The sequence below is a fragment of the Pseudomonas sp. Leaf48 genome (genome assembly GCF_001421885.1).
GTDB lineage: Bacteria > Pseudomonadota > Gammaproteobacteria > Pseudomonadales > Pseudomonadaceae > Aquipseudomonas.
The window spans coordinates 226,628-318,147 of record NZ_LMLH01000003.1; the positions used below are offsets into that span (position 1 = coordinate 226,628).

Genomic DNA, 91,520 nt, shown 5'->3' on the forward strand with positions numbered 1-91,520 from the left:
AACAGCCCGCAACTGCGCGCCCAGTGGGAAGCCGAACTGGCCGAAATGCGCCTGCGCATTCGCGGCATGCGCACGCAGATGGTCGATCTGCTGGCGCAAAATGCTCCGCAGCGCGACTTCAGCTTCGTGGGTCGCCAGCGCGGCATGTTCTCCTACTCCGGCCTGACGGTTGAGCAAGTGACCCGGCTGCGCAGTGAGTTCGGCATCTACGCCCTGGACACCGGCCGCATCTGCGTGGCCGCGCTGAACCAGAGCAACATCAAAGTTGTGACGGATGCGATTGTTCAGGTGATCTGATTTCGCCCTGAAACTAAAAAACGGGAAGCGAAGGTGCTTCCCGTATTTATTTGGCTCAGATAATTCTCAATGGCGAGCCCGAGAACTCTAAACTGCACCTATCGAATGTGTCAGAGAACCCTGTGGCGAGGGGGCTTGGCCCCGTTTGAGTGCGCAGCACTCACAATATCTTTGGTGCTAACAGATATTTGGGGGGCTGCTTCGCAGCCCAACGGGGGCAAGCCCCCTCGCCACAGGCAAGCCCCCTCTCCACAGGCAAATCCCCTCGCCACAGGGCTCTCTCCCACAGATTTTTATACACCGAGATATTTCACGAGAACCCACATGAAAAACGATGACCTGCGCGCTGACCGCGATGACCTGGATGATCTGGACCATTTCGTCCCTCGCACCCCGGCCAGACGCGGCAACAATCTGGTGATGCAAGTAGCCACCGGGGTGTTCCTCGGTGGCCTGGCCCTGTGGCTGGTGCAACTGGGCGCTACGATGCTGTATGCCAAACTGATGGTCGGCACCCTCACCTTCGGCGGTTAGGCCAACTCGGTGGCACGCTGACTGGCGGCATTGTCATAGGCGACATAGAGCGATTCGGCGATCTGACTCTTGATCGCCTTGGTGCTTTCCAGCCCCAGGACAAAACCTTCGGCCTTGCCACCGGCGCGATTCAATTCCTCAGCCGAGCCGGCCTGGGTGATTGCGTCGAACAATTTCTCGGCGTGAGGGCCGACGCCTTTGGGCAGGCTGATCTGAGCGATGCTCATAAGCACACCTCGTTGTGTTGAGGCGTGAGAACGGATTGATTCATGGCGCGTACCTTTTCGGCGAATGGCCGGCAGCGCGTGTCACCACTTCCGGGCGGTCATGGTAGACCCCTGAGCCGATTCTGGTAACCGCCATCGCTGCAAATCCACCGTCCGTCCCGACGAATCCGTCAATTTGCTATCCGATGCTTGACTTCTCTTTTTGAATCAGTAACATAGGCGCCATTCCGCGATAGCTCAGTTGGTAGAGCAAGTGACTGTTAATCACTGGGTCCCTGGTTCGAGTCCAGGTCGTGGAGCCAGACACAGTTCAGAGATGATTCTCTGAAATAAAAAAACCCGCCTTCTGGCGGGTTTTTTCGTTTCAGGCGTACCGCCTGGCTCCTGCCAATTCAACGGCCTTCGAAGTGAAGGTCGATTCAATAAAAGGGAGCCCGCTGAAACGCAGCCCCCCTCCATGTCACAACGCTACCGCACTCCCCGACTCGGCCCGCAGGCCATGCCCGGATGGCTTACCGGCTGAGAATGAATGTTGTCAGGGTTTGCAGATCCTCCGCGCTCAGCTGTGCAAAAGGCGGCATCGGGATGTCCCCCCATTTGCCGCTCCCCCCGTGCTGAATGCTCGACGTAACCTTGGTCAACGCCTGCGGATCATTGGCATACCTGGCCGCCACATCGTGATAGGCCGGGCCTACAACCTTGTGATCGATCGCATGACAGGACAAACAGGCATTGTTCTGCAGCAGGGCCATGGGATCGGCTTTCGCGGCAGGCACCGCCGGGGGCTGGGCCGCCACCGGGTTCGAAGCCGCCTGCACCTCGGCATCGCTCGCCTTGGCACTACCGTAGGTCACCGCGAGGTAGGCGCCAATCATGCTCACGTCCTGATCGCTGATCGGAGCGCCATACACGTGTTGCATCTTGCCAGCCTCTGCCGTCCACTGCGCCAGGCTCAAGCCGGGAGGCTGGAAGGCGATGTAATCGGCAGAATGGCAGATGGAACATTTTTGCTGCGCCAATTGATAACCAGGCAGTGCGCTGGGCTTGAACGCTGCGGTTTCCGGCGGCAAGGTGATCGACAATGGCGCTGCGCTCGCCATGGTAGCCAGACAAAACTGCGCCGCGCACAGCAAGGTCATCATGGGTTTCATGCTTTTCATGCTGGCCCCCTCAGGAAACGGTCACGTGGCTGGTTTCTACGACATGGCGACGGTAGCCACTGGGGTTCCAGTCAGCTTTCACAGGTTGCATCTCGCCCGCACTGTTAGCGGCTCGCACCATCAACTGTGTGGCGCCCTTGCTGGTGAAGGTGACCGGTAATGTCCACTCGCGGAAGGAGAAACGGCCAAGGTCCTGCCCCAGCGTGGCTTCTCGCCAGCTTTTGCCCCCGTCGATCGAAACCTCCACCTTGTTGACGCCAGCACCACCATCGAACGCAATGCCCTTGAGCAGCACGCTCTTTTTCAGCGGCAACACGTCGCCATGTTTAACGCTGGTGATGAAACTGCGCACCGGCAATTTGGAAATCGGCCGGGTTTGCGCCGCCGTGGTACCGGGGGCGATGCAGGAACACTCGTTGTCTGGAAGGCGGTAACCTTTAGCCATGAAGAAACCGTCGAAGGTATGGTCGACGACTTCGATCTCACTCAGGTGCTTGACCCAGTAAGTACCGAAATAACCGGGTACCACCAGACGGATCGGGTAACCGTTGAGGAATGGCAGATCAGTTCCGTTCATGGACCAGGCGATCATCGGCTCACCGTCCATGGCATGGCTGATGTCCAGCGCTTTGATGAACTCAGGCGTGCTGGGCAGCACTGGCTTGTCGAGGCCACGGAAGGTCACTTGTCTGGCGTCGGCTTTCACGCCGGCCTTTTCCAGGACTGCCTTGAGCGGCACGCCCACCCAGCGGGCATTGCCCATTGAGCCATTACCCAACTGAGCGCCGAATACCCGCGGCATCGAGAAACCACGGCTGTTGCCTGAACACTGATTGACGGCCACGACTTCCACCGGCTCGGCGAGGGCCTTGAGCTCTGCAAGGGAAAGCGACAGCGGCGTGTCGACCGAGCCCTTGATTGTCAGACGGTAGCTGTCCGGATCAATGCTGGTGGGGAAATCTGCAAGGTGATAACGCACGAAAAACGCATCATTGGGCGTGATTGGCCCTTCGTTGAAAACAGCGAATGGCGTCTCAAGGTGGGGCGGACGCGTGGTCACCAGCGTCAAAGGACGTTTTTGCGGGTATTGCACCAGCGGCCGCGGGCCAGCCGCGAAGGTCACGTCTTCGGCGGTGTCATCAGCAGTGCGGGGTGTGTCGGCGGCTTTGGCAAGGCTTGCCAATGGCGAGGCCGCCAAAGCCAGGGTAAAGGCATCACGCAGCACACGCCGGCGGCTGCGCTTGCTGTCATCTATAAAACTGAACTTCATTCTGCGCTCTCTATAATTTTTTTACTGAGATGCAACAAAGCCCTTCCGCAAGGCACGGAGACATCGGCCAACTGGCGAAACAGGTTCGTTTCGAGGCTCGTCTTCGACGAGCAAACCAGTATCGTCACGCACCGGGAGAGCGCTTTTCATATGGCGTCAATGAGTTCACATTTGATGACAGCGACTGGCAACAAAAAAGGCGCCCCGAAGGACGCCTTTTCAACTCGCTAGAAACCTGGCCGCAACCTCTTTTCAGACATGTTCGCTACTTTTTGCATGTAACGAACGAGGCTCCACAGACCCATGCTCCAGTTCCACCACCGGAATCTCCTTGCCGTCGCAGTCATGCAGTTTGCCGTCGCTGAAGTAATCACCTTCACGCAACGCCGCCAGGTCCTGATAACGCAGAACCCGCTCGGTACCTGCCGCGAACACCGACTGCTGATCCGAATTGCCGGCGGTGAGGTGGTTGAAGGTCAGGTTCAGCACAATGGCCATGATCGCCGACGAGCTGATGCCCGAATGGAAAATCGTCGAGAACCAGCTTGGGAAGTGGTCATAGAAGCTCGGCGCGGCGATCGGGATCATGCCAAAACCGATAGAAGTCGCAACGATGATCAGGTTGACGTTGTTGCGGTAGTCGACCTTGGACAGCGTACGAATGCCACTGGCCGCCACGGTACCAAACAGCACGATGCCAGCACCACCCAGCACCGACGTCGGCACGGCGGCAATGACCCGACCCATGAAGGGCAGCAGGCCGAGGATCACCAGGAACAGACCGCCAGTGGCTACTACATAACGACTTTTGATGCCGGTGACCGCCACCAGTCCGACGTTCTGGGCAAAGGCGCTCTGGGTGAAGGAGCCGAAAATCGGCGCGATCATGCTCGACAGCATGTCGGCGCGCAGGCCATTACCCAGGCGTTTGGAGTCGACCTTGGTGTCGATGATCTCACCAACCGCCAGGATGTCTGCGGACGTTTCCACCAGCGTCACCATTACCACGATGCACATCGACAGGATCGCCGCAAAGTGGAAGGTCGGCATGCCGAAGTGGAACGGCGTCGGAAAGCCAAACATCGGACCTTCGCTGACCGACGAGAAATCGGCCATGCCCAGGAACACCGCGATGATCGTACCGATGACCATGGCCAGCAGGATCGACAGACGCGAGATAGTCGCACTGCCGATTTTGCTGAGAAACAGCACCAGCACCAGGGTGACTGCTGCCAGGCCGATGTTCGCCACGCTGCCGAATTCCGGGGAATGACTGTTGCCGCCCATGGCCCAGCGTGCCGCCACCGGCATCAGCGTCAAGCCGATGGTGGTGATGACGATACCGGTGACCAGGGGCGGAAAGAACTTGGTGATACGCGAGAATACCGGCGTGATCAGCAACCCGATCAGGGACGCCGCAATCACCGCCCCCAGAATCGACTGAAATCCGCCCTCCCCGCCACTGCTGACAATCGCCACCATGGTCGCGACGCCAGAGAAGGAAACGCCCTGTACCAGCGGCAATTGACAGCCAAAAAACGGTAAACCAAGGGTTTGCAACAGCGTCGCCAACCCCCCTGCAAACAGTGAAGCAGCAATCAACAAGCCGATGTCCGCCGGCGACAGCCCGGCAGCCTGACCAATGATCAACGGCACCGCAACGATGCCACCGTACATGGTCAGAACATGTTGCAGGCCGTAAGCCATATTCGCGCCGATCCCAAGATTTTCATCTTCGGGCCGTTGGTGTGAAACATGGGGCGTTTTCATGGTAGGGGGTTCCCTGGTTTTTGTTATGCGCACACTGTATGCAAGACATAGGACAAATGTCTATAGAGTTGTATACAACTTACCAGTCACGAAATGGATGATCGGCCATTTCGCTCCTTTGCAACGGCTTAGGCCCCTTCCAAAAACCTTGAAATATATCCCCGCGCGCTCGTTCGTCCATGCCCACTAGTCTTTTCAGTTCCTGGCGACCATCGGTTGCGTCGCCCCCTTTCTTATACATATAACGTATGCATAATGAAGCCATTCGAAATTCAGTATCACAAGGCAAAGAACGCGGCCAACAAACTTAAGCATCAGGGCATCAGCCTCGCCGAAACCGAACCAGTGTTCCATGACGAGCGCGCCCTGACGGTTCAAGACAATCACCACGAAGAACAGCGGTGGATCACCATGGGACTGGATGCAAAAGGTAGGTTGCTGGTTGTCGCGTACACCTACAGGGATCCGAATTTCGTTCGAATTATTTCCGCGCGCATCGCCACCAAAAGCGAGCGCCGTCAGTATCTGGAGGCATGACCGATGAAAGACCAATACGATTTCAACAATGCAAAGCGCGGGCCAGTGGCCTCAGGCAAAGGCAAGACCCGAATTACCATCATGCTCGATGACGTCGTTATTGAGGCGGCCCGGGCGCTGGCGGAAAGCGAGGGCCATGGCTATCAGACTGTGATAAACCACACGCTGCGCCGGGCGCTGCTCGGTGACGGCAAGGCCGGGCAGCTGAAAAAAGGCATCACCACGGCAGAATTGAAGGGCCTGGAGCAGAAACTGTCCGAGGCCTTGCGCGAAATTCAGCGGGTGATGGAGCCAGAAGTTCGCCCTTGATTGGCAGAACCCTTAGCGTGCTGAAAAGCCGATGAGGGGTGGCGCACGCACTATTAACCGTCTGTTAAGTCGATCAACCGCTCTAGCGTGCACTTCAACTGCGCATGCTCCGGCACGCGAATGCCGAATTCGCGCTCCAGCAGCTCAATTAACTCCGATACATCCGCCACCTGCCGGCGCTCACTGTCCTCGCCGATACGATGAATCGCGAAGCTGCCGTTATTGAGCGTGCGCCGCCACCCCTCCCCTGTGCGCGCCACCATCAGCCGTTCGGCGAATGATGACCCCGGGTGCGTCGAGACGTACCAGTTGCCGACCGTGAAATCGATGTCTTCCTGGCGTTGCAGGTCGAAGATGTACATCGCTCGCCACTCGCCGTCGACATTGGCGCGCAGGGTATAGCCGTCGACGTGCTGTTCAATGCGATAGGGCTCGTGCGGGGTCAGTTGTTCGCCACGAGAATCCAGCAACAATGGAGCGGTAGGCACCATGCCACCGAAACCGACGTCAGTGATGTAGCGCACATCATCGATGGTGAGCAGACTCAGGCGATGGGTGCGAGCTGTCCACGCCCCTTCCGGCTGGCCCATGACCACCCGGCCGCTGATGGCACGGGCGTCGAAACCCAGCTCCTGGAGCAAGGCCAAAAACAGCTTGTTGAGTTCATAGCAATAACCACCGCGGCCGTCGTGCAGGACCTTTTGCTCGATGGACGGCAGGTCGATCAGTACCGGTTCGCCGGACAGTGTGGTGAGGTTTTCAAAGGGGAACGCGCCGGTATGGCGCAGTTGCAGACGGCTCAGGTTTTCCAGGGTCGGTGCCGGCGGGGCATCGAAGCCCAGACGTTGCAGATACAAAGCGGTGTTTGTCAGGCGTGGCTCGCTCATTGCTCAATCCTTTTGCACGGCAGCTGCGGATCACTGCGCCAATGGGCGCTATGTATAAAGGATGAGCCGGCATTGCCGACAATTGATTTAGCCAATCGCCCGCCCGCAAACTTCAACGCCGCTTGCGTGAAGCCAGTTGAATCCAGGTCGGCGCATGATCGCTCGCGTGGGGTTCGTTGCGCACCCAGGCATCCACGCCGGCATCTTGCAGATACGGACTCAAGGCCGGATTGAGCAGCAGATGATCGATGCGCAAGCCGGAATTTTTCTGCCAGTGCTGGCGGAAATAATCCCAGAACGTGTACAGCCGGTCCTCGGGGTACAGATGACGCAGGGAATCGGTCCAGCCCTGGTCCAGCATACGCTGATAACACGCGCGACTCTGCGGTTGCAGTAACGCATCCTTGAGCCAGGAGCGCGGGTTGTAGATGTCAAGGTCGGTGGGCACCACGTTGTAGTCACCGGCTAGCACCACCGGATGCTCGCTGCCCTGAAGGGTTTGCGCATAACTGATCAGGCGCTCGAACCACGCCAGCTTGTAATCGAACTTCGGCCCCGGTTGCGGATTACCGTTGGGCAAGTACAGGCAGCCCACCAGGATGCCGTGCACGGCAGCCTCCAGATAGCGGCTGTGGGTATCGTCGGCACCGCCCGGCAGACCGCGGCGACTCTCCAGCGGTTGCGCATCCCGCGCCAGAATTGCCACACCATTCCACGACGCTTGACCGTGCCAGATGGCGCCGTAGCCGGCAGCTTCAAGTTCGGTGGCGGGAAATGCACTGTCGACCGACTTGAGCTCCTGCAGACAGGCGATGTCCGGTTTCTCGCGTTCAAGCCAGGCCAGCAGGTTTGGCAATCGGGCGCGCATGCCGTTGACGTTGAACGTCGCGATTCGCAGATTCTTCATGGGCGGGCGCTCCAGAGGGCCGGGTGTCTTCTGGTGTGACACCTGCGCCTTTGGGTGGTTGCGTTGGTGGCTCCGGGACGACGGACGACTGGCGACACACGCTGTACACCGATGAAACACGCGGTGCTCGAAGCTTTCAACGATCGGAACGCATCAGCGTCTCGGCGCCACCGTCCATCAACAAGGTTGCCGCACGGTTTCGCCCCAAGTGCTTGGCCTGATACAGAGCCGCATCCGCCCGTTCGATGAACAAATCCATGTTGTCGCGCCCGGTCGGCACAAAGGCATTTTTCCTGTGAGGACAAGGCCCGGGCAACGACCCAAACCCACAAATTCGGTGGGCGCAGTTTATGGGGTTATCCGGGATAATTGGCGACCGCTTGCCGGGTGGTCGCCCCTCCTCGATCGCCGCAATCACCTCCGCACCAATTGACCTTACTGCGGGTTCTGCCCCGTCACCGCCATGGCGGCTTGCGCCTGACGCAGATCCAGCGGGGGTAACTTCACAGGCACATTCAACCCCTTGAGCACGCGGGCATCGTAGTCGTAGATATCCGGCTTGAATGTCACTCGCCCCTCGTTGCTCAAATCCACTGTCCAATAGGCCAACAGCACCGGCACTTTCACCGGCAGTCGAATGTTCTCGGTCCGGCCGTTGGCCAATTGCTTTTGAATGCCTTCACTGTTCCAGCGCACCGGATCGTTGAACAACAGCTCCACCAATTGCAACGGGTTTTCGACCCGGATGCAGCCCGAACTGGTTGCCCGGACTGTTTTGGAAAACAACTCGCGATGGGGTGTGTCGTGCAAGTAAATCGCATAATCATTAGGGAAGCGGATCACCACCTGGCCCAGCGAACTGTCGGGACCGGCGTCCTGGCGCAGGCTGATGCCCCGGGGATTGCTCCAGTCGACGCTCGACGGATTGAGCACATTGCCTTCGCGGTCAATGACGCGAATCCGGTTGGCGGCCAGGTAGCCCGGATCATTCTGGATCTTGGGTATCACGTCCTGCTTGAGGATCGTCGGCGGCACGGTCCAGGTCGGGTTGAAGGTGATGTAAGTGATCTCGGCCTGGAATACCGGCGTGCTGCGCACCGGTTTGCCTACCTGCACCCGCGAACGCCAGATTGGCAGTCCATCCCGGTACATCGCGACCTTGTAGCCGGCGATATCAACGATGACGAAGGTGCCCTGGAGCTTGTATAGCAACCAGCGAGCGCGTTCCATATTGACTCGCACCTGATCGATCCGCGCCTCGACAGGCACGTTCAGCGCCGCCAATGTCGTCGCGCCGGCCACGCCATCGGCCCCCAGGTATTGTTCGGTCTGATACCTCTTCACCGCCGCGATGACCTTGTCGTCGTAGCCGGCTTTTTTCACCTGGTTCGGGGCCAGGTAGCCGCCCGCCACCAGGCGCGCGCGCAGTTGCGCGACCGCCACCCCGTCCATACCAGGCTTGAGCGACTGCCCTTCACTGACCTTCGGCCAACCACCAGCGTCACGAACCTTGCGCAGTTGCGCCAGGCCATCGCGCAAATTTTTGTAGATCGCCTGTTGCGGCGACGCATCCGCGAACGCCCGCGCCACGTCATGGGCATCGAGGGCGGCGAACAGGTTGTTCATGTCCTCGCGCGGATCAATACCGGCAGGGTCGTAGTTCCAGTGAATGTCCAGACGCGACGGATCGACTTTGCCCCGGCGCAGTTGCAGCAACGCGGTGATGAACGTCCGGGTCGCCGCCATATCGAACATTGCCCGCTGCGCCGTCGATGGCATTGCAGCCACCAGTGACTCGTGGGCCTGGGCCAACTCGGTCACGCGAAAATCCGCCGGGCTCAGGCCATCGATGCGGGTGTCATCAAGACTTCGCAGTAATTGCGCCACGTCACCATCGTCTGTCCAGGCTGCGCGATAATTGCGGTGCATGTAAAAATCCAGCACCACGCGACTGACATCCAGGCGCTGATGACGCCGGGACGTGAGCACCGGAGGAAATGCCGAGCGCAGCGGCTCCAGCGTCGCCTGAATCGCTTGGCTGACCGCATCATCGGGCGCTGCGGCGTAGTTTGGGCTGTTCGCTGCAGATACCGGCTCTATCGGCGAATCTTGCCCAAACGCTGTACCGCTGATCAGAAAGCCCATAAAAAATATGCGGCTTATGACGAATAACCTTGTTAATTGCACCATGGATAATCCTTAATCCCCCGTTTTAAACGGCTAGCATTGCGCTCGCTGCTAGACTCGAAATTATCATGATGAGACCCGACTATGGCGCTAATCCGCTCTGGCCTTCTATTTGCCCTGATACTGACGTGGCTGTCAGTACCGTCAGCCTACGCCGATTCACTGGAAGCTGCTCTAGCCAAAGCAGCCCCAGGCGCCGATTCCCGAGTGATCGCCCTTGCCGTTCGTGCAACCCAATGCAGTCGCGCTCAAGGTGCGGCCCCGGCACAAAGACTGGCAGTCATCGATTATTCCATGCCGTCGACCGAACAACGCCTGTGGGTGTTCGATCTTAAAAAGCGCAAGTTACTGTTTCACGAACTGGTTGCCCATGGTCGCAACAGCGGCGAAAACATGGCGACCCAGTTCTCCAACCAGAATGAAAGTTTCGCCACCAGCCTCGGCCTGTTCCGCACACAACAAAGCTATCGCGGGCAGAACGGCTACTCGCTGCGCATGGAAGGCCTGGAGCCAGGCTTCAACGATAACGCCTTCGACCGTGCCATCGTCATACATGGCGCCCCCTATGTCAGCCCGGTGCTGGCCCGCGCCAACGGCAGAATCGGCAGAAGCCTGGGCTGCCCGGCAGTGCGCCCCGCGATCGCGCACAAGCTGATCGACTCGATGAAAGACGGACAGTTGCTGTTTTCCTATTACCCGGATCAGCGCTGGTTGAAGTCTTCTTCATACATCAACTGTGGCAGCGATACAGTAGCCTCAAGAGAAAAGTCCACTTCGCGCCAGTAAGGCACCCATTCTGGCAAACCGGCTCAAGCCATTAAAGCGCTGTATGGATAGCCACTCTGTTAGTTCTGACAGTAGACAGCCGCCAACTTAAACAACTAGTTTAAATCCCACGCATACCCGACAGTCTTTTCAAAGAGTGAATGGTATGCGTGCTGCCTGCTTTGTTGACATTCATTAACCTTGGCCAGGACGGTTCAAGCCACGCAGTGCCCTGCCATACAGAATGGAATCCTGGAGATGAACATCTTCTCTTGGCTTGCACTCGCAAGCTATGCCGTGGCTTTTCTGATTGTCGCCGCCTTTTCACTCGCTTACCTGCGGCGTTCCGATTTCATGCCCTACCACAGTATCGCCGTGGCCCGCCCATGGAGTGAGGTAGAGCCGCGCATGCAGTTACTGCTTCTGGCATTGATCAAAGTCACTGGATGGGCATGGCTGGCCTTGACCATTGCCGGTTTTCTACTGCTGTACTTGATGTTTTCCCATAACGGCCAATTTGAACGACTGGAACTTGAACAGCTATTCGTGTTTCAGCTGTTCTGCCTGGTCGCGGCCATTCCACCGATAGCCGTTGCTATTGATGTACGAAGAAAAACCCGGGCTCCTACTCCGATTCGCAGCGGTTCCCTGGTTGTGCTTCTCATGCTACTGGGCTTCTCCTTTGCACTGTTGTCCCTTTAGCACGCTTAACCACCCGCACACAGGGAGGTAAATCAACATGAACCCCGATTCCGTCTTCTGGAAAGTCGCCAATGGTGAACTTCCACTACCAAATGCCTCAAATCTGCTGGGCTGGACATTCATTTCCTACGATAAACAGGAACGCAAAGCCTACATCGAGTTCCAGGCCGGCATCGAGTTGACTAACCTGATGGGCAACATTTCCGGTGGCATGCTCAAGGCAATGCTGGATGACTCTATGGGGCCAGCGGTCTACGCCGACTTGTCCACCAATCAGGTGGCTGTGACGATTGAAGCAAAGACCCAATTTTTCCGCCCGGCATTACCGGGACGCATTTTCGGTTGGGGGCGAGTGGATCATGCGACAAAAGACCTGTGCTTCACGACAGGCCAACTCAGCAATGGCGCCAATGAGGTGCTTGCACGAGCGACCGCCATTTTCAAGATTCAGAACCTGAAATAGCGCACATGGCTTTTGGTGCATAAAAAGAAAAGGCACTCCACGAGGAGTGCCTTCTCTTTTGGCCCACTACCAACCCTGCACATGGCCCATGTCATCGACGCCGCTGCGCAGTTCGTGCGCAGCGGCGTTGGCGTCAGAAACTGACGTTCAGACCCAGGCGGACTCCACTGTCCTTGTAGCCATCGCCAAACTGCCCGGAGTAGCCCAGGCTTACCCGTGTTACCCGCGCGGTTTGATTGCGCGTTTAAAACTGGCAAAAAAAAATTGTTTGCTACTATTAGTGAACGGCATCGAAGCCCAGGGCTGCTTTAACTTCCCTGGCACTGATCCACTCATTTCAAACGTGCCTGACCACATGGAGCTGCAATGCGCATTCCATTTAATTACGTGTTGTCAGCTGTCCTTTTTTTGAGCGGATCCAACTGCCTGGCACAGCCAGTGGTTGCGGCCGCAACCCCACCCGCAGTCACTCCCGGTACCACACCGGCCCCGGCCCCCCTACCCGCGTCGGCATCGGCACCTGTCCCGGCAAAAGATCCCGTATTTACCCAGGAACAGCTGGATCAGATGCTGGCTCCCATTGCACTTTACCCGGACCCGCTGCTGGCCCAGGTGCTGATGGCCAGCACTTATCCCGGGGAAGTCGCCGAGGCGGTGTTCTGGTCCAGGGGAAATCCCGACGCCAAGGGTGATGATGCCGTCAGGCAGGTAGCGACCAAACCCTGGGACCCCAGTGTGCAGGCGCTGGTCGCCTTCCCGCAGGTTCTGGCTACCCTGGGGCAGGATCCCGTCTGGGTACAACGGGTAGGTGATGCCTTCCTGGCCCAGCCCGACGATGTCATGGGCGCTGTGCAACGCTTGCGTCATCAGGCGCAGGCAGCAGGCAACCTGCAGAGCAACCAGTATCAGAACGTGACGATCCAGAACATCGCACCCCCGACACCGGAGCCAGCACCGGCGCAGGAATCCGCACCCGCAGCGCCAGCCAGCAGCAGCTCCACCATCATCATTGAGCCCGCTGATCCGCAGGTCGTATACGTCCCTACTTATAATCCAACCACCACCTACGGCACCTGGCCTTATCCGGCGTCGCCGCCTGCGTACTATCCACCGCCGCCTGCGTACTACCCCGGTCAGGCATTGATGGCCGGACTGGCGTTTGGTACCGGCGTGGCAATCGTCGGTGCGTTGTGGGGTGAGTGTGACTGGGGCGACAACGACGTAGAAATCGACGTCGACCGCTACAACAACATCAACGGCAACAACCGCATCACCAACAATTCGAACAAGTGGCAGCACAACTCCACCCACCGCAACGGCGTACCCTATCGCGACAATCGCAGCCGCGAGCAGTACGGCCGGCAACTGGACGGGGCCAATCAGCGCCAGGCCTATAGAGGCGACAACGCTCAACGAGCCCAGGCGCGCGAGAGTGCTCAGCGCAACCAGGCCAGGGAAAATGCCCGCACCTCGATGGACAGGGCCGGCATCGAACGCCCTGCCACCAGCAACCAACAAGCCCGTGATCGGGCGCGCGAAGCCCAGACCAGAACGGCGGCAAACAACCGCCAGCAAGCAGGCACCAACAGACCGAACGCGACCGACAGAGGCCAGGGCACAGCCAGAAACACCCGGGAAGCCCAGCAACCCCGCCGGCAGACCGCTCAGACCAATCAACGCGCACAGGGCAAGGCACAGGCGCGCCAGACTACGCAAAAACGCCCAACTGCGACGGCCGCCAACAAGAGCGGTACGCGCAACAACGCATTCGCCGGGGCACGCAAACCTTCTCAAGTCAACGCACAAGCCAGTCGTGGCCGGGCCAGCCAGGCATCAGCTCAGCGCCCCAGCGCTTCGCGATCAGCTGGCCATCAGGTCAGTCGGCCATCCAATCCGCCAGCGCGTTCAGGTTCAAGAGGGGGCCGTCGTTGAATAACAATCCTCGAGTAAAGGCACGCATGGGCTTGCGCCTCAGTGCCCTGGCGATAACTGCCGGTCTGGCCTGGTCGTGCATCGCCATGGCACAGCAGGAATTTCCAACACCAGAAAAGGCCGCTGAAGCCTTCGTCGAAGCACTGGGCACCGACCACGCCGATCACGAACGACTGACTCAGTTGCTGGGCAAGGAATGGCGCAGTTTCATCCCTCGCGAAGGCACCGAGCGCAAAGATGTGGAGGCGTTTCTCAAGCAATACCAGGAGCGACACCAAATTGAAAAAACCAGCGACGGCAAGGCAATGCTGGCGGTCGGCAACGACAATTGGACACTGCCCATACCCATGGTAAAAACCGCCACCGGTTGGCGCTTCGACATGAAGTCCGGCAGTGCCGAAGTCCGTGCTCGTCGAATCGGCCGCAACGAAATCGACGCAGTGCAATCGGCGCTGAGTTATCACGACGCGCAAATGGAATATGCATCCATGGATCGTGACGGTGACGGCGCACTGGAGTATGCGCAGAACATCTACAGCGCCCCCGGCAAGCACGACGGGCTGTATTGGCCGGACGACGATAGCGGTCAGATCAGCCCCCTGGGTCCCTTGTTCGGCGAAACCATCGCCGGCGAAGCCTGGCATGGCTACTACTTCCGCATCCTTGAAAGCCAGGGGCCTTCGGCACCTGGTGGCGCCTACAGCTACCTCGTTGGCGACAAGATGATCCGGGGCTTTGCCTTGATTGCCTGGCCAGCAAAGTACGACGATACGGGAGTGATGAGCTTCATGATCAGTCATGAAGGGCAGGTGTTCGAGAAGGACCTGGGGCCCGAGAGTGAGAAGTTGGCGCTGTCGATGAAGAGCTTTGATCCCGATGACAGTTGGAAAGAGGTGACCGTGGATCAGGATGAGATCAAGTAATTCAGGCACAAGCCCCGCACAAGCGGGGCTCGATAAAAACCGCGGATAGCGACAGAGCACCTCGACAGGCAAACTGACCTTGGCTATCAACTCGCGTTCGCGATAGGTGCGTCATAGGTGTAGCTATTAGACAGGTTGTCAATTCTACGGAGCAGATGCGCTTCACAGCGCAAGCCATTCCCCACCCCGAATAATAGAACACCCCGATAACCCCGAGGCCAACCCCAAATCCCAGCCACCACCCCCCTCCCCCTGTGGGAGCCAGCCTGCTGGCGATAGCGCCAGCCCAACCACCACAAATACTGAAACAGCCCCCCAAAACCCACTCCAATGCCTAAAGCGTGGAAACGTCCTACATTCAAATGCCGAAACAGAGTCGGAAGCATCTGATTCTGGTTTTTGGCGATAGCTGAATGAGCCATCGCTGATCCCGAACGGCGTAGATATTCTGCTCTCGTAGAAAAACCAACTACTGACAAGGAGCGGTCTTATGCAACCCGTCGATTTTTAATCGTGCCCTCCCCTATTGTTGATGCCCACACCCACAATTGAGCGGGCGATCACAGCGTCAAGCGCTCCAATGCATAAAGTCAGGATTCCAGTTTCCCGTTCAATGGATGACATTATGCAATCGACACTCGGAGTACGAATCTGTGAGGCGATGGAACAACGAAACCTGTCAAAACTGTACGCCGTCGCCGTTGCACTGGACGTCACAGAAAGTGCCGTATGCCGTTGGAGAAAGAACGGCAGGATAACGGTGGAAAACATAATCGCGCTCTGCGAACTCCTGGACGTCTCCACCGATTGGCTGCTGCTGGGTCGCGGCACAATGGACATGCACCGCAATGTCCAGCCCCCACTGCGTCAAAACGTGCGAAAACATCTGTCCACTCTCCCTGATGCGGCGCTCATACACCTGGAAAACTTCCTGGCCGCCATCGATTCTCCTGACACTTGAACGCTGCGCAAGCAGATTCCGGAAATTTTGCCTGCCGCGCAATTTGAATGCGTTGAGTCACGCGCCGTCGAGGCTCATGTTCTGGTTGTCGCCTTTTTCAATGCGCCAAGGAAACGGAAATAGTGATTGCGCACAAGAAAGGTCGATACCACCTAACACTTGGAGCCAGACATGGGACAGTCAAACACGATCGAAGAACAGCAAAAACAGAACGCCAAATTCCAGGCCTATGTTGATCAGATGCGTACGGACCTCGACAAGAGCCTGACCACGCAAACGGCTGCTTTGAACGACAAGATCAAGGCGCATTACAGTAAATACAACGACGACGCCTCAATGATTTCGAGCAGCTACCAGCACCTGACCACGGTGAGCGAATGGTCGCTGGCCTCGGTTAACGTGATGATCGACTCGTGCCGCAAGGCCATCTTCGGAGGGAAGTTGCCCGATGGCGCGAAAAAGGACACTCCGACGGCAGAAGTCACCGCTGCCATTCAGGCGATGACGAACCTGGACCTGCTGATCGCCAATGCAGCGTTTGACGCCATACAAGGACTGTTGACCAGTGTCGGCTCGAAAACCGAAACCAGCATTACGGTCAAGACCGATGAAAAACTGCTGGCGCCCGGCATGACCTTGTTCATTACCGTGATGGAGAACTCCTACCACCGCAAAGACTTCCTCAGCGACGAGTCGATTGTCCAGACGCTGTTCCTCTTCGACGTGCGCTTCTCCATCAAGGAAGGCAAAGCCGTGACCAAGTTGAACGATCTGCAGGCGTACGAGAACCAGAAGCAATCCATGCGCAACCAGCTACTGAAAGTCGACAACGAGGTCGACAAGCTGGACCCCTCCGCCGACAACTATCTGACCATGCTGGCCAAGTTCACGAGCATCAGCGACACACTGAACACTCGTCTTGAGGCCATCGACAAAAAGCTCCAGGTCATCAGCCTGCTGGCAGGGCCAGCGGTGAATGAGGCCCAGCCGGCGCTTGCAGCGCTGCCGGAGACGCTCGACGGCGGTGCGATCGTGGCGCGTATCAAGGCACGCTTCGATACGGCACTGGCGGCCAGACTCTGAGCAGCCACGGGCAGTGACGGTTTTGCCAAATTCAAGTTTCGCTTGATGAGGAATGGATCATGACCATTGTCTTTGAAATGAGTACCGATGCAGACATCGTAAACACCACGCTCAACCCCGCCTGGCCTGCGGTAACCGCACGCCATGACTGGGCAGCAGTCAGGAACATGAACCTGAACATCGAAGGAGGTGCAGTCATCGTCGTACTGGCGCACGGTAACAACAACGTTATCGGGGATGCCGGCCCGGCGATTTCCCTCAACGCGGAAACCTTCCTGGCCTCCGTGCAAGGCAACATACAGGCCGGACAGGCACCAGGCGCCGTTTATATCTCCACCTGCGGCAAGGACATTGCAGGTTTCGCCGCCGGAGTACGTATCTGCGCCGAGAACAACAAGGTGTGGGCCAACACGGCGATCTTCGGCCACCATTCTCCGGTCGCAGGACCGGTCCCGCCGCCAACGCCCACTAATTTGAGCTGGGTGCAAATCTATCAAGGTCGTTGAAAACACGCTTGTGATAGAACTCCGGTTGCGTGCTGCCCTTGCTTCACGCGACTGGCCTTGCTCTGCGGTGCAGTAACACGCCGGGGCTCCATAGAGCCCCGGCAGCGCTTTATCAGGCAATAATGTCTGCGCTAACCAGTGTCGGCACACCGATCAGGGAAATCTCGAACTCCGCAGCCGTGTCGGCATCGGTGCTGCCAAACAGGATGCCGCCAGCGAAACGCACCTGCCCGGTCGCATTACTGCTGAAGGCGTTCGCCCCGATGTAGCTGAAAGCATCATTGACGGCAGTGGCGACATTAGCGTCCAGGGTCGACAGGTCGATCTTGTCACCCTCGCTGGTTTTGAAATCCCCCACCACATCGCGCAATGTGCCCAGGCCCATTTCGCTCAAGAAATCGAAGTCGAAGCGATCGGCTCCGACACCGCCGTTGAGCCGATCAACACCCACCCCACCGATCAGCAGGTCGTTACCGGCGCCACCGGAAAGCACATCGTTGCCGATGCCCCCTGTGAGGGTGTTGGCGGCGGCATTGCCGGTCAGGGTGTCGTTGAAGTTACCGGAACAAAGTGGACAGATCTATAATCGCCGCCGATCAATCGTATCGGGGCTCGCGCCCCCACCCTCTCAATCCTGATAAACTCCCCCACCTCCCAGCCTCACCGATTCCAGATCCCCCATGTCCGTAACCACCGCTACACCTGCCCCGCTTTCCCGTCGTTTCTCCGTCGCACCCATGATGGACTGGACCGACCGCCACTGCCGCTTCTTCCTGCGTCTGCTGTCGAAGAACGCCCTGCTCTACACCGAAATGGTCACCACCGGGGCCTTGCTCAACGGCGATCACGAGCGTTTCCTGCGTCACAACGAGGCTGAGCATCCGCTGGCGTTGCAGCTCGGTGGCAGTGTTCCGCTGGACCTGGCCGCGTGTGCACGCATGGCCCAGGAGCACGGTTACGACGAGGTGAACCTGAATGTCGGCTGCCCGAGTGATCGGGTGCAGAACAATATGATCGGCGCGTGCCTGATGGGGCATCCGCAGTTGGTGGCCGATTGCGTGAAGGCGATGCGTGATGCGGTGTCGATTCCGGTGACGGTCAAGCACCGTATCGGTATCAACGGTCGGGACAGTTACGAGGAACTGTGCGATTTCGTCGGCACAGTGCGTGATGCCGGCTGCACCAGTTTTACCGTGCATGCGCGGATTGCGATTCTGGAAGGGTTGTCGCCGAAGGAAAACCGTGACATTCCACCCCTGCGCTATGACGTGGCGGCGCGGTTGAAGGCGGATTTTCCGCAGCTGGAGATCATTCTCAACGGCGGAATCAAGACGCTGGAAGCTTGCCACGAACATCTGCAAACCTTCGACGGTGTGATGCTCGGTCGCGAGGCGTATCACAACCCGTATGTGATGGCCGAGGTCGATCAGCAACTGTTTGGCAGCACGGCGCCGGTGATCAGCCGCGCCGAGGCGCTGGCGCAACTGCGACCCTATATCGCCGCGCATATCGATGCGGGCGGTTCGATGCACCATATCACTCGCCATGTACTGGGGCTGGGCACCGGGTTTCCGGGGGCGCGCAAGTTCCGCCAGTTATTGTCGGTGGATATTCACAAGGCCAAAGAGCCATTGGTTTTGCTGGATCAGGCGGCGCAGTTGCTCGAGGGGCGGTAAATATTGACTGAACACCAGGCCGACGCCGTGCAGCCTGGCGCTGGTTTTTCCCTGCCAGGCCGCGTCATTCCGCTCTACCCGATCAATCTTAAGAACAACCCACCGCTATTGGCCGATCCCGAACGCAATGCGCCCGGGATCATCGCCTGACATTGCGCGAATTCTGCAGTTTTATTGAAATCAGCCACGCAAACGAGAAATTAAAACTCATTGAACCGCGCATTAAAACAGCCTGTTATCAAATGTCGCCCACTATGCCTTAACGCTTGCGAGTTATATATCAGTTAATAACGGAAGAACATTCAGGCGCAGGGGCCAATTTCTAGCAGTAACATTCAGAATTACATGACGCCGGATCAAAAATTGATCGAAGCCGGCACCTTAGTCTCATACACGGCGAATTGCTCCGGAAAATCGGGACATGGCGACAAAAGATAGCACAACGCCATGGCCGATTTGCGCGCGATATTGAACTGGATTATTCAGCACATCTGCCGCAGGAGAGCAAACGATCACATCCGACGTATCGGTAATGTTAAAAAACTTGCCCGGGACTTAAAATCTCAACGAAATGTTACCAATTGTCAGTCACAAACGAGAATTGGTGCTTTAAAATCCAAACGTCAGCACCCAGCCGAGTCAAAGCATGATGCTTACAGGGAATTACACTTCACGCCACCACCACGCACAGGAGCAGACAGGGATTCTCACCATTGGGCCGACCCATTTGTCAGCCGAGAATTTCAGGGAGTTAGTTACCAGCCACCTGGGCAATGACTTGCCCATAGATACCACCTGCTACAGCAATTCGATCAATGAAGACAAGCCTCACGGATTGTACCGTGCGGTGTTTATTGTCATTGACAGACCCCAGGCGCTTGATCAAAGCATTGCCTTGATTGAAGGTATTCGCAGCGACGATCTGGCGCTGGAAATATTTGCCGTCTTCACCGGCCCAGGCACCTACAACAAGATGAAGTACTATCTCGCGGGGGCCGATCACTGCATCAAACTCAACGCTACCCCTGGCGAAAATGCCGAGGTGCTGGCCGAGCTTTTCAACAGCCCGGAATGGCTAAAAGAAAACAATCTGCTGCTAGACCCCACTCGCATGTGCCTTGTCGGGGGCTATAAAAAACTGGATATATCGTTTGCAGAAATGAGCATTCTCGAGGCTTTTGCTCTAACAAAAAACCATATACTGAGCCATGACGAAATCGCCAGAGTCATGGGTCTCAATGTAAATTTTTATGACCCAAGAGCCTTGGAAAAGTCAATCAGCCGTCTTCGCGGCAAAATAAAAGGCACGTATGGCACCAACGCCATTCAGAGCATTCGTGGACATGGATATCGCTTAATCAGGGGCCTGATCTTTACCGCCTGATGATTTACGTGCAAGGGAGTTATTGCATTTTGAACGCAACCGGGCGCGCGCCCCAATACGAGCGCGCGAATTATTATCTGTCTCGGCAGCTGATTCTCACACGCGACGACCGCCCTTTTGGCAGCGAAATCAGGATTAAATTCGACGACAATCAGGTCCTCTCGGCGCTTGCATCTTTCGCCCCGCAAACACCTCAGCTGCGCGGCATCTACAGCCAGGCACTGATGCAGACCCGGCGGGTGGCCCTCTCGCTGAAAAACAGCCGCACCATCAGTGAAAACCAGTATCCGAGCCGTCGGTTTGTTTGTCTGGAACAGTCAGCCCTGATCGACTGCGCACTGTCAAAAGAGTTGATCCAGTGCAACGAAACCTTGCAGGCCTTCGGGCAGACTCTGGTTATCGCACTAAACGAACTGCCATTGCCGGCAGTCAGTTTCACGGATAAAAAGAAAATCCTGTGCAATCTGTATCAATTGAAGGATCACGGAATCGAAATCGCTTTCGACGGCTTCAATATCTACGATGAAAGTAGCGAGATCTTGACCACTCTGAATCTCTTCGACTACATAAAAATCTCCATTTCAACGCTGGATTTGAGCCTCAAACTCACCGACAACCCGGAACTTTTCAATCGACTCTACGAACGCATGACCCAGCAGGCTCACACCACCAAAGTATCGTTTATCGCGGACCGGGTCGAAAAGGCTGCCAGCCATGTACTGGCGCGAGCGCTGCCCTTTGATTACTTCCAGGGGAGCCACTACTCCCCAATCGATAACCTTTAAACCCACAACCCAGGTACACAATTCAGGAGAGAGACATGGATAGCAGCACGAACCTCCCCAGAAAATATTTTGTCGTAGTAACTCATTGCCCCGCACTTCAACTGGAGCTGGAGACATTACTGTCCAGCAAACGCTACAACTCGCTGGGCACTTCACAGGCGAAAATGTTTGTCGAGAACTCCGCCCCTCCCGCCCCGCCCCAGAAGCTAATGGAGTTTATTTTCCCCCACGGGGACAGAATTGCCCCACCCGCTGTCAAGCATGACACACAGCGCATAGTGTCGACGTTCAAGACCGAGTGGCAATCGGCACAGTTTGACGCCAGGCCTAATAACACTGCCGCTATCACAGATAAAGCCAAGGAGAGCATCAGGGATGACGTCTCCTATTCGGCCGCACCGCCTGCGCCATTGACCGAAACCTGGCGGCTGAGCAAAAGCAGCGGCGCACTGATCAAGCATGACATCAAGGTCGAGTTGACCGGCCTGGAGTCGACACTGCTGCAGACCATGCTGCATCACGATGATCGCGTGGTCAGCAAAGATGATCTGATCCGCAGCATCGGCCGGGAACCTGAACATTATCGGGGTCTCGAGATGTGCCTGAGCCGACTACAGGAGAAGTTCAAGAGCGCCAGCAATGGCGAACGCTTGTTCCGCGCCGTCAGGAATCGCGGCTACTGCCTGATACAGAAGATTACACGCGGAAAAAGCTTGAACTGAGCAAGTAATTAGCCTCACTGGTAGTGCACTACAACAATAATTATAACGCACCCCGGCCTATAGCCCCCGCCCCTCCTCTTCTACAACCACACCAACAAAGTTACATTTACCGACCATTTCTAACACCCCCACCTTATATATCACCAAACCAAACTCCTCCTCGTTATAAGTCGTCAGACAGCCCGCACATCAATAACTTAATCTATTGACTGACAATAGCGCCGTCCCTTGGCGTTTCGATCGTCAATGCATTGCCATCCTACAAAAACAATAACGTTGAATATCGACCTGGCTCTAGCGTGGGCGGCACGTGAATGGACGTACTTTGGGGATAACGCATGGATAACAATCTTCGTATCAATCGAAATACCTCGTTCAAAGGATTGACCTTCTGGGGGCAGTGGGTACTGGGTCAAGGCGTTGCTGTCGCCTTGTTACTCCTATTGGTTTACAACCAGACGGGCACTGTAGAGTTCTATTACCGAGTGTGTGCAACACTGACTGTACTTGCATCGGTGCCCGCCTATACCTGGTGTGGCGTCTATGCAAAGAAAGACAATTATCTGGAAGGTTTGCTCAGGCTACTGATGGGCTGGTCAATGACCCTGGCAGCGCTGGCCATCGTTGCCTTCCTCTGCAAGGCCAATGAACTGTTTTCTCGCCAGATCATTCTGGTATGGGCAATCTGCGGCTACGTCGGCCAGGCGCTGTTGTATGTCCCGTTGCATGGTTTTTCCAGGTACTACCAACGTTCACTGCAAAGTGAGCGCAGAACCCTGATTGTGGGGACTGGCGAGTTGGCGTTGGGATTGGCCGGCAAGCTGCGTACCCTCGAGCACTTTCCATTGGTAGGCCTGGTGAGTTCCGACGCCACACCTTTGCTGGAAGCGAGCGCGCCACCTGTCGTCGGCTCGCAGGATGAACTCCTGGAGCTGATCAGGACCCATGAAATCCGCCGCCTGTACATCACGCTTCCGCTCAATGAAGCGAGCAGGATCGAAGCGATGTACGTCGATCTGCTGGATGCCAATGTGGACGTGGTCTGGGTTCCTGACCTGAACAGCCTGACGCTGCTCAATCATTCGGTCCGGGACGTGAATGGCCTGCCGGCGATCTATCTGAACGAAAGCCCGTTGACCAGCCAACCCACCGCCGCATTGAGCAAAAGCCTGCTCGATAAAAGCGTGGCGCTCATGGCCATTGTCGTACTGAGCCCGCTGCTGTTGCTGATTGGCCTGGCCGTCAAGCTGACTTCCCATGGGCCGGTATTCTTCAAGCAGGACCGACATGGCTGGAACGGCAAGGTCATTCAGGTCTGGAAGTTCCGCTCGATGCGTGTGCACGACGACCTCGAGGTGAAGCAGGCCAGCCGCAACGATTCGCGAATCACGCCGGTCGGGCGTTTTATCCGCCGCACCTCGATCGATGAGTTGCCGCAGTTGTTCAACGTATTGCAAGGCCACATGGCACTGGTGGGACCACGTCCCCATGCCGTTGCCCACAATGACTACTACTCCGGGAAGATTCTTGCCTATATGGCTCGCCATCGAATCAAACCGGGCATTACCGGCCTGGCGCAAATCAATGGTTGCCGTGGTGAGACCGACACCATTGACAAGATGCAGAAGCGTGTCGAGATCGACCTTAAGTACATCAACAACTGGTCACTGTGGCTGGATCTGAAGATCCTCGTGAAAACCCCGTTTACCTTGCTGTCAAAAGACATCTATTAACGGTTTTCCACGCAACACCGGCAACACGACAAGGGGACGCAAGTCCCCTTTTTCGTGGGTGATCATTAATTTCCGAGAGCCACCAACGCCCCACCATCCGTCATGTCAGCAGAGGGATGGCACGTTTTTTTTGGTGGGGGCGCGCGATGCTGTAGGAGCCAGCCTGCTGGCGATGGTCGTTAACGATAACGCGTGCAAGCTGGTTAAACGCGGCGCGCTTGAGTCCATCGCCAGCAAGCCGGCTCCTACAGAGACCGGCTCCATCACACGACACCGAATTTGTAGGAACTGGCTTGCCAGCGATGACGTCCGAACGTCCAACGCAAACCTCAAGACCGCATCGCCTGCAAGCGCGCCTACAGATTTACTCAGTGATCTTGTCGAAGTTACGGTAGAACAGATCACTGTCGCGGCTATCGGTCATGGCGTGCAGCGAGTAACTGCGCCCAAGTCGTGCACCACCGTCGCGAGTCAGTGGCGACCAGACGATGTTGGCGCGACGCATGGTCGACACACTCATCATCTCGTCGAACGGAATGGACACGTAGATACCCTTGTCGAAACTGCCCTCGCCGTATTCCTCGCTGGTGGCGCTGGTCATCGTGGCCCAGGCACCGAAGCGCACGCCGTTGGCGAATTCCCGAGACAGGTCGACCGTGGCGCCCCAGTCCTTCGCCAGGTAGCGTCCAACGCTGACGGCAGCCTGAGCGTCGAAAGGCAAGTCGGTGTAACCGGTGATGTGACCGGTGACAGTCGAGTAATCGCGCAGGCCAAAGCCCTGGTCGAAGTCACGCTGGCGAACGTAGTTCAGGTCCGCGCCGACGGACCAGCGCTGCCCCTGCGGACGGAACAGCGCTTCACCGCCGACACCGGCGAACATCGACTCCAGGTAACCACCGTAGACCATGCCATACCAGTCCTGGTCCAGTTGCCTGGCGTGGTTGAACTGGAACGTCGGCATGGTGACGTCAGAGGTGGTCATATACTGGCGCAGATCCGTTCGAACCCGCGGCAACCCACTCGGTGCGTCGTAGGTAAAATTATCGTAGTTGTTCAGCAGATTGACGCTGAGCAAACCGCTCCACCAGGTGTTGCGCGTGAAGCGATACTCGGCATCCGCATCGGCGCTTATCTGATAGAGCAGACCATCCGGGCCGCCGACGTTCTGTTTGTAGCCCAGGCCGACACCATATTTGAGTGGATCCCTTGTCTGGGTATAGAGCGTTGTTTCCCTGTGCGGCATCGCCGCGTTGACCTCGGTGGTGCGATGCAGACTTTTCAGCGGTTCCTCATTGTTGACCACTTCGCGGAAGGTCTCACGAGGCACGCTGGTTTCTTCCAGGGGCATGTCGTAACGCTTGTTGACCAGGGTAAACCAGTCGATGTCGTCATTGACGCTGTTATCCAGGATCCGGCTGGCGCGACCGACCGCTTTTGCCGAATGGAAGTAATTGGTCTGCTCGCCGTACACCAGCAGCTCGGAACCGCGTTGGGCCACACGCTCGACGTCGTAGCCCGCATTTTTCTGCAAGCGTCGGGATACGTCGGCCCAATTGACCTGGTCCGGTGCGGTGACCGGCGCGTGCGCGGGCAGGCGCTCGACCGGCGGGTCGAAGGTCTTGGCCGGTGCCTTGCGGCTGACGAAGTTGGTGTGCAAGGTAATGCCGAACATGGCGGTGTTGCCGCGTTCCCAGGCAGCGCTGAGATCCACCGAGTCGGTCAGCTTGAACACCGCACCGAGATTGATCGGCGAGTCTTGCTTGATGTGGTTGTCCTTGGGCTCGTCCTTGTAGTCGTTGCCTTCGTATTCGAGTTTCAGGCTGAGGGGCTCCCAGGGTGTCTGGTAGCTCACACCACCAAACAACGAGGGGCGTCCACGAAAATACGCATTGGTATTGACGTCACCGGTGCCATCGCCCTCAGGCCGGGTATCGAAGCGGTCATCGATCCCGCCTAACGGGTTATCGAAATCGCCGCGGTTGCCCAGGTAGCCCCAGGCAACGCCGGCGCTGAAATCGAAGTCGTTGTATCGCTTGTTGGCAACCAGGTATTCACTGGAGAACAGACCGGTACCACCAACGTCGCGAAAGCCCAGGGCCAGCTCGGGTGCCCAGTGGCTTTCCTGCCACAGCCGCAACTTGACGTCCACGGCCTTGTCTTTATAACTCTGATCGCCACTCAACGACTCGGGGCCATATCTGCGGTTGGTGATCGCGGTGTAGCGGAATGAACCTTCAAGCCACTCAAAGGGCTGTAACGAAACGCTGTAGCGGCTATATGGACTGGTGCGGTTGGCATTCACACTCAACTCGCCGGCGGGTGCCATGCGGGCCGTCGGAGTCTGCAGCAGGCCCACACCGCCGAAATCATTTTGGGTTATGCGTGGCTCTGCATAAGCCAGGCCACAAGGTATTAACAACACAGCTGCAAAACGTAAACTCAAGGAACCACCTCAGCCAGTTGCGCGGCAAAAAATTCAGCCAGCTGCTGATTCAGTTCAGGTAGGGGCGGATTCAGATCATCGGTTCTGACCGGCACCAGAATTTTGCTGCCGGCGGCAGGCACCTGCCCGCCCTCGCGATTCCACGGCGCAATGCCGACCCGGCGAGTGACGCCGTCCGGTTGAATGAGCCAGAGGTAATCGGTTTCGGCATCGGCAAGCGGTGCACACCCTTGCAGGTAGTCACTGGCCTGCTGCATGGCGCGGTGCTCGAGCCGGCACGGCACGGCCACAGCGCCCAGCACTTCAACAACCTTGGGGCGTTGCGGATAGACCAGGCTGTCGCCGTCATCGAGACGGAAGTTGCGGGCGAACCCGACCTCGACCGCGACCGGGTCGAGGACGGCAACCTGGCGGCCAGTGACCGGCAAGCGGCTGACTTGCTCGTACAGGCGCGACGCCAATGCCGCCCGCCCGGTCTGCTCGAAGAGCAAGGCGGTACGTTGCAGCACCTTCAAATCGAACAAGACCCCGGCTTTCAGCCGGGTCTGCTCCTCGAGCAGCGACTGGCGCAACCAGGCGGCCGCCAGCCAGTAACCTTCAGGGTTGGGTTGCGCGAAACGAATCACGTCCAGTACACGGGCGCCGGGTTGCAAGTCGACCTGCCCCGGGTGGCGAACATCGCCAGTGACGGAAACCGCCGCCACACTCACGCTGCCCGCCGTCAGCAGTACGCACGTCGATAAAATCCTGGCGAGCTTCAACGGACAACCCCACGCTCAGACGTCAACTGAACGATCTTCACCCGCAGTTGCTTCGTCAGCTGCTGCTCACTCTGCAGAATCAAACCGTTATCCGGATCGACCCAATAATGATTGGTCGCATGCAGCCCAATAGCCGGTGCATCAATATGCTCGTCGACACGCAGCACGGCGTATTCCTTGTCCAGAATCCTGATGGTTTCCATGGGCCGGCGATTGAAGCGACTGCTCAACTCGACACCCACTTCGTAGCCTTGATAAAGATCGATCCAGCGTTGACTGCTGTACCCGTCGGGCAGCCGATGCAGTCCTTGGCGGAACGGCGAGACGGCGTCAAAGCGCGTCCCGTCGAGGTCGCCATCGACACCGAGTCCGACACTGCGTACCGCAAGCCCGTCGCGCAGCAACAGCACCTGCTTGCCGGACGCGACCCAGTACTGCAGGTCGCCCCGCTGGCGCACCATCGCCAGCACCCCCTCGCCGGAGGGCGTGCTGAGCTTGAGTTGGGGAAACTGCACCGCCGCCACCTGGGCCGGCGTCACCTGCAGCTCATCGGGCCCGCTGAACGCCGCTTTCAGGTTGGTCAACGAGGCGGTCATCAGGGGATTACAGCCACACAACAGCGACGCCGCCATCAAGCAGACGCTAACTTTCAACGTTCTCACAGTCGGCACGGGCCTTATCGGTTGTTGGCTTCACTGAGGTTGTTTTGCGCGGCAGCGCCTATGCCCAGAATCGAAGCCGATGGCACCAATTGGCTGATGAAGCGGTTCCAGCGAGTGACGTTGGCAGGGCCGACGTAAACGATGTCCTTGGGGTGCACATCGAAGTGCGTGGCCAGGGCCATGGCGGAAGGCGATTCGGCTTGCAGCTGATAGATCCTGGCCGGTTCGACATCGAGGTTTTCAACGCCCCTGATGACGTACACCGCGTTGCCGTTGGAGGTGTTCTGGTTCAACCCGCCGACCGAACCGATGACGTCGGACAGGTTCATGGTGCGGGTCTTGAACGTCAACGCACGTGGTTGATTGACCTCCCCCATCACATAAATCTTTTTGTTGTCGTTGTAGGGCAGGTACAGCTGATCACCGCCGCGCAGGTAGACCTTCTGCAACGCCGAATCCTGTTGATTGAGCGCATCCAGGTTCAGCGGATAAACCCGCCCGTTTCGCGTCAACAGCAGCCCGGACAGATCGGCATTGAGCGGATCGATGCCGGCCGACCCCAGGGCCTCGACGACGCTGAGCGGATTGGTGGATATCGGCTGCGGACCAGCCTTCAACACGGCACCCGAGACCACGATTTTCTGGCTGGCAAACCGCAGGACCGCGACATCCACTTGCGGGTCCGAAATGAACGTCGACAACTTCTCGGCGATATCGGAGCGCAGTTGCTGGATGGTCTTTCCGGCGGCCTGGATTTCTTTGATGTAGGGGTAGTAAAGCGTGCCATCGGAGCGAACCAGACGGCCGTTGGCATCGATTTGTTGCTGCGCCCCCGACGGGGCCGTGAGTTCAGGGTGGTCCCATACCGTGATGTACAAGACATCGTTATTACCGATCAGGTATTCGGCGGGCTCCACCAATAGCTCCGGTGGCAGAGAATCACGTACGGGGGTGGCTCTTTCCATGGCGATGAGCTTGGGGGTAATCGGGATAAGCTCGACCCGACTGCTTTCGCTGGTACCTTCGCGAGTGATATCACTGCTGCTCAGATGTTGACCCGGAGAAAACATGCAACCTTGCAAAGCAATACTTGCCAGCATTAAAAAAGGAAAACTACGATTCATAACAGCACGCTAGTCAGGGGCAAAGCAAAACAAGATCACCCGGCATTAACCGGGCAATCTTGTATTACAGCTGCAGGTTTTCTCAGTTACTTGTACCGGTGGTCCCGGTAGTACCAGTGGTTCCGGTAGTGCCAGTGGTTCCGCCGTTGGAACTGCCACCACTGTTGGACGCTGCAACCGCCGTCGCAACCAATGCAGTACTCGCCATTGCGGCTTGTGCAGCGGTCACGTCACCCAGGACTTTCGTATCCAGGGTCAGCGGTGCTTCTACGGCGATTGCCCAACTGCTTGTCATGGACAAAAGGGCTATTACCAGCATTCTTTTCATATCAAATTCCTCCCTGGTGCTCGACGTTTCGGATTGATACCAGGCGTTCAGTTAATTGCAGAACATGATCAAGCCGCAAGGTGTTCGAATTCGTCGCCAACACCGCATGACTGCCACATGTCGAACGGCAATGTTCATATCTACGGGGTTGCCGGGCACATGAACAGTCAATTTTCCCGACGTTCTTTAACATCGTCGCCAGAGATAACAGTTGAGTGGTAATCGATGATCCCCGGCTCGCCAGGAAACCTTACTCGAGGTAGCCCTTGGGATGACTGGATTGCCAGCGCCAGGTGTCGGCCATCATCTCCTGCAGATTTCGAGTGGCCGTCCAGCCCAGTTCCTGCGCAGCCTTGGAGGGATCGGCCCAACACTCGGCAATGTCGCCCGCGCGTCGCGGCTCCACTCGATAAGGCACCGGGCGACCGGATGCCTGCTCGAACGCGTGCACCACTTGCCGAACGCTGTAGCCGTCACCCGTACCCAGGTTCCAGACATTGATTCCGCTGCCGCCAGAGATCGTCTGCAGTGCTTTGAGATGCCCGTCCGCCAGGTCCACGACGTGAATGTAATCGCGCACGCCGGTGCCATCGACCGTGGGGTAATCGTCACCAAAAATCGACAGCTCATTCAGGCTGCCTACGGCTACCTGACTGATGTAGGGCACCAGGTTATTCGGAATGCCCCGGGGATCCTCACCCATGAGCCCACTGGCGTGAGCGCCGACCGGATTGAAATAACGCAACAGCGCAACGCTCCAGCGCGGCTGAGCAGCGCACAGATCATGCAATACGTTTTCGATGATCAGCTTGGATTGCCCATAAGGGTTGGTGGGAGTGCCCGTAGGAAAATCCTCGCGGATCGGCATGTGTTCCGGCGCGCCGTAAACCGTGGCCGAGGAACTGAATACCAGACGGAACACACCGGCCGCGGCCATCGCCTGACACAGGGTGATGCTGCCGCAAACGTTGGCCTGGTAGTATTCAAGGGGCTTGCGCACGCTCTCGCCCACCGCCTTGAGCCCGGCAAAATGCAGGACCGCATCAATGGCATGCTCCTGGAATATCCGGTCGAGCAATGCCCGGTCGCACACATCTCCACGAATCAATAATGCGGACTTTGCGCAGATGGCTTCCACTGCATGCAACGCGGCTTCAGAGCTGTTGCACAGGTTGTCCAGCACAACCACTTCATAGCCCGCCTCAAGCAGTGCAAGTGTTGTGTGCGAACCGATATAACCGGTTCCACCTGTTACCAGAATTTTCATAGAGCGGTCCATAGTCGGGTATTGGAAGTGCCAAATAGCGCGTGACTGCAGACAAAACACGCGCAAACGCAGGCCGCAGATGCAATTGCGTCCAGCCGTTTAATCACATCCCATGCAGCCCGATATTCTTTTCCGGGCACGAATCAGCGCTACTTACTTAGTAACACTTTAAAAACCCCAACTCCACGACAACACCCCGACTAAAACTAACTAAACACCATCCCGCCAGACAACTAATAACATTGAGCCTGTTTTACACGCCCTCATAATTGCTATTAACAAGACACATCATGTATTAAGACATATTATTCAGCAACACATCGAAACTCACAGCCATCGTTGATAGCGTCTTGCGACTGACTGTGGAAAATGACTTACCAGGATATAACCATGATTCGTAAATGCTTGTTCCCCGCCGCTGGCTACGGCACGCGTTTCCTGCCTGCTACCAAAGCAATGCCCAAGGAAATGCTGCCGATCGTCAACAAGCCATTGATTCAATACGCCGTTGAAGAGGCTCGGGACGCAGGTCTGCAGCACATGGCGATTGTCACCGGTCGGGGCAAACGCGCATTGGAAGACCACTTCGATATCAGTTACGAACTCGAGCACCAGATTCGCGGTACCGAGAAAGAAAAGTTTCTGGCCAGCACCCGGGAGCTGATAGAAACCTGCACATTCGCCTACACCCGTCAGGTCGAAATGAAAGGCCTGGGCCACGCCATCCTCAGCGGTCGCCCCTTGATCGGTGACGAACCCTTTGCCGTGGTACTGGCCGATGACTTGTGCCTGAACCTGCAAGGCGACGGCGTGCTGGCGCAAATGATCGAGCTCTACAAAAAATTCCGCTGCTCGATCGTGGCCATCCAGGAAGTGCCACGCGACCAGACTCACAAATACGGGGTGATTGCCGGCGAACAGATTTCCGACGGCATCTACCGGGTCAACAGCATGGTTGAAAAACCTGCCCCCGAAGACGCGCCATCCAATATGGCGATCATTGGCCGGTACATTCTGACCCCCGACATCTTTGATCTGATCGCCGATACCCAGCCTGGCAAGGGCGGCGAAATCCAGATCACCGACGCGCTCATGAAGCAGGCGCAAAATGGCTGCGTACTGGCCTACAAATTCGATGGCCTGCGCTTTGATTGCGGCAGCGCAGAAGGCTACATCGACGCGACCAACTTCTGTTATGAGCAGCTGTATCTCAAGGGCCACTAACCAAAGGGCCTGGCGCACTCAACGCTCCCGCACCGGAGCCGTCGTCAACTTCCATCATTCCGGCAAAACACTATGAACACAGTACAAAGCTCGGTTGAGATCGAACTGAATGCGGGCAACTCCGGAGTGGTGGCGTGGCAGTCGAAAAACCCGTCGTTGCCCTCCTCTACCCTTCCCGGCGCGGGCACATCCCTGCTGGTAGAGCGCATTGGCGTGTTCCCTTCTTCGGGCGACATCCATCGCCACATCGAAGACCCGCGTCCGCTTCTGGCCCACTTGAAAAGCCTCTACGCCCACAAGGCGCTGGATGTCGACGAGCGCGACGGCCTCAAAGTGATCTTCAACGATTGGCGTTTCCGGGTGCGCTCCCTGCGTGGCGTCCCGGCTATCGTCCTCAACATTGAATCGCGCCGGGATCCCGAGCTGATGCCGCTGAAAACCGCAGAACTGCTGAACCATCTGCAACACTTCGAGAACGCCCGCCTTGAGCGGTGAATGACTATTTCAACGCAGCACCGCATTCACTCCGGGGCCCGGGAGCCCCATCGACGATCAAGCGATAGAAAAAATCCGCGATCAGCCGACCGCCGGAAGCCGGTATCGGGTGAATGTTATCGGGGCCGATCATCGGAGTCGGCCCGTTGCTGGCGTAGCGCTTGAAGTCCGGGCCGAACGTGCATTGCAGGCTAGCATAGGCAATGTTCTGCGAGCGCGCCCACGGCTCCAGGACCTGCGCATAATCCGACATCGGATAGGCACTCGAACGCGTGGTGTCCTGCCGCATGATCACATTGATGCTCGCCATCGGATGAACCTCGCGAATCATCCGCGCCAAGCCTTTCATGCGCTCCAGGTAGTCCTTGGGCTTTACCCCGAACCCCTGATCATTGCCGCCCAGCATAATCAGGTAAGCGTCTGCCGGTATCTTCGCAACGACTGCTTTCCACTGGACCTGCCACTGACCGTCGCTTTTATAGAAATCGGCGGACGCAGCACCGGAGGCGGCGAGCTTGGAGACCCTGATCCCGCCACGGTCATTGCTCATCCACAGCCCGAACAGCGTTGGCGCCCCCTCGACCACTTCCAGCCTGAGCGCCCAGGCAGCACCGGCCGGCACGTCGGCCAGCTGCACTGCCTGGACACCCTGGCCGGCAAGCGTCAACGAGCGCCACGGATCCGAAGAGCCCCAGCGATAACGCAGTTCATTGGCTTTGCCGTTTCCAAGGTAGAGCAACCGGGCCTGGGAAATGGAAGTATCGATGGCCGCTGTTTCGTTGGAATCGACCTCGAGATAGGCACCCGCGTGCCCGGTGATGGTGCGACTGTCCGGACTCGCCTGGCCAAGCGAGGAAACATCCCAGTCACCGCCGAAGTATTTTTCACTGCTGCGGGTGTACTTGATGTTGGTACCGCCAAGGGCGGCACCGTGATTGAACCCGACATAACCAGGCCCGGCGAAACCGAATTCTCTGGCCAATCGTTGAGTGAGCTGATTGAGATAAAAATCCTGCCCGGCGCTGTAGCTGTCGCCGATCACCGAGATCGCCAGGACCTTGTCCTTGTGCCCACCCCATTGCGCCAGCCGCTGGTGCGCGGCTTGCACTTCGAGCGCCGGCACCGCTACCTCACGCATCTCATCGATATAGGCCATGTTTCAGCCAGCCTCAGGCATGTGTTTCGGGCCTGGTTCCCGGGGCTTTTTGCTGACCGCGCGCTCGCCCAGGAAGAGGACAGAGGTCACGCTGAATCGACTGAACACATTCGCCAACAGCACCGGCCCCAACAGGCCGCTGAACAACCCGGCAAAGACCAGAGCGCTTTGATCCGTGACACCCAATCGACCCAGGGCGAACCGTGACGTGGCAGCAAACAACACGTGAAACAGGAATATCGCGTAGGAGTACCCTCCAAGCCAGATCAGAAATCTTGAGCGCATGTCACTCGACAGCAAGGCAACGCAGGAAACACACCCCACCAGCAGGCCGACAAGGCTTCGGCGATCAACGATCAGCTCGCGGTCCACAGTGGCTATGTAGAGCAAAGCTATCGAAATCAGGACGAATACAACCGGGCCAATACCTTTGAGCGAACGCTTCAAGGCACTGACGTTTTCCTGGCAAATCATCCCGGTCACAAAAAACGGCAGCAGATAGATGGCGCCGTTGATACCGAACGCATCGACCGCAAAAGGCGGCAACAAAAACACGACCGCCGAAAATGCAAACAACAGGTAAAGGTGCAAAGGCGTGCGCAGTAAACCGCGCCACTGCAGGAACCCGACAAACATGAAAATGATGAATACAGCCTGCAAGAACCAGAAATGGTTGACCGGCACGTAGAACGACAACAAGGCGTCGACCACACTGAGATCCTTGTTGACCCCCGGCCCGACCGCCTGCAGCAGCGAAAACGGAATCCCGACAAAAAACAGCGGCAGGATCAGCCGTCTCACTTTGCCAGTGAAGTAGGCAGAAAAATCATTCCCCCTGATTTTGTAGATGGAATAGATGTAGCCCGAGATAAACGTGAACAACGGCATCCGCACGTAGACCATAGAGTCGGCGATAACCCGATAAGGCGATCCCAGGTCGATTTTCAGCCCGCCGCCAAATGGCCCGATGACGTGATAAAGCACCAGCAGAAGACACGCCAGGCCTCGTAATGTTTCTATTTCCAGCGACTTCTTCTTGCTTTGCATGGAACACAAACCTCAGTTCAAAATTCTGTTTTCAACCAACTCAGGTTTTCTTGAGCGCAGCTGCAATCCCAGCCCCACAAACAGAACGGGTACCACCATGGAAAAATGACGGGCAAAGGAGCCGAAGTCGGGTTCGAACAGGCCCTGCACCAACAAAAACGAAAGGGGTATTGCGATCAGCTCTTTGACTTTCGGTTCGATGACTGAGCCGTTGTAGTGACTCGATGTGATCATTTTGAACATCAGCACCGAGGTCATCATCATCAGCACGACAAAGATTATCTGCCCCAGGCCGGACAGAAGGATCAGCTCTACAGGGAACGACAATCTGAAAAATATGCTCATCGAATCCACGGCCTGCGAAACGAAGTCACTTCCGCTAATCCACGACACGATCAATGACTTTGAGCCCTCTTCGCCCAGCGTGCGTTGCTCGTTGCTATTGGCTCGAATGGACGAAACCGAATAGCCGGCCAGCAACTGAATCGCCGTTGCGATCGCCAGATAGAACATGAACAACATCAGGAAAAAGCTGAAACGCGACACGTGCTTCTTCATCACGCAGATTCCGACCCAGACCAGCGAAAACAATATCCAATAGGGTCGAACCAGTACGCCATAAAACATCGAAGAAAGAAAAAAACCCGCTCTGTATCGTTTCGAAAATGAAAATACCAGGATGGTAATTACCGCCACCGAGACAATAATTTCCTTGGTCAGGTTATCGAGAAAGAACGACCTGACCACTCCCCACAGGCACAAGGTCAGAAAAATCGTTAGCGGCAACCTTCTGAAAATAAAGATCGGGATTGACGTCAGAAACAGATTGCACAGCATCCCATAGGCCCACGCATTGTCCAGATTGATACCGGTGGGACGTAGCACATAAGCGGTACAATCGTAAGAAGAGCGGTCTGGCGAAAACGGATTCCAGAAGTTGCAGTTGTCGGAACGAGCGTATGACGTCCACAACGTCATCGCATCGGGACCTGGCTCTCGGTGGATCAGCAGGGGCATCGCGACGGACAGAAAAAGACCGCACAGCAAAATCAGGAATGAGATCGACGAGTCCAGTTTTCTTCCGCGAAATTCTATGGAAGGCAGAGATAAAGCCATTACAAAGCCCCCTTAGACCGGGCAAACCTGGCCAACAAAGCAACAACGATTAGCTGCACGGTTATAGAAAAGACATTCCCCCATGCCGCCCCATAAATTGAATAGTGCTTGATAAGGACATAACTGACAGGCAGTGAAATCAAAAGGCATATCACCGCACTGGCCAGTGACACCCGATTATTCTTCGAGGCAATTAGGCCTCCCCATACGATGTCACCGACGGCGCGAAGGGCAAAAGAGAAAATCAGGATGCATAGAATCCCGTTGTCCGGACGCGGGACTGCCGCGTCCACATAATCCAGCACGACATTAAAGAAAATATAAATCAGCACGGCAACCGCGCAGGAGACTATCAAAGAGCGCAATACCCATTGATTGAAGAACAGTTGCCGGACCGTAAGTGCCTGTTGATTATTCTTATAACGCTTGGCGAGCACAGGGATGCCAATGACGGCAACAACCGCAAACGAAAGCGCTTGCAAGGTATTAGCGGCAGACCAGGAGTATACGTACTTACCGAGGCTGTCGTAAGGTTCAAGGTCCGCAATGAGAAACCGCTCTGCAAACTGACTCAACAAAATCAAACCGTCACCCAGATAAAACGGCAACCCTGCTTTCCAGACAGAGGCTGTAGTCACGGTAATGACTTCCCGGCTCTTATGTACGTTGATAACAATAAAATACCCGACCACTATCACCAAGAGGTTGCTGATTACCCATAACCAAAGGACACTGGCAATGCTGGACACCACGCCGGCCATGAGTCCTCCAACCGCAATCAGCGACCAGAGCCCGGTTTTCAGGAAGAACAACAACGCTCCCCAATTGGCTTTTTGTGCCGAAAAAACAAACGAGTTTATTTCGAAGGAAAGATGCTCCGTGACCATAAGCAGCGTGACGCATACGATCAACGCGGCACTCACCTGAACGTCGCTGAAAAGTGAGTAGAGTGAGACCGTCACCACCGAAAACAACAAACCAACGGCCAGGTACAGGAGCAATACTTTATCGATGACGAGCCGGGAGCTTCCCCCGATGCTGATTAGTCGATTGATCTCAGAGCTGAACCCGACGCTGTAAAACTTCGAGGCAAGCAAAGGAGCGATCACTACGACGCCGTAAAAACCCAATGAGTCGTAACCCAGATAATGAGTGATGGCCAAGACCAGCAAAAACTTTGAGCCTAATGCAGTCGCCCTTAGCAACAACCGAAATATCATCGAACAACTCCTTTGATGATATTGTCCATCAGTGCCGTTTTGGCGACGATTTCTTTACAGTTCGCCGTGAGTTTACTGCCAAATATGGAAAGAGCGTTGGGGGCGTAAACCGTATCAATGATGGTGTCGACATTGAAATCTCCTTCGTTGATCACCCAGTCTTCCACACCCATGTCCTGATAAGCACCAAAGCCTTTGCGCTCATAACTGATATGGAAAGCGGGTACTCCGGCCAGGAGCGACTCAATAGCGCCGTGCAGCCGCACGGAGATAACCAGGTCCGGTTGATACTTCGCAAGTGCCGCCTTCAAGGGCGGCAAGTCTTGCGTAATGCCAAGTTCCCGATAAAACGCACCGTCATCGTTGCCCCGGCCAGTGCTTTGCACAGCGTAGACCACTTCACTTTTGGCCCTTAACATCCTCAATAGAAGCCTCAGGTTTGAAACGTAGCTGATTTTCTTCTCTTTACTCCATTGCAACGGCTTGCGTAAAACAATACAGATCACGGCAGGAGATGATGCACAGCGGATGAGTTTTGGCTGCAGCAGAATTTTTTTCGCTAACGCCTGGACCGCCATGTCCGGTGCTCGGTATACATTTTCGTTGGTCTGGAAAATGTCCGACGACCTGTTGTCCCTGACGAATACAGCATTGGCGCTGGCGTAGTGCTCCACGATTGTGCTGCTTTCACCGTGGAACGGACCGATACTTTGTGGGAGGTAAATAGACGGCACCTTGCTCAAAATTGCGGTTTCAAGCTGTTTGGCATGGCCCAGTTTCAGCTTGATGTGTTCCAAGGCACTTTTTGACCGCATGTACCCACCGCCCACCCCTACAATCAGATCGCTGCTATTCAAAAGATCGGCAAGGGGGCTATAAGATTGTTTAAGGAAAATCGCCTCCTTCACCCTTCCAAATCCTTTAGCTGCCATGACCGGCGCGCCATAGCGCTTATAGGGAAGATAACCAAATGATTGCGGGTCCGACGCAACTACGTTGATTAAAGTGCCGGCACCAAAATTTCGCAGCACCGTGGCTATTGCCAAATCCACGAGTAGACCATCACCCGAATTGGACGCACTGTAGCCATGCAAAATAGTTACGTTCATCATCTGATTTTCTACTTAATAATTTTGAGCGGAATACACGTCGTAGGTTTGCTGAATCATCAACGTTGCACTGAACCGCTCGCGCACCTTCTTGCGACTTTCAGCGCCAAGTTCCAGTAGTTTCTGTTTCTTGATATTCACCAAGATGTTGGCAAGCTCCTGATAGTCACCCGTCGAGAACAAGTAGCCGGTGATTTTGTCCGTCACCAATTCAGGAAGCGATGTGCAGTCACTGGCTATCACCGGCACGCCCATGGCCATCCCCTCGAGAGGAACCATGGCAAAGCCTTCCCAGCGACTTGGAACAATCAGGGCGTCCGCCGATTTGTACAGTTCGTTTACTTCAGCCGGGGTCACCCATGGCAGGTACTCCACCGCATCAATATCAGGGCACTCTACGGAGTCATCATTGACAGCACTCCCGACCACAGTGAGTTTCAAGTCCGTTCGATCGACTTCGGTGAACGCTTTGAGCAACACATCGAAGCCTTTCTGATAGTCCAGTCGACCCACAAACAAGAGCTGGATGTCCGCTCCCCGGTCCGGCTTGGCCTGATCACTCTTATAGTGAATTCCGTTATAAATCAGTTTCATACGGTGGCGATCGATACCAAACGACGCCGCTTTATCCAACTCGTACTGACTGACGCAGATAATGACATCTGTCACTTTCTGCAAAACCCGCTCAACCAGCGAATACACTTTCTGTTTGACTGGAGAACCCTCCATCAAGAAGGAAAATGCGTGCGGGCAGTAAACGATTTTAGGTGACCGCCATGGGCGCAGGAGCAGACAGACGCTTCGGCCAATGACACCGGAGAAAGTGCTGTGCAAGTGCACGACATCCGGTTTTTCCTTGAAGATCACCTGGGCTAATTGCCAGGCAAAACGCAACAGGGATACTACATCTCTCTTCTTTCTCGAGAAGGTCCTGATGTTTCGCTCATCAATGCCGTGCAGTTCTTTCTTCTGGTCGTGCGGAACTAGATAAACAAGCTCATACTTCAGAGCGTGATCTTGAGGCGGGGTCGATATCGTACGAATGACCGTCGCAACGCCACCTTTTATGGTTTCCGCCACATGTAGTACTTTTTTCATAATCCATCCAACTCCATGAACTTGGTCGCAGGTAAAACAGCGCTGAGAGTGGTTATCTTCGACCCACTCTCAACCCGACTACCTGGTAGATAGAACTCGCTTCAGGACTTGTCAGAGGCGTATTCATAATTGTAATAGGCATAGCTGCCATTACCGTAATAACTGGACGCCCGCTTCTCGACACCATTAAAAATGGCGCCCTTCAACTCGATACCGTTTTGCGCAAACCGACGAATTGTCAGCTCAATCTCTTTGGCGGGATTCACACCAAAGCGAGTCACTATCAAATTAATGGCAGCTTCACGCCCAACGATTGCAGCATCTGTAACCGCAAGAAGGGGTGGCGTATCGATGATGACTACATCGTAGAGCTCACTCAATCGCGCCAGGAGCTCTCGAAAGTTGGCATGCATCAACAGTTCTGATGGATTGGGCGGTACCTGCCCACGACTGATGAAATGCAGGTTATCCATCTCGAGTTTGTTGATGGCCTGCTCAATACTGCAGCGCTTGGTCAAAAGGTCTGATAATCCATTGCTGATCGGAGTAGCCAGGGATTTGTGCAGATGACCTTTGCGCATATCGGCATCGATCAATACGACCCTCTGCCCGCTTTGAGCGATCACCGCGGCCAGGTTCGAGGAAACAAACGTTTTGCCCACTTGCGGGCTAGGGCCGGAAATCATGATCCGGTTGTTGGTCGCATCCAGCCCCGCAAAGTGCAAACTGGTTCGCAGGCTGCGTATCGACTCGATGGACAGGTCAGTAGGATTGCGCAGAGCCAACAGAAAGGACTGGTTGTTGACGCCATCGCCCACCCGAAGTTTTTTGCTGTCCTCTTCCTGTTGCAGGGCGCTGTACGGAATGGAGGCATAGACCGGCAGTCCGAGTTGCTCGATGGCTTCCGGCCCCTCGATTCCTCGGCTCAATGATTTACGCACCAACACCAAGGCAACACCGACAAAACCGCCCAGGAAAGTTGCAATGAGAATGATCAAGGCTTTGCGTGGCTTGACCGGGGATGTGATATCGACATCGGCCGAATCGATCAGCCGCGCATTACCAACCGCCCCTGCCCTTACGATGTCCAATTCCTGGGACTTGTTGAGAAGTTGGGTGTAGATCTGTGTCGCCACTTCCACATCACGAGTGAGGTTCAATAGCTCCTGTTGCGTGGCCGGAAGATCCTGAACCTTCTTCTCCAAACCGTGACGTTGTTTGTTCAAGTCCCCCAACTGAGCCATCAAGGCGCGGTAGGCCGGGTGCTCTCGGGTGAACTTTCGATCAAGGTCCGCTTGCTGGAGTTTCAAATCAGAGATGCGCGTATCCAAAACCACCATCTGTTCCAGTACAGATTTGGTTTCGAGCGAGATATTTACTGTATTTCCGCGGGTTTGATAGGTGTTCAGCGCGTTGCTGGCTTTGATCAGATCCTCTTTAACCTGAGGGAGTTGTGCCTGCAGAAAATCCAGACTCTGGGCCGCCTCGGCAGAGGTGCGCTGCACATTCTGCTCCACGTAAAGCGCCGAGATCTTGTTCAGAATTTTTACAGCCAAGGTGTAGTCGGTGCTGGCCAGGGCCAGGCTTATGATGCCTGACTCTTTACCTTGTTCGGAGACCTCAAGGGCGTCCTGATAATTCTTGATGGTGACAATTCGTGGATTGCGAACGACTTCAAATTCAGTGCCAGGGTTCGCGACCATGTGCGCGACAAGCACCTCGACCCCATTCTCCACGGCGGCTGCGCCTGTGGTTCCGCCGACCAACAAACCGCCATCTTCATCGTAGAGTTGGAAGCGGTTCTGCTCACCGGCAATCAGGGTCAATTTTTCGCCCAACAACTCATCAGGCAGTTTGAGCTTTTCGATTTCCAGCAGTTCGCCCCCCCAGGCGAAACTGTTCATGCCCAGGCGCGGAGGCGAAACACTTTGCGCGGGGGTACTTTTAAATCTTCGCGCAATGAAGCCACCCACAACGGGAAAGGTGTGGGGCGTTATCACAATATCCAGGCGCAGGTCATCGACGGTTTTGCCGATGACAGTGCGGGACTTGATAATTCCGATCTCGGTAGCCGCCGGGGATTGCCCACCGAGCATGCTGCTGATATCCGAGAAACCCAACATGTCGTTCTTTTTAGGCTCGACCTGTACCAGAGCGTTCGCCAGATACACGGGCGACGATAATATCGCATAGGCGGCGCCGGTCACCATAAACGCACCGGTGATGGCACCTATTAACCATTTATGATCAATCAATGTGCCTAGTAAGCCGAGAAGATCAATCTCGTCTTTATCTTTATCCCGAGTGCTGACTACTGACGGTAACTGCATAAGGTCTATTCTTTTACCTTTAATACTAATCTGAAAACCATCCATCAACGTCAGAGGCGCTGTGCCCATGAGCACACGGCATCTTTAATCAATGCATGGGCATGGACAAAAGCAGCTTTTCCTTGACGATACGGATCCTTGATTTCTCGCTCACTCTGCCACTTGCCCAGAAGAAACACTTTGCCCCGCGCGTGCGGTGCAACTTTCAGTACATCCGCTACATGGCCCTTTTCCATGACAAGGATAAGATCGGATTCATCGACAATGGCTGAAGTAATCTGGCGCGCCCGAAACGCTTGAGCGCAAAGCCCTTGCTCTTCCAGCAACTGGCGGGCATTGCTTTCCATAGACTCGCCTGCCCGCGCGTGCAAGCCCGCGGAGGTCACGACGATCGGTGAAGGTTCCAGTGCGTTGCGCAGCAACAGTTCGGCAGTGGGGCTTCGACAAATATTGCCAACGCAAACGATAAGAATATTTCTGAACAAGGCTACTTTCCCCGTAGTGTGTCGATTTGGCCAATCTATCGCGGGGATATGAGTGAACCGACAGGTCGGTCCCGCATTCAGAGATGGATCAATGTTGTTGATGCAAGTGTATTAGATACCACGACTCACAAATAACGCCCAAGCAGAATAGCCGGACTAAAAATAACGACGGCGCCGCTACTGATAATTACCAGACAAAAAATAACATTTCACTTCACTCACCCTCACCTACAGGCAAATCGGTCTTATGGATTGAATGAACTCCGCCTTGCCCCTCCAGTCTGATTCATTGCAGGACTACAGTATTACCTCAGGAACGTCCAACAAGACAATGACAAATTTCAAACTGTTTACCGCCTCGTTTGTTTTCGTATCCGGCATACTCAATCAGGCTTATGCCAGTGACACTTTTCCGGCGCTGAAAGAAGAAAACAGCACAATAGGTATTCAAGTAAAGATTCAAAACTTCACCGCCACCGACGCCCGGCAGATCAAAGAGGCCGGTTTCGGTTTCGTGCGTTTTGGCGTATGGACCAACAGCCTGGCAAACCCTGCGTATCAAACCCGGATCAAGGAAGCCTTTGCTGCCGCCGGGTCGGCTGACCTGCCGGTGTTGATGACCGTTCGCTCTACGGTGGCTCTAACCAACAGCACCAACAGCGGCAGCCGGGATCTGGCCAGCGCTGGAGAGTCGTTCGCCCATTCCGTCATCAATCTGGAAAACACCTACCACAGTCAACTTGTGGCCATTGAAATCTGGAATGAACCCGATTTGTCGAAATATTGGCCCACAGGCGATTTTGAGCAGACGTTTGTCCCTTTCATGAGTGCCGTATGCAACTCGTTGAGCAAGCGCGATTACTCGACGCCAATGATCGGTTTTGGATTTGCAAAGGCGCCGACCGCAAACTCCAAGGCGAGCGTCGCGCTGACCAGGATTGTCAACGATCATCCACAGTGCCTGACTGCGGTCTCGTACCACCCCTATGGGATGTCGCACAGTGAAATCAGCCGGACCCAGGCGTACATTCTGGATACTTTCCATGTACCCGGTGTCATTTCCGAATGGGGCGTGCCGTCGCTCACACGCATCGGCGGAACTACCGGCCAGGCATCAAGGATCACAGACTTTATTGCAGGCATCAAAAAGCTGAACGTACCGCTGACCTCGATTTACGAATGGAAAAACACCGATTCAGGAAGCAACGACCGCGAGAAGAACTTTGGTTTGATGACATCGGATGGCAAGCCCAAGCCAGCGGCAACTGCTGCACAAGCGCTGTTGAAATAACCGGCGTTTCAGACGGATATGAACTCTGCGCCTGGGCAGACAGGCGCAAGGCGGGAGGGGCTGCCCAAGCGTCAACGGTCAGTTGCTTTGAACCTGCCGGGCGATTCGGCATCTTATTGATCAATACCAGGCCCCTCCTTTCCAGCAGCCGTTTTCAAGTTGTTGCCGCAGGGGCTATCGATACACGTAAGCGCCCTTGAGTGGCTGTCAGCGCTCGGGTAATGTCACCAGACCCATAGGACAGAGCACGCCCATGACTTCCAAGCTGGAACAACTTAAACAAATGACGACCGTGGTTGCCGACACCGGCGACTTCGAAGCTATCGCTCGCGTCAAACCCGTGGACGCCACCACCAACCCGTCGCTGCTGCTCAAGGCTGCGGCCATTCCCGCTTATGCCGAGCTGTTGAACGCTTGCGTCAGTGACTGCAAGGGCGATGTCGGCCTGGCCAGCGACCGTTTCGGCGTCGCGGTGGGCCAAGAGATCCTCAAGGTGATTCCGGGGCGTATTTCCACCGAAGTGGATGCGCGCCTGTCATTCGACACTGACGCCGTGTTGACCCGTGCGCATCGCCTGATCGAGTTGTACGAACAGGCCGGCATTGGCCGTGACCGCGTACTGATCAAGATCGCGTCGACCTGGGAAGGCATCCGCGCTGCCGAGATCCTCGAAAAGGAAGGCATCCAGACCAACCTGACCCTGCTGTTCTCCTTCGCCCAGGCCGCCGCCTGTGCCGATGCCGGGGTGTTCCTGATTTCGCCGTTCGTGGGGCGCATCTACGACTGGTACAAGAAAGCCAATGGAAACGACTACACCGGCGCGGATGACCCGGGCGTGCAGTCGGTGACCCGTATCTACAACTACTACAAGGCCAATGACTACAAGACCGTGGTCATGGGCGCGAGCTTCCGCAACCTCGGCCAGATCGAGCAACTGGCCGGCTGCGACCGCCTGACCATCAGCCCGGACCTGATCGACAAGCTGGCGGCGGATACGGGCAAGCTGGAGCGCAAGCTCGCTCCTGGACATGCTGGTGAAGCCCGCCTGAGCCTCAATGAAGCGCAGTTCCGCTGGTTGTCCAACGAGGATGCGATGGCGACCGAAAAGCTGGCCGAGGGGATTCGTCAGTTTGCCCGGGATCAGGAAAAGCTCGAGGCTTTGCTGCAAGCCAAGCTGTGACCTGAGCTGGTGTAATGCAAAAAGGGCGAACCCTGGTGGGTTCGCCCTTTTTTGTGTCTGGAAGGACAGGTTGATCTCGCGGAAATGAGCGGTGACTGTGCTGCCGCCTTCGCGGGCAAGCCCGCTCCCACAGTGTCCGTGTCGAACTCACATTTTGTGGGGCACGCCAAACCTGTGGGAGCGGGCTTGCCCGCGAAGGCGTCCGGACAGGCACCCATTTTCTCAGAGGATCAGTGACGCTCCAGCGCATTCACCAGGTCATGGAACGCTTCACGATTGTGGTCGTTCAGGCCCATGAGGATCTTGTGCGCTTCGAGCACCTTGATCCGCACCACTTCTTCCGACTGATCCTGGTCTGGAAGGTCGTCCAGGCACTCAGGGCACGGCACGGGCTGGTCAACGATGTTGAACACTTGCTCGAAGCCCATGGACTGCAGCAGACGGGTGATGTCTTCGTGGGTGGTGACGACAGTCGGCAACAGGCCGACCTTCTGCCGCGACAGGATCGACAACTTGGCCAGCAAGCCAAGGGTGGTGCTGTCGATGCTGCGGGTTTCGGTCAGGTCGATCACGATCGCGTTGAAATTCAACGCGGTGAAGATCCGCTCAATAGTCGCATCCAACGCCGAACACAGGGTCAGGCGAACTTCACCGACGAACTTCAGGACGAAGGTGCCGTCCTGCTCGGCGAACTGGATTCTACCGGTACTCATTGAAGATTCCTGCTCAACACCAACAGGGCGATATCATCCGGCATCTCCCCTAGCGTGGCCAATCCAAAAACCTGCCGCAGCCCATCCAGGGTGCCGCCCGCAGCCTTGACCCGTTGGGGCAACGCCGCCTCTTTCTCTTTGAGTGTCGGTTCTGGCAAAAGGTCCAGAATGCCATCAGACATCAGCGTCAGGCTGAACGTCGGTGGCAGCTCCAGCACGTGATCTTCGTAGGTGGCTTCGTTGAAGAGGCCCACTGGCAGACCGCGCCCTTCCAGATAACGAACACTGTCTGGTGTGTACAACACTGGCAACGGCAGATGACCGCCGATGCTATAGGTCAACAAACCTGTCTCCTCGTCGATGACTCCACCGACCATTGTGACGTGTTTACCCAGCTTACAGCTGATCAGGCCCCGGTTGATATGACCCAGAACCTCTGAAGGCTTGAATTCCGGCAAGGTGCCGCTGCGCCTGGATTCGAACAGCAAGCGCGTGGTCATGAACTTCAGCAGCACGGTGACGAAGGCTGAAGAGGCGCCATGCCCGGAAACGTCCGCCAGGTAGAACGCAACCCGGCGCTCGTCGACCCGAAAATAGTCGACGAAATCACCCGACAGGTACAGCGACGGGATGATCTGGTGAGCAAACTTGAACTCGTCGATGGTCCAGGGGCTGACCGGCAGCATGTTCATCTGCACCTGGCGACCGGCGTTCTGGTCTTCCTGGAGCAGATTGAGGCTGGCTTCGAGCTCGCGGTTGGCCTTTTCCAGCTTCTCGCGGTAGCGCTGGTTCTCCAGCAGCAGGCGCGCACGATCCAGGGCCCGGCGCACCGAGTGCTCAAGCACGGCCAGATCTTCGAGTGGCTTGATCAGGTAGTCGGCCGCGCCCAGGCGCAGGGCCTCGACCGCGTCGTTCATCACTCCGGCACCCGATACCACGATCACCGGCGTTTGCGACGAGCGTTCGGTGACCTGACGGATGAGTTCGAGTCCGCCCATCTGCGGCATGCGCAGATCGCAGATGACCAAGTCGGGCTTGTCTTGCTCGAATACCTGAAGTCCCTGCTGGCCATTGCTGGCCTGCAAGACGCTGAAACCACTGTCTTCCAAATAGGCGGCGAGGCTCGCGCGCACTACTTCGTCATCATCGATTATCAGCAGCGTGGCACTGGTTTTTGGCATGTGGGCAAACGGCGCCAGAATTAGGTTGGCGTAGCAGGAGGGGCATTTTACCCGGCTCGAACTACTGGATTCGCTTTCTAGCCTCTCTGCTGCACCGCTTTCGAGCATTTGCCCTATTCACATGTACACCAGAGGTGCCCTTCTAAGGCGCAGACGGTACTCCCATCCGCGAAGCGTTTCAAGCTCACGCCGATGGTCGCTTGACGTCAACACTTGTCAAATCACCGGGAGTTATAAGAACCATCAAAACCGTAACCCAATGGAAGGATCAAACCCATGGGTAAAACCCGTCGGGACTACGGTGAAAAGCGCGATTTCATTCGCCCCGGCAAAACAAAAAGGCGGCCATATGGCCGCCTTTCCTGTATTACAGGCCGAAATCAGAAATCGTCTTCAACCTGTCCGTCCTTGACCTTGAACTCACGGTTCTGCAAGTACGCATTGCGGATGAAGGTGTACTTGTCGCCGCTGATCAGCTTCTCGCTCGACAACAGGCTGGCACGGGTGTCGACAACGTTCAGACCGAAAACCGAATTTCGCACCGGCACGTCGTTGATATAACGATACGGGCCGGTATAACCATCGACGTACTTCGATGGCGCATCACGCAAGGTGCTAGGACCGAGCAACGGCAGCATCACGTAGGGACCACTGCCTAGCCCCCAATAACCAAGGGTCTGGCCGAAATCTTCATCATTTCGTTGCAGGCCCATCTTCGTGCCGACATCAAAGAAGCCCAGCAGGCCGAACGTGGTGTTGAAGAGCAGGCGCGCGGTATCGACACCGGCAGCAGCCGGTTTGACCTGCAGCAGGTTGTTGGCAAGGTTGGTGACATCACCGACGTTGCGGAACATGTTGTGAATGCCGTCTTCGAGGAACTGCGGGGTGACAAACTCATAGCCTTGCGCCAACGGCTTCAGGCCGTAGGTATCGACGAAGTCATTGAACTCGAAGATCGGGCGGTTGACGCTTTCCCAAGGATCTTCTTCCGTTGCTGCCTGGGCAGTGAACGGAACCAGCAACACGCTGGCACACACACATATCTTGGCTAGATGATTGCTCCAGCGCATAGAAAAAACTCCTTGGACTGTACCGGCCCGGGCGCCTGGCCCGGACAACAAGCTGGCAAGTATAAGACGGAAACAGCGTTTCGGGCATATGAACGGACCACACTGGCACAAATTGGCACCAAATGTGACCGATTAGCATCTTTGTAACTCAACTGTCACTGTGCCCCGCTAGCGTTGAGGCTATTTCAGGGACGCTGACATGCCACAAGCCCAAGCCTTGCCCCAGACCGCACCCAGCCTGACCGCCGTATTGTTTGGCCTCAGTGGCTGCCTGGTGGATTTCGGCGCACGCGCACAGCGCCACGACAACCCTCTAGCCGAATACGCGCAAGTCACACCGGGAGCACTGGACAGCCTGAGCAGCCTGCAGCGCCAGCAAGTTCCCTGCGCATGGCTCGATGAACTCCCCCTCGCCGTCAGCCATGCCTTGGCCTGCGCTCTGCCGCAATGGGTGAAACCTGCGCAACATCCAGCATCACTCAATCCATGGCCCGCACCGAACGCCTGCTGGCAAGCGTTGATGTCGTTGAATGTCGAACGGCTGGACGGCTGCGTGCTGGTCAGTGGCGAGCCGCGATTGCTGCAATCGGCGCTCAATGCCGGTCTATGGACCATCGGCCTGGCATCCTGCGGCTCACTGTGCGGCCTGCCCCCCGAGCAATGGCAGGCGTTGAGCCCGCAGGAGCGCGACAGCAAACGCGCCAGGGCGACCATGCAACTGTTTGGCCTGGGCGTGCACTCGGTGATCGATCACCTTGGTGAACTCGACACCTGCCTGGCCGATATCAACCTGCGTCGACTCAAGGGCGAAAAGCCCTGACCGAGATCATGCAGTTTGTGCGCGAGTGGATTAATCTAAAGGTCAGCCATAGACCTTTGGCGTAACGTTACGGTCTATGCCAGTGCCTATCGATAAAAGGAAGACCGTCATGCCTGCCCGCGAACTGCAAGAACAGCTCAATGCCCTGCGCGAGCAATTGGAACAAAACCCTCCGCTGTCCGAATCAGAGCGCGAGAACCTGCACGAACTGATGCAACAGATCGAACTCAAGCTTGAGCTCGAAACCAAGACTCAGGACTCCAGCCTCGCCGACGGCGTCAACCTGGCCGTGGAGCGCTTTGAACTCGAACACCCGACCCTCGCCGGCACCCTGCGCAACATCGGGCAGGCCTTGGCCAACATGGGGATCTGAATCGGGTAGAAGCACTGTAGGAGCGAGCCTGCTCGCTCCTACACCTACAGGGGGGGGTTACTGGCGGGCCAGACGATGATTCGGCAGTTGCGCTTCTTCCGTGCTGCGATACGGATTGATATCCAGCCCGCCCCGGCGCACATAACGCGCATACACCGTCAATTTCTCGGGTTTGAGCAACCGCTGCAGGTCGAGAAAGATCCGCTCCACACACTGCTCATGGAAATCCGAGTGCTGGCGGAAGCTGACGATGTACTCCAGCAGACTCGCGTGATCGAGCGCCGCGCCGCGATACTCCACCGCCACGCTGCCCCAGTCCGGCTGGCTGGTCACCGGGCAATTGGATTTGAGCAAGTGGCTGTGCACGCTCTCTTCGACAATGCGCGATTCATCACAACGCAGCAGTTCAGGGCGCGGATGCTCGTAGTTGCTGACGCTGATATCCAGCTCATCGATGCACACCCCCGGCAACGCCACCACACCTTCAGCCTCGACATCCTTGAGGCTGCGAATGCGCACGCCCACCGGCTTGCCGGCAGCAGCCGACAAGTCCTTGACCAGCGTCGCTTCCAGGCTCTCCGTATCGGCAAAGGGGGTCTGGTTCAGCGAGTTGAGGTACAGCTTGAACGACTTCGACTCGATGATGTTCGGCGAATCCGCCGGGATGCTGAACTCGCCGATCGCCACCACCGGCTTGCCCGACGGCAACAGCCAGGACAGTTCAAAGCAGTTCCAGAAGTCCACGCCCTTGTAAGGCAGGGTTTGCGCCGTCAGGCCCAGTTCGGCCCATTTCGCGGTGCGCGGGATCGGGAACAGCAGGGACGGCGTGTAAGTGGCGATGTATTCGCTGGATTTGCCCAGCGGCGAGTGTTCGGCTGCGGGATGCATGGCGGAAACCTGTCTGAAGAATCAGCCGATTCTACCAGCCTTTGAGTGCTTACTGACTGACAGACACTTTGCCGACCATGCCAGCCTGGTAATGCCCGGGAATGTTGCAGGCAAATTCCAGGCTGCCGGCGCGGCTGAAGGTCCAGGTCAGCTCAGCGGTCTTGCCCGGTTCGACCAACACGCTATTGGGGTCGTCATGCTTCATGGCATGCCCTTGCGAGGCGTGCTCCATCGCGGCCATGGCGTTGTGGTCCATTTCCTTCATGCCGGTAGGTGTCAGCATGCCGCTTTGCTGCATCTGCAACATTTCCTGCTGGTGGCGGGCATGCATCGCCGCGTCCCCCAGGTTGAACTCGTGCAGTAACTGGCCTTTATTCACCAGCACGAAGCGCACGGTTTCCCCGGCTTTGATGTCAATGGACTGCAGATTGAAGGTCATGTCTCTCATCACCACTTCAACGCTGCGGGTCGCCTTGTTCGCCGGCGCGGGTTGGCCGAAATCGTAGGCAGGTGCCGGACCGGCCCATACCGGCGAGCTCAACGCCAGCAAACAAGCGACTTGCATCAGGGATTTGCGAAAAAACATCGTCGTACTCCAACAAGGTAAGGCTCGGCTTGGGGAAAACTCTAAACTGCTGGCACTGCCTGTAACCTGACAGCCAGATTACAACTTTGTAAGGTTGAGCTGCATCAAGGCCACCCACGGTATAAAGCGTTCGTACCATCTTGATAGAGTCGCCCATGAAACTGCTGATCGTCGAAGACCAACACAAAACCGGCCTATACCTGCGCCAGGGCCTGACCGAGGCCGGGTTCAATACGGAACTGGTGGCCGACGGCAGCACCGGCCAGCAATTGGCCCTCAGCGGCGATTACGCCCTGCTGATCCTCGACGTGATGCTGCCCGGTCGCGATGGCTGGCAGATTCTGCAGGCGGTGCGCAGCGCCGGCCTCGACACCCCGGTACTTTTTCTGACGGCGCGGGACGCGGTGGATGACAGGGTTCATGGCCTGGAACTGGGTGCCGACGACTATCTGGTCAAGCCGTTTGCCTTCTCCGAACTGCTGGCCCGGGTTCGCAGCCTGTTGCGTCGTGGCAGCGTTGCCCCACAGGAGACCAGCCTGCATCTGGCCGACTTGCGCCTGGACCTGATCCGCCGTCGGGTTGAACGCAGCGGCCAGCGTATTGACCTGACCGCCAAGGAGTTCGCTTTGCTGGAAATGCTCCTGCGCCGCCAGGGTGAAGTCCTGCCCAAATCACTGATCGCGTCCCAGGTGTGGGACATGAACTTCGACAGTGACACCAACGTCATCGAAGTGGCGATCCGCCGTTTGCGCCTGAAGATCGACGATGAATTCCCCAACAAGTTGATCCACACCGTGCGCGGCATGGGTTATGTCCTTGAAGAGCGCCCAACCTGATGCGCCGACTGTCCTTGAGCAGCCGCCTGGCGCTGCTGTTTGCCGCGTGCACCGCCGTGGTGTCGTTGTTCGCCGGGGTGTTGTTCAGTCGCGCCAGCGAGGCGCACTTTGTTGAGTTGGACCAGCAGTTGCTGGACGGCAAATTGATCGGTGTGCGCCGCGCCCTTCAGGACCTGCACTCGAGCACCAGCGAAACAAGATTGGCCGACGAGCTCAGCCGCCAGGCCGATCTGTCCCTGCGCATCACCGGCAGTGATGGCCAGCGCCGGTATGAGAGTTCGACGCAGCTGCCGCAAGCGTTACCGCGCCAGCCGGGATTGTCCACGGTGAGCCACGAGGGCACCGCGTATCGCGTCCTCAATGCACCGCTCTACCCCGATCAGGCCAACTCGCCACAGCTGACGCTGTTGCTGGATATCACTCATCACCAGCACTTTCTGCAACGCATGCAGCACTTGATCTGGCTGACCGTCGGCTTGTCGGCCCTGGCCACCGCGCTGCTCGGTGCCTGGGCGGCGCGCAGGGGGTTGCGGCCATTGCGACGGATGAGCACGATCGCCAGTGGCGTATCCGCGCAATCGCTGAGCTCACGTCTGCCGGAAGAAAACATGCCGCCGGAACTGGCGGAAATGGCCCACAGCTTCAACGCCATGCTCGGACGTCTCGACGACTCTTTTCAGCGGCTCTCAGCCTTCTCTGCCGACATCGCCCATGAGCTGCGCACACCACTGTCGAACTTGCTGACCCACACCCAGGTTACCCTCACCCGCCCTCGCCCCATCGAGGACTACCGTGAAGCATTGCACAGTAACCTGGAAGAACTGCAATGGATGGCGCAACTGGTCAACGACATGCTGTACCTGGCCAAGGCGGACCACGGGTTGTTGGTGCCCACACGCCAATCGCTGGAGCTGGCGGAAGAAGCGGACCTGCTGCTGGAGTTTTTCGCGCCGCTGGCGGAAGACACCAGGGTTACGCTTGGCCGCGAGGGCCATGGGCGAATCGAAGGCGACCGCAGCATGTTGCGTCGGGCACTGTCGAATCTGCTGGACAATGCCCTGCGGTTTACCCCGGTCGACGGCCAGGTACGCTTGCGTATCGCCGAGCAACCGAAGCAGTTGAGCATCATTGTGGAAAACAGCGGCGAAGGGATTTCAGCGCAACTGCTGCCGCGGTTGTTCGACCGTTTCTACCGAGCCGATCCGGCGCGTCATGAGGGCAGCAGCGAGCATGCGGGGTTGGGGCTGGCGATTACCCAGTCGATCGTGCGGGCCCATGGCGGGCAGATTCGTTGCGAATCGGAGAATGGATGGACGCGGTTTGTGATTGAGTTGCCAAGGGGGGAATGAGGCCGGTAGGGCCGGCCTCATCCCTGGCAAGTCGGATCGCCGCTCCGCAGCTCCCCAATGGAATCACACATTTGTGCACAACACCGGCCCTTGTGGGAGCCGGTCTGCCGGCGATCGCTGTATCAGCGCTTACGAATAGCGCAACGCATGAGCCGGTTCGATCTTCGCCGCGCGCCAGGCCGGGTACACCGTCGCCAGGAAGCTGAGGACGAAACCCGCCGAGCAGATCAGCGCCACGTCCGCCCCTTGCAGCTCGGACGGCAGGTTGCTGACGAAGTACACATCTGAACTGAAGATGTGCTGCCCGCTGACCCGTTCGATCCAGCCCACCAGCGCGCTGACGTTCAGCGCCGCAATCACACCGAGCACGCCACCGATCAAGGTGCCGACAATGCCGATCACCGTGCCCTGCACCATGAAGATAGCCATGATCTGCCGTGGCGTAGCGCCGATGGTGCGCAGGATCGCGATGTCCGCGCCCTTGTCGTTCACCACCATGATCAGGGTGGCGATGATATTGAACGCCGCCACCGCGACAATCATCAGCAACAACAGGCCGATCATGGTCTTTTCCATCTTCATCGCACTGAACAGGCTGCCCTGGGTGTGGGTCCAGTCGTCAGCCTTGTAGGCGGCGCCCAGGCCCGTGGCGATATCGCTCGACACTTGCGGCGCAGCGTACAGATCCTTCACCGCCAGACGCACGCTCTGCACCTGATTCGGCTCCCAGCGCTGCATCTGCGCGGCATCGGCCATGTGGATCAAGGCCATCGAGCCATCAAGCTCGGCGCCGACCTTGAACACACCGACCACGTTCAAACGCTGCATGCGCGGGGTAATGCCCCCCGGTGCAGTGCTGACTTCCGGCACGATCAGGGTGATTTTGTCACCAACATTCAAGCGGAAGCGACGCGCCGTGATCTCACCGATCACCACGCCGAACTCGCCCGGTTTCAGGGCATCGAGACGCCCCTGGACAATGTGTTGGGCGACGATCGACACCTGGCCTTCCAGCGCCGGATCGATGCCGCTGACCTGGATCGGCTGCATCGTGCCCTTGTAGGAGAGCATGCCTTCCATTTCGGTGAACGGCACGGCCGCCGTCACTTGCGGATTTTTCATCGCGGCCGCCGCAACGGGCTGCCAGTCACTGATCGGGTTGACGCCGACGATGGTCGCGTGCGGCACCATGCCGAGGATGCGCGAGCTCATTTCGCGCTGGAAGCCGTTCATCACCGACAACACCACGATCATCGCCAGCACGCCGAGGGCGAGGCCGATCATCGAGGTCATCGAGATGAAGGAAACAAAGCGATTGCGGCGCTTGGCGCGGGTATAGCGCGTGCCGATAAAGATCGATAACGGTCTGAACATTCGCTGGGGCACCGTATAAAAATAAAAGACCCGGCGCACATTCCAGCACGCCGGGTTACAGCCAATCAGATGGGCGTGAGGCAACCTTCCTGCAAGTGCAGGACGCGATCCATCTGGCGGGCCAGGTTCATGTCGTGGGTCACCACCAGAAACGCCGTGCGCATCGAGGTGCTGAGCTCCAGCATCAAGTCCTGAATGCCCTGGGCGGTGTGGGAGTCGAGGTTGCCGGTCGGCTCGTCGAGCATCACCAGGCCCGGCTTGTTCACCAGGGCACGGGCAATGGCCACGCGCTGACGTTCACCACCGGACAATTCGGCCGGCTTGTGCTCCAGGCGATGGCCCAGCCCTACCCGCTCCAGCAATGCCGTGGCCCGTTGACGCGCCTCCGGGATCGCGGTCTTGCCGATCAGCAGCGGCATGCAGACGTTTTCCAGGGCGGTGAATTCCGGCAGCAAGTGGTGGAACTGGTAGACGAAACCGAGTGAACGGTTGCGCAACAGGCCGCGATTTTTCTCGCTGAGGGCGGAAAGTTCTTCACCATCGAGCCAGACGCTGCCCTGGGTCGGCGTATCGAGACCGCCCAACAGGTTGAGCAAGGTACTTTTGCCCGAACCCGAGGTGCCGACGATCGCCACGCGCTCCCCCGGGTGCAACTCCAGTTGCAGGCCGGCCAACACTTGCACCGACTCCGGGCCCTCCTCGTAGGATTTGCCCAGGTTGCGGCAGCTCAAGATTGCTTTTTCACTCATGCGTGACTCACTCATAACGTAGCGCCTGCGCAGGCTGGGTGCGCGCGGCACGCCAGGCTGGATACAGGGTGGCGAGGAAACTCAGGACCAGCGCGGCGCCGCAGACCATCAAGACGTCCTGGCTCTGCACCTGCGACGGCAGGTAATCGATGAAGTACACGTCGGCGTTGAGGAATTTATGCCCGATCAGGCCTTCCAGCGCCGAGATCGCGGCGCTGACGTTCAGCGCGGCGAAGATTCCGACCACGGCACCAATGGCCGTACCGACCACGCCGATGACCGTGCCCTGGACCATGAACGTGCGCATGATCGTGCCCGGCGTGGCGCCCAGGGTGCGCAGGATCGCGATGTCGCCTTTCTTGTCGTTCACCACCATCACCAGCGTGGAAATGATGTTGAACGCAGCGACGGCGACGATCAGCAGCAACAGCAGGCCTATCATGGCTTTTTCCATGCGGATCGCCTGATACAGGTTGCCGTGGGTGCGGGTCCAGTCACGGGCGTAGTAGCGATCTTCACCGAGTTCCCGGGCGATGCTCCACGCGGTACGCGGGGCCTGGAACAGGTCATCGAACTTCAGGCGCAGGCCTTGCACCTGGTCCGGCTTCCAGCGATGCAGCCGCGCCAGGTCCTGAAGGTTGGTAACGCCCAGGTAGCCGTCGATCTCGCCGGCGCCGACATGGAAGATGCCAACCACGGTAAAGCGCTTCATGCGCGGGAACATCCCGGCCGGGGTCACGGTGACTTCCGGGGCGACAAAGGTCAGCTTGTCGCCGATGGCCGCACCGAGCTTGGCGGCGGCCTTGTCGCCGATGACGATGCCGAATTCGCCCGGGACCAAGTCGTCGAGTTTGCCCTGCAGCATGAAGCGGTCGATGATCGACACCTGGCGCTCCAGCGCCGGATCGATGGCGTTGAGCAGGACTTTCGAGACCTTGCCGTTGTTGGTCAGCAAGCCCTGCATCTGGGTGAACGGCGCAACGGCCGTCACCTGCGGGTTCTGCTTGACCTTGGCGGCCAGGCTCTGCCAGTCATTGACCGGCTCGCCGGACTCGATGGTCGCGTGGGGCACCATGCCCAGCACACGGGTGCGCATCTCATGATCGAAGCCGTTCATGACCGACAAGACCACGATCATCACGACCACGCCAAGGGCGAGCCCGATCATCGAAGTCAGGGAAATGAACGACACGAAGTGATTGCGACGCTTTGCACGGGTGTAACGCGTGCCGATAAATACGAAGAGAGGTCTGAACATGTCGGGGCTTGTTCGGAGGGAAAAGGAACGTCCTTGTGGCGGGGGTCGAAAACCAGCTTTACACTCAGACCACCGCCGCTACCATGGGTTCGCCATGTCGACATTAGATGAAGAAGATCGCCGCGAATACTACCGTATCGAGGACACGATCGCACTGGAAATTCGGCCCCTGTCCGCTCTCGAAGCCGCAGGACAGGAAGTGTTGCAGGATGCTTCCCCGCTCTTCAACCTGCTCAGCGAACTGCACCTGAGCGAATTCGAGTCGCAACACCTGTTGCGCCAGATCAGCGAACGCGACCGCAACACCGCGGCGTTCCTCAAATCCCAGAATAAACGCATCGACTTGCTCAGCCAGGTGATCGCCATCACCGTGCTCGGCCAGATCGGCGAACCGCAGCCTGTCGTCATCTCCGAGGGCGGTATCGAATTTCAACATCCAACACCTATCGACACCGGCGCTCACCTGTCGGTCAAACTGGTATTGATGCCCCAAGCCCTGGGTTTGTTGCTGCGGGCTCGCGTTACCCATTGCGACCGCAAGGGCGATGGTTATGACGTCGGCACCGAGTTCGAACACCTGACCGATGCCCAGCGCCAACTGCTGGCACGCCACATCTTGCACAAGCAGGCCCAGGAACGACGCCTGGCCCGCGAACACAACGAATCAGGCATTTAACTTAAGGAACAACCGTGACCCTCATCTACGGCCATCGCGGCGCCAAGGGCGAAGCACCGGAAAACACCCTGACCAGTTTTCAGGAGTGCCTCAAGCACGGCGTGCGCCGTTGCGAACTGGACCTGCACCTGTCCAGGGACGGCGAACTGATGGTCATCCATGACCCGACCCTCAAGCGCACCACCGACCGACGCGGCAAGGTCGCCGAGCACCCGGCGGCTGACCTGGTCACTTACGACGCGCGCAAGGGCGGCCCGGGCTGGATCAAGCCCTGCCCGATTCCAACCCTGGAAGAACTGTTCGAGAAGTGCGACTTCGACCACTGGCAACTGGAAGTCAAAAGCGCGTCACGCACTCGCGCAGCGACCACCGTGCTGGCGATTCGCGAAATGGCGCAACGCCACGGCGTGATGGACAAGGTGACCATCACCTCGAGTTCGCGGGAAGTGTTGAAAGCGGCGCTGGACCTGGTGCCGGACGTTTCACGAGGGCTGGTGGCCGAATACGCCTGGCTCGACCCGCTGAAGGTCGCGCAAAGCTACGGCTGTGAAATTCTGGCGTTGAACTGGACCCTGTGCACGCCGGAACGCCTGCAGAAGGCGCAGCGTCAGGGGCTGCATGTGTCGGTGTGGACCGTCAACGAGCCTGCGCTGATGCGCAGACTCGCCGACTTCGGCGTTGACAGCCTGATTACAGACTTTCCCGGTTTGGCCAGCGCCACGCTCGAGAATTGCTGAAATCGGTCTCCCCGGCCGGCTCAGGCCACCGGCCGGAGCCCGTCAAAAAAGCCGGTTGAGGCCGTCGTACGCGGCGACCCGATAGGCTTCGGCCATGGTCGGGTAGTTGAACGTGGTGTTGACGAAGTACTTCAACGTGTTCAGTTCGCCCGGCTGGTTCATGATCGCCTGACCGATGTGCACGATCTCCGACGCCTGATAACCGAAGCAGTGAACGCCCAGCACTTCAAGGGTTTCCCGGTGGAACAGGATCTTCAGCATGCCCTGAGGCTCGCCGGCGATCTGCGCACGCGCCATGCTCTTGAAGAACGCCTTGCCCACTTCATACGGCACTTTGGCCTGGGTCAGTTCCTGCTCGTTCTTGCCGATCGAGCTGATCTCCGGAATGGTGTAGATCCCGGTCGGCACATCGTTGACGAAACGCCAGCTGCCGTTATCGACGATGCTGCCAGCGGCGGAACGCCCCTGGTCATGGGCGGCACTGGCCAGGCTCGGCCAGCCGATCACATCGCCGGCACCGTAGATGTTCGGCACGCAGGTGCGGTAGGCCTCATCGACTTCGATCTGACCACGACTGTTGACCTTGACGCCGATGTTCTCCAGTCCCAACTGATCGGTGTTGCCGGTACGACCGTTGCACCAGAGCAAGGCATCGGCCTTGATCTTCTTGCCGGACTTCAGATGCAGGATCACACCGTTGTCCACGCCTTCGACGCGGTCGTACTCTTCGTTGTGGCGAACGGTGATGTTGTTGTTGCTGAAGTGGTAGCTCAGGGCCTGGGAAATTTCCGAGTCGAGGAAGCTCAGCAACTGACCACGGTTGTCCACCAACTCGACCAGCACACCCAGGCCACTGAAGATCGAGGCATATTCACATCCGATCACGCCGGCGCCGTAAACGATGAGTTTGCGCGGGGTGTGACCGAGGCTGAGGATGGTGTCGCTATCGTAGATACGCGGATGGTGGAAATCGATGTCGGCCGGGCGATACGGGCGCGAACCGGTGGCGATGATGATGTGCTTGGCGACTAGTTTTTCCACCACGCCATTGGCGCAGACCACTTCGATGGTTTGCTCGTCGGCGAAGCTGCCGGTGCCGAAGAACACGTCGACGCGGTTGCGGGCGTAATAGCCGGTGCGCGAAGCAACTTGCTTGGAGATGACTTTCTCGGCGCTTTTCAGAACGTCCGGAAACGAGAACCAGCGCGGCTCACCAATGGCCCGGAACATCGGATTGGTGTTGAACTGCATGATCTGCCGCACCGAGTGACGCAGTGCCTTGGACGGGATGGTGCCCAAGTGAGTGCAGTTGCCGCCGACCTGCCGACGGCTGTCGACCATCGCGACCTTGCGTCCCGCCTTGGCGGCATTCATTGCCGCGCCTTCCCCCGCCGGGCCGGAACCCAACACCACCACGTCGTAGTTGTAGACAGCCATGCGTACTCCTCAGAACAGGCCGCGGCGCCCTCGGCACCTGCGGCTAAATCACGCCGATCTGCGGCGTGAAGGAACAATTTGGGGTCAGTGCAGAACCCGGACACAGTCTATAGAAGCGTCAACGCCGGGCACATTAACCCTTGGTCGCGTCGTAGGCTAGTTTTGCCTGCACTACAACGCCAGATTTCAATGCCCTAATCGCCGCGATTACTCGGTTTTTTCGCCACTCATGCGGGCAAAAGCGTGACTGCTGCGCGTGACGAAACCTGTATCGGCACGAATGACAAAGAATGCACCGATATCATGTTTTTCAGCGTAGTCCCAGCCTCGCTCCGGGCCGAGGATCAGCAACAGCGTCGATAAGCCATCGGCCATCAGGGCTGAAGGATGAATCACCGTGACCGAGGCAAGGGTATGTGAGACCGGCGCCCCGGTGCGCGCATCGAAGGTGTGGGAAAAACGCCGGCCGTCCTGTTCGAAATAATTACGGTAGTCGCCAGATGTTGACAGTCCGAAACCGTCGACAGCAATGATGCGCTCCACCACTTGCCGGTCATCCCGTGGTTCTTCCAGGGCGATGCGCCACGGCGCACCATCGGGCTTGCGACCGGACGCCTTGAGCTCTCCGGTGACTTCAACGAGGTAATCGTGGATGCCGGACTGATCAAGTTTTGCGGCAATGGTGTCGACGGCGTAACCGGCAGCGACGCTGTTGAAGTCGACTTCGACGGCAGCGTCCTTGCACAGCTGGTCACCCTCGATACGCAGATGGGCATGACCGACCCGCTGCCGCACCTCGGCCAGCGCTTGCGCACCTGGGACTTTTTCCTCGCGAGCTTGCGGGCCGAACCCCCAGAGGTTTAGCAGCGGTTCCACGGTCAAATCGAAGGAACCTTCGCTTTGCCGGGACAACTGCTCGCCGACGCGGACCAGTTCGAGAATCGGTGCGGGCATGGCCTGACAGTGGTTCGCGGGCAAGGCGTTGAAGCGTTCTATGTCGGAGTCACTGCGGTAAGTCGACATTTGGCGGTCGACCTCAGAAAGGATCTTCTCGACTTCGGCGCGGACGTTTTCCGGGGCAGGAAGACCAGCGTGACGGACGTACTTGATCGAATACGTACTGCCCATGGTCGGGCCGCTGATGCTCTCCATAGAGTCGCCGCTGCCGCAGCCAGACAAGGCAACGCACAACACCAGCAACGAACCCATGCACCCACTAGACAAATCCACCCCCTGACGCCCCACCACAAAGTCGCCCCTATTATGCGGTACAACTGTAGGAGCGAGCATGCTCGCGAAGGACATCAGGGCGCCACGCTTACCCAGCCAATCCTCATAATCGTTAGCGTAGTCCATTACCAAAACCTAAAAATCATCCCCCAGCATGATAACGACGCCATAGTGAAAGGGTCTGTCAGCCATTGCTCGAGTAATATGGGATGCACATTTAAGCGGACTCTTTCCGGTCGACTTTATGCCATGGGTTCGTTGAGGAATTGTTTGCGGCGTAAATGCAAAAGGATCAAATTCTTTTGCCACTTTAAGGCTCGTGGAAAACTCGAATGCCTCGTTCGCGCCTTGATAAGAAAAACTGTGTTTTGCCTGCGTTGAAAGTTTTCCCCTGGCAAACGCTGGAATCTCCTCGCGCAGCACAAACGAAAGGTAGTCCCAGGGCCTAATGACATACTTTTCATCAAGCCCATTGACGTCCCAACTGGCAGCGGTGAGTCTGAAGGTCTCTGCGGTAGAGTTGCAAATATAGAACATGACGTGACTGTGTGAAGTCACCTGCATTACCTTCTTCCATACTCCCTCCTCTTCTTCCGTTGCCTGATCGATAGCTGTTTGAAAATCTCCGCTATTGTTATCGCCCGTATCGTCCATGATATTTTCTCTGGGGTTATTGGTTTACCTGAAAATAATACACCCTCGACTTTCAAGACATAGTGCATGTGTAATGACTTATTGCGCATGCGTCGATGCGGGGCGCACAAACAAAAACGCCCCGACCAAAGTCGGGGCGTTTTCATGTACTGCTAGTGCTTAGCGCGGGAACGCTGGCGGGTTTACACCGGCCATGTCTTCCATCACGCGAACGACCTGGCAGCTGTAGCCAAACTCGTTGTCGTACCACACGTACAGAACAACGCGGTTGTCCTGGGTGATGGTCGCTTCTGCGTCCACCACGCCTGCGTGGCGCGAGCCAACGAAGTCGGTGGAAACCACTTCCTGGGAATTGACGTAGTCGATCTGCTTGTGCAGATCCGAGTGCATGGCCATCTGGCGCAGGTACTCGTTGATCTCTTCGCGGGTGGTGGCTTTCTCAAGGTTCAGGTTGAGAATGGCCATCGACACGTTTGGCGTCGGAACGCGGATCGCGTTACCGGTCAGCTTGCCCTTGAGCACTGGCAGTGCCTTGGCGGCTGCGGTGGCGGCACCGGTCTCGGTGATAACCATGTTCAGCGGCGCGGCGCGGCCACGACGGCTGCCCTTGTGGAAGTTGTCGATCAGGTTCTGGTCGTTGGTGAACGAGTGAACGGTTTCGACGTGGCCGTTGACGATGCCGAACTTGTCATTCACAGCTTTCAGCACCGGCACAATGGCGTTGGTGGTGCAGGAGGCCGCCGAGATGATCTTGTCGTCAGGGCTGATGTCGCCATGGTTGATGCCGTGAACGATGTTCTTCAGCGCGCCCTTGCCAGGTGCGGTGAGGATCACGCGGGCAGCGCCCGGGCAGTTCAGGTGCTGGCCCAGACCGTCGGCGTCACGCCATACACCGGTATTGTCGACGATCAGAGCGTTTTCGATGCCGTACTGGGTGTAGTCGACTTCGGCCGGGCTCTTGGCGTAGATAACCTGGATCAGGTTGCCGTTGGCAGTGATGGTGTTGTTGGCTTCATCAATGGTGATGGTGCCATCGAACGGACCGTGTACGGAGTCACGACGCAGCAGGCTTGCACGCTTGACCAGATCGTTTTCGGCGCCCTTGCGGACAACGATGGCGCGCAGACGCAGGCCGTCGCCACCACCGGTTTTCTCGATCAGGATGCGCGCCAGCAGACGGCCGATACGACCGAAGCCGTACAGGACAACGTCGGTGCCTTTGCGGGCGCAAGCGTTCTGCTGGCCAACCACGTCAGCCAGTTCTTCACGGACGAACTGCTCGGCAGTACGGCCATTGGCTTCGGCCTTGAATTTGGCTGCCAGCTTGCCCAGGTCTACCGAAGCAGAGCCCAGTTTGAGCTCGCTCATCGCCTTGAGCAGCGGGAATGTTTCGTGGACGGACAGCTCACTGTCGTCGGACTGACGGTGACGAGCAAAGCGGTGAGCTTTGAGAATCGCAATGACTGAACGGTTGATCAGGCTGCGGCCATAGATCGAGCTCACCACGTTGTTATTGCGGTAGAGCTGACCGATAAGCGGAATCATCGCTTCTGCGAGTGCTTCACGGTCGATCCATTCACCAAGACACTGGTCGGGCTTCTGAGTCACGGGAACCTTCCACATGTAGGGGCAGAAAAAAGGGGCTACATTATGCCGCCGAGTGACGCGTGTAGCAATGCGCGCCTGTCGTGCGATCCGTAACATTTTCCCGTCCAAAAAATTTTCGCAGCGCTAAGGCCCAATAAAACCGGGGCTTTCAGAAGAGTCAATTTTTTGGAGGCGCTGCTACCTTGTCCGTAACCCTCCGTAACACCCATTGGTTTTATCACTACATAATCGGTTTTTATTGTTAAAAAACCGGGTTTATTTGTCTTTACCACTACATTTCGCCAAACCTGTGGATTAGACACAGTCTGCAACTGACAGGCGGCACTCCGGGCCGCTACAATTACCGACTTTGTCGCAACGCTTGGAGCTCAACCTTCCGTGCCCGTTCTGCGTCTACCGCTTCTCCCTGCCGCGGCAGGTAAACAGCACTGGGGCAACCTGCCCGGTGCCGCCCTGAGCCTGGCCATTGCCGAGGCCGCCAGCGCTGCCAAGCGCTTTACCCTGCTGCTGACCGCCGACAGCCAAAGTGCCGAACGGCTGGAACAGGAGCTGAGTTTCTTCGCCCCGGATTTGCCCGTGCTGCATTTCCCCGACTGGGAAACCCTGCCCTACGATCTGTTCTCACCGCACCAGGACATCATCTCCCAGCGCATCGCCAGCCTTTACCGGCTGCCGGAGCTTGCGCACGGCGTGCTGGTGGTGCCGATCACCACTGCATTGCACCGCCTGGCGCCGACCAAATTCCTGCTCGGCAGCAGCCTGGTACTGGATGTCGGCCAGAAGCTCGATGTCGAACAGATGCGTACCCGCCTCGAGGCCACCGGCTATCGCTATGTCGATACGGTGTACGAGCATGGCGAGTTCACCGTTCGCGGCTCGCTGATCGACCTGTTCCCGATGGGCAGCAAGCTGCCCTACCGGATCGACCTGTTCGACGACGAAATCGAAACCCTGCGCACCTTCGACCCGGAGAACCAGCGCTCCATCGACAAGGTCGATTCGGTCAAGCTGTTGCCGGCGCGGGAATTCCCGCTGCAAAAAGATGCGGTCACCCGCTTCAAGGCACGCTTTCGCGAGCGTTTCGATGTCGATTTCCGTCGCTGCCCGATATTTCAGGACCTGAGCAGCGGAATCACCCCGGCCGGTATCGAGTACTACCTGCCGCTGTTCTTCGACGAAACCTCGACGCTGTTTGATTACCTGCCCCAGGACACCCAGGTGTTCTCCTTGCCGGGCATCGAACAGGCGGCGGAAAATTTCTGGAACGACGTGCGCAATCGCTACGAAGAGCGTCGCGTCGACCCGTCCCGTCCTTTATTGCCACCGGACGAACTGTTCCTGCCGGTAGAGGATTGCTTCGCCCGCCTGAAAAGCTGGCCGCGAGTGGTCGCCAGCCAGCAGGATGTCGAACCCGGTGTTGGCCGCGAGCGCTTCCCGGCCCGGTCGCTGCCGGACCTGGCCATCGAAGCCAAGGCCACCCAGCCGATGGCGGCGCTGGCTGGTTTCCTCGACCAATTCCCTGGGCGCGTACTGTTCACCGCCGAGTCTGCGGGCCGGCGCGAAGTGCTGCTGGAGCTGCTGGAACGCTTGAAGCTGCGACCGAAAACCGTCGATAGCTGGCCTGACTTTGTCGCCGGCAAAGAGCGCCTGGCGATCACCATCGCACCGCTCGATGAAGGCCTGCTACTGGACGATCCGGGCCTGGCCCTGGTCGCCGAAAGCCCATTGTTCGGCCAACGGGTGATGCAGCGTCGGCGTCGCGAAAAACGTGCCGACGCCAACAACGATGCGGTCATCAAGAACCTTACCGAGCTGCGCGAAGGCGCGCCGGTGGTACACATTGATCACGGCGTAGGCCGCTACCTCGGATTGGCGACGCTGGAAATCGACGATCAGGCCGCTGAGTTCCTGACCCTGCAATACGCCGAAGGCGCCAAGCTCTACGTGCCGGTCGCCAACCTGCACCTGATCGCCCGGTATACCGGCAGTGACGACGCCTTGGCTCCATTGCACCGTCTCGGCTCGGAAACCTGGCAGAAAGCCAAACGCAAAGCCGCCGAACAGGTGCGCGACGTGGCTGCCGAATTGCTCGATATCTATGCCCGTCGCGCCGCCCGCGAAGGTTACGCCTTTGCCGACCCGAAAGCCGACTACGCCACCTTCAGCGCCGGCTTCCCGTTCGAGGAAACACCGGACCAGCAAACCACCATCGAAGCCGTTCGCGAAGACATGCTCGCACCGAAACCGATGGACCGCCTGGTGTGCGGTGACGTCGGCTTCGGCAAGACCGAAGTGGCCATGCGCGCGGCGTTCATCGCCGTGCATGGCGGCCGGCAAGTGGCGATCCTGGTGCCGACCACCCTGCTCGCCCAGCAACACTACAACAGCTTCCGCGACCGCTTCGCCGACTGGCCAGTGACCGTGGAAGTGATGAGTCGCTTCAAGTCGGCCAAGGAAGTCAACGCCGCGGTCGCCGACCTCGCCGAAGGCAAGATCGACATCGTCATTGGCACGCACAAGTTGCTGTCCGACGATGTAAAAATCAAAAACCTGGGGCTGGTGATCATCGACGAAGAGCACCGCTTCGGTGTCCGCCAGAAAGAACAGCTCAAGGCCCTGCGCAGCGAAGTCGACATCCTCACCCTGACTGCCACGCCGATTCCGCGCACGCTGAACATGGCGGTGTCGGGCATGCGCGACCTGTCGATCATCGCCACACCGCCGGCCCGGCGCCTGTCGGTACGCACCTTCGTCATGGAGCAGAACAAAAGCACGGTCAAGGAAGCCCTGCTGCGCGAGCTGCTGCGCGGCGGCCAGGTCTACTACCTGCACAACGATGTGAAGACCATCGAGAAATGCGCCGCCGACCTCGCCGAACTGGTGCCGGAGGCACGGATCGGCATCGGTCACGGGCAGATGCGCGAACGCGAACTCGAACAGGTGATGAGCGACTTCTACCACAAGCGTTTCAACGTGCTGATCGCCTCGACCATCATCGAGACCGGCATCGACGTGCCGAGCGCCAACACCATCATCATCGAGCGCGCCGACAAGTTCGGCCTGGCACAATTGCACCAGCTGCGCGGCCGGGTCGGACGCAGCCACCACCAGGCCTATGCCTATCTGCTGACGCCGCCGCGCCAGCAAATCACCCCGGATGCGGAAAAGCGTCTGGAAGCGATCGCCAACACCCAGGACCTCGGTGCTGGCTTCGTGCTCGCCACCAACGACTTGGAAATCCGCGGCGCCGGCGAGCTGCTCGGCGATGGCCAGAGCGGGCAGATTCAGGCGGTCGGCTTTACCCTGTACATGGAGATGCTCGAGCGCGCGGTGAAGTCGATCCGCAAGGGCGAACAACCGAACCTCGATCAACCGTTGGGGGGCGGCCCGGAGGTCAACCTGCGTGTTCCGGCGCTGATTCCCGAGGACTACCTGCCGGATGTTCACGCCCGTCTGATTCTCTACAAGCGCATTGCCTCGGCCACCGACGAGGAAGGGCTCAAGGATCTGCAGGTGGAAATGATCGACCGCTTCGGCCTGCTGCCGGAGCCGACCAAGAACCTGATGCGCATCACTGCGTTGAAATTGCAGGCCGAGCTATTGGGTATCAAGAAGGTCGATGGCGGTCCGCAAGGCGGTCGCGTCGAATTCGCGGCGCAAACCCCGGTCGACCCGCTGACCCTGATCAAACTGATCCAGAGCCAGCCAAAACGCTACAAATTCGAAGGGGCCACGGTATTTAAGTTCATGGTTCCAATGGAGCGCCCGGAAGAGCGCTTTAATACTGTAGAGGCGCTGTTCGAGCGCCTCGTTCCGAAAACTGCTTGAAGGACGCCACATGCGCCTGTTTCGTTCACTGACCCTGTTGATGACCCTGGTCACCCCAACGGCATTTGCCGATGACCTGTATCAGGTCGAAATGATTCTGGTACGGCAAAACGCCGTGCCGGCCATTGTCAGCCGCGCCGCGCCAGAGGACTGGGCCGCCGGTGCCAAGCTGATCGGCGCTGACAGCCTGCGCACGCCGAGCCTCAACGGCGAGGTGGAAAAACTCACCGCCAGCAACGACTACACGGTGCTGCTGCACAAGGCCTGGCAACAGAACCTCGGTGAAAACGCCAGCAAAGTCGCGATCAGCGACGGTCAGGAACAATACGGTCAATTCCCGATCGAGGGCACGCTGAGCCTGAAACTGGGACGCTTCACCGACGTCGATGCAGACTTCTGGGTCAATCAGATCGACACCAATGGCATGGTGACTGCCAGCGAGCGCCTGAAACAGGAAAGCCACACCAAGAACGGCCAGCTGAACTTCCTCGATAACGGCCACCTGGGCCTGCTGATCAAGATCACCTCGCTGACCGCGCCTGCACCCCGGCCAGCCCCCGATGAAATTCCGGACTGATTGACGTCCTTATGTCCGCAACCCTGAGCAAACCCCTGGCACCTTCCTGGGTCAGCCGATTCAAGGAACAGAGCCTGGAGCGTGGCCGCCGCTACGCACTGGAGAACCGCGTCAGGATTGTTGAGGCGGGCGACGCCACTATCATCGCCGCCTGCGAAGGCTCTGGCAGTAACGTTTACCGCCAGACCATTCGCCTGCGCGAATCGGCCAAGGGCACCTTGCTGATGGTCGACGCCACCTGCAGCTGCCCCGTGCACAGTAACTGCAAACATTGCGCGGCGGTTCTGCTGCAAGTGCAGGAAACCCTCGATTTCCCGGCCGCCGCCAAAGATGCCAACCTGTTGGAAAAACTTCAGGCCGTACTGGAGAACCGCGGCCCGAAAGCGCCGCCGCAAGTGCTGGTGGACAACGTGCAACCAGTGCCGCGCCTATGGCTGGCAAGCATCGAATTCAGCGCCTTCGAGCCACGCAATGGCAGGATGCAGCGCTATATACAGCATCGCGCGGCGCTGTCCTTCAGTTACCTGGACGAGTACGTTTCAGGCCAGAAAAACACTGACATCCTGATTCGCCAGGAGACACAGACGCTGCGGATCAAACGTCATCCTGATGTCGAACAGTCCTACCGGGAGCAATTGAGAATCCTCGGTTTCAGGATCGCCACCCGGCAAAGCAAAGCGCTTCCTGAAAGCGCCGGCGAATTGTTCGAGATGGTCAACGACAGCGCCTGGCTGACCTTCACCCTCAATGAACTGCCGAAGCTGCGCGACCACGGCTGGGAACTGCTGATCGACGACGACTTCGGCTTCGACCTGACCGCCGTGGACGACTGGTACGCCACCGTCGACCAGGCTCCGGAACGCGACTGGTTCGACCTGGAACTGGGGATCATCGTCAACGGCGAGCGCCTGAGCCTGCTGCCGATCCTGCTCAACCTGATGCGTTCGCACACCGAAATCCTCAACCCGGAACGCCTGGCCCGACGCCGCGATGACGAACTGATTCTGGTGAACATCCCCAATCGCCCGAATTCCGAGCACGGGCCGCTGCAAGTCGCCCTGCCCTTTGGCCGCCTGAAGCCGGTACTGGCGACCCTCGGCGAGTTTTATCTGCAGGAACCCGGCGAGACCACCCTGCGCCTGAGCAAGGCCGATGCCATACGCCTCAATCCCCTCGAGGACATGCCATTACTGTGGGAAGGCGGCGAACAGATTCGCACCTTTGCCCAGCGCCTGCGCGACATCAAGGACTACACCGCCGCCGCCCCGCAAGGTTTGAATGCGACCCTTCGCCCCTACCAGCTCGAAGGCTTGAGCTGGATGCAGTCGCTGCGTCAGCTTGAGGTGGGCGGGATTCTCGCGGATGACATGGGCCTGGGTAAAACCCTGCAAACCCTGGCGCATATTCTTAGCGAAAAAATCGCCGGGCGCCTGGACCGGCCGTGCATGGTGGTGATGCCCACCAGCCTGATTCCCAACTGGCTCGACGAAGCAGCGCATTTCACACCACAGCTCAAAGTGCTGGCGCTGTACGGCGCCAGCCGCAAGAAGCATTTTGACAAGCTGGCCGAGTACGACCTGATCCTCACCACCTATGCACTGCTGCCCAAGGATGTCGAACGCCTGGCCGCGCAGCCGTTGCACGTACTGGTGCTGGATGAGGCGCAGTACATCAAGAACCCCAACAGCAAGGCGGCGCAGGCAGCCCGCCAATTGAGTGCGCGGCAGCGCCTGTGCCTGAGCGGCACACCGCTGGAAAACCACCTGGGCGAACTGTGGTCGCTGTTCCACTTCCTGTTGCCCGGCTGGCTGGGTGACGTCAAAAGCTTCAACCGCGACTACCGCGTTCCAATTGAGAAACGCGCCAGCGAAGTACGCCTGCAACACCTCAACGGCCGGATCAAACCATTCCTGCTGCGCCGCACCAAGGAACAGGTTGCCACTGAACTGCCGCCGAAAACCGAGATCGTTCACTGGGTCGAGCTCAACGAAGCCCAGCGCGACGTGTATGAAACCATGCGCCTGGCCATGGACAAGAAAGTCCGCGACGAGATCACCCGCAAAGGTGTCGCACGCAGTCAGATCATCATTCTCGAAGCGCTGCTCAAGCTACGCCAGGTGTGCTGCGATTTGCGCCTGGCCAATGACGCGCCTCTGCCCAGCCGTGGCAGCACGTCAGGCAAACTCGACAGCCTGATGGAAATGCTCGAAGAGCTGTTCGAGGAAGGACGGCGCATCCTGCTGTTTTCGCAGTTCACCTCAATGTTGTCGCTGATCGAAGACGAATTGAAGAAACGCGGGGTCGCCTACGCGCTGCTGACCGGCCAGACCCGCGACCGACGTGCGCCGGTGAAGGATTTCCAGAGCGGCAAGCGTCAGATCTTTCTGATCAGCCTGAAGGCCGGTGGTGTTGGCCTGAACCTGACCGAAGCGGACACGGTGATTCATTACGACCCCTGGTGGAACCCGGCGACAGAGAACCAGGCGACCGACCGCGCGTACCGGATCGGCCAGGAGAAGCCGGTGTTCGTCTACAAGCTGATTGCCCGAGGCACAGTGGAAGAGAAGATTCAGCACCTGCAGAAAGAAAAATCCGACCTGGCGGCCGGCGTGCTCGATGGGCGCAAGACCGGGGATTGGAAACTGCAGAGCGATGACATCGAAGCGCTGTTTGCGCCGTTGCCGGACAAGCTCGAGAAGCGCTGAAATACACGACGCCCGTTAGATCGAATTCGCGAGCAAGCCCGCTCCCACAGTGACCGCGTCGAACACTAATATTTTGAACGACACTGAACCTGTGGGAGCGGGCTTGCTCGCGAAGGGGTCAACACGGTACCAAGGCTGGCTCAGCCCCTGAGAACCCGCGCCAATGTCGACTTCACCTTGCCCATCCCATCATGCAACGCCTGCTCGATCTCGGCCATGGTGATTACCGCCGTCGACTTGCCCGCCGCCGGGTTCACCACCAGTGCCAGACAGGCGTAATCCAGCTCCAGCTCACGGGCCAGCGCCGCTTCCGGCATGCCGGTCATGCCAACGATGTCGCAGCCATCACGCTCTAGCCGGGCGATTTCAGCGACGGTTTCCAGCCTTGGCCCCTGGGTGCAGGCATACACGCCGTGGCTGCTGTAGCCAACGCCTTCTGCAGCCAGCGCCGCGATCAATTGCTGACGCAGCGGTTCGCTGTAGGGGTAGCTGAAATCGATGTGGGTGACCTGCTCCAGATCATCGGCGAAGTACGTGTGCTGGCGACCGCTGGTGTAGTCGATCAACTGATGCGGCACGCAGAAATGCCCGGTGCCCATGGCGGCATGAATACCGCCCACGGCATTGACCGCAAGCACCGCGTCGGCCCCGGCCTGTTTCAGCGCCCAGAGGTTGGCGCGATAATTCACCTGATGTGGCGGCAAACGATGGGGATGGCCGTGACGGGCGAGGAACAGCACTTCCCTGCCGGCATATTCGCCGATCTGCACTTCAGCAGAAGGCGCACCGTAAGGCGTATCCACCGCCAATGACTGACGAATGCTCAGGCCTTCGAGCTGAGTCAGGCCGGTGCCACCAATAATCGCGTAAACCGTCATAACGAACAGTCCTTAATCTATCAATTGAGCTTCTTTGAGCGCACCGACGGCTGCCAGCCAGCGCGGGTCCTGACGGTATTCGGTGCTGGCGAACGAACGGCCGCGCATCCGCGCAATGCGCCCGGATGGTTTGACCTTCAGACGCTGGGCCGCGCTCAGGGCGAGCTCCGCCGCCGCGCGATCATTGCACACCAGGCCCATGTCGCAACCAGCGGTCAGTGCCGCCTCGATGCGACTGGCAGCATCACCGACCACGTGCGCACCGGCCATGGACAGGTCGTCGCTGAAAATCACCCCGTCAAATTGCAGCTCACCGCGCAGGATGTCCTGCAGCCAGCGCCGGGAGAAACCGGCAGGCTGGGAGTCGACTTGCGGATAGATCACATGAGCCGGCATGACCGCGGCCAACTGCTTGCTCAACCGGGCGAACGGCACCAGGTCGTTGGCACGAATCTCTTCCAGGCTGCGCTCGTCGTTCGGGATCGCGACGTGGGAATCCGCCTCGGCCCAACCGTGACCGGGGAAGTGCTTGCCAGTGGCCGCCATGCCGGCGCTGTTCATGCCGCGAATGAATGCACCCGCCAACAATGCCGCGCGCTCAGGGTCACCCTCGAACGACCGGGTGCCAACCACGGCGCTGCGCTGATAGTCGAGGTCCAGCACCGGAGCGAAACTCAGGTCCAGGCCAACGGCCAGCACTTCGGTGGCCATGATCCAGCCACATTGCTCGGCCAGGTATTCGGCATTCGGGTTATCGGCAATCGCACGCATGGCCGGCAACCGCACAAAGCCCTGGCGCAGACGCTGCACCCGGCCACCCTCCTGATCCACCGCCAGCAGCAGATCGGGACGAATGGCACGGATTGCCGCACTCAATTCACGCACCTGGCGTGGATGCTCGATGTTGCGCGCGAAAATAATCAGGCCGCCCACCTCGGGCTGGCGCAACAATTGGCGATCTTCGGCCGTCAGCCAGGTACCGGCGACGTCCACCATCAACGAGCCTTGCAGGCCAGCAGTCATAGCAATTCCTTGGTTACGAGGAACCCCGCCCGCGCGAATTCGCCGCCATGGGCAATGCCCGGCAGGTCGGCGATATCAATGGGGGAAGGATTCAAAACGAGAGTCGGCATGGGCGGCTAGCTTAACGGATGTCAGCTGCCGCGCCCACCCGTGCGCGGTCAAACCTTGGCGGCAACCGTCGAGGACTTGCTGCGCGGACGCAACTGCGCAGTAGCCATGGCCGTATCAGTCACCCCGGTTTCGGCGCGCATGCCGGCGGCCAGGAACGGCACCATCAGGCGCATTACCTGCTCTATCGAAGTGTTCACACCAAAGTCGGTCTCGGCAATCGCCCGCAAGGCCTTGATCCCGGACATGCTGAACGCCGCCGCACCCAGCATGAAGTGCACACGCCAGAACAGTTCGATCGGCGGGATCCGCGGCGCCGCTTCATTGACCAGCATCATGTAGCGGCGAAATACCTTGCCGTACATATCTTCCAGGTAACGCCGCAAATGCCCCTGGCTCTGACTAAAGGCCAGGCCCAGAAGGCGCATGAAAATAGATAGATCGTTGCCGCTGCGTGGCTGCACCACCAGGGCCTGCTCGACGAGGATCTCCAGCAGTTCTTCGAGTGTCGGCTTGATTTCGGGCTTGGCCTGGCGCCGCTCCAGCTCTTTATCGAGGCTGATGCAAAACGGTCCGAGGAAACGCGAGAAGACGGCCTGGATCAGGGCCTTCTTGGAGCCGAAGTGATAGTTCACCGCTGCCAGGTTGACCCCGGCCTTGCTGGTGATCAGACGCAATGAGGTTTCGGCGAAACCTTTTTCCGCGAACAACTGCTCGGCAGCATCGAGAATGCGTTCAACGGTTTCCGACTGGGCCATGGCTACTCCGCCTGACAAACACTTGTTTGAAACATACGTTTCAAACCCCGCCTTGTCAAGCATGGCCACGCGTTTCGCCGCGTGCGTCCCTACATTTAACCATAGATCAGTAAAGCTTCCATCCGTACGTTGACACACCGTCCGGCGCCCTGTGAAAAAAGGAGCATTGCCAAGATCGCGCCACTGTATATAATCCCAGTCACTGTATAAAAAAACAGAGCGATCAATATGCTAAAGCTGACGCCACGCCAAGCCGAAATTCTGGCCTTCATCAAACGCTGCCTGGAAGACAACGGCTATCCGCCCACTCGCGCGGAAATCGCTCAGGAACTGGGGTTCAAGTCACCCAATGCCGCGGAAGAACACCTCAAGGCACTGGCCCGCAAGGGTGCAATCGAGATGACCCCCGGCGCGTCCCGCGGCATTCGCATCCCCGGCTTCGAAGCCAAGGCGGACGACTCCACCCTGCCGATCATTGGCCGGGTTGCAGCAGGCGCCCCGATTCTTGCGCAGCAGCACATCGAAGAGTCGTGCAACATCAATCCTGCGTTCTTCCATCCACGCGCGGACTACCTGCTTCGCGTCCACGGCATGAGCATGAAGGATGTCGGCATTTTCGACGGCGACCTGCTGGCGGTACATACCACCCGCGAGGCCCGTAACGGCCAGATCGTGGTTGCCCGGATCGGCGACGAAGTCACCGTCAAGCGCTTCAAGCGTGACGGCAGCAAAGTCTGGCTGATCGCCGAGAATCCCGAGTTCGCCCCGATCGAAGTGAACCTTCAGGACCAGGAACTGGTGATCGAAGGCTTGAGTGTCGGCGTGATACGCCGCTAAAGGAGGCATCATGCAGTTTCCACAGACATCGCCACAGCAAGCCCAACTTTCGCTGTTCGAAGCGTTCATGGCCCAGCCATTGGCACCGATCCTGAAAGACGTGGTCGAAGCGCCCTGGAGCGCCGAGCCCGAAGTTTTCAGTGAGCTGTCACTGCGCGGTGCAGCCGGAAACTGCCTGAACCTTCTGGCGCCGATTCTTCGGGAATTGAGCCAGGACCAGGATGCGCGCTGGCTGACACTGATAGCCCCGCCCGCCAGCCTGACCCAGGCCTGGCTACGCGATGCAGGCCTCAACCGCGAACGCATTCTGCTGCTGCAACCACGGGGCAGCCAAAGTGCCCAGCAACTGACCTGTGAAGCCCTGCGCCTGGGCCGCAGCCATACGGTGGTCAGTTGGCTCAACCCGTTGAATGCCCAATCTCGGCAACAACTGATCAGCGCCGCCCGCACCGGGGACGCTCAGAGCCTGAATATTCGACTGGGTTAACGGCAGGCAAGACGCGTTTTGATCCGCGTAAGGCTTCTCCAAGGGACGGAGAAGCCGATATGTGGCGATACAGGATAATGCGACGGACGGGGATCAGTGCAGAACCCGCGATCCCTCTTCCTTTTCGAATTCGCCCTCGACAAGGCGACCCGCCATCTGCACGCCGACGCTCAGCATCGCCTTGGCGACCTCTACGTGCTGGCCTTGCAGAAACACCTTGGCATCCTCGGAGAAATCCAAAGTAACCAGAGAACCTTCGTCCTCGGCCCTGCGCAGCTCGATTCGGCCGTCTGGTAACTCGACAATTTCTAGAAAGGACGTTGGCATAAAGGACTGTTCTCCACGAAAGGCGAGCATTATATAGGCATCGTTCAGGCTTCGCTTGGTATCTTGACCAGCTGTCATTGCCTGGACGCTTCTTTCAGCACTCGTTCAGGCCTTCGCGAAACCTGATCGCCAACCCTTTCAGGTTCTGACGCCAGCTCTCCAGCTCTTCCCGACTCAGCTCCTCGGCTGCCTCCTCTTCGTCCAGATTGACCGCCAGGATCAACGGTTGCGTCACATCGCCTTTTGGCTTGCGCGGCGCTCTTGGCGGCTGGAACAGCGCAGCATGGGCCGCCAACAGCTTGGCCAGCCAGGTTTGCGGATTGTGGGCCAGTTCGACCATCTCGGCCATTTCCGGAATGGCGATGGTTTCCAGCACTTCTCGAGTCAGCAACAGCTCTGCACGGGGCGCATTGGCTTGTGGCAGACGATAGAAGCCGGCGATTTCATGGCACAGCCCCAACAAGGCGCCGTACAGGTGAAACAATGCCGATTCGCGTCCGGCCTGGATCAGCGCCAGGGAGTTCATTGCCCGCCCCTCCTCCGCCCGCGCGAGCGCCTCAAGCGACAGGCCGGCGAAATAAATCTTCTGATTGGTACGGGTATAGAGTTCGTGGGCCATGACGGCAGCCTCCACAACGAATAAGGGCTTCTAGCAGGTCAGACAGTGTCGTGGATCGGCCGATGCGACTGCAAGCCCTACCATACAAGCGAGCCTGCTCCGGGCGGAGTTCCGACGATGGACGTCAACGATAACGCGAGCTTTCTGGATAAACGCGTCGCCCTAGCGTTTTTTCGCGAGCGTGCTCGCTCCTACAGAAAGAGACAGCAGACAACCAACAAAAAGGCCGCATGAACACCCTAAGGTGCTCATGCGGCCTTTTTGCTACCGCAGGCCGTTAAGCCTTGGCGGCCGGACGCTTGTCTTCAACCTTCCACTTGCCACCGTCATAGAACGCTTTCCAGCCAGTCGGCTTACCGTCGACTTCGGTCTGCACGTACTGTTCCTTGGTCTTGCGGCTATAGCGGATTACCGCTGGCAGGCCATCCGGGTCCTTCTTCGGCGCTTCGCAGAGGAAGTGATACTTGGGATCGATCTCATCCTTGTGCGGGATGATTTCCAGCACCAGAGGAGCACGGGTCTCACGGTTTTTCGGGAACTGGCTGGCCGCCAGGAACAGTCCGGATGCACCATCGCGCAGGATGTAGGTGTCGTTGACCTTTTCGCATTTCAGCTCGGGCATCTTCACCGGGTCCATCTTCGGCGGCGCCGCATCACCGCTTTTCAGCAGTTTGCGGGTGTTCTTGCAGGTCGCATTGGTGCAACCGAAGAACTTGCCGAAACGGCCGGTCTTGAGCTGCATCTCGCTGCCACACTTGTCGCATTCCAGGCTCGGGCCTTCATAGCCTTTGATGCGGTAGGTGCCCTCCTCGATTTCGTAGCCATTGCAATCGGGGTTGTTACCGCAGATGTGCAGCTTGCGCTTCTCATCCAGCAGGTAGGCATCCATCGCCGTGCTGCAGATCGGGCAGCGATGCTTGCCACGCAACACCAGCGACTCCGACTCACCCTCGTCGTCCGCGGCGATTTCATCGCCCGGCACCAGGTTAACGGTGGCCTTGCAGCGCTCTTTCGGCGGCAGGCTGTAGCCCGAGCAACCGAGGAACACGCCGGTCGAAGCAGTACGAATCTGCATCGGACGACCGCAGGTGGTGCACGGAATGTCGGTCATTACCGGCTGGTTGGCACGCATGCCGTTGTCCGGGCTTTCGGCAACTTCCAGTTTCTTCTTGAAGTCGCCGTAGAACTCGTCCAGCACGTTTTTCCAGTCGCGTTCGCCCTGGGCCACGTCATCGAGGTGCTCTTCCATGCCGGCGGTGAAGCCGTAGTCCATCAGGTTGGAGAAGCTTTCGGACAGGCGCTCGGTAACGATGTCTCCCATCTTTTCCGAGTAGAAGCGGCGGTTATGCAGCGCCACGTAGCCACGGTCCTGGATGGTCGAAATGATCGCCGCATAGGTCGAAGGACGACCAATGCCGCGCTTTTCCATTTCCTTGACCAGGCTGGCTTCCGAGTAACGCGCCGGCGGCTTGGTGAAATGCTGGGTCGGATCAAGCTTGATCAGCTTCATCGCATCGCCCTGGGCCATGTCCGGCAATACATCGTCGTCGCCTGGCTTGGCAATTTGCGGCATGACACGGGTGTAACCGTCGAACTTGAGGATGCGGCCCTTGGCGCGCAGCTCGAAGTCGCCGGCACCGACGGTGACGGTAGTCGACAGGTATTGCGCCGGCAGCATCTGGCAAGCGAGGAACTGGCGCCAGATCAGCTCGTAGAGCCGCTCAGCGTCACGCTCCATGCCCGACAGCTTGCTTGGCTCAGTATTGGCGTCGGAAGGACGAATCGCTTCGTGAGCCTCCTGTGCGCCTTCCTTGCTGCTGTAGACGTTCGGCGTTTCCGGCAGGTACTTCTTGCCGAACTCGCCTTCAATATAGGTACGCGCCATCGCCACGGCGTCAGCCGAGAGGTTGGTGGAGTCGGTACGCATGTAAGTGATGTAGCCGGCTTCATACAGACGCTGGGCCATCATCATGGTCTTCTTCACGCCGAAGCCCAGGCGGTTGCTCGCGGCCTGTTGCAGGGTGGAGGTGATGAATGGCGCCGACGGTTTGCTGCTGGTCGGCTTGTCTTCGCGCTTGACGATGCTGTAGCTGGAAGCCTTGAGCTTTTCCAGCGCGGCCATGGCCTGGGCTTCATTGAGCGGCTTGAAGGCTTCGCCTTTCTCGCGAGCCACGTCGAAACGCACGTTCGCGCCCTTGGCGGTGCCGAGGTCAGCGTGGATTTCCCAATACTCTTCAGGGTTGAAGGCACGGATTTCGCGCTCACGCTCAACAACCAGCTTTACCGCTACCGACTGCACGCGACCGGCGGACAGGCCGCGGGCGATCTTGGCCCACAGCAGCGGCGAAACCATGTAACCCACTACGCGGTCGAGGAAGCGACGCGCCTGCTGAGCGTTGACACGATCGATGTCCAGTTCGCCCGGCTGGGAGAAGGCTTCCTGAATCGCCTTCTTGGTGATTTCGTTGAACACCACGCGCTTGTAGCGGCTGTCGTCACCACCGATGGCTTCGCGCAGGTGCCAGGCAATGGCTTCCCCCTCGCGATCCAAGTCGGTTGCGAGATAGATGGTGTCAGCATCCTTGGCGAGCCGGCGCAGCTCTTCGATGACTTTTTCTTTGCCCGGGAGGATCTCGTACTTGGCTTTCCAGCCATGATCCGGATCGACACCCATGCGCGCGACCAGCTGCTTGCGCGCCTTTTCTTTCGGCGAGAGCACCGGACCTTCACCTGCGGCGGCCTTGCCACGCTTGGCAGCTGGCTCTTTGCTGGCGCTAGCCGAACCGCTGGTGGGCAGGTCTCGGATATGGCCGATGCTCGACTTCACCACGTATTGGTTACCCAGATACTTGTTGATGGTCTTGGCCTTAGCCGGGGATTCCACAATGACCAGCGATTTGCCCATGGATCAGAAAATTCCTGAATTCGAGAAGTGAAAGGCGATTGGCGCCTGACGCGGCACCGCTATATATAGTGGCAACAAGGTGAGGTCAAGCGCAGGGTTTTGCGCGCCCTCGGCTTATGGCCTGTTAAAAAGGCTTTCTTCGGCCTGCACCAGAGCAAAGCGCGGCACCTGTTCGCCGTCAACCTCGACGGTCTCCAGGAACATGCTCAAGGGACGTACCCAAAAGCCGTAATCGCCATACAGGGCTTGGTAGAAGACCACTTCTTCTTCGCTTTCCGAATGCCGCGCGACACTGAATACGCGGTACTGCGGACCTTTGTAATGTTGGTAGAGCCCAGGTTGTATCGGCATGCTTTGGCCCTCACTCAAATTTTTTCAAAATAAAAACAAAAATAAATCCGGAAAAACAAAAACCGGGGCACTTGGCCCCGGCTTCCATCAACGAGACGCTTAAACGCGTTCGAAGACGGTGGAGATGCCTTGGCCGAGACCAATGCACATGGTGGCTACCCCAAAGGTGCCGCCATTTTGCTTCATCACGTTGAGCAAAGTGCCCGAGATACGCGCACCGGAGCAACCGAACGGGTGACCCAGGGCAATCGCGCCGCCGTGCAGGTTAACCTTCTCGTTCATCTTGTCGAGTACTTTCAGATCTTTCAGCACTGGCAGGGCCTGTGCGGCGAAAGCTTCGTTGAGCTCGAAGAAGTCGATATCGGAAATACCAAGACCCGCACGCTTCAATGCTTTTTGTGTGGCCGGTACTGGACCATAGCCCATGATCGCCGGGTCCACACCTGCCACTGCCATCGAGCGAATCACCGCCATAGGCTGGATGCCCAGGTCCTGTGCACGCTGCGCCGACATCACGATCATGCACGAGGCACCATCAGTGATCTGCGACGAAGTACCGGCTGTCACGGTGCCGCCCTTTGGATTGAACGCTGGCTTCAACGCTGCCAGGCTTTCCAGAGTGGTCTCCGGACGAATGGTTTCGTCGTAGTCGAAGGTTTTCAGGAAACCGTTCTCGTCGTAACCCTGCATCGGGATGATTTCGTCTTTGAATTTGCCTTCCACGGTCGCCTTGTGGGCGAGTTGGTGGGAGCGCAAACCGAAAGCGTCCTGTTGCTCGCGGGTGATGCCGTGCATCTTGCCGAGCATTTCCGCGGTCAGGCCCATCATGCCCGAGGCTTTCGCCGCGTGCAGCGACATGTGCGGGTTCGGATCGACACCGTGCATCATGCTCACGTGGCCCATGTGCTCGACGCCGCCGACAACGAACACGTCACCGTTGCCGGTCATGATCGCTTGCGCGGCAGTGTGCAGGGCACTCATGGACGAACCACACAGGCGGCTGACGGTCTGGCCGGCCGAGGTGTGCGGGATCTGGGTCATCAGGGACGCCATGCGGGCGATGTTCCAGCCCTGTTCCAGGGTCTGGTTCACGCAGCCCCAGATCACGTCTTCGACTTCGTTCGGGTCGACCTTGACGTTGCGTTCCAGCAATTTGCTGATCAGGTGCGCCGACATGTCTTCGGCGCGGGTGTTGCGGTGCATGCCGCCCTTGGAGCGGCCCATCGGAGTACGACCGAAGTCGACAATCACGACGTCTCTAGGATTCAAGCTCATAAGTTCACTCTCACTCTAGTTGGGGGCACTTAACCGAAGAAGCTCTGGCCGTTCTTGGCCATTTCACGCAGCTTCGCGGTCGGGTGGTACAGCGCGCCCAAATCAGCGTACTGGTCAGCCAGGGCAACGAACTGGGCAACACCGATCGAATCGATGTAGCGCAGCGCACCGCCACGGAATGGAGGGAAACCAATACCGTAGACCAGACCCATGTCGGCTTCGGCAGCGGTTTCGACAATGCCGTCTTCAAGGCAACGCACGGTTTCCAGGCACAGCGGGATCATCATCCAGTTGATGATGTCTTCGTCAGTGACTTCGCGCTGCTCGTAGACGATTGGCTTGAGCACTTCCAGTACCGCCGGGTCGGCGACTTTCTTCTGCTTGCCTTTCTTGTCGGTCTCGTAGGCGTAGAAGCCCTTGCCGTTCTTCTGGCCCAGGCGCTTGGCTTCGTAGAGCACGTCGATGGCCGTACGACGGTCATCTTTCATGCGATCAGGGAAACCTTCAGCCATTACGTCACGGCCGTGGTGGCCGGTGTCGATGCCGACCACGTCCATCAGGTAGGCCGGGCCCATAGGCCAGCCGAATTTTTCCATGACCTTGTCGATACGCACGAAGTCCACACCGGCGCTGACCAGCTTGGCGAAACCGCCGAAGTACGGGAACAGGACGCGGTTGACCAGGAAGCCCGGGCAGTCGTTGACGACGATCGGGTTCTTGCCCATTTTCTTGGCGTAGGCAACGGTGGTGGCAATCGCCAGCTCGCTGGACTTCTCGCCACGGATGACCTCAACCAGCGGCATCATGTGCACCGGGTTGAAGAAGTGCATGCCGACGAAGTTTTCCGGACGCTTGAGGTTTTTGGCCAGCAAGGTGATGGAAATGGTCGAGGTGTTCGAGGCGAGGATGGTGTCCTCTTTGACCTGGTCTTCGACTTCGGCCAGAACGGCTTGCTTGACCTTTGGGTTCTCGACGACAGCTTCAACCACCAGGTCGACGTGACCGAAATCACCGTAGGACAAGGTAGGACGAATGCCGTTGAGTACTTCGGCCATTTTTGCGGCGGTCATGCGGCCTTTTTCAACGCGGCCAACCAGCAGTTTGGCGGCTTCGGCCAGCCCCTGCTCGATACCGTGCTCGTTGATGTCCTTCATCAGGATCGGCGTGCCTTTGGAAGCCGACTGGTAGGCGATGCCGCCACCCATGATGCCGGCGCCCAGTACAGCGGCCTGCTTCACGTCCTTGGCGATTTCGTCGTAGGCCTTGGCCTTTTTCTTCAGCTCCTGATCGTTCAGGAACAGACCGACCAGGCTTTGTGCAGCAGAGGTCTTGGCCAGTTTGACGAAACCGGCAGCTTCGACTTCCAGCGCCTTGTCACGACCGAAGTTCGCAGCTTTCTGGATGGTCTTGATCGCTTCAACCGGCGCCGGGTAGTTCGGGCCAGCCTGACCGGCCACGAAACCTTTGGCGGTTTCGAAGGCCATCATTTGTTCGATAGCGTTCAGCTTGAGTTTCTCAAGCTTGGGCTGACGCTTGGCCTTGAAGTCGAACTCACCGGAAATGGCGCGCTTGATCAGTTCCAGGGCAGCATCTTGCAATTTCTCAGGAGCAACCACTGCATCGACGGCACCGACTTTCAGCGCGTCTTCAGGACGGTTTTCCTTGCCAGCGGCAATCCACTCGATGGCGTTGTCGGCACCGATCAGGCGCGGCAGACGCACGGTACCGCCGAAGCCCGGGTAGATGCCCAGCTTGACTTCCGGCAGACCGATCTTGGCCTTGGTGGACATGACGCGGTAGTCCGCCGCCAGGCACATTTCCAGGCCGCCACCCAACGCGATGCCGTTGATGGCCGCTACGGTCGGCACGTTGAGGTCTTCGAAATCGCTGAAAATCTTGTTGGCTTCGAGGTTGCCAGCAACCAGCTCTGCATCCGGCAGCTTGAAGTTGTCGACAAATTCAGTGATGTCGGCACCGACGATGAACACGTCCTTGCCGCTGCTGACGATCACACCCTTGATCGAATTATCTGCCTTGATGGCGTCCACGGCCTGACGCAGTTCGTTCAGGGTTAGACGGTTGAACTTGTTGACGGACTCACCCTTGAGGTCGAACTTCAGTTCGACGATGCCACTTTCAAGAGCCTTAACCGTGATGGCTTTACCTTCGTAAATCATCAACTGATCTCCACGATATGGAAGCTGAACAGTACACGTCGGACGCAGGCGAATGGTTCGGCAGGGACGGTTTCCGTCGATGCTACGCCCATTCCCCCGACACACCCGCCAACGCGATATTCGGGATTCTGTAGGAGCGATCTGTAAAACAAACGCTCAATTCATACGCCCGTTTGATTTGGGTACGTCACCTTCACGGAATTTCCGACAATTGTCAATCGCCTGAAACAGGGGATGGAGCGCGACTTTACGGTCATTTCCGTACTACGAGGCCTTAAACACGCCGAAGCATGTGAACGCATTCATAGGATCAATTGTTAGAAAAGTCGCCCTAATTCCCTGCAGGCCGCGTTTAACGAGCTACGCTGGCGAAAAGCGGGATAAACATGAATGCTTTTTGGCAATGCCTGATGCAAATTCAGCCCGAACCGATTTACCGGCCTGCCTGGCCAAACCGGCCCGATGATACTGTCGGGCTTTTTTTTGCCCGACTCCTGCAGGAGCCAGCATGCTGGCGATGGTGGTCAACGATGACGCGGCAAACCTGACGCCCCGAGGCGTTCTCTGGTTTTTCGCGAGCATGCTCGCGCCTGCGCCGGCGTGAGCAGGAGGGAGTTCAGGCGAGCGCCTTCAAGGTGGCGTCGATCTGTTGCAATACCTCGGCTTCGCCCTTCTCGCCCCAGTACAAAGCGATCATCTGCCTGTCCGCCTCGACCTTGTAGACATTGCCTGGCAATTTTTCGAAATGATTGAGTAACGCCGGATCTTCGCAGATTTCCTGCCACTGATTGACCCAGACACCTGGCGATTTCTGCCAGTAACTCCAGCACGCAGGCTGACTGCCCCGGCGCGGGCGATGGTACTGCGCACACGGGCTTGGCGGCTCCTGGCTGAGCCAGTGCGGCCACTCCTGAGGCGCCAATTGCATGGCCAGGCCGATGCGTCGGGCCTCCATGCGCAGGGCTATCCGGCCACTCTGGGCACGGGACGGGCGCAACCATGCCAGTGGACTCAGCACCACCAGCAGTATTGACAGCACTATCCAGACCGTCATATCTGTACTCCCGATTCTTGATGGGCACATTGGGTCACTTTGGAACCAATGCGCTTGAAACCAGCCATACTTACCAATATTGCAATCCCTCAGGAGGAGCACCTCATGCCCTACAACCACATTCTGGTCGCTGTAGATCTAACCGAAGAGTGCGATCCTGTAATCCACCGCGCTCGCGAACTGTCGGTAAGTAGCGGTGCGAAGCTGTCGCTGGTGCACATTGTCGAGCCGATGGCCATGGCCTTTGGCGGTGATGTGCCAATGGACCTGTCACAACTGCAACAACAGCAGTTCGATCAGGCCAAAGAGCGCCTTGACCGGCTGATCGTGAAGTATCCGGAGCTTACCCGGGAATACAGCCACCTGACCTACGGCCAGCCACGCCAGGAGATTCACCATCTGGCCAAGGAACAGACCTGTGACCTGATCGTGGTGGGCAGCCATGGCCGGCATGGCCTGGCACTGCTGCTGGGCTCCACCGCCAACGACGTGTTGCATGGCGCCCCTTGCGATGTCCTCGCTGTACGCCTGCAAAACAAAAGCTGACAATACAAATCATTGTGGGAGCGGGCTTGCTCGCGAAAGCGGTGTTACAGTCGACACATTCGTTGAATGTTAAACCGCCTTCGCGAGCAAGCCCGCTCCCACATGGAATCTGCGATAATCCGCAGATCGCATTGCATATGAAAAGCCCGGCGTTCATCACTGAACGCCGGGCTTTTTTTATTGCGCGATCAATCAGGCATCCAGCTCGGCCCAGCGCTCGACCATCACGTCGAGTTCAGCCTGCAACTGTTCCAGCTGAGCGATCACCGCAGCCGTCTCGGCAGCCGGACGCAGGTAGAAACCGGCATCGGCCATCTGCGCCTCAACGGTGGTAATCTGCTGTTCCATGGCTTCGATCTGCCCCGGCAGCGCTTCCAGTTCACGCTGCAACTTGTAGCTGAGCTTCTTCTTCGCCACGGGTGTCTCGACTGCCGCCGCGACTGGCGCAGGCTCGGCCTTGACCACTGCCGAATTTAGGTCGGCCTTGCCGGACTTGCTCTCAGTCACGCCCAGCAGGCGCGGCGAACCGCCCTGACGCAGCCAGTCCTGATAGCCACCGACATATTCGCGAACCTTGCCTTCACCTTCGAAGACCAGGGTGCTGGTGACCACGTTGTCGAGGAATGCCCGGTCGTGGCTGACCATCAGCACGGTGCCGTTGAAGGTCAGCAAGACCTCTTCCAGCAGCTCCAGGGTTTCAACGTCGAGGTCGTTGGTCGGTTCGTCGAGCACCAGCAGGTTCGCCGGCTTGCTGAACAGCTTGGCCAGCAGCAGACGAGCGCGTTCACCACCAGACAGCGCCTTGACCGGCGTGCGCGCACGCTGCGGGCTGAACAGGAAGTCGCCGAGGTAGCTCAGCACATGGCGGCTCTGGCCGTCGATATCGATGAAGTCGCGACCTTCGGCGACGTTGTCGATCACGGTCTTTTCCAGATCCAGCTGGTGGCGCAACTGGTCGAAGTAGGCCACATCGATCTTCGTGCCCTCTTCCACCTTGCCGCTGGTTGGCTGCAGGCCGCTGAGCATCAGCTTGAGCAGCGTGGTCTTGCCGGTACCGTTGGCGCCGAGCAGGCCGATACGGTCACCGCGCTGCAGCACCATCGAGAAATCCTTGATCAGGAACGGGCCACCCGGGTGAGCGAAGCTCACATTCTCGAGGACCATCACCTGCTTGCCGGACTTGTCGGCGGTTTCCAGCTGGATATTGGCCTTGCCGGTACGCTCACGACGCTCGCTGCGCTCCACGCGCAAGGCTTTGAGGGCACGCACGCGGCCCTCGTTACGGGTGCGACGGGCCTTGATGCCCTGGCGAATCCACACTTCTTCCTGGGCCAGGCGCTTGTCGAACAGGGCATTGGCGGTGGCTTCCGCCGCCAGTTCGGCTTCTTTGTGCACGAGGAAACTGGCGTAATCGCCATTCCAGTCGATCAGGCCGCCGCGATCCAGTTCGAGGATGCGGGTCGCCAGGTTCTGCAGGAAAGAACGGTCGTGCGTGATGAACAGCACGGCGCCCTGGAAATCCTTCAGTGCTTCTTCAAGCCAGGCGATTGCACCGATGTCCAGGTGGTTGGTCGGCTCATCGAGCAACAGCAGGTCCGGCTCGGACACCAGGGCCTGGGCCAGCAGCACGCGACGACGCCAGCCGCCGGACAATTCGGCGAGGGTCTTGTCCGCAGGCAACTGCAGGCGGCTCAGGGTGCTGTCGACCAGGGTCTGCAAGCGCCAGCCATCACGGGCTTCGAGGTCGTGCTGAACGTGCATCAGCTTGTCCAGGTCGGCATCGGTGACGCAGTTCTGGCTCAGGTGGTGATATTCGGCAAGCAAGGCACCGACGCCGTCCAGGCCTTCGGCAACCACGTCGAACACTGTCCGCTCGTCGGCCACCGGCAATTCTTGCGGCAATTCGCCGATCTTGAGCCCGGGTGCACGCCAGACAGAGCCGTCATCGGGCTTCTGGTCGCCCTTGACGAGCTTCATCATGCTGGACTTGCCAGTGCCGTTGCGGCCGATGATGCACACCCGCTCACCACGGGCGATCTGCCAGGACACCTTGTCCAACAACGGCATAGCGCCGAAAGCAAGGGACACATCGCTGAATTTGAGCAGGGTCATGAGCTTCTCCAAAAACCGGGCGCGCATTCTACCTGACTTGGGGCGTCAGAAGGCCGGCAATTTCATTCTCGTAGCACTCTGCATGACAAATGTTGCTAACTGATGCCGTGACGCCGGCAAAGCTTTCGCGCGTTGCTGGCAAAAGGCTAAGCTACAGATAATTCAGTGGGGGCCTGACCCGCACTTGTCATGATTTCTCTGCCCGGATGTCTCATGCGCAGTCGCCTTTTCAGTCTCTTATCCTGCTTTGTTCTTTCTGCCGCTGCCGTTCAATCCGTACAGGCCGTGGATATTTCCACCCAACGCCAGTATTACGATGAAGCCAAGCGCGCCCTGGCCAAGGGCGACTCCGGCCCGTACTTTCGCTACAACCAGGCCCTGGCCGATTATCCGCTGGAGCCCTATCTGGCCTATGACGAGCTGACCGCTCGCCTGAAAACCGCGAGCAACGCCGAAATCGAGAAATTCCTCGCCGAACATGGCGATCTGCCGCAAGCCAACTGGATGAAGCTGCGCTGGTTGCGCTGGCTGGCCGACCGTGGCGACTGGGCGACCTTCGTCAAGTATTACGACCCGAAAATGAACTTCACCGAACTGGACTGCCTGAATGCGCAGTACCAGATCAGCCATAACCTCAAGTCCGAAGGTTACGCCAACGCCAACAAGCTCTGGCTGACAGGCAAATCGCAGCCCGAGGCCTGCGACACGCTGTTCGCCATGTGGGCTGCCGATGGCCAGTTGACCGAGCAAAAACGCTGGGAGCGCGTCAAGCTTGCCGCCCAGGCACGCAACTATCCGCTGGCAAACAGCCTGACCAACGGCTTGACCACCCTCGCCCCGCGCGGTCGCTTGCTGATCGACGTGGCGCAGAAACCGGAAATGCTCAACCAGCCTTCGCGTTTCACTCCGGCCGATGAACCCATGTCTGACGTGGTCAGCCTCGGCCTGCGCCGCCTGGCCCGCCAGGATCCGGACCGGGCCATGAACCTGCTCGACGGCTATGCCAGCAGCATGCATTTCTCCCGGGATGAAAAAGTCGCGATCGCCCGGGAAATCGGGCTGACCCTCGCCAAACGGTTCGACGGTCGGGCACTGAACCTCATGACCCAGTACGATCCGGAACTGCGCGACAACACGGTGTCCGAGTGGCGCTTGCGCCTGCTGCTGCGCCTGGCGCGCTGGGACGAGGCCTATCAGTTGACGCGCCGCGTGCCGCAAGACCTGGCCACCGCCAACCGCTGGCGCTACTGGCAGGCCCGCAGCCTGGAGCTGGCGCAGCCACAGAGCCCGGAACCCCAGAGCCTGTACAAGAACCTGGCCCGCGAGCGCGACTTTTATGGCTTCATGGCGGCCGATCGTTCGCAATCGCCCTACTCGCTGCTCAACAAGCCGCTGGCACTCAGCCAGGCCACCATCAATAAAGTACGCAACACACCCGGCATCCGCCGAGCCCTGGAGTTCCACGCCCGCGGCCAGATCGTCGACGGTCGCCGCGAGTGGTACCACGTCAGCCGCCATTTCAGCCGTGATGAAATGGTCGCCCAGGCCAAACTGGGCTACGACCTGAGATGGTATTTCCCGGCGATCCGCACCATCAGCCAGGCGCAATACTGGGATGACCTGGACATCCGTTTCCCCATGGCCCATCGCGAAACCCTGGTGCGTGAAGCGAAGAATCGCGGACTGCATCCGAGCTGGGCGTTTGCCATCACCCGTCAGGAAAGCGCCTTCATGGACGATGCTCGCTCCGGCGTCGGTGCAACGGGCCTGATGCAGCTGATGCCCGCGACCGCCAAGGAAACCGCACGCAAGTTCAGCATTCCTTATTCCTCGCCACAGCAGTTGCTCAACCCGGACAAGAACATTCAGCTCGGCGCCGCCTATTTGAGCCAGGTGCACAGCCAGTTCAACGGCAACCGCGTCCTCGCCTCCGCCGCCTACAACGCCGGTCCCGGCCGCGTGCGCCAGTGGCTGCGCGGCGCAGACCACCTGAGCTTCGACGTGTGGGTGGAGAGCATCCCGTTCGACGAAACCCGCCAGTACGTGCAAAACGTGCTGTCGTATTCGGTGATCTACGGCCAGAAACTCAACTCACCGCAACCGATCGTGGATTGGCATGAGCGGTATTTCGACGATCAGTAAGAGCTGCAGCGGCAAGCTTTAAGCCACAAGCTGCGAGCAGTTCTCGCTAGCCGTAAAAATGCCCGCATTTGAAAGATGCGGGCATTTTTTATTGATCCATTTGGTCGCTACTTAGTCGATTACTGGGTCGAATACTTCCTGGCCATCATTGAACTGCAACGCCGCCAACCGCGCATACAGCGCATTACTGGCGATCAGCTCCAGGTGCGTGCCCACCGCTACCAGTTTCCCTTGGTCCATCACCGCGATCCGGTCGGCGTTTTTCACGGTGGCCAGGCGGTGGGCGATGACCAGGGTGGTGCGGTTTTTCATCAGGCTTGGCAGGGCTTGCTGGATCAGGTGTTCACTCTGGGCATCGAGGGCGCTGGTGGCTTCGTCGAGCAACAGGATCGGTGCATCCACTAACAAAGCCCGGGCGATGGCCAGGCGCTGGCGCTGGCCGCCGGACAAACCCAGACCGCCGTCGCCCAGGTGCGTCTGGTAGCCATTGGGCATGGCCTCGATGAAGTCATGGGCATAGGCGATTTTCGCCGCTTCCCGGACCTGCTCCGGGGTTGCTGCCGGATTACCGTAACGAATGTTTTCTTCGATGCTGCCGAAAAATAGCGCCGGGTTTTGCGAGACCAGGGCGAAGCAGCGCCGCAAGTCCAATGGGTCGAGCTGTACCAGCGGCACGCCATCGAGCAGGATGCACCCCTCGGCGGGGTCGTAGAAACGCAGCAGCAGATCGTACACCGTGGACTTGCCGGCGCCGGAGGGACCAACCAGTGCGAGGGTTTCGCCGGCATTGATCGAAAGGCTCAAACCATCGACGGCATAGCTTTCAGGACGTGACGGGTAAGAAAAGCGCACCGCTTGCAGCTGCAGATTGCCCCGGACTCGCTCCGGTAGCGCCACTGCCCCGGTAGCTGGCGGCTGGATGATGTTTTCCGAGCGCAGCAACTCGGCGATCCGCTCGGCGGCCCCGGCCGCACGCTGCAATTCCCCTATCACCTCGCTCAATGTGCCGAATGCACTGCCGACGATCAGGCTATAGAAGACAAACGCCGCCAGCTCGCCTGCGGAAATCCGCCCGGCGATCACGTCCATGCCGCCGACCCAGAGCATCACCCCGACCGCACCGAGCACCAGCACGATCACCAGGGTGATCAGCCAGGCGCGCTGAAAGATGCGTTTGCGCGCGGTGTCGAAGGCATCTTCCACGGTCCTGGCGAAGCGCCGCTCGTCCTGCGCCTGATGGTTGTAGGCCTGCACGGTTTTGATCTGGCCCAGGGTTTCCGAGACGTAGCTGCCGATGTCGGCAATCCGGTCCTGGCTCAGGCGCGACAGGTTGCGCACCCGGCGCCCGAAAATCAGGATCGGCGCGATCACCAATGGCAAAGCCACCACCACGATACTGGTGAGCTTGGGGTTGGTCACAAACAGCAGCACTATCCCGCCCAGCACCATCAGCAGATTGCGCAGGAACAGCGACAACGAAGAACCGATAACCGATTGCAGCAGCGTGGTATCGGCGGTCAAGCGTGACTGGATCTCCGAGCTGCGGTTGTCTTCATAAAAACCCGGGTGCAGGTAGATCAAATGGTTGAACACCTGGCGCCGGATGTCAGCGACGCAACGCTCGCCGATCCACGACACCAGGTAAAAACGCGCAAAGGTGCCGACCGCCAGCCCCATCACCAGCAACAGGAACAGACCGATGGACTGGTTGAGCAGGTGTGGCGACTGGGTCATGAAACCCTGGTCCACCAACAGGCGAATCCCCTGCCCCATGGACAAGGTGATTGCAGCGGTGACGATCAACGCGAGCAAGGCACCCAGGGCCTGCCAGCGGTACGGGACGATGAAACGACTGGCCAGGCGAATCGCACGGCGTTGACGGGCAGAGAGCATCGCAATCATCCACGGAGGTCATTAAGGTCAGCCTACACGCTCGTTGGCCGAGGAACTTTGTAAATCACAATGCGTCAGGTTAATTATGACCGGCAAGACTAGTGACTAGACGCTAATGGTCTAAAGTTCGAGTAGCCAGATGATGGCATTTCTGGTGGACTGGTAACGCCGTTTCGGAAAGACCGCAGGGAGTTGTCATAGCCCGGTCACCTGACGGCTTTAAAGTAGGCACACACCTGAAGAGGAGACAGGCCATGTCCTTGCAAAACAGCAGCGATGACAAGATTCAAGTGATCCGCACGCAGCCAGACCAGTCTCTGGGTTGCTCGATTATCGACGAACAGGGCCGCGAGGTACCGATCACTGAAGCAATGATCCAGTGCGCCTGCCGCGAACTGGAAGACCGATTGGTCAAGCCTGCCGAACAAAAGTGATGTAGCCACCGTCTTCTTGACCCGGCCCGTTGTTGGCCGGGTTTTTTATGCCCAGTGGTGTATCAGACCGCTGTTGAGCCAAGGGCTGCCACTATTTGCCGCAACGCCGCTGAGTCGCCCTCGATCCGCACCTGCAATCCGTCGATCTCACGACGCGGCGGATAGTTCTTGCGCAGCACATCGAATGCCGCACGCTGCTCGCTGACACTGCCGACAAGGCTGCGACGAAAATCCGCATCGTCGCGGCGCGGGTCGTACACACCACGGCACAACGTCGCCAGGGCCCAGGCCGGATCGGTTTGTGCGTTCAGGGTCACGTGCGCCAGCCAGGGTGCCGGCAATAAATCGCTCAAGCTGACCACGGCCGGTTGTCCGAGAAACTGGCAATACGCCTGATAGATCTGCGCAGTCCCGCGCTGCTTGCCATCGAGGCTATAGCCGGCAATGTGCGGCGTCGCCAGCACGCACAGATCAGCCAGGGCAACATCGACTTCCGGTTCGCCTTCCCAGACATCCAGCACCGCCTGGAGGTCTTCGCGCTCCAGCAGCACTTCGCGCAGCGCTGCGTTGTTCACCACCGGACCACGACTGGCGTTGATCAGCCAGGCGCCTGGCTTGAGCTGCTTCAGGCGTTTTTCGTCAAACAGATGCCAGGTCGGCTGCGCGCCTCGCTTGCTCAACGGCGTGTGCAGGCTGATGACGTCGCATTCTTCGATGATCCGCTCAAGGCTGACGTAATCGCCACCTTCAGCAACTTGCCGGGGCGGGTCGCAGACCAGCACCTTCCAGCCCAGGCCTTGCAGGACGTTGACCAGCCGCCCGCCCACTTGTCCGGCACCGACCACGCCGTAGGTGCGTTGTGTCAGGTCGGCGCCCTCTATCTCGGCCAGGGTCAGCAGGCTGCCGAGCACGTAGTCAACCACCCCGCGGGCATTGCAGCCCGGGGCGCTGGACCAGGTGATGCCGGCCTGATGGAAGTACTCCAGGTCCAGGTGGTCGGTGCCGATGGTGCAGGTGCCGACAAAACGCACCTTGCTGCCGTCGAGCAATGCGCGGTTGACGTTGGTGACCGAACGCACCAGCAGTACATCGGCCTGTTCGACGGTAGCACGATCGATGGAGCGACCCGGTACCCGGCGGATTTCACCGAAGCCTTCAAAGAAGGCATCGAGCAGGGGGATATTTTCGTCGGCAACAATCAGCATGGCAGGCTCCTTGGGCGGATCGGCAGTGTAGGCGTAGATACCCTCCAGCGCCTATCCCTCTGTGCTGCGGCTGCAATTTCGGGAGATTACAAATAGGTAACACTGTCTTTTCCTGACTACTGCGTCAAGGCGTAGAATGCGCGACTGTACTTAGCACCCCTTGGACGTTTCGCCTTTGAATTCCGTGACTGACCACCCTGCCGCCCTCTCCCTTTCTCGCCCGGCCCGGGTACGCCTTGAGCTGAAGAATCTGCTCGGCCTGGCCCTGCCGATCATGATCGCGCAACTGGCGACCACCGCCATGGGCTTCGTCGATGCGGTGATGGCCGGCCGGGTTGGGCCACGTGACCTCGCTGCCGTGGCCCTGGGCAACTCGATCTGGGTGCCGGTGTTCCTGCTGATGACCGGCACCTTGCTGGCGACCACACCAAAAGTTGCCCAGCGCTTCGGTGCCGGCACCCACAGTGAAATCGGCCCGATCGTACGTCAGGCGCTGTGGCTGGCACTGGTCGTCGGACTGCTGGCGACCGGCGCGCTGTTCAGCGCCGAACCGATCCTGCACGTCATGAAGGTCGATCCCGAACTGATCGGCCCATGCATGCAATACCTGCATGGCATTGCCAGTGGCTTGCCTGCCGTCGCGTTCTATCATGTGCTGCGCTGTTTCAGTGACGGCCTGGGCCGCACCCGGCCGGCGATGGTGCTGGGCCTGTGCGGCCTGGCCTTGAACATTCCCCTCAATTACATCTTCATCTACGGCCACTTCGGCGTCCCGGCCATGGGCGGCGTTGGCTGCGGTTGGGCCACCGCCATCGTGATGTGGGTGATGGCCCTGGGCATGGCCGGCTGGGAGCGCTGGGCACCGGCCTATCAGTCGAGCCAATTGTTCAGCCGCTTCGACTGGCCGCAATGGTCGGTGATCAAGCGCTTGCTGGGGATCGGTCTGCCGATCGGGATTGCGGTGTTTGCCGAGTCGAGCATCTTCGCCGTGATTGCCCTGCTGATCGGCAGCCTTGGTGCCACTGTGGTCGCAGGACACCAGATCGCCCTGAACTTCAGCTCGCTGGTGTTCATGATCCCCTACTCCCTGGGCATGGCCGTCACCGTTCGGGTAGGCCAGGCCCTGGGCCGTCAGCAACCGCGCGAAGCACGCTTCGCCGCCGGGGTCGGCATGGGCACGGCGCTGGCGTATGCCTGCCTGTCCGCGAGCCTGATGCTGTTGCTGCGCGAGCACATCGCCGCGATCTACACAGCCGATCCAACGGTGATCCAGGTGGCGGCGATGCTGATCGTGTATTCGGCGCTGTTCCAGTTTTCCGATGCGATCCAGGTGACAGCCGCCGGCGCACTGCGTGGTTATCAGGACACGCGGGTGACCATGATCCTGACGCTGTTTGCCTACTGGGGGATCGGCTTGCCGGTGGGTTACGCCCTGGGCTTGACCGACTGGTTCGGCGCACCGAGCGGCCCGAGCGGACTGTGGCAGGGACTGATCGTGGGCTTGAGTTGCGCGGCGCTGATGCTGTCTATTCGCCTGACGCGCAGTGCACGAAAACGGATCCGCATCAGCCATTCGGCGGGTTGAGTGTCTAGTCCTGAAATAGGTTTACACCTGTTTCAGTCTCAAAACGCCCGATGCACCGCATCGGGCGTTTTGTATTTCAAGGCCAGATGTGGCCGCTCC

85 protein-coding genes and 1 tRNA gene (1 of these 86 cut by a window edge) are annotated in these 91,520 nt (G+C 58.2%); 38 read left to right on the forward strand and 48 right to left on the reverse strand.

Annotated elements, in window-relative coordinates; translation table 11 throughout:
• Together ASE98_RS04075 and ASE98_RS04080 are read left to right on the forward strand one after the other, a co-directional pair.
• Positions 1 to 297, forward strand: partial view of an amino acid aminotransferase gene (locus tag ASE98_RS04075; protein WP_060540086.1) — the end only. The gene continues 900 nt to the left of window position 1, outside the view; the window shows 297 of its 1,197 coding nt (coding positions 901-1,197); its start codon lies beyond the left edge, outside the window; the stop codon is at positions 295 to 297.
• A gap of 324 nt (positions 298 to 621) precedes the next feature.
• A complete protein-coding gene (locus tag ASE98_RS04080) occupies positions 622 to 831 on the forward strand; it encodes a hypothetical protein (RefSeq protein WP_060540087.1) in 210 nt (69 codons plus the stop codon).
• On the opposite strand, the gene ASE98_RS04085 is transcribed toward ASE98_RS04080, so the two are convergent.
• Complete coding sequence (locus tag ASE98_RS04085; RefSeq protein ID WP_060540088.1) at positions 828 to 1,058, reverse strand: hypothetical protein; 231 nt, start codon at positions 1,056 to 1,058, stop codon at positions 828 to 830. The two genes, ASE98_RS04080 and ASE98_RS04085, sit on opposite strands and share 4 nt — an antisense overlap.
• Positions 1,059 to 1,284: 226 nt before the next feature.
• Between ASE98_RS04085 and ASE98_RS04090 the strand changes: the two genes are divergently transcribed.
• Positions 1,285 to 1,360: transfer RNA gene (locus tag ASE98_RS04090), tRNA-Asn, on the forward strand.
• A gap of 210 nt (positions 1,361 to 1,570) precedes the next feature.
• On the opposite strand, the gene sorB is transcribed toward ASE98_RS04090, so the two are convergent.
• The 3 genes from sorB to ASE98_RS04105 all read right to left on the reverse strand — a co-directional run bounded on the left by sorB (position 1,571) and on the right by ASE98_RS04105 (position 5,258).
• Entirely contained in the window at positions 1,571 to 2,218 is a 648-nt protein-coding gene (gene sorB, locus ASE98_RS04095; protein WP_060540089.1) for a SorB family sulfite dehydrogenase c-type cytochrome subunit, read from the reverse strand.
• A gap of 10 nt (positions 2,219 to 2,228) precedes the next feature.
• Positions 2,229 to 3,488 carry a SorA family sulfite dehydrogenase catalytic subunit gene (gene sorA, locus ASE98_RS04100; RefSeq protein WP_060540090.1) on the reverse strand — a complete coding sequence of 420 codons (1,260 nt, stop codon included), beginning with the start codon at positions 3,486 to 3,488 and terminating at the stop codon, positions 2,229 to 2,231.
• Positions 3,489 to 3,740: 252 nt separating this feature from the next.
• Positions 3,741 to 5,258 (reverse strand): nucleobase:cation symporter-2 family protein, encoded by a 1,518-nt coding sequence (locus ASE98_RS04105; RefSeq protein ID WP_060540091.1) that lies wholly within the window; start codon positions 5,256 to 5,258, stop codon positions 3,741 to 3,743.
• A gap of 255 nt (positions 5,259 to 5,513) precedes the next feature.
• On the opposite strand from ASE98_RS04105, the gene ASE98_RS04110 reads away from it, so the two are divergent.
• Both ASE98_RS04110 and ASE98_RS04115 read left to right on the forward strand, forming a co-directional pair.
• Complete coding sequence (locus ASE98_RS04110; RefSeq protein WP_060540092.1) at positions 5,514 to 5,795, forward strand: BrnT family toxin; 282 nt, start codon at positions 5,514 to 5,516, stop codon at positions 5,793 to 5,795.
• 3 nt (positions 5,796 to 5,798) lie between these two features.
• Positions 5,799 to 6,104 carry a BrnA antitoxin family protein gene (locus ASE98_RS04115; protein WP_060540093.1) on the forward strand — a complete coding sequence of 102 codons (306 nt, stop codon included), beginning with the start codon at positions 5,799 to 5,801 and terminating at the stop codon, positions 6,102 to 6,104.
• Positions 6,105 to 6,157: 53 nt separating this feature from the next.
• On the opposite strand, the gene ASE98_RS04120 is transcribed toward ASE98_RS04115, so the two are convergent.
• From ASE98_RS04120 to ASE98_RS04130, 4 genes are all read right to left on the reverse strand, one after another.
• Positions 6,158 to 6,991 carry an arylamine N-acetyltransferase family protein gene (locus ASE98_RS04120; protein ID WP_060540094.1) on the reverse strand — a complete coding sequence of 278 codons (834 nt, stop codon included), beginning with the start codon at positions 6,989 to 6,991 and terminating at the stop codon, positions 6,158 to 6,160.
• Positions 6,992 to 7,103: 112 nt separating this feature from the next.
• The gene (locus tag ASE98_RS04125) at positions 7,104 to 7,898 is read right to left on the reverse strand and encodes an exodeoxyribonuclease III (RefSeq protein ID WP_060540095.1); all 795 of its coding nucleotides are present in this window, start codon (positions 7,896 to 7,898) and stop codon (positions 7,104 to 7,106) included.
• A gap of 136 nt (positions 7,899 to 8,034) precedes the next feature.
• Positions 8,035 to 8,157 (reverse strand): hypothetical protein, encoded by a 123-nt coding sequence (locus ASE98_RS27450; RefSeq protein WP_269084470.1) that lies wholly within the window; start codon positions 8,155 to 8,157, stop codon positions 8,035 to 8,037.
• A gap of 176 nt (positions 8,158 to 8,333) precedes the next feature.
• Positions 8,334 to 10,088, reverse strand: coding sequence for a L,D-transpeptidase family protein (locus ASE98_RS04130; protein WP_060540096.1), 1,755 nt, complete (start codon positions 10,086 to 10,088; stop codon positions 8,334 to 8,336).
• Positions 10,089 to 10,169: 81 nt separating this feature from the next.
• Here ASE98_RS04130 and ASE98_RS04135 point away from each other — a divergent pair, with 81 nt between their 5' ends.
• The 8 genes from ASE98_RS04135 (at position 10,170) to ASE98_RS04170 (ending at position 17,420) form a co-directional block, all read left to right on the forward strand.
• Positions 10,170 to 10,871: a murein L,D-transpeptidase catalytic domain family protein gene (locus ASE98_RS04135; protein ID WP_060540097.1), complete on the forward strand. Its 702-nt coding sequence runs from the start codon at positions 10,170 to 10,172 to the stop codon at positions 10,869 to 10,871.
• A 237-nt stretch (positions 10,872 to 11,108) separates the two neighbouring features.
• Positions 11,109 to 11,552, forward strand: a complete 444-nt coding sequence (locus tag ASE98_RS04140) for a hypothetical protein (protein WP_060540098.1) — start codon at positions 11,109 to 11,111, stop codon at positions 11,550 to 11,552.
• A gap of 37 nt (positions 11,553 to 11,589) precedes the next feature.
• Positions 11,590 to 12,015 carry a PaaI family thioesterase gene (locus ASE98_RS04145; RefSeq protein ID WP_060540099.1) on the forward strand — a complete coding sequence of 142 codons (426 nt, stop codon included), beginning with the start codon at positions 11,590 to 11,592 and terminating at the stop codon, positions 12,013 to 12,015.
• Positions 12,016 to 12,381: 366 nt separating this feature from the next.
• Positions 12,382 to 13,947, forward strand: a complete 1,566-nt coding sequence (locus tag ASE98_RS04150; protein ID WP_060540100.1) for a DUF3300 domain-containing protein — start codon at positions 12,382 to 12,384, stop codon at positions 13,945 to 13,947.
• Between the two features lie 26 nt (positions 13,948 to 13,973).
• Positions 13,974 to 14,870: a DUF2950 domain-containing protein gene (locus tag ASE98_RS04155; RefSeq protein ID WP_060540101.1), complete on the forward strand. Its 897-nt coding sequence runs from the start codon at positions 13,974 to 13,976 to the stop codon at positions 14,868 to 14,870.
• 625 nt (positions 14,871 to 15,495) lie between these two features.
• On the forward strand, positions 15,496 to 15,831 hold the full coding sequence (locus ASE98_RS04160) for a helix-turn-helix domain-containing protein (protein ID WP_162237378.1): 336 nt from the start codon (positions 15,496 to 15,498) through the stop codon (positions 15,829 to 15,831).
• 171 nt (positions 15,832 to 16,002) lie between these two features.
• The gene (locus ASE98_RS04165; RefSeq protein WP_060540103.1) at positions 16,003 to 16,914 is read left to right on the forward strand and encodes a hypothetical protein; all 912 of its coding nucleotides are present in this window, start codon (positions 16,003 to 16,005) and stop codon (positions 16,912 to 16,914) included.
• A gap of 59 nt (positions 16,915 to 16,973) precedes the next feature.
• Positions 16,974 to 17,420 (forward strand): hypothetical protein, encoded by a 447-nt coding sequence (locus ASE98_RS04170; RefSeq protein ID WP_060540104.1) that lies wholly within the window; start codon positions 16,974 to 16,976, stop codon positions 17,418 to 17,420.
• A gap of 112 nt (positions 17,421 to 17,532) precedes the next feature.
• Here the strand turns inward: ASE98_RS04170 and ASE98_RS04175 are convergent, their stop codons facing one another.
• Complete coding sequence (locus ASE98_RS04175; protein ID WP_082457476.1) at positions 17,533 to 18,000, reverse strand: type I secretion C-terminal target domain-containing protein; 468 nt, start codon at positions 17,998 to 18,000, stop codon at positions 17,533 to 17,535.
• A 100-nt stretch (positions 18,001 to 18,100) separates the two neighbouring features.
• Here ASE98_RS04175 and dusA point away from each other — a divergent pair, with 100 nt between their 5' ends.
• The 6 genes from dusA to ASE98_RS04200 all read left to right on the forward strand — a co-directional run bounded on the left by dusA (position 18,101) and on the right by ASE98_RS04200 (position 23,720).
• Positions 18,101 to 19,096 (forward strand): tRNA dihydrouridine(20/20a) synthase DusA, encoded by a 996-nt coding sequence (gene dusA / locus ASE98_RS04180; RefSeq protein WP_082457477.1) that lies wholly within the window; start codon positions 18,101 to 18,103, stop codon positions 19,094 to 19,096.
• 3 nt (positions 19,097 to 19,099) lie between these two features.
• Positions 19,100 to 19,246 (forward strand): hypothetical protein, encoded by a 147-nt coding sequence (locus tag ASE98_RS26445; RefSeq protein WP_156465469.1) that lies wholly within the window; start codon positions 19,100 to 19,102, stop codon positions 19,244 to 19,246.
• A gap of 496 nt (positions 19,247 to 19,742) precedes the next feature.
• Positions 19,743 to 20,480 carry a winged helix-turn-helix domain-containing protein gene (locus ASE98_RS04185; RefSeq protein WP_060540107.1) on the forward strand — a complete coding sequence of 246 codons (738 nt, stop codon included), beginning with the start codon at positions 19,743 to 19,745 and terminating at the stop codon, positions 20,478 to 20,480.
• Positions 20,480 to 21,265 carry an EAL domain-containing protein gene (locus tag ASE98_RS04190; protein WP_156465470.1) on the forward strand — a complete coding sequence of 262 codons (786 nt, stop codon included), beginning with the start codon at positions 20,480 to 20,482 and terminating at the stop codon, positions 21,263 to 21,265. The genes ASE98_RS04185 and ASE98_RS04190 overlap by 1 nt, the downstream gene beginning before the upstream one ends.
• A 35-nt stretch (positions 21,266 to 21,300) precedes the next feature.
• Positions 21,301 to 21,987: a winged helix-turn-helix domain-containing protein gene (locus ASE98_RS04195; RefSeq protein WP_060540108.1), complete on the forward strand. Its 687-nt coding sequence runs from the start codon at positions 21,301 to 21,303 to the stop codon at positions 21,985 to 21,987.
• Between the two features lie 338 nt (positions 21,988 to 22,325).
• Entirely contained in the window at positions 22,326 to 23,720 is a 1,395-nt protein-coding gene (locus tag ASE98_RS04200; RefSeq protein ID WP_060540109.1) for an undecaprenyl-phosphate glucose phosphotransferase, read from the forward strand.
• A gap of 364 nt (positions 23,721 to 24,084) precedes the next feature.
• Here the strand turns inward: ASE98_RS04200 and ASE98_RS04205 are convergent, their stop codons facing one another.
• From ASE98_RS04205 to galE, 6 genes are all read right to left on the reverse strand, one after another.
• A complete protein-coding gene (locus tag ASE98_RS04205) occupies positions 24,085 to 26,163 on the reverse strand; it encodes a YjbH domain-containing protein (protein ID WP_060540110.1) in 2,079 nt (692 codons plus the stop codon).
• On the reverse strand, positions 26,160 to 26,924 hold the full coding sequence (locus ASE98_RS04210; RefSeq protein WP_060540111.1) for a capsule biosynthesis GfcC family protein: 765 nt from the start codon (positions 26,922 to 26,924) through the stop codon (positions 26,160 to 26,162). The genes ASE98_RS04205 and ASE98_RS04210 overlap by 4 nt, the downstream gene beginning before the upstream one ends.
• Entirely contained in the window at positions 26,921 to 27,586 is a 666-nt protein-coding gene (locus tag ASE98_RS04215) for a YjbF family lipoprotein (protein WP_156465473.1), read from the reverse strand. The genes ASE98_RS04210 and ASE98_RS04215 overlap by 4 nt, the downstream gene beginning before the upstream one ends.
• 14 nt (positions 27,587 to 27,600) lie before the next feature.
• Positions 27,601 to 28,656, reverse strand: coding sequence for a polysaccharide biosynthesis/export family protein (locus tag ASE98_RS04220; RefSeq protein ID WP_060540172.1), 1,056 nt, complete (start codon positions 28,654 to 28,656; stop codon positions 27,601 to 27,603).
• A 136-nt stretch (positions 28,657 to 28,792) separates the two neighbouring features.
• Entirely contained in the window at positions 28,793 to 29,038 is a 246-nt protein-coding gene (locus ASE98_RS25545) for a hypothetical protein (protein WP_082457478.1), read from the reverse strand.
• A gap of 250 nt (positions 29,039 to 29,288) precedes the next feature.
• Positions 29,289 to 30,305 (reverse strand): UDP-glucose 4-epimerase GalE, encoded by a 1,017-nt coding sequence (gene galE / locus ASE98_RS04225; RefSeq protein ID WP_060540113.1) that lies wholly within the window; start codon positions 30,303 to 30,305, stop codon positions 29,289 to 29,291.
• 390 nt (positions 30,306 to 30,695) lie between these two features.
• Between galE and galU the strand changes: the two genes are divergently transcribed.
• Positions 30,696 to 31,529: a UTP--glucose-1-phosphate uridylyltransferase GalU gene (galU, locus tag ASE98_RS04230; RefSeq protein WP_060540114.1), complete on the forward strand. Its 834-nt coding sequence runs from the start codon at positions 30,696 to 30,698 to the stop codon at positions 31,527 to 31,529.
• Positions 31,530 to 31,601: 72 nt separating this feature from the next.
• Positions 31,602 to 32,024, forward strand: coding sequence for a hypothetical protein (locus ASE98_RS04235; protein ID WP_060540115.1), 423 nt, complete (start codon positions 31,602 to 31,604; stop codon positions 32,022 to 32,024).
• Positions 32,025 to 32,028: 4 nt separating this feature from the next.
• Here ASE98_RS04235 and ASE98_RS04240 read toward each other — a convergent pair whose 3' ends face one another.
• The 8 genes from ASE98_RS04240 to ASE98_RS25550 form a co-directional block, all read right to left on the reverse strand.
• A complete protein-coding gene (locus ASE98_RS04240) occupies positions 32,029 to 33,180 on the reverse strand; it encodes an SGNH/GDSL hydrolase family protein (protein ID WP_060540116.1) in 1,152 nt (383 codons plus the stop codon).
• Positions 33,181 to 33,183: 3 nt separating this feature from the next.
• Positions 33,184 to 34,227, reverse strand: a complete 1,044-nt coding sequence (locus ASE98_RS04245; protein WP_060540117.1) for an acyltransferase family protein — start codon at positions 34,225 to 34,227, stop codon at positions 33,184 to 33,186.
• A gap of 12 nt (positions 34,228 to 34,239) precedes the next feature.
• The gene (locus ASE98_RS04250) at positions 34,240 to 35,343 is read right to left on the reverse strand and encodes a hypothetical protein (protein WP_060540118.1); all 1,104 of its coding nucleotides are present in this window, start codon (positions 35,341 to 35,343) and stop codon (positions 34,240 to 34,242) included.
• Positions 35,343 to 36,563: a polysaccharide biosynthesis C-terminal domain-containing protein gene (locus ASE98_RS04255; protein WP_060540119.1), complete on the reverse strand. Its 1,221-nt coding sequence runs from the start codon at positions 36,561 to 36,563 to the stop codon at positions 35,343 to 35,345. The genes ASE98_RS04250 and ASE98_RS04255 overlap by 1 nt, the downstream gene beginning before the upstream one ends.
• Entirely contained in the window at positions 36,560 to 37,672 is a 1,113-nt protein-coding gene (locus tag ASE98_RS04260) for a polysaccharide pyruvyl transferase family protein (protein WP_060540173.1), read from the reverse strand. The genes ASE98_RS04255 and ASE98_RS04260 overlap by 4 nt, the downstream gene beginning before the upstream one ends.
• Positions 37,673 to 37,687: 15 nt before the next feature.
• Positions 37,688 to 38,770, reverse strand: coding sequence for a glycosyltransferase (locus ASE98_RS04265; protein ID WP_060540120.1), 1,083 nt, complete (start codon positions 38,768 to 38,770; stop codon positions 37,688 to 37,690).
• 101 nt (positions 38,771 to 38,871) lie between these two features.
• The gene (locus tag ASE98_RS04270; protein WP_060540121.1) at positions 38,872 to 41,100 is read right to left on the reverse strand and encodes a polysaccharide biosynthesis tyrosine autokinase; all 2,229 of its coding nucleotides are present in this window, start codon (positions 41,098 to 41,100) and stop codon (positions 38,872 to 38,874) included.
• A 50-nt stretch (positions 41,101 to 41,150) separates the two neighbouring features.
• Positions 41,151 to 41,585 carry a low molecular weight protein-tyrosine-phosphatase gene (locus tag ASE98_RS25550; RefSeq protein ID WP_082457479.1) on the reverse strand — a complete coding sequence of 145 codons (435 nt, stop codon included), beginning with the start codon at positions 41,583 to 41,585 and terminating at the stop codon, positions 41,151 to 41,153.
• Positions 41,586 to 41,916: 331 nt separating this feature from the next.
• Between ASE98_RS25550 and ASE98_RS04275 the strand changes: the two genes are divergently transcribed.
• On the forward strand, positions 41,917 to 42,876 hold the full coding sequence (locus ASE98_RS04275) for a cellulase family glycosylhydrolase (RefSeq protein ID WP_060540122.1): 960 nt from the start codon (positions 41,917 to 41,919) through the stop codon (positions 42,874 to 42,876).
• Positions 42,877 to 43,129: 253 nt separating this feature from the next.
• Positions 43,130 to 44,056 (forward strand): transaldolase, encoded by a 927-nt coding sequence (gene tal, locus ASE98_RS04280; protein ID WP_060540123.1) that lies wholly within the window; start codon positions 43,130 to 43,132, stop codon positions 44,054 to 44,056.
• Positions 44,057 to 44,286: 230 nt separating this feature from the next.
• Here the strand turns inward: tal and rssC are convergent, their stop codons facing one another.
• The 3 genes from rssC to ASE98_RS04295 all read right to left on the reverse strand — a co-directional run bounded on the left by rssC (position 44,287) and on the right by ASE98_RS04295 (position 47,020).
• Positions 44,287 to 44,769 carry an anti-sigma factor antagonist RssC gene (rssC, locus tag ASE98_RS04285; protein ID WP_060540124.1) on the reverse strand — a complete coding sequence of 161 codons (483 nt, stop codon included), beginning with the start codon at positions 44,767 to 44,769 and terminating at the stop codon, positions 44,287 to 44,289.
• Positions 44,766 to 45,950, reverse strand: coding sequence for a two-component system response regulator RssB (gene rssB / locus ASE98_RS04290; protein WP_060540125.1), 1,185 nt, complete (start codon positions 45,948 to 45,950; stop codon positions 44,766 to 44,768). Before rssB ends, rssC begins: the two co-directional genes overlap by 4 nt.
• A 380-nt stretch (positions 45,951 to 46,330) precedes the next feature.
• Positions 46,331 to 47,020 (reverse strand): MlaA family lipoprotein, encoded by a 690-nt coding sequence (locus ASE98_RS04295; protein WP_060540126.1) that lies wholly within the window; start codon positions 47,018 to 47,020, stop codon positions 46,331 to 46,333.
• Positions 47,021 to 47,219: 199 nt separating this feature from the next.
• Here ASE98_RS04295 and ASE98_RS04300 point away from each other — a divergent pair, with 199 nt between their 5' ends.
• The gene (locus ASE98_RS04300) at positions 47,220 to 47,840 is read left to right on the forward strand and encodes a hypothetical protein (protein WP_060540127.1); all 621 of its coding nucleotides are present in this window, start codon (positions 47,220 to 47,222) and stop codon (positions 47,838 to 47,840) included.
• A 109-nt stretch (positions 47,841 to 47,949) separates the two neighbouring features.
• Positions 47,950 to 48,213, forward strand: coding sequence for a DUF4404 family protein (locus tag ASE98_RS04305; RefSeq protein ID WP_060540128.1), 264 nt, complete (start codon positions 47,950 to 47,952; stop codon positions 48,211 to 48,213).
• Between the two features lie 57 nt (positions 48,214 to 48,270).
• Here the strand turns inward: ASE98_RS04305 and queF are convergent, their stop codons facing one another.
• Positions 48,271 to 49,101, reverse strand: coding sequence for an NADPH-dependent 7-cyano-7-deazaguanine reductase QueF (gene queF / locus ASE98_RS04310; RefSeq protein WP_060540129.1), 831 nt, complete (start codon positions 49,099 to 49,101; stop codon positions 48,271 to 48,273).
• Positions 49,102 to 49,150: 49 nt separating this feature from the next.
• A complete protein-coding gene (copI, locus tag ASE98_RS04315; protein WP_060540130.1) occupies positions 49,151 to 49,687 on the reverse strand; it encodes a copper-resistant cuproprotein CopI in 537 nt (178 codons plus the stop codon).
• A 155-nt stretch (positions 49,688 to 49,842) separates the two neighbouring features.
• On the opposite strand from copI, the gene ASE98_RS04320 reads away from it, so the two are divergent.
• Together ASE98_RS04320 and ASE98_RS04325 are read left to right on the forward strand one after the other, a co-directional pair.
• The gene (locus ASE98_RS04320; RefSeq protein WP_060540131.1) at positions 49,843 to 50,523 is read left to right on the forward strand and encodes a heavy metal response regulator transcription factor; all 681 of its coding nucleotides are present in this window, start codon (positions 49,843 to 49,845) and stop codon (positions 50,521 to 50,523) included.
• Positions 50,523 to 51,872, forward strand: a complete 1,350-nt coding sequence (locus ASE98_RS04325; protein WP_060540132.1) for a heavy metal sensor histidine kinase — start codon at positions 50,523 to 50,525, stop codon at positions 51,870 to 51,872. Before ASE98_RS04320 ends, ASE98_RS04325 begins: the two co-directional genes overlap by 1 nt.
• 129 nt (positions 51,873 to 52,001) lie before the next feature.
• Here ASE98_RS04325 and ASE98_RS04330 read toward each other — a convergent pair whose 3' ends face one another.
• From ASE98_RS04330 to ASE98_RS04340, 3 genes are all read right to left on the reverse strand, one after another.
• A complete protein-coding gene (locus ASE98_RS04330; RefSeq protein ID WP_060540133.1) occupies positions 52,002 to 53,246 on the reverse strand; it encodes a lipoprotein-releasing ABC transporter permease subunit in 1,245 nt (414 codons plus the stop codon).
• Positions 53,247 to 53,311: 65 nt separating this feature from the next.
• The gene (gene lolD / locus ASE98_RS04335) at positions 53,312 to 53,995 is read right to left on the reverse strand and encodes a lipoprotein-releasing ABC transporter ATP-binding protein LolD (protein WP_177336945.1); all 684 of its coding nucleotides are present in this window, start codon (positions 53,993 to 53,995) and stop codon (positions 53,312 to 53,314) included.
• Between the two features lie 7 nt (positions 53,996 to 54,002).
• Entirely contained in the window at positions 54,003 to 55,253 is a 1,251-nt protein-coding gene (locus ASE98_RS04340) for a lipoprotein-releasing ABC transporter permease subunit (protein ID WP_060540135.1), read from the reverse strand.
• 94 nt (positions 55,254 to 55,347) lie between these two features.
• On the opposite strand from ASE98_RS04340, the gene ASE98_RS04345 reads away from it, so the two are divergent.
• Together ASE98_RS04345 and ASE98_RS04350 are read left to right on the forward strand one after the other, a co-directional pair.
• Positions 55,348 to 55,929 carry a PilZ domain-containing protein gene (locus ASE98_RS04345; RefSeq protein WP_060540136.1) on the forward strand — a complete coding sequence of 194 codons (582 nt, stop codon included), beginning with the start codon at positions 55,348 to 55,350 and terminating at the stop codon, positions 55,927 to 55,929.
• 14 nt (positions 55,930 to 55,943) lie between these two features.
• Complete coding sequence (locus ASE98_RS04350) at positions 55,944 to 56,666, forward strand: glycerophosphodiester phosphodiesterase (RefSeq protein ID WP_060540137.1); 723 nt, start codon at positions 55,944 to 55,946, stop codon at positions 56,664 to 56,666.
• A gap of 42 nt (positions 56,667 to 56,708) precedes the next feature.
• Here the strand turns inward: ASE98_RS04350 and sthA are convergent, their stop codons facing one another.
• The 4 genes from sthA to ASE98_RS04370 all read right to left on the reverse strand — a co-directional run bounded on the left by sthA (position 56,709) and on the right by ASE98_RS04370 (position 61,610).
• Positions 56,709 to 58,103, reverse strand: coding sequence for a Si-specific NAD(P)(+) transhydrogenase (gene sthA / locus ASE98_RS04355; protein WP_060540138.1), 1,395 nt, complete (start codon positions 58,101 to 58,103; stop codon positions 56,709 to 56,711).
• Between the two features lie 207 nt (positions 58,104 to 58,310).
• Positions 58,311 to 59,312, reverse strand: coding sequence for an FAD:protein FMN transferase (locus ASE98_RS04360; protein WP_060540139.1), 1,002 nt, complete (start codon positions 59,310 to 59,312; stop codon positions 58,311 to 58,313).
• A 156-nt stretch (positions 59,313 to 59,468) separates the two neighbouring features.
• The gene (locus ASE98_RS04365) at positions 59,469 to 59,987 is read right to left on the reverse strand and encodes a hypothetical protein (RefSeq protein ID WP_060540140.1); all 519 of its coding nucleotides are present in this window, start codon (positions 59,985 to 59,987) and stop codon (positions 59,469 to 59,471) included.
• A gap of 159 nt (positions 59,988 to 60,146) precedes the next feature.
• Positions 60,147 to 61,610 (reverse strand): glyceraldehyde-3-phosphate dehydrogenase, encoded by a 1,464-nt coding sequence (locus ASE98_RS04370; RefSeq protein WP_060540141.1) that lies wholly within the window; start codon positions 61,608 to 61,610, stop codon positions 60,147 to 60,149.
• Between the two features lie 363 nt (positions 61,611 to 61,973).
• Here ASE98_RS04370 and mfd point away from each other — a divergent pair, with 363 nt between their 5' ends.
• The 3 genes from mfd to ASE98_RS04385 are packed head-to-tail and all read left to right on the forward strand — an operon-like array spanning position 61,974 to position 68,705.
• A complete protein-coding gene (gene mfd, locus ASE98_RS04375; RefSeq protein ID WP_060540142.1) occupies positions 61,974 to 65,423 on the forward strand; it encodes a transcription-repair coupling factor in 3,450 nt (1,149 codons plus the stop codon).
• 10 nt (positions 65,424 to 65,433) lie between these two features.
• Complete coding sequence (locus ASE98_RS04380) at positions 65,434 to 66,000, forward strand: CsiV family protein (RefSeq protein ID WP_060540143.1); 567 nt, start codon at positions 65,434 to 65,436, stop codon at positions 65,998 to 66,000.
• Positions 66,001 to 66,011: 11 nt separating this feature from the next.
• Positions 66,012 to 68,705, forward strand: a complete 2,694-nt coding sequence (locus ASE98_RS04385; RefSeq protein WP_060540144.1) for a DEAD/DEAH box helicase — start codon at positions 66,012 to 66,014, stop codon at positions 68,703 to 68,705.
• 140 nt (positions 68,706 to 68,845) lie between these two features.
• On the opposite strand, the gene ASE98_RS04390 is transcribed toward ASE98_RS04385, so the two are convergent.
• The 3 genes from ASE98_RS04390 to ASE98_RS04400 all read right to left on the reverse strand — a co-directional run bounded on the left by ASE98_RS04390 (position 68,846) and on the right by ASE98_RS04400 (position 71,472).
• The gene (locus ASE98_RS04390; RefSeq protein WP_060540145.1) at positions 68,846 to 69,583 is read right to left on the reverse strand and encodes an S-methyl-5'-thioinosine phosphorylase; all 738 of its coding nucleotides are present in this window, start codon (positions 69,581 to 69,583) and stop codon (positions 68,846 to 68,848) included.
• A 12-nt stretch (positions 69,584 to 69,595) separates the two neighbouring features.
• Entirely contained in the window at positions 69,596 to 70,594 is a 999-nt protein-coding gene (gene nagZ, locus ASE98_RS04395) for a beta-N-acetylhexosaminidase (protein WP_177336947.1), read from the reverse strand.
• Between the two features lie 170 nt (positions 70,595 to 70,764).
• A complete protein-coding gene (locus tag ASE98_RS04400) occupies positions 70,765 to 71,472 on the reverse strand; it encodes a TetR/AcrR family transcriptional regulator (RefSeq protein WP_060540147.1) in 708 nt (235 codons plus the stop codon).
• Between the two features lie 228 nt (positions 71,473 to 71,700).
• Between ASE98_RS04400 and lexA the strand changes: the two genes are divergently transcribed.
• The gene (gene lexA / locus ASE98_RS04405) at positions 71,701 to 72,309 is read left to right on the forward strand and encodes a transcriptional repressor LexA (RefSeq protein ID WP_007974043.1); all 609 of its coding nucleotides are present in this window, start codon (positions 71,701 to 71,703) and stop codon (positions 72,307 to 72,309) included.
• 10 nt (positions 72,310 to 72,319) lie between these two features.
• Entirely contained in the window at positions 72,320 to 72,796 is a 477-nt protein-coding gene (gene sulA / locus ASE98_RS04410) for an SOS-induced cell division inhibitor SulA (RefSeq protein ID WP_060540148.1), read from the forward strand.
• Positions 72,797 to 72,889: 93 nt separating this feature from the next.
• Here sulA and ASE98_RS04415 read toward each other — a convergent pair whose 3' ends face one another.
• The 7 genes from ASE98_RS04415 to ASE98_RS04445 form a co-directional block, all read right to left on the reverse strand.
• On the reverse strand, positions 72,890 to 73,123 hold the full coding sequence (locus ASE98_RS04415) for a hypothetical protein (RefSeq protein ID WP_060540174.1): 234 nt from the start codon (positions 73,121 to 73,123) through the stop codon (positions 72,890 to 72,892).
• Between the two features lie 94 nt (positions 73,124 to 73,217).
• Positions 73,218 to 73,742, reverse strand: a complete 525-nt coding sequence (locus ASE98_RS04420) for a DUF6586 family protein (protein ID WP_060540149.1) — start codon at positions 73,740 to 73,742, stop codon at positions 73,218 to 73,220.
• A 277-nt stretch (positions 73,743 to 74,019) separates the two neighbouring features.
• Positions 74,020 to 76,647: a type I DNA topoisomerase gene (gene topA / locus ASE98_RS04425; protein ID WP_060540150.1), complete on the reverse strand. Its 2,628-nt coding sequence runs from the start codon at positions 76,645 to 76,647 to the stop codon at positions 74,020 to 74,022.
• Between the two features lie 114 nt (positions 76,648 to 76,761).
• Positions 76,762 to 76,998 carry a DUF1653 domain-containing protein gene (locus tag ASE98_RS04430; RefSeq protein ID WP_060540151.1) on the reverse strand — a complete coding sequence of 79 codons (237 nt, stop codon included), beginning with the start codon at positions 76,996 to 76,998 and terminating at the stop codon, positions 76,762 to 76,764.
• A gap of 99 nt (positions 76,999 to 77,097) precedes the next feature.
• Entirely contained in the window at positions 77,098 to 78,273 is a 1,176-nt protein-coding gene (gene fadA, locus ASE98_RS04435; protein WP_060540152.1) for an acetyl-CoA C-acyltransferase FadA, read from the reverse strand.
• A gap of 29 nt (positions 78,274 to 78,302) precedes the next feature.
• Positions 78,303 to 80,450, reverse strand: a complete 2,148-nt coding sequence (gene fadB / locus ASE98_RS04440; RefSeq protein WP_060540153.1) for a fatty acid oxidation complex subunit alpha FadB — start codon at positions 80,448 to 80,450, stop codon at positions 78,303 to 78,305.
• 616 nt (positions 80,451 to 81,066) lie between these two features.
• Positions 81,067 to 81,504 carry a hypothetical protein gene (locus ASE98_RS04445; RefSeq protein WP_060540154.1) on the reverse strand — a complete coding sequence of 146 codons (438 nt, stop codon included), beginning with the start codon at positions 81,502 to 81,504 and terminating at the stop codon, positions 81,067 to 81,069.
• A gap of 105 nt (positions 81,505 to 81,609) precedes the next feature.
• On the opposite strand from ASE98_RS04445, the gene ASE98_RS04450 reads away from it, so the two are divergent.
• Positions 81,610 to 82,050, forward strand: coding sequence for a universal stress protein (locus tag ASE98_RS04450; RefSeq protein WP_060540155.1), 441 nt, complete (start codon positions 81,610 to 81,612; stop codon positions 82,048 to 82,050).
• Between the two features lie 192 nt (positions 82,051 to 82,242).
• On the opposite strand, the gene ASE98_RS04455 is transcribed toward ASE98_RS04450, so the two are convergent.
• The gene (locus ASE98_RS04455; protein ID WP_060540156.1) at positions 82,243 to 84,162 is read right to left on the reverse strand and encodes an ATP-binding cassette domain-containing protein; all 1,920 of its coding nucleotides are present in this window, start codon (positions 84,160 to 84,162) and stop codon (positions 82,243 to 82,245) included.
• A 213-nt stretch (positions 84,163 to 84,375) separates the two neighbouring features.
• On the opposite strand from ASE98_RS04455, the gene ASE98_RS04460 reads away from it, so the two are divergent.
• Positions 84,376 to 86,304, forward strand: coding sequence for a transglycosylase SLT domain-containing protein (locus ASE98_RS04460; protein ID WP_060540157.1), 1,929 nt, complete (start codon positions 84,376 to 84,378; stop codon positions 86,302 to 86,304).
• A 111-nt stretch (positions 86,305 to 86,415) separates the two neighbouring features.
• Here ASE98_RS04460 and ASE98_RS04465 read toward each other — a convergent pair whose 3' ends face one another.
• Complete coding sequence (locus ASE98_RS04465) at positions 86,416 to 88,206, reverse strand: ABC transporter transmembrane domain-containing protein (RefSeq protein WP_162237379.1); 1,791 nt, start codon at positions 88,204 to 88,206, stop codon at positions 86,416 to 86,418.
• Positions 88,207 to 88,451: 245 nt separating this feature from the next.
• Here ASE98_RS04465 and ASE98_RS04470 point away from each other — a divergent pair, with 245 nt between their 5' ends.
• Entirely contained in the window at positions 88,452 to 88,631 is a 180-nt protein-coding gene (locus ASE98_RS04470; RefSeq protein ID WP_060540158.1) for a PA1571 family protein, read from the forward strand.
• 62 nt (positions 88,632 to 88,693) lie between these two features.
• On the opposite strand, the gene pdxB is transcribed toward ASE98_RS04470, so the two are convergent.
• Positions 88,694 to 89,836 (reverse strand): 4-phosphoerythronate dehydrogenase PdxB, encoded by a 1,143-nt coding sequence (gene pdxB / locus ASE98_RS04475; protein ID WP_060540159.1) that lies wholly within the window; start codon positions 89,834 to 89,836, stop codon positions 88,694 to 88,696.
• A gap of 175 nt (positions 89,837 to 90,011) precedes the next feature.
• On the opposite strand from pdxB, the gene ASE98_RS04480 reads away from it, so the two are divergent.
• On the forward strand, positions 90,012 to 91,421 hold the full coding sequence (locus ASE98_RS04480; RefSeq protein WP_060540160.1) for an MATE family efflux transporter: 1,410 nt from the start codon (positions 90,012 to 90,014) through the stop codon (positions 91,419 to 91,421).
• The last annotated feature ends 99 nt before the right edge of the window (positions 91,422 to 91,520 follow it).

Bases quoted from the DNA above. Each gene is read 5' to 3' on its own strand.
- ASE98_RS04105 (WP_060540091.1), bottom strand. From the start codon at position 5,258: ATGAAAACGCCCCATGTTTCACACCAACGGCCCGAAGATGAAAATCTT.
- ASE98_RS04190 (WP_156465470.1), top strand. From the start codon at position 20,480: ATGATTTACGTGCAAGGGAGTTATTGCATTTTGAACGCAACCGGGCGC.
- ASE98_RS04470 (WP_060540158.1), top strand. From the start codon at position 88,452: ATGTCCTTGCAAAACAGCAGCGATGACAAGATTCAAGTGATCCGCACG.
- ASE98_RS25545 (WP_082457478.1), bottom strand. From the start codon at position 29,038: ATGAAAAGAATGCTGGTAATAGCCCTTTTGTCCATGACAAGCAGTTGG.
- ASE98_RS04170 (WP_060540104.1), top strand. From the start codon at position 16,974: ATGACCATTGTCTTTGAAATGAGTACCGATGCAGACATCGTAAACACC.
- sulA (WP_060540148.1), top strand. From the start codon at position 72,320: ATGCAGTTTCCACAGACATCGCCACAGCAAGCCCAACTTTCGCTGTTC.
- dusA (WP_082457477.1), top strand. From the start codon at position 18,101: ATGTCCGTAACCACCGCTACACCTGCCCCGCTTTCCCGTCGTTTCTCC.
- ASE98_RS04160 (WP_162237378.1), top strand. From the start codon at position 15,496: ATGCAATCGACACTCGGAGTACGAATCTGTGAGGCGATGGAACAACGA.
- ASE98_RS04125 (WP_060540095.1), bottom strand. From the start codon at position 7,898: ATGAAGAATCTGCGAATCGCGACGTTCAACGTCAACGGCATGCGCGCC.
- galE (WP_060540113.1), bottom strand. From the start codon at position 30,305: ATGAAAATTCTGGTAACAGGTGGAACCGGTTATATCGGTTCGCACACA.
- ASE98_RS04265 (WP_060540120.1), bottom strand. From the start codon at position 38,770: ATGAAAAAAGTACTACATGTGGCGGAAACCATAAAAGGTGGCGTTGCG.
- rssB (WP_060540125.1), bottom strand. From the start codon at position 45,950: ATGCCAAAAACCAGTGCCACGCTGCTGATAATCGATGATGACGAAGTA.
- ASE98_RS04360 (WP_060540139.1), bottom strand. From the start codon at position 59,312: ATGGGTTCGTTGCTGGTGTTGTGCGTTGCCTTGTCTGGCTGCGGCAGC.
- ASE98_RS04365 (WP_060540140.1), bottom strand. From the start codon at position 59,987: ATGGACGATACGGGCGATAACAATAGCGGAGATTTTCAAACAGCTATC.
- ASE98_RS04390 (WP_060540145.1), bottom strand. From the start codon at position 69,583: ATGACGGTTTACGCGATTATTGGTGGCACCGGCCTGACTCAGCTCGAA.
- ASE98_RS04340 (WP_060540135.1), bottom strand. From the start codon at position 55,253: ATGTTCAGACCTCTCTTCGTATTTATCGGCACGCGTTACACCCGTGCA.
- ASE98_RS04200 (WP_060540109.1), top strand. From the start codon at position 22,326: ATGGATAACAATCTTCGTATCAATCGAAATACCTCGTTCAAAGGATTG.
- sthA (WP_060540138.1), bottom strand. From the start codon at position 58,103: ATGGCTGTCTACAACTACGACGTGGTGGTGTTGGGTTCCGGCCCGGCG.
- ASE98_RS04235 (WP_060540115.1), top strand. From the start codon at position 31,602: ATGAACACAGTACAAAGCTCGGTTGAGATCGAACTGAATGCGGGCAAC.
- ASE98_RS04300 (WP_060540127.1), top strand. From the start codon at position 47,220: ATGCCACAAGCCCAAGCCTTGCCCCAGACCGCACCCAGCCTGACCGCC.
- ASE98_RS04120 (WP_060540094.1), bottom strand. From the start codon at position 6,991: ATGAGCGAGCCACGCCTGACAAACACCGCTTTGTATCTGCAACGTCTG.
- ASE98_RS04245 (WP_060540117.1), bottom strand. From the start codon at position 34,227: ATGCAAAGCAAGAAGAAGTCGCTGGAAATAGAAACATTACGAGGCCTG.
- lexA (WP_007974043.1), top strand. From the start codon at position 71,701: ATGCTAAAGCTGACGCCACGCCAAGCCGAAATTCTGGCCTTCATCAAA.
- ASE98_RS04325 (WP_060540132.1), top strand. From the start codon at position 50,523: ATGCGCCGACTGTCCTTGAGCAGCCGCCTGGCGCTGCTGTTTGCCGCG.
- ASE98_RS04430 (WP_060540151.1), bottom strand. From the start codon at position 76,998: ATGCCGATACAACCTGGGCTCTACCAACATTACAAAGGTCCGCAGTAC.
- ASE98_RS04275 (WP_060540122.1), top strand. From the start codon at position 41,917: ATGACAAATTTCAAACTGTTTACCGCCTCGTTTGTTTTCGTATCCGGC.
- ASE98_RS04140 (WP_060540098.1), top strand. From the start codon at position 11,109: ATGAACATCTTCTCTTGGCTTGCACTCGCAAGCTATGCCGTGGCTTTT.
- ASE98_RS04400 (WP_060540147.1), bottom strand. From the start codon at position 71,472: ATGGCCCAGTCGGAAACCGTTGAACGCATTCTCGATGCTGCCGAGCAG.
- ASE98_RS04270 (WP_060540121.1), bottom strand. From the start codon at position 41,100: ATGCAGTTACCGTCAGTAGTCAGCACTCGGGATAAAGATAAAGACGAG.
- ASE98_RS04110 (WP_060540092.1), top strand. From the start codon at position 5,514: ATGAAGCCATTCGAAATTCAGTATCACAAGGCAAAGAACGCGGCCAAC.
- tal (WP_060540123.1), top strand. From the start codon at position 43,130: ATGACTTCCAAGCTGGAACAACTTAAACAAATGACGACCGTGGTTGCC.
- ASE98_RS04130 (WP_060540096.1), bottom strand. From the start codon at position 10,088: ATGGTGCAATTAACAAGGTTATTCGTCATAAGCCGCATATTTTTTATG.
- topA (WP_060540150.1), bottom strand. From the start codon at position 76,647: ATGGGCAAATCGCTGGTCATTGTGGAATCCCCGGCTAAGGCCAAGACC.
- queF (WP_060540129.1), bottom strand. From the start codon at position 49,101: ATGCATCCCGCAGCCGAACACTCGCCGCTGGGCAAATCCAGCGAATAC.
- ASE98_RS04220 (WP_060540172.1), bottom strand. From the start codon at position 28,656: ATGTTTTCTCCGGGTCAACATCTGAGCAGCAGTGATATCACTCGCGAA.
- ASE98_RS04150 (WP_060540100.1), top strand. From the start codon at position 12,382: ATGCGCATTCCATTTAATTACGTGTTGTCAGCTGTCCTTTTTTTGAGC.
- ASE98_RS04370 (WP_060540141.1), bottom strand. From the start codon at position 61,610: ATGTGGAAGGTTCCCGTGACTCAGAAGCCCGACCAGTGTCTTGGTGAA.
- ASE98_RS04460 (WP_060540157.1), top strand. From the start codon at position 84,376: ATGCGCAGTCGCCTTTTCAGTCTCTTATCCTGCTTTGTTCTTTCTGCC.
- ASE98_RS04380 (WP_060540143.1), top strand. From the start codon at position 65,434: ATGCGCCTGTTTCGTTCACTGACCCTGTTGATGACCCTGGTCACCCCA.
- ASE98_RS04445 (WP_060540154.1), bottom strand. From the start codon at position 81,504: ATGACGGTCTGGATAGTGCTGTCAATACTGCTGGTGGTGCTGAGTCCA.
- ASE98_RS04080 (WP_060540087.1), top strand. From the start codon at position 622: ATGAAAAACGATGACCTGCGCGCTGACCGCGATGACCTGGATGATCTG.
- ASE98_RS27450 (WP_269084470.1), bottom strand. From the start codon at position 8,157: ATGGATTTGTTCATCGAACGGGCGGATGCGGCTCTGTATCAGGCCAAG.
- ASE98_RS04185 (WP_060540107.1), top strand. From the start codon at position 19,743: ATGATGCTTACAGGGAATTACACTTCACGCCACCACCACGCACAGGAG.
- ASE98_RS04295 (WP_060540126.1), bottom strand. From the start codon at position 47,020: ATGCGCTGGAGCAATCATCTAGCCAAGATATGTGTGTGTGCCAGCGTG.
- ASE98_RS04135 (WP_060540097.1), top strand. From the start codon at position 10,170: ATGGCGCTAATCCGCTCTGGCCTTCTATTTGCCCTGATACTGACGTGG.
- ASE98_RS04240 (WP_060540116.1), bottom strand. From the start codon at position 33,180: ATGGCCTATATCGATGAGATGCGTGAGGTAGCGGTGCCGGCGCTCGAA.
- pdxB (WP_060540159.1), bottom strand. From the start codon at position 89,836: ATGCTGATTGTTGCCGACGAAAATATCCCCCTGCTCGATGCCTTCTTT.
- fadA (WP_060540152.1), bottom strand. From the start codon at position 78,273: ATGAGCTTGAATCCTAGAGACGTCGTGATTGTCGACTTCGGTCGTACT.
- sorB (WP_060540089.1), bottom strand. From the start codon at position 2,218: ATGAAAAGCATGAAACCCATGATGACCTTGCTGTGCGCGGCGCAGTTT.
- ASE98_RS04420 (WP_060540149.1), bottom strand. From the start codon at position 73,742: ATGGCCCACGAACTCTATACCCGTACCAATCAGAAGATTTATTTCGCC.
- ASE98_RS04145 (WP_060540099.1), top strand. From the start codon at position 11,590: ATGAACCCCGATTCCGTCTTCTGGAAAGTCGCCAATGGTGAACTTCCA.
- lolD (WP_177336945.1), bottom strand. From the start codon at position 53,995: ATGAGTGAAAAAGCAATCTTGAGCTGCCGCAACCTGGGCAAATCCTAC.
- ASE98_RS04415 (WP_060540174.1), bottom strand. From the start codon at position 73,123: ATGCCAACGTCCTTTCTAGAAATTGTCGAGTTACCAGACGGCCGAATC.
- ASE98_RS04320 (WP_060540131.1), top strand. From the start codon at position 49,843: ATGAAACTGCTGATCGTCGAAGACCAACACAAAACCGGCCTATACCTG.
- ASE98_RS04345 (WP_060540136.1), top strand. From the start codon at position 55,348: ATGTCGACATTAGATGAAGAAGATCGCCGCGAATACTACCGTATCGAG.
- ASE98_RS04450 (WP_060540155.1), top strand. From the start codon at position 81,610: ATGCCCTACAACCACATTCTGGTCGCTGTAGATCTAACCGAAGAGTGC.
- ASE98_RS04305 (WP_060540128.1), top strand. From the start codon at position 47,950: ATGCCTGCCCGCGAACTGCAAGAACAGCTCAATGCCCTGCGCGAGCAA.
- ASE98_RS04115 (WP_060540093.1), top strand. From the start codon at position 5,799: ATGAAAGACCAATACGATTTCAACAATGCAAAGCGCGGGCCAGTGGCC.
- ASE98_RS04465 (WP_162237379.1), bottom strand. From the start codon at position 88,206: ATGATTGCGATGCTCTCTGCCCGTCAACGCCGTGCGATTCGCCTGGCC.
- rssC (WP_060540124.1), bottom strand. From the start codon at position 44,769: ATGAGTACCGGTAGAATCCAGTTCGCCGAGCAGGACGGCACCTTCGTC.
- copI (WP_060540130.1), bottom strand. From the start codon at position 49,687: ATGTTTTTTCGCAAATCCCTGATGCAAGTCGCTTGTTTGCTGGCGTTG.
- sorA (WP_060540090.1), bottom strand. From the start codon at position 3,488: ATGAAGTTCAGTTTTATAGATGACAGCAAGCGCAGCCGCCGGCGTGTG.
- ASE98_RS04250 (WP_060540118.1), bottom strand. From the start codon at position 35,343: ATGGCTTTATCTCTGCCTTCCATAGAATTTCGCGGAAGAAAACTGGAC.
- galU (WP_060540114.1), top strand. From the start codon at position 30,696: ATGATTCGTAAATGCTTGTTCCCCGCCGCTGGCTACGGCACGCGTTTC.
- ASE98_RS04260 (WP_060540173.1), bottom strand. From the start codon at position 37,672: ATGAACGTAACTATTTTGCATGGCTACAGTGCGTCCAATTCGGGTGAT.
- ASE98_RS04385 (WP_060540144.1), top strand. From the start codon at position 66,012: ATGTCCGCAACCCTGAGCAAACCCCTGGCACCTTCCTGGGTCAGCCGA.
- ASE98_RS04455 (WP_060540156.1), bottom strand. From the start codon at position 84,162: ATGACCCTGCTCAAATTCAGCGATGTGTCCCTTGCTTTCGGCGCTATG.
- ASE98_RS04195 (WP_060540108.1), top strand. From the start codon at position 21,301: ATGGATAGCAGCACGAACCTCCCCAGAAAATATTTTGTCGTAGTAACT.
- ASE98_RS04165 (WP_060540103.1), top strand. From the start codon at position 16,003: ATGGGACAGTCAAACACGATCGAAGAACAGCAAAAACAGAACGCCAAA.
- ASE98_RS04330 (WP_060540133.1), bottom strand. From the start codon at position 53,246: ATGTTCAGACCGTTATCGATCTTTATCGGCACGCGCTATACCCGCGCC.
- fadB (WP_060540153.1), bottom strand. From the start codon at position 80,450: ATGATTTACGAAGGTAAAGCCATCACGGTTAAGGCTCTTGAAAGTGGC.
- ASE98_RS04155 (WP_060540101.1), top strand. From the start codon at position 13,974: ATGGGCTTGCGCCTCAGTGCCCTGGCGATAACTGCCGGTCTGGCCTGG.
- ASE98_RS04085 (WP_060540088.1), bottom strand. From the start codon at position 1,058: ATGAGCATCGCTCAGATCAGCCTGCCCAAAGGCGTCGGCCCTCACGCC.
- ASE98_RS04255 (WP_060540119.1), bottom strand. From the start codon at position 36,563: ATGATATTTCGGTTGTTGCTAAGGGCGACTGCATTAGGCTCAAAGTTT.